Source organism: Acidovorax sp. LjRoot66 (genome assembly GCF_964253305.1).
In the GTDB taxonomy this organism is placed as follows: domain Bacteria; phylum Pseudomonadota; class Gammaproteobacteria; order Burkholderiales; family Burkholderiaceae_C; genus Acidovorax.
This window is the reverse complement of the sequence record NZ_CAXUQU020000001.1, coordinates 3,882,754-3,998,096: the sequence shown is the minus strand read 5'-3', so window position 1 is coordinate 3,998,096 and position 115,343 is coordinate 3,882,754. Positions and strand designations below refer to the sequence as shown.

90 protein-coding genes (2 of these 90 only partly in view) are annotated in these 115,343 nt (G+C 65.7%); 45 read left to right on the top strand and 45 right to left on the bottom strand.

What is annotated here, in order from left to right:
• From ACSQ3Y_RS18790 to ACSQ3Y_RS18775, 4 genes are all read right to left on the bottom strand, one after another.
• Nucleotides 1-4,480: the 5' portion of a hypothetical protein gene (locus tag ACSQ3Y_RS18790; protein WP_436178449.1), read on the bottom strand. It extends 8 nt beyond the left edge of the window; only the first 4,480 of its 4,488 coding nucleotides appear in the window; the start codon lies at nt 4,478-4,480; its stop codon lies beyond the left edge, outside the window.
• Nucleotides 4,481-5,281: 801 nt separating this feature from the next.
• Nucleotides 5,282-5,617: a hypothetical protein gene (locus ACSQ3Y_RS18785; protein ID WP_436178448.1), complete on the bottom strand. Its 336-nt coding sequence runs from the start codon at nt 5,615-5,617 to the stop codon at nt 5,282-5,284.
• 237 nt (nt 5,618-5,854) lie between these two features.
• Nucleotides 5,855-6,145, bottom strand: coding sequence for an H-NS histone family protein (locus ACSQ3Y_RS18780; RefSeq protein WP_436178447.1), 291 nt, complete (start codon nt 6,143-6,145; stop codon nt 5,855-5,857).
• Between the two features lie 984 nt (nt 6,146-7,129).
• On the bottom strand, nt 7,130-7,621 hold the full coding sequence (locus ACSQ3Y_RS18775) for a hypothetical protein (protein ID WP_436178446.1): 492 nt from the start codon (nt 7,619-7,621) through the stop codon (nt 7,130-7,132).
• Between the two features lie 189 nt (nt 7,622-7,810).
• Between ACSQ3Y_RS18775 and ACSQ3Y_RS18770 the strand changes: the two genes are divergently transcribed.
• Nucleotides 7,811-8,113, top strand: coding sequence for a helix-turn-helix domain-containing protein (locus ACSQ3Y_RS18770; RefSeq protein ID WP_436178445.1), 303 nt, complete (start codon nt 7,811-7,813; stop codon nt 8,111-8,113).
• Nucleotides 8,114-8,451: 338 nt separating this feature from the next.
• Here the strand turns inward: ACSQ3Y_RS18770 and ACSQ3Y_RS18765 are convergent, their stop codons facing one another.
• Entirely contained in the window at nt 8,452-9,003 is a 552-nt protein-coding gene (locus ACSQ3Y_RS18765; RefSeq protein WP_436178444.1) for a PaaI family thioesterase, read from the bottom strand.
• Between the two features lie 57 nt (nt 9,004-9,060).
• Between ACSQ3Y_RS18765 and ACSQ3Y_RS18760 the strand changes: the two genes are divergently transcribed.
• From ACSQ3Y_RS18760 to ACSQ3Y_RS18745, 4 genes are read left to right on the top strand one after another with little or no spacing between them, the layout of a single operon-like run.
• A complete protein-coding gene (locus tag ACSQ3Y_RS18760) occupies nt 9,061-9,540 on the top strand; it encodes a MarR family winged helix-turn-helix transcriptional regulator (RefSeq protein WP_057202993.1) in 480 nt (159 codons plus the stop codon).
• A complete protein-coding gene (locus tag ACSQ3Y_RS18755) occupies nt 9,530-10,798 on the top strand; it encodes an MFS transporter (protein ID WP_436178443.1) in 1,269 nt (422 codons plus the stop codon). Before ACSQ3Y_RS18760 ends, ACSQ3Y_RS18755 begins: the two co-directional genes overlap by 11 nt.
• Nucleotides 10,799-10,832: 34 nt before the next feature.
• Complete coding sequence (locus ACSQ3Y_RS18750) at nt 10,833-11,309, top strand: MaoC family dehydratase (RefSeq protein WP_436178442.1); 477 nt, start codon at nt 10,833-10,835, stop codon at nt 11,307-11,309.
• Complete coding sequence (locus tag ACSQ3Y_RS18745; protein ID WP_436178441.1) at nt 11,306-12,727, top strand: MATE family efflux transporter; 1,422 nt, start codon at nt 11,306-11,308, stop codon at nt 12,725-12,727. The genes ACSQ3Y_RS18750 and ACSQ3Y_RS18745 overlap by 4 nt, the downstream gene beginning before the upstream one ends.
• Before the next feature lie 3 nt (nt 12,728-12,730).
• Here ACSQ3Y_RS18745 and ACSQ3Y_RS18740 read toward each other — a convergent pair whose 3' ends face one another.
• Nucleotides 12,731-13,534, bottom strand: coding sequence for an SDR family NAD(P)-dependent oxidoreductase (locus ACSQ3Y_RS18740; RefSeq protein WP_436178440.1), 804 nt, complete (start codon nt 13,532-13,534; stop codon nt 12,731-12,733).
• Nucleotides 13,535-13,577: 43 nt separating this feature from the next.
• The gene (locus tag ACSQ3Y_RS18735) at nt 13,578-13,811 is read right to left on the bottom strand and encodes a hypothetical protein (RefSeq protein WP_436178439.1); all 234 of its coding nucleotides are present in this window, start codon (nt 13,809-13,811) and stop codon (nt 13,578-13,580) included.
• Between the two features lie 108 nt (nt 13,812-13,919).
• Here ACSQ3Y_RS18735 and ACSQ3Y_RS18730 point away from each other — a divergent pair, with 108 nt between their 5' ends.
• The 3 genes from ACSQ3Y_RS18730 to ACSQ3Y_RS18720 all read left to right on the top strand — a co-directional run bounded on the left by ACSQ3Y_RS18730 (nt 13,920) and on the right by ACSQ3Y_RS18720 (nt 19,862).
• Nucleotides 13,920-16,205, top strand: a complete 2,286-nt coding sequence (locus tag ACSQ3Y_RS18730; RefSeq protein ID WP_436178438.1) for an EAL domain-containing protein — start codon at nt 13,920-13,922, stop codon at nt 16,203-16,205.
• A 130-nt stretch (nt 16,206-16,335) separates the two neighbouring features.
• Entirely contained in the window at nt 16,336-18,846 is a 2,511-nt protein-coding gene (locus ACSQ3Y_RS18725) for a bifunctional diguanylate cyclase/phosphodiesterase (RefSeq protein ID WP_436178437.1), read from the top strand.
• A 224-nt stretch (nt 18,847-19,070) separates the two neighbouring features.
• On the top strand, nt 19,071-19,862 hold the full coding sequence (locus tag ACSQ3Y_RS18720) for an SHOCT domain-containing protein (protein WP_436178436.1): 792 nt from the start codon (nt 19,071-19,073) through the stop codon (nt 19,860-19,862).
• Between the two features lie 36 nt (nt 19,863-19,898).
• Here the strand turns inward: ACSQ3Y_RS18720 and ACSQ3Y_RS18715 are convergent, their stop codons facing one another.
• Nucleotides 19,899-20,861, bottom strand: coding sequence for a DNA-binding protein (locus ACSQ3Y_RS18715; RefSeq protein WP_436178435.1), 963 nt, complete (start codon nt 20,859-20,861; stop codon nt 19,899-19,901).
• 163 nt (nt 20,862-21,024) lie between these two features.
• Between ACSQ3Y_RS18715 and ACSQ3Y_RS18710 the strand changes: the two genes are divergently transcribed.
• The gene (locus tag ACSQ3Y_RS18710; RefSeq protein ID WP_436178434.1) at nt 21,025-22,101 is read left to right on the top strand and encodes a site-specific integrase; all 1,077 of its coding nucleotides are present in this window, start codon (nt 21,025-21,027) and stop codon (nt 22,099-22,101) included.
• 18 nt (nt 22,102-22,119) lie between these two features.
• Here ACSQ3Y_RS18710 and ACSQ3Y_RS18705 read toward each other — a convergent pair whose 3' ends face one another.
• From ACSQ3Y_RS18705 to ACSQ3Y_RS18695, 3 genes are all read right to left on the bottom strand, one after another.
• On the bottom strand, nt 22,120-22,800 hold the full coding sequence (locus ACSQ3Y_RS18705; RefSeq protein ID WP_436178433.1) for a hypothetical protein: 681 nt from the start codon (nt 22,798-22,800) through the stop codon (nt 22,120-22,122).
• Complete coding sequence (locus ACSQ3Y_RS18700) at nt 22,797-23,603, bottom strand: SMI1/KNR4 family protein (RefSeq protein ID WP_436180138.1); 807 nt, start codon at nt 23,601-23,603, stop codon at nt 22,797-22,799. The genes ACSQ3Y_RS18705 and ACSQ3Y_RS18700 overlap by 4 nt, the downstream gene beginning before the upstream one ends.
• A gap of 155 nt (nt 23,604-23,758) precedes the next feature.
• Nucleotides 23,759-26,674: a Tn3-like element IS1071 family transposase gene (locus tag ACSQ3Y_RS18695; protein WP_015061186.1), complete on the bottom strand. Its 2,916-nt coding sequence runs from the start codon at nt 26,672-26,674 to the stop codon at nt 23,759-23,761.
• A 156-nt stretch (nt 26,675-26,830) separates the two neighbouring features.
• On the opposite strand from ACSQ3Y_RS18695, the gene ACSQ3Y_RS18690 reads away from it, so the two are divergent.
• Nucleotides 26,831-27,481, top strand: coding sequence for a hypothetical protein (locus ACSQ3Y_RS18690; RefSeq protein WP_436178432.1), 651 nt, complete (start codon nt 26,831-26,833; stop codon nt 27,479-27,481).
• A 31-nt stretch (nt 27,482-27,512) separates the two neighbouring features.
• On the opposite strand, the gene ACSQ3Y_RS18685 is transcribed toward ACSQ3Y_RS18690, so the two are convergent.
• The 6 genes from ACSQ3Y_RS18685 to ACSQ3Y_RS18660 all read right to left on the bottom strand — a co-directional run bounded on the left by ACSQ3Y_RS18685 (nt 27,513) and on the right by ACSQ3Y_RS18660 (nt 36,252).
• Entirely contained in the window at nt 27,513-28,019 is a 507-nt protein-coding gene (locus ACSQ3Y_RS18685; protein ID WP_057267532.1) for a hypothetical protein, read from the bottom strand.
• A gap of 328 nt (nt 28,020-28,347) precedes the next feature.
• Nucleotides 28,348-29,133, bottom strand: a complete 786-nt coding sequence (locus ACSQ3Y_RS18680) for an alpha/beta hydrolase family protein (RefSeq protein WP_436178431.1) — start codon at nt 29,131-29,133, stop codon at nt 28,348-28,350.
• Nucleotides 29,117-30,301: a DUF3182 family protein gene (locus tag ACSQ3Y_RS18675; protein ID WP_436178430.1), complete on the bottom strand. Its 1,185-nt coding sequence runs from the start codon at nt 30,299-30,301 to the stop codon at nt 29,117-29,119. The genes ACSQ3Y_RS18680 and ACSQ3Y_RS18675 overlap by 17 nt, the downstream gene beginning before the upstream one ends.
• A gap of 186 nt (nt 30,302-30,487) precedes the next feature.
• On the bottom strand, nt 30,488-33,871 hold the full coding sequence (locus ACSQ3Y_RS18670) for an EAL domain-containing protein (RefSeq protein WP_436178429.1): 3,384 nt from the start codon (nt 33,869-33,871) through the stop codon (nt 30,488-30,490).
• A 135-nt stretch (nt 33,872-34,006) separates the two neighbouring features.
• Complete coding sequence (locus ACSQ3Y_RS18665; RefSeq protein WP_436178428.1) at nt 34,007-35,530, bottom strand: ATP-binding protein; 1,524 nt, start codon at nt 35,528-35,530, stop codon at nt 34,007-34,009.
• The gene (locus ACSQ3Y_RS18660) at nt 35,527-36,252 is read right to left on the bottom strand and encodes a response regulator transcription factor (protein WP_436178427.1); all 726 of its coding nucleotides are present in this window, start codon (nt 36,250-36,252) and stop codon (nt 35,527-35,529) included. The genes ACSQ3Y_RS18665 and ACSQ3Y_RS18660 overlap by 4 nt, the downstream gene beginning before the upstream one ends.
• A 140-nt stretch (nt 36,253-36,392) precedes the next feature.
• On the opposite strand from ACSQ3Y_RS18660, the gene msrB reads away from it, so the two are divergent.
• The 4 genes from msrB (at nt 36,393) to ACSQ3Y_RS18640 (ending at nt 40,646) form a co-directional block, all read left to right on the top strand.
• A complete protein-coding gene (msrB, locus tag ACSQ3Y_RS18655) occupies nt 36,393-36,896 on the top strand; it encodes a peptide-methionine (R)-S-oxide reductase MsrB (RefSeq protein WP_436178426.1) in 504 nt (167 codons plus the stop codon).
• Nucleotides 36,897-36,907: 11 nt separating this feature from the next.
• Nucleotides 36,908-38,737, top strand: a complete 1,830-nt coding sequence (locus tag ACSQ3Y_RS18650) for a cytochrome c biogenesis protein DipZ (protein ID WP_436178425.1) — start codon at nt 36,908-36,910, stop codon at nt 38,735-38,737.
• A 59-nt stretch (nt 38,738-38,796) separates the two neighbouring features.
• The gene (gene msrA / locus ACSQ3Y_RS18645; protein ID WP_057267525.1) at nt 38,797-39,534 is read left to right on the top strand and encodes a peptide-methionine (S)-S-oxide reductase MsrA; all 738 of its coding nucleotides are present in this window, start codon (nt 38,797-38,799) and stop codon (nt 39,532-39,534) included.
• Nucleotides 39,535-39,665: 131 nt separating this feature from the next.
• On the top strand, nt 39,666-40,646 hold the full coding sequence (locus tag ACSQ3Y_RS18640) for a Bug family tripartite tricarboxylate transporter substrate binding protein (protein ID WP_436178424.1): 981 nt from the start codon (nt 39,666-39,668) through the stop codon (nt 40,644-40,646).
• Between the two features lie 8 nt (nt 40,647-40,654).
• On the opposite strand, the gene ACSQ3Y_RS18635 is transcribed toward ACSQ3Y_RS18640, so the two are convergent.
• On the bottom strand, nt 40,655-41,686 hold the full coding sequence (locus tag ACSQ3Y_RS18635) for an SDR family oxidoreductase (RefSeq protein ID WP_436178423.1): 1,032 nt from the start codon (nt 41,684-41,686) through the stop codon (nt 40,655-40,657).
• Between the two features lie 12 nt (nt 41,687-41,698).
• A complete protein-coding gene (locus tag ACSQ3Y_RS18630) occupies nt 41,699-41,914 on the bottom strand; it encodes a hypothetical protein (protein WP_057204401.1) in 216 nt (71 codons plus the stop codon).
• A 311-nt stretch (nt 41,915-42,225) separates the two neighbouring features.
• Here ACSQ3Y_RS18630 and ACSQ3Y_RS18625 point away from each other — a divergent pair, with 311 nt between their 5' ends.
• On the top strand, nt 42,226-42,648 hold the full coding sequence (locus tag ACSQ3Y_RS18625) for a Fur family transcriptional regulator (RefSeq protein WP_436178422.1): 423 nt from the start codon (nt 42,226-42,228) through the stop codon (nt 42,646-42,648).
• A 6-nt stretch (nt 42,649-42,654) separates the two neighbouring features.
• Here ACSQ3Y_RS18625 and ACSQ3Y_RS18620 read toward each other — a convergent pair whose 3' ends face one another.
• Genes ACSQ3Y_RS18620 through ACSQ3Y_RS18605 form a run of 4 tightly spaced genes read right to left on the bottom strand, consistent with a single transcriptional unit; the run spans nt 42,655 to nt 47,374 of the window.
• Nucleotides 42,655-43,839, bottom strand: coding sequence for a lipid-transfer protein (locus tag ACSQ3Y_RS18620; RefSeq protein ID WP_436178421.1), 1,185 nt, complete (start codon nt 43,837-43,839; stop codon nt 42,655-42,657).
• Between the two features lie 11 nt (nt 43,840-43,850).
• The gene (locus ACSQ3Y_RS18615) at nt 43,851-45,395 is read right to left on the bottom strand and encodes an AMP-binding protein (RefSeq protein WP_436178420.1); all 1,545 of its coding nucleotides are present in this window, start codon (nt 45,393-45,395) and stop codon (nt 43,851-43,853) included.
• A 12-nt stretch (nt 45,396-45,407) separates the two neighbouring features.
• A complete protein-coding gene (locus ACSQ3Y_RS18610; RefSeq protein ID WP_436178419.1) occupies nt 45,408-46,544 on the bottom strand; it encodes a DUF5938 domain-containing protein in 1,137 nt (378 codons plus the stop codon).
• 23 nt (nt 46,545-46,567) lie between these two features.
• Complete coding sequence (locus ACSQ3Y_RS18605) at nt 46,568-47,374, bottom strand: SDR family NAD(P)-dependent oxidoreductase (protein ID WP_057204391.1); 807 nt, start codon at nt 47,372-47,374, stop codon at nt 46,568-46,570.
• Between the two features lie 195 nt (nt 47,375-47,569).
• On the opposite strand from ACSQ3Y_RS18605, the gene ACSQ3Y_RS18600 reads away from it, so the two are divergent.
• The 7 genes from ACSQ3Y_RS18600 (at nt 47,570) to ACSQ3Y_RS18570 (ending at nt 56,338) form a co-directional block, all read left to right on the top strand.
• Nucleotides 47,570-48,235: a TetR/AcrR family transcriptional regulator gene (locus tag ACSQ3Y_RS18600; protein ID WP_436178418.1), complete on the top strand. Its 666-nt coding sequence runs from the start codon at nt 47,570-47,572 to the stop codon at nt 48,233-48,235.
• A gap of 161 nt (nt 48,236-48,396) precedes the next feature.
• On the top strand, nt 48,397-49,335 hold the full coding sequence (locus tag ACSQ3Y_RS18595; protein ID WP_436178417.1) for a hydroxymethylglutaryl-CoA lyase: 939 nt from the start codon (nt 48,397-48,399) through the stop codon (nt 49,333-49,335).
• A complete protein-coding gene (locus tag ACSQ3Y_RS18590; RefSeq protein WP_436178416.1) occupies nt 49,328-50,530 on the top strand; it encodes a CaiB/BaiF CoA transferase family protein in 1,203 nt (400 codons plus the stop codon). Before ACSQ3Y_RS18595 ends, ACSQ3Y_RS18590 begins: the two co-directional genes overlap by 8 nt.
• Before the next feature lie 117 nt (nt 50,531-50,647).
• Entirely contained in the window at nt 50,648-51,178 is a 531-nt protein-coding gene (locus ACSQ3Y_RS18585) for a molybdopterin-dependent oxidoreductase (RefSeq protein WP_305745646.1), read from the top strand.
• A 13-nt stretch (nt 51,179-51,191) separates the two neighbouring features.
• Nucleotides 51,192-54,215: a response regulator gene (locus ACSQ3Y_RS18580; RefSeq protein ID WP_436178415.1), complete on the top strand. Its 3,024-nt coding sequence runs from the start codon at nt 51,192-51,194 to the stop codon at nt 54,213-54,215.
• Nucleotides 54,212-55,402, top strand: coding sequence for a response regulator (locus tag ACSQ3Y_RS18575; RefSeq protein ID WP_436178414.1), 1,191 nt, complete (start codon nt 54,212-54,214; stop codon nt 55,400-55,402). Before ACSQ3Y_RS18580 ends, ACSQ3Y_RS18575 begins: the two co-directional genes overlap by 4 nt.
• 3 nt (nt 55,403-55,405) lie before the next feature.
• Nucleotides 55,406-56,338, top strand: a complete 933-nt coding sequence (locus ACSQ3Y_RS18570; RefSeq protein ID WP_436178413.1) for a response regulator — start codon at nt 55,406-55,408, stop codon at nt 56,336-56,338.
• Between the two features lie 10 nt (nt 56,339-56,348).
• Here ACSQ3Y_RS18570 and bioB read toward each other — a convergent pair whose 3' ends face one another.
• The 10 genes from bioB to scpA all read right to left on the bottom strand — a co-directional run bounded on the left by bioB (nt 56,349) and on the right by scpA (nt 67,291).
• Nucleotides 56,349-57,374, bottom strand: coding sequence for a biotin synthase BioB (gene bioB / locus ACSQ3Y_RS18565; RefSeq protein ID WP_436178412.1), 1,026 nt, complete (start codon nt 57,372-57,374; stop codon nt 56,349-56,351).
• Nucleotides 57,375-57,705: 331 nt separating this feature from the next.
• Complete coding sequence (locus ACSQ3Y_RS18560) at nt 57,706-58,095, bottom strand: phosphopantetheine adenylyltransferase (protein ID WP_436178411.1); 390 nt, start codon at nt 58,093-58,095, stop codon at nt 57,706-57,708.
• A 94-nt stretch (nt 58,096-58,189) separates the two neighbouring features.
• On the bottom strand, nt 58,190-58,534 hold the full coding sequence (locus ACSQ3Y_RS18555) for a hypothetical protein (protein ID WP_436178410.1): 345 nt from the start codon (nt 58,532-58,534) through the stop codon (nt 58,190-58,192).
• 23 nt (nt 58,535-58,557) lie between these two features.
• Nucleotides 58,558-59,031 (bottom strand): VOC family protein, encoded by a 474-nt coding sequence (locus ACSQ3Y_RS18550; RefSeq protein WP_436178409.1) that lies wholly within the window; start codon nt 59,029-59,031, stop codon nt 58,558-58,560.
• Between the two features lie 30 nt (nt 59,032-59,061).
• Nucleotides 59,062-59,889: a YdcF family protein gene (locus ACSQ3Y_RS18545; RefSeq protein WP_436178408.1), complete on the bottom strand. Its 828-nt coding sequence runs from the start codon at nt 59,887-59,889 to the stop codon at nt 59,062-59,064.
• Between the two features lie 19 nt (nt 59,890-59,908).
• Nucleotides 59,909-61,957, bottom strand: a complete 2,049-nt coding sequence (locus ACSQ3Y_RS18540; protein WP_436178407.1) for an acetyl-CoA carboxylase biotin carboxylase subunit — start codon at nt 61,955-61,957, stop codon at nt 59,909-59,911.
• A gap of 53 nt (nt 61,958-62,010) precedes the next feature.
• Nucleotides 62,011-63,543, bottom strand: coding sequence for an acyl-CoA carboxylase subunit beta (locus tag ACSQ3Y_RS18535; protein ID WP_057204367.1), 1,533 nt, complete (start codon nt 63,541-63,543; stop codon nt 62,011-62,013).
• Nucleotides 63,544-63,574: 31 nt separating this feature from the next.
• A complete protein-coding gene (gene meaB / locus ACSQ3Y_RS18530; protein ID WP_436178406.1) occupies nt 63,575-64,621 on the bottom strand; it encodes a methylmalonyl Co-A mutase-associated GTPase MeaB in 1,047 nt (348 codons plus the stop codon).
• Nucleotides 64,618-65,082: a GNAT family N-acetyltransferase gene (locus ACSQ3Y_RS18525; RefSeq protein ID WP_436178405.1), complete on the bottom strand. Its 465-nt coding sequence runs from the start codon at nt 65,080-65,082 to the stop codon at nt 64,618-64,620. Before ACSQ3Y_RS18525 ends, meaB begins: the two co-directional genes overlap by 4 nt.
• Nucleotides 65,083-65,119: 37 nt before the next feature.
• A complete protein-coding gene (scpA, locus tag ACSQ3Y_RS18520; protein ID WP_436178404.1) occupies nt 65,120-67,291 on the bottom strand; it encodes a methylmalonyl-CoA mutase in 2,172 nt (723 codons plus the stop codon).
• 118 nt (nt 67,292-67,409) lie between these two features.
• Between scpA and ACSQ3Y_RS18515 the strand changes: the two genes are divergently transcribed.
• Nucleotides 67,410-68,045, top strand: a complete 636-nt coding sequence (locus tag ACSQ3Y_RS18515) for a GntR family transcriptional regulator (RefSeq protein WP_436178403.1) — start codon at nt 67,410-67,412, stop codon at nt 68,043-68,045.
• 131 nt (nt 68,046-68,176) lie between these two features.
• Here the strand turns inward: ACSQ3Y_RS18515 and ACSQ3Y_RS18510 are convergent, their stop codons facing one another.
• Nucleotides 68,177-69,340 carry a diguanylate cyclase gene (locus ACSQ3Y_RS18510; RefSeq protein ID WP_436178402.1) on the bottom strand — a complete coding sequence of 388 codons (1,164 nt, stop codon included), beginning with the start codon at nt 69,338-69,340 and terminating at the stop codon, nt 68,177-68,179.
• Between the two features lie 214 nt (nt 69,341-69,554).
• On the opposite strand from ACSQ3Y_RS18510, the gene ACSQ3Y_RS18505 reads away from it, so the two are divergent.
• Both ACSQ3Y_RS18505 and ACSQ3Y_RS18500 read left to right on the top strand, forming a co-directional pair.
• Nucleotides 69,555-71,408, top strand: coding sequence for an AMP-dependent synthetase/ligase (locus ACSQ3Y_RS18505; RefSeq protein WP_436178401.1), 1,854 nt, complete (start codon nt 69,555-69,557; stop codon nt 71,406-71,408).
• A 60-nt stretch (nt 71,409-71,468) separates the two neighbouring features.
• Nucleotides 71,469-72,131 carry a hypothetical protein gene (locus ACSQ3Y_RS18500; protein WP_436178400.1) on the top strand — a complete coding sequence of 221 codons (663 nt, stop codon included), beginning with the start codon at nt 71,469-71,471 and terminating at the stop codon, nt 72,129-72,131.
• Nucleotides 72,132-72,147: 16 nt separating this feature from the next.
• On the opposite strand, the gene ACSQ3Y_RS18495 is transcribed toward ACSQ3Y_RS18500, so the two are convergent.
• Nucleotides 72,148-73,416: an HD-GYP domain-containing protein gene (locus tag ACSQ3Y_RS18495; protein ID WP_436178399.1), complete on the bottom strand. Its 1,269-nt coding sequence runs from the start codon at nt 73,414-73,416 to the stop codon at nt 72,148-72,150.
• A gap of 242 nt (nt 73,417-73,658) precedes the next feature.
• Between ACSQ3Y_RS18495 and dusA the strand changes: the two genes are divergently transcribed.
• On the top strand, nt 73,659-74,684 hold the full coding sequence (dusA, locus tag ACSQ3Y_RS18490; protein WP_436178398.1) for a tRNA dihydrouridine(20/20a) synthase DusA: 1,026 nt from the start codon (nt 73,659-73,661) through the stop codon (nt 74,682-74,684).
• On the opposite strand, the gene ACSQ3Y_RS18485 is transcribed toward dusA, so the two are convergent.
• Complete coding sequence (locus ACSQ3Y_RS18485; RefSeq protein ID WP_436178397.1) at nt 74,681-77,542, bottom strand: bifunctional diguanylate cyclase/phosphodiesterase; 2,862 nt, start codon at nt 77,540-77,542, stop codon at nt 74,681-74,683. The two genes, dusA and ACSQ3Y_RS18485, sit on opposite strands and share 4 nt — an antisense overlap.
• A gap of 181 nt (nt 77,543-77,723) precedes the next feature.
• Between ACSQ3Y_RS18485 and ACSQ3Y_RS18480 the strand changes: the two genes are divergently transcribed.
• From ACSQ3Y_RS18480 to ACSQ3Y_RS18470, 3 genes are all read left to right on the top strand, one after another.
• Complete coding sequence (locus tag ACSQ3Y_RS18480; RefSeq protein ID WP_057204433.1) at nt 77,724-78,788, top strand: GTP pyrophosphokinase; 1,065 nt, start codon at nt 77,724-77,726, stop codon at nt 78,786-78,788.
• 221 nt (nt 78,789-79,009) lie between these two features.
• Nucleotides 79,010-80,614, top strand: a complete 1,605-nt coding sequence (locus ACSQ3Y_RS18475; protein ID WP_436178396.1) for a polyhydroxyalkanoate depolymerase — start codon at nt 79,010-79,012, stop codon at nt 80,612-80,614.
• Entirely contained in the window at nt 80,611-81,312 is a 702-nt protein-coding gene (locus tag ACSQ3Y_RS18470; RefSeq protein ID WP_082604335.1) for an RnfABCDGE type electron transport complex subunit B, read from the top strand. The genes ACSQ3Y_RS18475 and ACSQ3Y_RS18470 overlap by 4 nt, the downstream gene beginning before the upstream one ends.
• 21 nt (nt 81,313-81,333) lie before the next feature.
• Here the strand turns inward: ACSQ3Y_RS18470 and ACSQ3Y_RS18465 are convergent, their stop codons facing one another.
• Nucleotides 81,334-82,821 (bottom strand): methyl-accepting chemotaxis protein, encoded by a 1,488-nt coding sequence (locus ACSQ3Y_RS18465; RefSeq protein WP_436178395.1) that lies wholly within the window; start codon nt 82,819-82,821, stop codon nt 81,334-81,336.
• A 150-nt stretch (nt 82,822-82,971) separates the two neighbouring features.
• Here ACSQ3Y_RS18465 and dapC point away from each other — a divergent pair, with 150 nt between their 5' ends.
• From dapC to ACSQ3Y_RS18395, 14 genes are all read left to right on the top strand, one after another.
• Nucleotides 82,972-84,177 (top strand): succinyldiaminopimelate transaminase, encoded by a 1,206-nt coding sequence (dapC, locus tag ACSQ3Y_RS18460; protein WP_436178394.1) that lies wholly within the window; start codon nt 82,972-82,974, stop codon nt 84,175-84,177.
• Nucleotides 84,178-84,181: 4 nt separating this feature from the next.
• Entirely contained in the window at nt 84,182-85,015 is an 834-nt protein-coding gene (gene dapD, locus ACSQ3Y_RS18455) for a 2,3,4,5-tetrahydropyridine-2,6-dicarboxylate N-succinyltransferase (protein ID WP_436178393.1), read from the top strand.
• 74 nt (nt 85,016-85,089) lie between these two features.
• The gene (locus tag ACSQ3Y_RS18450; protein ID WP_057267381.1) at nt 85,090-86,253 is read left to right on the top strand and encodes a PilT/PilU family type 4a pilus ATPase; all 1,164 of its coding nucleotides are present in this window, start codon (nt 85,090-85,092) and stop codon (nt 86,251-86,253) included.
• Between the two features lie 57 nt (nt 86,254-86,310).
• Nucleotides 86,311-87,492, top strand: a complete 1,182-nt coding sequence (dapE, locus tag ACSQ3Y_RS18445; RefSeq protein WP_057204342.1) for a succinyl-diaminopimelate desuccinylase — start codon at nt 86,311-86,313, stop codon at nt 87,490-87,492.
• Nucleotides 87,489-88,391 carry a 50S ribosomal protein L3 N(5)-glutamine methyltransferase gene (prmB, locus tag ACSQ3Y_RS18440; protein ID WP_436178392.1) on the top strand — a complete coding sequence of 301 codons (903 nt, stop codon included), beginning with the start codon at nt 87,489-87,491 and terminating at the stop codon, nt 88,389-88,391. The genes dapE and prmB overlap by 4 nt, the downstream gene beginning before the upstream one ends.
• A complete protein-coding gene (locus tag ACSQ3Y_RS18435) occupies nt 88,388-89,431 on the top strand; it encodes a glycosyltransferase family 2 protein (RefSeq protein ID WP_436178391.1) in 1,044 nt (347 codons plus the stop codon). Before prmB ends, ACSQ3Y_RS18435 begins: the two co-directional genes overlap by 4 nt.
• A gap of 3 nt (nt 89,432-89,434) precedes the next feature.
• Nucleotides 89,435-90,889, top strand: coding sequence for a DUF2142 domain-containing protein (locus ACSQ3Y_RS18430; protein ID WP_436178390.1), 1,455 nt, complete (start codon nt 89,435-89,437; stop codon nt 90,887-90,889).
• Between the two features lie 46 nt (nt 90,890-90,935).
• Entirely contained in the window at nt 90,936-91,283 is a 348-nt protein-coding gene (locus tag ACSQ3Y_RS18425) for a hypothetical protein (protein ID WP_057204336.1), read from the top strand.
• Complete coding sequence (locus ACSQ3Y_RS18420) at nt 91,280-93,844, top strand: DUF7657 domain-containing protein (RefSeq protein ID WP_436178389.1); 2,565 nt, start codon at nt 91,280-91,282, stop codon at nt 93,842-93,844. The genes ACSQ3Y_RS18425 and ACSQ3Y_RS18420 overlap by 4 nt, the downstream gene beginning before the upstream one ends.
• A gap of 99 nt (nt 93,845-93,943) precedes the next feature.
• Nucleotides 93,944-94,432 carry a GNAT family N-acetyltransferase gene (locus ACSQ3Y_RS18415; RefSeq protein ID WP_057267384.1) on the top strand — a complete coding sequence of 163 codons (489 nt, stop codon included), beginning with the start codon at nt 93,944-93,946 and terminating at the stop codon, nt 94,430-94,432.
• Nucleotides 94,433-94,443: 11 nt separating this feature from the next.
• Complete coding sequence (locus ACSQ3Y_RS18410) at nt 94,444-96,510, top strand: ABC-F family ATP-binding cassette domain-containing protein (protein WP_436178388.1); 2,067 nt, start codon at nt 94,444-94,446, stop codon at nt 96,508-96,510.
• 751 nt (nt 96,511-97,261) lie between these two features.
• Nucleotides 97,262-97,927 carry a DUF4124 domain-containing protein gene (locus ACSQ3Y_RS18405; RefSeq protein ID WP_436178387.1) on the top strand — a complete coding sequence of 222 codons (666 nt, stop codon included), beginning with the start codon at nt 97,262-97,264 and terminating at the stop codon, nt 97,925-97,927.
• Nucleotides 97,928-98,013: 86 nt separating this feature from the next.
• Nucleotides 98,014-99,033, top strand: coding sequence for a hypothetical protein (locus ACSQ3Y_RS18400; protein ID WP_436178386.1), 1,020 nt, complete (start codon nt 98,014-98,016; stop codon nt 99,031-99,033).
• A gap of 199 nt (nt 99,034-99,232) precedes the next feature.
• Nucleotides 99,233-100,387: an ABC transporter substrate-binding protein gene (locus ACSQ3Y_RS18395; RefSeq protein WP_436178385.1), complete on the top strand. Its 1,155-nt coding sequence runs from the start codon at nt 99,233-99,235 to the stop codon at nt 100,385-100,387.
• Nucleotides 100,388-100,573: 186 nt separating this feature from the next.
• Here ACSQ3Y_RS18395 and phbB read toward each other — a convergent pair whose 3' ends face one another.
• From phbB to dnaE, 4 genes are all read right to left on the bottom strand, one after another.
• Nucleotides 100,574-101,311, bottom strand: coding sequence for an acetoacetyl-CoA reductase (gene phbB, locus ACSQ3Y_RS18390; protein WP_057204326.1), 738 nt, complete (start codon nt 101,309-101,311; stop codon nt 100,574-100,576).
• Nucleotides 101,312-101,658: 347 nt separating this feature from the next.
• Entirely contained in the window at nt 101,659-104,007 is a 2,349-nt protein-coding gene (gene clpA / locus ACSQ3Y_RS18385; protein WP_436178384.1) for an ATP-dependent Clp protease ATP-binding subunit ClpA, read from the bottom strand.
• A gap of 57 nt (nt 104,008-104,064) precedes the next feature.
• A complete protein-coding gene (gene clpS / locus ACSQ3Y_RS18380; protein WP_035203675.1) occupies nt 104,065-104,433 on the bottom strand; it encodes an ATP-dependent Clp protease adapter ClpS in 369 nt (122 codons plus the stop codon).
• Nucleotides 104,434-104,665: 232 nt separating this feature from the next.
• The gene (gene dnaE, locus ACSQ3Y_RS18375) at nt 104,666-108,217 is read right to left on the bottom strand and encodes a DNA polymerase III subunit alpha (RefSeq protein WP_436178383.1); all 3,552 of its coding nucleotides are present in this window, start codon (nt 108,215-108,217) and stop codon (nt 104,666-104,668) included.
• Nucleotides 108,218-108,405: 188 nt separating this feature from the next.
• On the opposite strand from dnaE, the gene ACSQ3Y_RS18370 reads away from it, so the two are divergent.
• Entirely contained in the window at nt 108,406-109,203 is a 798-nt protein-coding gene (locus tag ACSQ3Y_RS18370; RefSeq protein ID WP_057204321.1) for an outer membrane protein assembly factor BamD, read from the top strand.
• 14 nt (nt 109,204-109,217) lie between these two features.
• Here ACSQ3Y_RS18370 and ACSQ3Y_RS18365 read toward each other — a convergent pair whose 3' ends face one another.
• Nucleotides 109,218-111,257 carry an ATP-dependent DNA helicase gene (locus ACSQ3Y_RS18365; RefSeq protein WP_436178382.1) on the bottom strand — a complete coding sequence of 680 codons (2,040 nt, stop codon included), beginning with the start codon at nt 111,255-111,257 and terminating at the stop codon, nt 109,218-109,220.
• 190 nt (nt 111,258-111,447) lie between these two features.
• Here ACSQ3Y_RS18365 and ACSQ3Y_RS18360 point away from each other — a divergent pair, with 190 nt between their 5' ends.
• Nucleotides 111,448-112,281, top strand: coding sequence for a PP2C family protein-serine/threonine phosphatase (locus ACSQ3Y_RS18360; RefSeq protein WP_057267392.1), 834 nt, complete (start codon nt 111,448-111,450; stop codon nt 112,279-112,281).
• A 36-nt stretch (nt 112,282-112,317) separates the two neighbouring features.
• Here the strand turns inward: ACSQ3Y_RS18360 and ACSQ3Y_RS18355 are convergent, their stop codons facing one another.
• The 3 genes from ACSQ3Y_RS18355 to lpdA all read right to left on the bottom strand — a co-directional run.
• Nucleotides 112,318-113,010, bottom strand: coding sequence for a hypothetical protein (locus tag ACSQ3Y_RS18355; protein WP_436178381.1), 693 nt, complete (start codon nt 113,008-113,010; stop codon nt 112,318-112,320).
• On the bottom strand, nt 113,007-114,104 hold the full coding sequence (zapE, locus tag ACSQ3Y_RS18350) for a cell division protein ZapE (protein WP_436178380.1): 1,098 nt from the start codon (nt 114,102-114,104) through the stop codon (nt 113,007-113,009). Before zapE ends, ACSQ3Y_RS18355 begins: the two co-directional genes overlap by 4 nt.
• Nucleotides 114,105-114,197: 93 nt before the next feature.
• Nucleotides 114,198-115,343 carry the 3' portion of a dihydrolipoyl dehydrogenase gene (gene lpdA / locus ACSQ3Y_RS18345; RefSeq protein ID WP_436178379.1) on the bottom strand. 282 nt of this gene lie beyond the right edge of the window, so only the last 1,146 of its 1,428 coding nucleotides appear in the window; the start codon falls outside the window, past its right edge; its stop codon occupies nt 114,198-114,200.

The following is a 115,343-nucleotide window of genomic DNA, read 5'->3' as shown; positions in this document are numbered from 1 at the left end:
CTGGACGCTCAGCCGCGTGGAGCCACTCGCCGAGGCTGGACATAGGCAGAGATAAGAAAATGTCCTGGATCTTAACTACGCGGCGCAACATCGCTTGGCCATCATAGCTTTCTCGCTCTTCGGCCTCGCGAAATAGCGACGTAAGCAATGTTCCAAGATGAGAGACGTCATAGAACATAGAGCGGTCAATAGCCTTGCATAAATTTGCAGCGATTTCTGCAAAATCTAGGGCGCTGTCGGGGTCAATCTCTGCGAGCGAACACAGCCATTGATCAAGTTGGTGAGGCATATTAGCTTCCGCAGCTGAAATCTCGGACATTTCTCCGTAGGCCGCTCGGAAGAGGCTTAGCGGAACTTTGGCAATGGGTCGCGTTGGTTCGAACAGCCTGCCTAATCGCGATAGCAATGCCTGGCGCGCAGATGGTTGGGTAGCAGTAAACTCCAGTGCAGCAAAACACGTCGAGGCGTGTTGAGGATTTCGAGCATTAGCAATCCATACCGTCGTAGCCCCTTTCCAGGCTGGCTCACTTGCAAGCGATTTCAGTTTCTGCTCCAGCAGTTCGCGAGGCATTCTTTCTCCGAGTACGGACAAGGCTGACAAACGCCCCCAGGCCTTGAGTACTTCGGGTACAGTAGAGCCTTCCATTCGATCTAGGTATGGCTTCGAGCGAGCGAATTGGCTTACTGTGACATAGTAGAGAAAATCATTTGCGTGTGCCCAAACACGCTCGTCATCGTCCGAGAAGGCGGCATCAAACAATGGCCAGCCGAGTTCTGTTTTAGAATGGATGTAGGCAAGTCGGCGTATGACTACAGCGCGCACTGCAGGGTGGTCGTCACGCGCTAGCCGCATTAATATGGGTCCTATCAGGGCTGGGATTTCTAGGCCAGCCTCTGCAAGCCGCTCGGTCAGAGACATAAGTCCATCAGCCAGAATACCGCGATCGCTGTTGATAGCAGTGAAGACCAAATCGTCATCTTGACGCTCTCCAACTCGCGGATCTTCCACCTTAAGTTGCGCTATGGCGAGGAAAAGTAATCGCGATACATCAGCGTTTTCAGGTGAGACGCTTGCGCAGCTCCGAATCACAGCTGCTCCCTCACAGCTGTTCATCCAAAATGAGGGGTGTCGCTCAAGCTCATCCATCAGCAGTTCGGAAAGCTCATTCGCGCTAACCTCCTCTTTTGCTCGCCAACTGGCAGATTTCACGTCGCCATAGCGAAAGAGTAGATAGTCTGAGACACCGCCCAAAATTGCGCGTCGACATGAGTTAGGAAGATCAGTCCAGCTGTAAATGAGAATTTTTGTGTATCGCCGCGGCTCAGCGCTAGCAACGGCGCGCAACAAACGATCAACTGCAACGGCCCCCTCCAAAAACTGGAAGGTTCCGCGGAAGTCGCGCGTGAGAGATTGACTGCTGACTAACAGTCTTACAAGGGAAGCATCTTCCAACAACGCAAAATCTTCAGTTCGAAAAGGTTCGCCAACTCCGCCGCTCCAAGAATGTATCTGCGGTTGATGATCCGGTGGCGCCAATTCCATAGACATCCGATCTACAAGTTGCTGCACAGTCCTCGATCTCAGCATTGCTGGAATTTTGCACAGCAGCCCATATCTCACCACATCGACATATCGCTGGTCGATTGATGAGACAGATTCAAGACGTTTAAGTATTTGGTCTTCTACCAAATCTAGTGTTTCACCTATGTATGGAGCTGACGCTGAAATTAAATTCCCCAACTCGAAAGGATCCGCAATTTCGCTGCGACGATCGTCAGCGAAAAATTCCTTCGTCAGCTCTATGTTGGCTTCCGGATTTCTCGTCATCGCCAACATCCCGATATGCCGCAATCCACCACAGTTATTCAAGCAAATATTTAAGCCGTTGATCTTCCACCACTCATCGTTATCCTTGGCATGCCTTAATACCGCAAGCTCAACCGCTTCTAGCAAATTATTTAGCGCGGTGGGGTGATGATGCGCATGGCGGGAATGATTAACTCCAAACGATGTCTCTTCGAGGAATATTCTATTTGGCCCCGTAGTCCCCCTGCCTTCACGAAGATTTTCACTCCACTGCTCTAGCGACGCTATCGCAAGGTTAAGTAGTAGCTCAGAATCGGCGAAGCGGTTAGTAAAATCCTGCAGGTGATCAAAGCTCGAACCGTCGCACTGCAGTGCGCGGTCAATTTGGATGGTGTAATTCGGTGGGTTGGGGACATCCGCAATGACATATTGCCACAGAAGCTTATCGCCGCGTGAATCATGCCGAGCCCAGCTAAGCAACGAATTACCAAGTGCATAATGACTTTCAGACGGAGCATTCACAAGCGCCTGGAGCAATTTATACGCGTCGACCCGATTCAAATCTTTAAATCGCCGAAGCGAAAAAGAGAACAAGCGGCGTAAATTACCATTTATCGCATGGCCTGAGGTGGCAAACCTTGTCCAAAAACTGAAGACACCTACAGGGTCCTTGTCAGCCCACAAACTAATTTTGCCTACGTGAATTTCCAACCAATCGCTCCTCCTTTCACTTTCTAAAAATGGGATGAAATTGCATATCCAGAAATGGTGCCAAGAAATCTCCGTGGTTGCAAAATATAGAGTGCGGAAGTGTTCGTGGTCGTTTCGAAAAATATGGCGCAGGAGATTCCAATCGGCATCTTCTGGGTCGCATAACGCATAGGACTCAGCTATCAGCCTCTTAATATGGAATGCAACATCAGCTTCGAATACGGCACGCACCTGAATACGAAAAGATTGCGGATCACGGAGTCGTAAATGAGTAAAAAATGCTCGGATGGCTGGCCGAATAAATGGTACTGGCTGCAACGATTGAATAAGCTCTAATAAATCGACGCCTTGGCGTATCGCCTTTCGCACGGCCAGCGCATCGAGGAGCGTTTGGTGACCAAAACCAATTTCATTGCTCTCGCTCTTGAATAGCACATTCGCGCTAAGCAGGTGCCCGAGAATCACGTCGTCGACGGTGATGCGACTCCGCGGAAGCTGATGGCGGCGTTTTGAAAGCATTTCGCTAGCCATATTTTCAATTGCTACCATCGCTATGCTGCCCATTTCAGCGGCAGAAGCAACCACATCGTCGAGATACACCTCAGTGAGTTCCTGAGCACTTGCTGCATTCCTTCGCGATGTCTTCAGAGCGATATCTGCAAAAAGCGCCAAATTTCGAGGATTGCCAAGCAACTCGCGAGTTGTCTTGTCGATACTTTGCGTATCTATCCCAAGCTGGTCCAGTAGTGGGCTAGTTACAGTATCCCAGTCTAAAGATTCTGCCTCGATGGTCCTATCCCAAATCTGGCTCGCAAGCCGTTTGTTGAACCTCAGGTCAAAGCTACGACAAGCTGCAATGACGCAAACGTTGGGAATGGTAGCTACGCGGTCAATCAGGCTGAGAAAAAACGTGAGGCACTCGCTCTCGCGATTCAGCGATAGCACGTCGAGGGAGTCGATAACGACAATCACACGCTTCCACTGAGACATCGCAGAGACCAGCGCGGGAATATCTGCTTGTAATCCCAATGCTTCTCGGCCTTCTTGGCTTGAGACGTCTACGAACTCCCGCGCTTGAAGAAATAGCAATGAAAGGTCACTGCGCTTCTCCAACCTGTCCGACAACTCCAAGAGAACGCAAGTTTTTCCAGCACCCGGTCCATCCGTAAGCAATAGTTTTGTATTATTTTCCGCAAAGCCAAGTAGCGTGTCCACTACTGGGCGGGCAATTCGCTGCTGGCCAATATCCCGGCGCCATGCACGACCAATTCGTGACATACGAGCTAGCTTGGCTTCAATATCTGCCTGCGCACTTGGCGGGGCTATTGCGCAACCACTATTCTCTAGCAGGCTAAGAAGGTCACCACGTGTGATTCGATGAGGATTGGCAACGGCCGAGCTCGGTGCTGTGCGCGACCCAAGGATATCGAGAGTAGACCATAGGGCATTAAATGCATCGTCAACGCGGGTAACTACTAATCCGAGATCGACTTTGAGAATTTCTGGAAGATCATCAACACTAGGTGTTGGCTCAAAATCCAACCTACTAAGCAGGTCGTGAACGTTGTGTGTGCCGGCATTGAGAACGACACTCCAAACATTCTTCAACTTGTTCAGTTCTGCCGATAGATTTCTCGGAAATTGGTTATCAAAGGCGGCCAAATCCGGCATTTGTTTTGCTCGATCAACCAAGCGACCTAGATCTCCAAAATCTGCGCGCGAATAGAAGCGCACTTTGACATTTGGATCTGCCGCAAGGTGGTCTGCAGCTTTTGCAAGATCATCAACTAGATCGTCAACACTCCAGGCCGTAAAACTCCCTTGATTCTTCTTGCATTGGCAGCAAGTCTCACGACCATCGTACCAGCCTACAATTATGTCATCAACCGGCGCCGATTTACCATTTGTTATTATTCGCGTAGAGTCAAGTTCCATCCATAAGATGCTTGCGTCCTTGATCATCCGAATCGCCCACTTAACAGCGATACAGACTTGATAAGTGTCACCTCGGCTAGAACGCACACCAGCTAGACTCATAATTTCTCCATGATTCGTCTTTACATCTTTTATACCTAGTGATGATCTCACGGACACACCGCATCTGTTGTTCTATCGGTAAAAAATCCTATGAACGGGTGAAGGCAGATGTCCCTATGGAATCGAAGCTATACACTGAATGAGCAGGTGCTACGGGACGCCGAAACATCAGCCAACCAAGAAGTCGATCCCAGTCTGCTTCATCAACTTGCTGTAGCTGAATGCTGACCCAAGCGCTTATCCTTCGGTTGGGGTGTCAATGCGGCGAGATCAACTGATAGGTCGCGTCGCTCACCGACATAAGTAGGTGGTGGTGGTCCAGCACTCGGGCCGGCTCATCCTCTAGCTGGCGAGAATTCGCGCGCCTACGATACGCATTGACACTGCATGGGTAGCAGGGAACAGACGTCAGCTTCACCGAAGTTTTAACCCGGCGTGGTCAAACTAGCGTGAAGAAAGCATCAAGCCGAGCGCCTTTGCGTGCGCCCGAGCGTCTTGTTCGCTCGCACGGCAATTGATCCAAAAATTGGCGTCCGAGCAAACATAAATTGCCAATGAAGGCGCATCGCCAACCGCACGCTAAATTCAGATATTGACGACCGCACTTTCGGCGAGGTAGCGCTCCATGTCTGACCGACACTCACGGTACACCTTCGCAATGTGGGTTAGTTGCGCGGCAGACAGGTTGAGGCTCACATGGGTACACGCTTTGGAGGGGCGAGCATGTCATTCATCTGCATGCTCGCTGCAGCGAGTACGGAAAGCCGGCCCTTCCTGCAAACTGCCAGGATTGCCGCACAGTTCACAGACGTGGGCGGACATTGCTTCGGCCATGTTGATGAGACCATCCGCATGCGAATCTCCGCCCATGTAGTTCACTGACAGCTCACCCCATTTTTCCTTCGCCTGGGTAATCTGGACTGCCTGCCCGCCGTGGTCAGCGCGATGCTGTAGTCGTTCGCACAGGGACTCCAGCAATCCGGCCCATCCTGCGCCGTAGCTCAGAGATGCATGTTCGAGAATGGCTGGGTAACGGAGGCGCAGTTCGGAGCGATATCTCATAGCCCAGGGCCTTTCGGCAATCATCGTTGACGGATGTAAGTGCGATTTGGCGCAGGCTGGTACCGGCTATCTCGCTTGAGTTCGTCAAGCATCGCTTGAGCATGCTTCTGCGACTCTTCGATGGTGCTCGCAGCGCGATCAAACTGCTCACCGAGCCGTCGACGGCGGGCTTGAGCTTCTGGTGTCAGGTGCGGCTCAGCGGGCGTTTGACCTTGGTCAATGGAGTACGGGCGTTGCTTACTTGATCTCGAATTGAGCGCGATCTTGGTTTGCAATCCACAGGGGTGGCTTGCCGCGCCCGGTCCAGGTGGCGCCGGTTTGGGGATCACGGTATTTTGGTGCTACGGTGTTGCCTTTGAGAGGGCTTTTGGCGCGGCCGGCAGGGAAAATGTCAGCCTGAGTCAAGCCGAACTCGGATATCAGTTGGCGCACGGTGGCCAGAGCATCCTGCGATTCGCTCTTCCGAAGCGCCTCGATTTGTGCGTCGAGGTCTTGGCGTTTCGCAAGGAGTTCTTTATAGGTTGGCATACGTTTCTCGGTCAGTTAAACAAACAATACTCCCCCAAATACTACCTCAGTCTTCCGCCAAAATGGACCCAATCCAGCGTTCAAAGTCTTGAACGTATGCATACCTGTTCTTGCCGTCTGCGACGGGAGTCGCTGAGCCGCGCAGAAATGACCAAAAGCTGCTTTGGTAGGGCTCAGGGAGCGAGTCCACCACAACGTAGATCGCGTCGGCATACCTGTAAGTAGCGACTGAGTTCCATAGAGCTTCAGCTCCGGGTGGGCATGACATTTTCAGCGTGCAGAAGTTGGCCAGTTCGGTTGATAGTCTCTGTGAGCCTCACACCTCGTACGGTGCCATGCTTCCTGAATCAAGCTGCCGTGTGCACCGCAGACTTCGCAGGTGTGAAGGGAGAGGTTCTGAGTGTGCGCAACCAGTATCGGGTCGGCCGGGTCGAGCGGGCTAAAACGAAGAGTCAAGCAACCCCACTTTTCACGAGCTGTATGAGCGCGGGCTTGCACGCCCCCAGCGTCCGCGCGCGCTTGCAGTTGATTCAGAAGCGTTTCGAAAATTCCCACCCAGCCTGGACCCCCGGTAGGGTGGCACCTGCCGAAGATCAAAGGAAACTTGGGCTCCAAGTCAGAAATACTCACAGGGAGCTCCCGATTCTTTCGAAGAAAGTTTCAATTCGATGCCGCTCGACTGTTCTCTGGTCTAGGGTCCATTCTGTTTTGTAGCCCACTTTCAAAAGATGCCGATAGTGAAGGCGCAAATTGTCTAAGCCCTTCTGCTTTAAAGGATTGACACCGCTTCTGCACACAGGGCACTTTGCCGCTTCGCCAACATCACTATGAGTGCCAAACCAATGGCACCGAGGGCATCCCACCGGACTGTTGAAGAGCTGGACTTCGTAGGTCATTCAATGGTCTCGTTGCTGGACATTTCAGTGCGGAAATTGCAGAAATCCGATCTTGCTTGGACGCGGGAGGTCACCGCGAAGACTGCTCTCAGATTCCACGTTCGGAAAAAGCCACTTCTACCACGTGCGTGACATAGGTCCCCGTCTCGGGATCGTGGTACCCGACACCCGCATCTAGGCTGCTACCGCGGGTTGAAAGATAAGCCTTCGTCACCACCAATTCGCTGTAGTACAGGTGACTACTGAAGATCCGTATGACTGGGCCTAGTAGACGCTCAGTGCCCGCGTTCTCTTGTCGCAGAAAGGTGATGAACGATTGTTGCTCAAGGGCCAGGTCGGATGCCAGACCGTGGGGATGCCCGTCGGGAGAGGCGATGCCAAAGATGCTGACCAGACCGGCGCCCTCAACGAAAAAAATCGAATCAAAGCGCTGGATGACGGACTCGCTTCGACGCACCTCTACGTCGGCCACCCAAAGCTCTTCATCGCTCCTCGGAAACTTGGCTAAAAAGCGTGGGAGGGTCACTTTGGCGACCAGCGGGGCCGTATCGTCGGTCAAATCCAGACTGTCCAGGCGCATCGCGGTCTGACTCCATGGGTGGATGGCGCAGCGCCGTCGCACCACGCTTGCTCGTGAAAGACGGGCGAGAACCGAGCCAAAAGGATGTCTAGCGTCGCCCCGTGCCCATAGGCAGCCTTCAAAAAGCTGCTTTCAAATGAACACTATAGATTGTAGTCCTATAGTGTTCATTTAGCGGTAATCGGAGGAATGAGCTCCAAGCGCCGCGTCACCAACAACCTTCCTCGCGCGATGAAGGCGATTCGGGACGTGCGTGCGCTCAGCCAGGAAGATTTCAGCCTGGTTTCCAGCCGCACCTACATGAGCACCGTGGAGCGTGGCCTTAAAAGCCCGACTCTGGGCAAGCTTGAGCAGATCGCATCGGTGATGCAAATCCATCCGCTCACATTGCTCGCACTCACCTACGCAAGCTCAGCTTCGCCCAATGCAGCCGCTGAAATGTTCGACATAGTGCAGCGAGATGTCGAAAAGCTTTGGCCTGGTGCAGACTAGATGCAGATGCGACATACCTCGCGCTCATCCGATTGCTGCGCTAGCTGTTCGAGATACTTGGCCCCGTAGTGACGCATCCTTGATGCATGCGTAGAGACGCCGGCCGGCGCGCGGTTGCCGGGTTTTTCTACGAGGGATCCCGGGAAGAGTTAGGGGCAGAGCGCTTTGGAGCAGTTCGGCAGGATTTACGAGATCGAAGCTTGGTTCCAGCCTCCATGCAAAGAAGCGCGAAACGGCTGCTACTTTTGCATTGAATTTGTTAGTCGCAGAAACTTGAATCAAATCAATGACTTGCAATCTACTAACAGTTACTAGTATTCAGAAGGTGTGGAGGAATCTCATGCCCTCGATTGTGCCGGTAGATCGAAAACCAGGCAGGTGGTGGTGGCGTGGGCGTACAGGGTGCCGTCGGGGCCCACCAGGCGTGCCTCGGCCGTGGCCAGCTGGCGCCCGCAGTGGATCACGCGGCCTTCGGCGCGCACGCGCTGCACCTTGGGGGTGATGGCCTTGACCAGGTTCACGCCCAGCTCGGCCGTGGTGTAGCCGCGCCCGGGCAGCATGCGGGTGTGTACGGCGCAGCCCAGGGCCGAGTCGAGCAGGGTGGCGAACCAGCCGCCGTGCACGGTGCCCATGGGGTTCAGGTGCTCCACGCCGGGGGTGCCCTGGAAGATGGCCACGCCCTCGCTGACCTCCACCAGGCGAAAGTCCAGGGTGCGGGCGATGGGAGGGTAGGGCAGCTCGCCGCGCAGCATGGCCTGCATCATCTGCAGGCCGTCGAGGCCCGCCACCTGGTCGGGCCGGGATACGCCGGGGCCCACGCCGCCATCCATGCGGGCCATCACCTCTTGCTCCACGGCAAGCCATTGTTCGAGTTGGTTGTGTTGTGTCATGGGTCTTCGTTCAGTTGAAGTATTGCATATGCAATTATTGCAGATACAATCGAATCCATGCAAGCCGAAATCACCCTTCCTTCACCCGCTGCGGCGCGTCCGCAGGGCTGTACCAACTTCAAGCTGCGCCAGTTGCTGCGCCGGGTCGGGCAGCACTACGACGCCGAGATGGCCAAGTGCGGCCTCAAGACCACGCAGTATTCGCTGCTGTCGCATGTGCTCAAGCTTGGCCCCATCCGGCCGGGTGACTTGGCGGCGGAGATGAAGATGGACGCCTCCACGCTCACGCGCAACCTGCGCCCGCTGGTGGATGCCGGCTGGGTGACCCTGCAGGCCGGCGCCGATGGCCGCAGCCGCCTGGTGCACATCACCGACGCGGGCCGCGACAAGCGCGCAGAAGCCCAGCACTGCTGGAAGGTGGCGCAGTTGTCGCTCAACGACCTGTTGGGCGTGGAACGTGTGATGGCGCTGCACACCCTGGCCGATGAGTGCCTTGAACTGCTGTCCCCCATCTCGGAGCTCGACCATGGCGAATGAACAGACCTTTTCCGCGCCAGCTTCCCCAAAGCCTGCCGTCCCACCCATCGCCATCTGGCTGGTGCTGCTGGCCGCCGCAGGCGCCTTTGCACTCACCATGGGCACGCGCCAGACCATGGGTTTGTTCCTCTCTTCCCTGAACACGTCCACGGGCCTGGGCGTGGGCAGCATCAGCCTGGCGTTTGCCTTCGGCCAGCTGTGGTGGGGTCTGACGCAGCCGTTTGCGGGGGCGGTGGCTGACCGCATCGGCACCGGGCGCGTGATCTTTCTGGGGGTGGTGCTGGTGGCCCTGGGCACCTTCATCACTCCGCTGATGACGACGACGGCCGGGCTGATCTTTGCCATTGGCGTGCTGGCGGCGGGTGGTGCCGGCATGGCCGGCCCCTCGGTGCTGATGGCCGCCAGCACCCGGCTGGTGCCGCCGGCCAAACGCGGGCTGGCCACCGGCATCGTGAATGCGGGTGGCTCGTTCGGCCAGTTCGCCATGGCGCCGATTGCCATTGGCCTCACGGCTGCGGTGGGCTGGGCCAGTGCCATGCAGTGGCTGGGCGTGCTGGTGCTGCTGGCGCTGCCGGCGGTCTTCGTGCTCAAGGGCAACTCGAAGGCACTGGCGGCGCAGGCCGCAGCGGCATCGGGCGTGAAGGCGCTGACGGCGCGCGAAGCCATTGCCCAGGCGCTGGGCACGCGCAGCTACCTGTACCTGTCGGCGGGCTTCCTGGTGTGCGGGTTTCACGTGGCCTTTCTGGCAACGCACTTGCCCGGTGTGGTGGCCGCCTGCGGCCTGCCACCCGAGGTGGGCGGCTGGTCGCTGGCGATGATCGGCCTGTTCAACATCATCGGCAGCCTGGCCATGGGCTGGGCGGTGGGCCGCTGGCGCATGAAGTCGCTGTTGTCGCTGCTGTACGCCACGCGCGGCCTGGCGGTGCTGGTCTTTCTGTTCGCGCCCAAGACCACGGCCGTGATGCTGATCTTTGCCGCAGTGATGGGCGTGACCTTTTTGTCCACCGTGCCGCCCACGGCCGGGCTGGTGGCCAAGATGTTCGGCACGGCCAACATGGCCATGCTGTTCGGCGTGGTGATGCTGTCGCACCAGATTGGCGGCTTCTTCGGCGCCTACCTGGGCGGCAGCGTGTTCCAGGCCACAGGCAGCTACGACTGGGTCTGGTACATCGACATCGCGCTGGCCCTGGGTGCTGCGCTGGTGAACCTGCCGATCCGCGAGGCGCCGCTCAAGCGCCTGGTCCCCGCCGCCGCCTGATACCCCGATCCCGTTTGCAAAGAGCCTGTTGACCATGACCGATACCATTGCTGCAACGCAGCCCCTGTACCTCGAAGACATGACCGTGGGCCGGCGCTTCACCAGCGGCGAGCACGCGATGGACGCCGAGCAGATCGTCAGCTTTGCAAGGCAGTTCGACCCGCAGCCCTTCCATCTGGACGACGCCGCCGCAAAAGGCACGCTGTTCGGCGGCCTGGCCGCCAGCGGCTGGCACACCGCGGCCATCACCATGCGCCTGCAGGTGACCACGGGCCTGCCGGTGGCCGGCGGCATCATCGGCGCCAGCGGCGACGTGGCCTGGCCCCGGCCCACGCGCCCCACCGACGTACTGCATGTGGTGAGCGAGGTGATGGAGACCAACCCCTCCAGGTCCAAGCCCGACCGGGGCATGGTGACCGTGCGCAGTGAGACCCTGAACCAGCATGGTGACGTGCTGCAGGTCTCGACCGTGCGCATCGTCGTGCCGCGCAAGTCCGGGGCTGCGCCATGAGCGCCGCCGCCTCCGCAGACGCGATGAACCCGCGCACCCGCATGCTGCTGGAGGCGCCCATCGCCTCCACCTTGCTGCGCATGGCTGCCCCAAATGTGCTGGTGATGCTGGCCCAGGCCGGCGTGGGCCTGATCGAGACCTATTTCGTCGGCAAGCTCGGCACCGATGCGCTGGCTGGCATGGCGCTGGTGTTTCCGGTGGTGATGCTGATGCAGATGATGTCGGCCGGCGCCATTGGCGGCGGCGTGGCGGCGGCCATTGCGCGGGCGCTGGGTGCGCGCCGGCGCGAGGACGCGGACGCGCTGGTGCTGCATGCGCTGGTCATCGGGCTGGTGTTTTCGCTCGTGTTCACCCTGGCCGTGGTGGGGGGCGGGCGCTGGCTCTACGCCCGCATGGGCGGGGCAGGGGGCGCGCTGGAGGCGGCGCTCATCTATTCCAACTGGGTGTTTGCCGGTGCGGTCTGCGTCTGGGTGTTCAACACCCTGGCGGCCATCATCCGCGGCACGGGCAACATGGCCGTGCCGGCCTATGTCACGGTATGGGGCGCACTGGTGCTCATCCCCCTGTCGCCGCTGCTGATCTTTGGCTGGGGCCCGCTGCCGGGCCTGGGCATTGCGGGCGGTGCCATCGCGCTCATGGCCTACTACGTGCTGGGCAGCGCGGTGCTGGCCTGGTACCTGTGGTCGCCGCGCAGCCTGCTGCGGCCCGCGTTCAAGGGGCTGCAACTGCGCTGGGCGCTGTTCGCGGACATTCTGCGCGTGGGCCTGGTGGGGGCGGTCTCCACCGTGGCGACCAATGTGGCCATCGGCGTCACCACGGCGCTGGTGGGCGGTTTCGGCACGGCGGCCATTGCAGGCTACGGCACGGCATCGCGGCTCGAATACCTGATGGTGCCGCTGGTGTTCGGCTTTGGCGCGCCGCTGGTGGCCATGGTCGGCACCTGCATCGGCGCGGGCCAGCGCGAGCGCGCCTTGCGCGCCACCTGGATCGGCGCCGCCATGGCGTTCGGCATGACCGAGGCCATCGGCCTGTGGGCCGCGTTTTTTCCCGCCACCTGGCTGTCGCTGTTCGCCAGCGACCCGGCCATGATCGCCGCAGGCAGCCAGTACCTGCGCACGGTGGGCCCGGTGTATGGCTTCTTTGGCCTGGGGCTGGTGCTGTATTTCGCCTCGCAGGGGGCCGGGCGCCTGTTCTGGCCGGTGGCCGGCAACCTGGCCCGGCTGGTGATCGCCGTGGTGGGCGGCTGGCTGGCGCTGCGCTGGGACGGCGGCCTGGCCGGCGTGTTCGCCGCCCAGGGTGTGGCTCTGGTGGTCTATGGCATCGTGATCGGCTGGGCGATTGCCGGCGGTGCCTGGTTCGGCCGCGTGGGCTGGCCAAGCAGCCCGGCTGGGCTGCTCAGGCGGGTGCAGCAGGCCTGATGGTCAGACCGGGACGGTGTAGTTGAGGGTCATGCGGCCGCCGTCGACCGTGACGATTTCGCCCGTGACGTAGCTGGCTGCATCGCTGGCCAGCCAGGCCACCACGTCGGCGATTTCGGCCGGGTCGCCCAGGCGCTTCATCGGCGTGCGCGACATGATCTTGGCCTTGGCCTCGTCGCTGGTGAGCACGGCCTTGGCGGCCAGCTCGGTGGCGATGGTGCCGGGCGCCACGGCGTTCACGCGCACGTTCTTGTCGGCCAGGGCCAGCGCCATCACGCGCGTGAGCTGGTTGATGCCGCCCTTGCTCACGTTGTAGCTGGAGATACTGGGGATGGTGAGCACGCCATTGACCGAGCTCATGTTGACAATGGAGCCGCCGCCCGAGGCCACCATTGCCCGCGCCACGGCCTGGCCCACCAGGAACGAGCCCTTGAGGTTGACGCGCAGCACAGCATCGAAGTCTTCTTCGGTCACTTCGAGGAAATCCGCCGCGCGGAAGATGCCGGCGTTGTTGACCAGCACGTCCACCCTGCCATGCGCCTGCAGCGTGCGCGCCACGAGGGCGTCCACCTGGGCCTTGTCGCCCACGTCGCAGCGCACGTAGAGGGCTTCAAGCTCCTGGGCCAGGGCCGTGCCCCGGGCATCGTCGACGTCGGCGATCACCGTGTGTGCGCCCTCGCGGGCAAAGCGCCGCACGCAGGCCTCGCCAATGCCTTGCGCGCCCCCCGTGACGATGCAGACACGGCCCTGGTGGCCGAAGTGAACGATAGAGGAGGCGATGGGGGAGGGCGCAGTAGGCAATGTCATGCCCGAGATGGTAGCGGTTTGCCTGGCACGCGGCGGCACTGGCTTACCGGCGTGGTCGCACGCGCCGCTGGGCCTTGGGGGTGACGACTGCGCTGACCCCCTTGGTGGCGGCCTGTTTCGCGCGGCTGCGCGGCAGCGGCTTGAAGCGGGCGCGCTCCTTGTTGGCCCGGTGGCCGCGCCACAGCCAGGCAAGCGCCAGCATGAGCACCACGGCCCAGGCGGTCACCATCCTGGGGTTGCCGCCCAGCCAGGACACCACAAAATCGACATACTCCATGGGGCACAAGCTATCACAGCGCGAATTCCCGTCCCATGGGTGTAAACAATCATCAACAAACTGCCCGGCACGCGGGGTTTTATTGAAACCCTTGGATACACTGCGGTCATGAGCGACCTGACGGCCACCACGACCGAAGCGCCTTCGCACACCAAGGCCTTGCTGCAGCTGTGCAAGCGCCTGGAGCGGGCGTGGAGCCTGCCCGATATCCTGGATGCGGTGTATCCGGTGGCGGAGCAGGTGCTGGGCTACCCCCATTGCTGGCTGGGCGTGTACGGGCTGAAGCCGGGATTCGTATCGATCCTGCTGCATTCGAGCCAGATCAACGACCCGGCCCTCGCCCGGGCCATCGACACCACGGAAATCCCCATCGCAGGCGACAGCATGGTCCAGGAGATCATTGCTGCGGACCATGTGGTGGTGGTGGTCGACGCGCGCACCGACCCGCGCACCAACAAGGAGATCGTGGCGGCGCTGGACAATCGCACCATCATCAATGTGCCGCTGATCATGGCGGAGCAGCGGCTCGGTGCCGTGGGCATGGGCACCTATGGCGATGCGGAAGGCGTGCGCCCGCCCTTGCCCTGGCACATCGACTTCATGCAGGCCATGGCGGCCCATGTGGCGGTGGCCATGGACCGCGTGCGCTTCATGCAGGCCCGCAAGGAAGCCGAAGACGCGCTCTACCATGAGAAGGAGCGCCTGCAGGTCACGCTGCACTCGATTGGCGATGCGGTGATCTCGACCAATGCACAGGGGCACCTGCTCTATATCAACCCGGCGGCAGAGGCGCTGACGGGCTGGAGCCTGACCGCCGCCGTGGGCAAGCCCTACGGCGAGGTGTTCCGTCTGCTCGCTGCGGATGGATCGACGCAGCCGGCGCCCGACATGGTGGCCAGCACCATTGCGACAGCGCAGGCCCAGCGCCATCCGGAACTGCATTTGCAGACCCTGCATGGTGGCCGGGTGCTGGTGGAGGCGACGGTGTCGCCCATCAAGGACGCGGATGGCGAAGTGCAGGGCGCGGTGCTGGTGTTTCGCGATGTGACCGAGCAGCGCCGCCTGAGCCGCGAGATGGCCTACCAGGCGACCCACGACGAGCTCACGGGGCTGGGCAACCGGCGCGCGTTCGAGCAGGCCCTGGCCCTTGCCGTGGAGCGCACGCGCGGCCATGCGCTGCAGCATGTGGTGTGCTACCTGGATCTGGACGAGTTCAAGGTCGTGAACGACACCTGCGGCCACGCGGCAGGCGATGCCATGCTGCGCGAGATCGCCCAGCTGTTTGCCGGCCTGCTGGCCGAGGGCGATCTGCTGTGCCGCATCGGCGGGGATGAATTCGGCATCCTGCTGGCCGGGCACAGCGTGGCAGCCGCCCTGCAGGTGGCCGAGCGGCTGCAGCAGCGCCTGGCAGGCTACCATTTCGTGTGGCTGGAGCAGCGCTTTGGCGTCGGCGTCAGCATCGGCATGGTGGCGCTGGACGCGCAGACCGAAAGCGTGGGTGCCCTGCTGCAGGCCGCAGACAGCGCCTGCTACGTGGCCAAGGACGCAGGGCGCAGCCGCATCCACGTGTACGCCATCGATGACCCGGCGCTGGCACAGCGCTATGGCGTGATGGAGTGGGTGAGCCGCATCGAGCATGCCCTGGCGCACGACCATTTCGAGCTGTTCGCGCAGCCCATCGTGCCGCTGCAGGGCGGTGTTTCAGAGGGATTGCACTGCGAAATCCTGCTGCGCATCCGCACCGAACAGGGTGAGCTGGTGCTGCCAGGGCTGTTCATGCCGGCCGCCGAGCGCTACCACCTGGCCGCCCGGGTGGACCGCTGGGTCGTCACCCATGCGCTACGCTGGGTGGTCGCGCAGCAAAGCCGCATCGGGCAGTGCTCGATCAACCTGTCGGGCCAGTCGCTGGGGGATGCGGCCTTCACGGCCTTTGTGCTGCAGGCTCTGGAGAACCCCGAGGTGCCGTGCTCCAAGCTGTGCTTTGAGATCACCGAGACGGCGGCCATCAGCAATCTGCAGACGGCCAGCCACTTCATCGAGACCCTGCGCAGGCGCGGCTGCAAGATCTCGCTCGATGATTTTGGCAGCGGCCTGTCCTCGTTTGCCTACCTGCGCAACCTGCCGGTGGATGTGCTCAAGATCGACGGCCAGTTCGTCAGGGACATCGACCGCGACCCGGTGAGCCTGGCCATGGTCAAATCGATCCACGAGATCGGCTGCCTGATGGGCAAGCGCACCGTGGCCGAGTTTGTCGAGAGCCAAGCCCTGGTGGCCATACTGCAGGACATTGGCGTGCACTACGCCCAGGGCTACGCCGTCGGCTACCCCGTGCCGCTGGCGCAGGTGCTCGAAGGGCACCACGGCACAGCGTCTCACCCGCCCGTGCCGGGATGAAAAACCTCTTGTGAAAGGCCGCTACGCCATGGCATCACGATCGCAGGCACGCGTGTTGCATGCCGCTGCAACGTAACCGGAGCCATTGAGGATGCGTGCCTTCCAGTTGTCTCTGCGGACTGCCATTGCGGTGCCTTTTGCTGCACTGTTCGCGGCCACGGTCGTCCTGCAGGCGGTCACGCAGCACCGGCAGATCAGCCAGCTGATCGACCAGGAGAGTGTGCGCGTGCTGGAGGCCCTCACCAGCAACTCGCGTGCGCGCCTGGCGGAGTTTCTGGAAACCCCGTTCCTGATCCAGAGCACGGTGGCTGACGCGATAAGCCGCCATGGCCTGTACCAGGAGGGGAACCTGCGCCCCGTCTACACCCATCTGCGGGGCGTCTTCTCCGACCTCTATGCCGGGCAGCAGCAGATCAGCCTGCTGAGCTTCGGGAGCAGGGCGGGGGAGTACACCGGCATCCGCCGGGAGCCCGGTGAGGGGTTTCGCCTGATCCTCAAGGATGCCACGACGAACGGCATGATGAATGTGTACGAGGACGATACGCTGCGCAAGGTGGCGGCGGCCTTTCCCAACTATGACCCGCGTGTGCGGCCCTGGTATGCACCGGTGGCGGGGTCGGGCCAGTCGCGCTGGTCTCCGATCTACACCACGGCGGGCGAGCGGGGCGACATCACCATCTCGGCCGCGACGCCCGTGGTGGCCGATGGCAGCCTGCTGGGTGTGATGGAAGCCGACGTGCGGCTGGACAGCCTGAACCGCTTTCTGCGCGAGGAGCCGCTGCGCGGGCAGGGGCAGATCTTCATCGTCGATGCGCAGGGCCTGATCGTGGCCCATTCGGAACCGGGTTCCGTGCTCAGCGACCGCCGCAATGCCGCAGGCCAGCGCGAGCGCCTGCGCATCTCGGAAAGCACGAGTGCCCAGATCCGCACGGCCGAGGGCTATTTGCGCGATGTGCCCGCGGCGGCTGGCGGGAGCTTTCACTTCCAGCACCTGGACGCACGCTACTTCGGCCGCGTCACATCCTACGCAGACCCCCGTGGCATCGACTGGCGCATCGTGGTGCTGCTGCCCGAGTCCGAGCTGCTCGGAGATTCGCGCAGTGCAGGCCAGGGGGCGCTGCTGGCCGCCGGCGCCATCGCCATCATTGGCCTGCTGCTGGGCCTGTGGGTGATTCAGTGGGCGGCGCGGCCGATTCTCAGGACGGCAGAGGCCGCCAACCGGATCGCGCGTGGCGACTGGGACACGGACATCGCTGACAGCAGCCCCCTGCGGGAGACCACGGTCCTCGTGCTCGCCTTCAATGAGATGGCCCACCGGCTGCAGCGCTCGTTCCAGCAGATGCAGGAACTGCTCACCCACGACAGCCTCACGCTGTTGCTCACGCGCCGGGGCTTGCTGGAACAGGTCCAGTGGGCGGAACCCAAACGCGCCGTGCTCAGCCTCGTGGGGCTGAATGCCTTCCGCGCCATCAACGATAGCGTGGGCTACGGCACGGGTGACCGGCTGCTGCAGGCAGTCGCCAACCGGCTGCGGGGGCATTTTCCCGCGCCGGTGCTGCTGGCCCGCGTGGGCGGGGACGAGTTCGCCCTTCTGAGCCTGGTGGAGGAAGAGGGGGACCAGTCCGCAGAGCGCTTCGGCAAAGCCGTGCTGGGCCTGTTTGCCACACCGTTCTCGGCCGGGGCCGACGAGGTCATGGTGTACGCCTCGGTGGGGCTGGTGGCGGGGCACCTGCGTGGCGAAGGACTGTCGGAATGGCTGCGCAACGGCAGCATCGCCCTGGGTGAGGCCAAGCGCCATGGCCAGAGCCAGTGGATGGTGTTTGAACCCGGTATGGCAGACCAGGCGATGGAGCGCACCCGGCTGGCCTCCGAACTGCGGCAGGCGCTGGACAAGGACCAGTTCCTCGTGCACTACCAGCCGGTGATCGACCTTGCCACGGGCCGCGTCACCGGAGCCGAGGCCTTGCTGCGCTGGCGCAGCCCCACGCGCGGCATGGTGCCGCCCGGCGTGTTCATCGCCATGGCTGAGGAAAGCGATCTGATCCTGGCGCTGGGCGACTGGGTCATGCTGCGCGCCACCCGGGACATTGCGCAGCGGCTGCCATACCTGCCCGAAGACTTTGGCCTGCACGTCAACGTATCGGCCCGGCAGCTGATCCAGTCGGACTTCGTCGAACAGGTGCAGCGCACCCTGGAGGCCAGCGGCCTGCCTGCAAGGCACCTGACGCTGGAGCTCACCGAATCCGTGCTGATCGAAGGCGACGCCGTGACGCACCAGCAGCTCTCGCGCCTGCGCGCCCTGGGGCTGAAGATCGCCATCGACGACTTCGGCACCGGCTACTCATCGCTGGCGTACCTGAGCCGCTTGCCGTTCGATTGCCTGAAGATTGACCAGACCTTCGTGCGCGACCTGGTCGAGTCTTCGCAGAATGCCGCCATCGTCACGGCCGTGCTGCACATGGCCAAGGGCTTTGGCGTGACGGTCGTGGCCGAGGGCGTGGAGACCGAGGCCCAGGCCCGGCGCCTGCTGCAACTGGGCTGCGCCAGCGCCCAGGGCTACTGGTTTGGCCGCCCGGCGCCGCTGGAGCAGATGAACCTGGCCCAGCGAAGCCTGGACGGCCCGGGCCAGGGGCTGAAGTGAGCATTGTGAGGGCGAAGGAGCTCGCAGCAGACGCAGAACGTAGACAGAAATGGGCTGTGGAGAGCAAACATCTGTGACTAGATACGATGTATATTATGTTAAATAAAATACGGGCCAAACACGGTGGCTGCACCGGCACCTTGCCAAAGACGGGAAAACAACCTGCACCACTCGCCCCTTCTATACTGGCTGAGGTAGACAGTTGAATCCTCATCGAGAACCCTATGGCACCAGAACTCACCGAACAAGGTCAACAACTTGTCTCCAGGCTGGCTTCGCGCACGGGTTTCAGCCCCGAGGCAGTCACGCAGTTGCTGGTGGCCCTGCAGCGAGGCAATGGCGCCATGGCGCAGTTTTCGCATCCCGAGTTCGGCGGCAGCGGCCAGTGGGCGCGCGGCGGCATGGTCATGCTCGGCGACATGTTCAACAACGAACTGAAGGCGCGCGTGGATGGGTTGGCCAATGAATTGGCCAGTGCCATCGCCACGGCCGCTGGGCTCGTGCAAACGGGCAGTTTTCAGGCGCAATCCCAGGGTGACGGTGCGGCCGCGTTCGTCCATTCATCTGCGTTTTTCGTTTCCGATCCGCGGGCCCAGTGGTATCCGGCAGAATTGGGGACGCCGAGCAGCAGTGGCTCTCAGAACAGCACCCGCTACGCGTACTTCGCTGACCAACGCCGCCTTGCGGTGGATGCCGGTGGTGGCGTGTCGCTCTATGACACGCTGGACCATCGGATCAGCGGCTTCGGCCAGCAGCATGGTGGCAACTCTGCGCTGACCTTTACCAGCCAGCACGGAGCCGTGAACCTCTCGGCCCTGCCGTTGGCCCGCACGGGTGGTCTGGCGCAGGCCCCAATGGCTGCGGCCAGTGAGGCGCCCCGCGCAGGCGGCGCGTCCCATGGCGCGCAGGCTTCCATCTTCGAATCCATCGCGCAGCTGTCTGCGCTCAAGGACAAAGGCATCCTCACCGAGGCGGAATTCGCAGCGAAGAAGGCGGAGCTGCTCGCGCGAATTTGAGCAGCCGCCCAAGGGCTCCCTGGGTGTAGGGCCGTTCTAACTTCTCTTCCTTCTGACCCGAGTTTGTGGTGGTGGCGCCGCCCCCTCGGCGGCACCCGTCGGCAGCCGGTCCCGCAGTTCGTTGAGCAGTGCGAACATGTCATTGCTGCGTTCATCGAATTTCGCCTGCAAACCCTTCACCTCGTCGCGGGCGGATTGCAGTTCCTGGGACAGGCCCGCTTTGTCGATCTGCAGCGCGCCCACATGGGTGTCGAGCTCGCGGGTCCTGTCCATGGCATCGGCCAGGGCTTTGGCGGCCTTCTTGCCGTCGGCCTCCAGCTGCAGCGCCAGCCGCTTGGACTCCTGGCGGGCCCGGTCGACCTCGGCATTGAGCCTGCGCTCCTGGGCCTGGGCACGCTCTTCGAGCCGCGAGCGCTCGGCCTGGTGTTCTGCATCCTTGGCCTCGTGGCGCCGCCGCTGTGCATCCGCCTCCTGCCGCAGTTGCGCGCCCTCGGAACGCGTGGCTTCCAGCAGCTGTTGGCTGGCCTGCAGTTGCTGCTGCAGTTCCTGGGCCTGGCGCGCCAGTTCGGCGATCTGGGCATCCCGGGCCTGCATGGCCACCGCATAGGCCTCATTGCGGTCATCCAGGCGTTGCTGTTCCCGTGCCAACTCTTCCTGCGCATGGTGCAGTGATTCGGCTTGCGCCTCCAGTGCGGTGCGGGCTTGTGCAAATTGCTCGGCAGCCCTTTCGTCAGCCTGCTGCAGCGCCCTTCCCCACAGAGTCTTCGCCGCCCGGATGACGGGCCCCGGCAGCGGGGTCTCGGCATCTGCCGGCCCGTTGGCTGAGTCAGCGTGGTCTGCCGGCGCCTGCAGCCGTCCGGCCAGCGAGCCAAACCACCCATCTAGCATGGGCCCCACCGTATTCGGCGAGCCGCGGCCCAGTTGCTGGCGCACCCGCTCGATGGTCGGGCGCTCCCCCAGGGCGAGGACTGCGTCCGCAGCAGCCCACACATCTTCCATCTGAACGCCGCGAGGGCCTCTCGTACTTTTCGCTTGCATCGCCCGACTCCACTCCTGAAATTACCCACGATAATAGAAGCTTATCGTGGGTAAAAAGCTAAATTGATAGTAAACAATACATCATATGTACGATAAATGCAAAATTTGGTCTGAAAGATCGTGAATGCGCTTGCCAGCCCTCAAAACGCATGCCGCGCTCGAGCCCGGCGTGCTCTCGGATATGACCGCGCTTGCCGTCGATCAGCTGATGCGCGAGGGGGAGTCTGCGAACACCCTGGCCAGCTACCGATCTGCCCTGCGCTACTGGGCCGCCTGGTTCAACGTGCGCTATGGCCAGCCGATCACGCTTCCGCTGCCGCCGAGCGCCGTGCTTCAGTTCATCGTTGACCATGCCCAACGGACGACTGCCGAGGGGCTGGCCCACGAGCTGCCGAAGGCCATCGACGCGATGCTCGTCAAAGCAGGTTTCAAGGGCAAGCCGGGGCCCATGGCGCTCAGCACACTGGTGCACCGCGTGTCGGTGCTGTCCAAGGCCCACCAGGTGCGAGACGTGAAGAACCCCTGCCAGGATGCCCAGGTGCGTGAGCTGCTGTCGAAGACGCGCCGCGCCTACGCCAAGCGGGGAGCCTTGCCCCAGAAAAAGAATGCACTGACCAAGGACCCGCTGATGGCGATCCTGGCGACCTGCGATGCCACCACCCTCAAAGGGCTGCGCGATCGCGCCCTCCTCCTGTTTGCCTTCGCCAGCGGCGGTCGGCGGCGCTCGGAGGTCGCGTCGGCGCAAATCAGGCACCTGCGGCAAAGCGGTCCTGCCTCGTTCATCTACACCCTCGCCCACTCCAAGACCAACCAGACCGGTTCAGACCGGCCGGAGAACCACAAACCCATCCAGGGGATGGCGGGCGAGGCTTTGCAGGCATGGTTGGCAGCCACGGGCATCACCGAAGGGGCCATTTTCAGGCGCGTGCGAAAAGGCGGCAGGCTCGGTGAGGCGCTGTCGGCCGCCGCCGTGCGCGACATCGTTCAGGAGCGTGCCCGGGCGGCCGGGCTGCCCGATGTGTTTTCAGCGCATTCGCTTCGCTCCGGCTTCGTGACCGAGGCTGCCACCCAGAAAGTCCCCATGGCAGACACGATGGCCATGACGGGCCATCGGAGCGTGGCAAGCCTGCTGGGGTATTTCCGGGTTTCGGACGCCAGCCAGGGGGCGAGGCTGCTGGAAGAAGAAGACCCCCAGGCTTGATGCGGGCGACGACCAGCGCTACGGAAGATCCTGCGCACGAACGCCCAGGCGCAGGCTGGCGCAGAAGGCCGAGAACTCGCCCGTGTCGTCGATGGGCGGGTTTTGCAATTGCACGAAGAGATCGGGTGCGAGCGGCACCAGCGTGACATCGGCGCCCCCCGAGCCGGCATAGATTTCGGTGTAGTTCTTGGTGCGTGTTCGCCCCCAGAACACGCGCACGACAGTTTCGCCCTTCCATGCGGGCTTGCCGCAAAAGTCGGCGGCTGTCGCGGGCTGGTCGCCGGCCTGTGCGTTCGGCACCATCCAGCGGCCATCCTCTGCAAGCGTGAACGAATCCAGCAGCGCAGTGCCCCCAGGCCGTGTGCGCGCCACCTGCACGCTGGGCGGCACGGGTCCGGTATCGACCATCCAGTCGCACACCTTGTAGGGTGGCTGGCCGCCCTCCTCCTTGCCCTTGCACTCGCCGCGCGGCACAGGCTCGGGCCGGATCTTGGCGATGTAGAACGCACAGGCGCGGCCATCGCGCTCATCTGCGGAGCGCTTGGGCCGCGTGATCCTGTAGCCGGTCGGCAGGTCGAATTCAAGCCCGCAGGCCGCGACGTGGACGGTGGCCGCTGGCTCGGCCTGGGCGCAAGAATGGAAGGAGACGCAGGCCAGCATTGCGGCGAATGCCAGGGTGGTGCGCGTGGGGCCCATCATGCGGTCTCCTGGCGACCACCGACGAGTTGCCGCAGCAGCGCAGCCCGGAAATCCGCACTGAAGTGCCACTGCCCCTCGGTCTGCACCAGCTCGCCGGTGCCCACGCGCGCCTGGAACCAGTCCTCCACGAAGCCCGGTGCCCAGCCACCGGTACCAAAATGCGCGCTGCCCACCATCGCGATGACGCCGGGGTAGGACTGCAGGAACCCCTCCATCGACCGCACCGGCCGGCTGTGGCCCAGCAGCAGGAACTGCGCGGCATACAGCAGGTGCGAGTTCGCGTCTGCATGCAGCGCGAAATAGCCCTTGTCCTCCACGATGGCCTCGGCCAGGCGGCGGATGGCTGCGGGCATGCGCGGATCGGGCCACTGCTCGCACAGCCTGTGCAGCCGCGTGTTGAAAGGCGCGCTGCGCACATGGAGCAGCGCGTCATTCTTCACGTCCTCGGGGTCGTCCTCGTACTCGGATTCATGCACGAGGCCGCGCACGAAGGTTTCGAAATCCGGCGCGAGCGGGGTGATACTGTAGTCATCTTCCTGGTCGACGTGTACTACAGAGGGCTCGCCGGACGGCCCGCAGGCGCGGTAGTCGAGCGCGATCATGTCGTGGCCGGCCGAGGGGCAGTCGCCGAAGTAGACGCCGATGTCGGGGTAGTCCCACTCCTCGATCTTGAAACGGCTGCCCAGGCCGCCGCACAGACTCCACTGCTGTGCGAAGCCAATGCCCTTGAAGGCGCTGATCGCCACATGGTCCTCGGCCCAGGAGGTCGGCGTCGGGGTGGGAAAGCACCCATGGGCGGGAATGCCGCCGTTCTGGGGGTCTCCTCGTTTTCAGTGCAATAAGTGACGGTACGAAAAGCTAGCACTGGCGCGGAGGTGGTGTTGGTAGATCGTTGATTTCATTGACTTTCCTGTTCACTTTCAAATCTGCGATTCGTGGCGTCAAACCGTGGTCGGTTTCATCCATTGGTGCCAGTTATCGATGCATTTGGCCGCGAAGGCAGGATTTGGTCAGCATAGCGGTCAACCGGGAAGCGAAACACACCCCGCAAGTTGATGCTCTCCAGCCTGGTGGGCGCAATCTTCTCGATCAGTTCCGGTGGAATGACCTGGCGGCGGTTCGACCAGCGATCCAGGACCGCCTGCATCTGTGAGGTATTCCACGCCATCACGATGTTGGCCATCAGGCTCAACGCATCGGCCACAGCCTGCATTTCATCGACACGTTTGGCCTGCGCCGGGCTGATCCGGCCGGTATAAATGGCGCGCTTGAGGGCGTTAACAGCCTCGCCCCGATTGAGCACCCGGCGCAACTCGTTCCTGAAAGCGTCCTTGACAAAGTAGTCAGCCAAAAACGCCGTACGCAGCAACCGCCCCAATTGCACGCCAGCCTCATAGATTGGATCGCCCTGGGCGGCAGAACCGAACCGCGCAAGAGCTGCCACCGCACTGGCATGTCCGCTCATGACCGAGGCTGCCAGGTGCACCAGACTATCCCAATGCTTTTCGATCAAAGCGACGTCGACATTGGCTTCGCACACCGCAGCGATTTCTGCGGGCACTTTGGTGCCGCGTGGCACAAAGAGGTGGCGCTGTTTGAGTTCCTTCAACCGCGGGCAAAGATCAAAACCAAGCAAACGGGCATGTGACATGGCAAAGTCGGTGTAGCCATGGGTATCCACAGCAAGCTGGCTGGTCTCCAGCTTTTCTTGGCGGATGACACCTTCAATGGCCACGCCCGCCTGGCGCTCATTGAGCACAAAGGGCTGCGCATGGAAGATGCCCCACCGGTCTTTTACATGGGAGTAGATTCCAATGGAAGGTGTGTTGCGCCGAGGATCAAGCCGGGCTTGCCACACCCGTTTGGTGGTCTCCATGCTCATCATGTCAGAAGATGCCAAATCGGACCGCCCCCAGGTGGCGGCAATCGGGTGTCGCTGCATGAATTCCAGCACAGCCTGGCAGGCCTGGCTCAGACGCCGTTCGTCCCGCGCCCAGCGCATGGCCTGGCGAATGCTGGTGGCAGACAATTGCGGAATCATGCGCGCGCATTCGACCGCAGTCAGACTGGTGCCGTGGGCCATGATGCCGGCATAGACCATCAGCAGCTCGTCGGTAGAGCGCGGCTCACGTCCGAGCATGATCCAGCTAAAGCGCACCTGGGCGTCAACGGCCAGAATCACTTCCGGCAATTGAACCTCACCGATGCGGTGATCCAAAGCCGCGCGCAGCTTGGTCACTTCTGGGTCTTCGTCCTCTGCGGGCAATGGCGACAAATGGAGTTCATCATCCACGCGCAGTACGCCACTGCGGGCTGCAGCGGCCACCGCATCGACACCGGCAGTTACTCTGGCCAGCAAAGGCTTCAAGAAAGTGGCAGCCTTGCTGGGTAACGATAGACGGGCATAGTGTTTCTTGGACTCTGCCTGCCAACGCTCGTCCGTGAAGAACAAGCGCGCACGACCCCGAAAGCTCAGGCTGTGCTCAATCCAGACCGAGCCATTGCGCACCGCGCGGCGCAGGGCAAACAGGGTGGCCACCTCCAACGCCTGAAACGCCCGTTCCCGGTCTGGGCTGGAGATCGAAACCTGCCAGATCATTCCCAGACTTGGTGCCACCACTTCAACTGGCAGCTTTCTGGATCCTTTGAGATATAAAGCTTGCAGCTTGGCAAGGTACTCGATGGCAGGATGCTCGCCGGTGGCCTGCCAGGGCAGCTTTGCAATGGCGACGAGCAACGACCGCACGGGGCGAATTCCATCAATCAATCCCTCGCGGACCAGGGAGGCCCTGCTCGGTGGTTTGCGTTTCTGGGTTTCGGTGATCAAGGCTTCAAGACGGGCACGCAACTCAGCATCTGGCACCGCACCTTGCGCGCTCAAGGCAACAAGTTCGCCGAGCAGCGTTTTGTACATTGCGGCCCAATTGACGGTAGCGGGGACATCGGCGGCAGCCTGACGCCACAGATCGGCGATCCGGCGCTGCACCATAAGGATCAACTGGTCTGTGGTGGTGAACAGGCAATACCGAAGAAAGCATGCGACCTCCACGGTGCGCGCTGGCTCTTTGATCTTGGCTCCGGCTGAGGGCGGCCTGGAGACAAGTCGGCGCGCGTAGCGGCGCAAGATGAGATCGGGGATGTCTGCCAGGTGCTTATGAACGTCCAGCGTGTAAAGCAGGTCGATGCGCTCCAGTACCTCGCTGATTTGGCGGGTTGAGTGTTTCGCCGGTGCAGCCCATAGCCAACTCTGCTGGGTTTGTCCATCTGGGCGCAGCTCTGAAACTGAGGCTCGCCAGCGATCAAGTGTTGCTGGATCAACGCTGGCGGCGATGGCGGTGCCTGTTTCAACTTCAAGCTGGGCAAGTGCCGCCGCAATCAGTGTCCGAATTGCCCGCTCGTGCACGATCACCAGCTTGTTCTTGTACAGCCATTGACGCGCCCGCACGAGTAGCTGATCGCGGTCGGCGCAGCGCGCCACTTCGTCGCGCAGTTCACGTACCAGTGAGCGGCGCTGGTGCTCGCTCATCCACTGGAATCCAAGGACCGTGCAGGCTACTTGTTGGTGATCGAATAGCGTGCGCCCGCGTTCATACATGGCTCTCAGCGAGGCGACTTCTGGTGCTGCAATGCCAAGCTCGTTGCCAAGGTGGCGCCACAAGGCTACTGGAATTACCCGAAAGGCACCGAGCAAACGCCCACTCATGCGCAGGAAACCAATATGGAGCGCCAGACCAAGCTTGTGGGAATCACCTCGGCGTGCATTGATTGCGTCGCGCTCGGCACCATCGAAGGTGAAAAATGCCTTCATCTCGAAGTCGCTGATATCGCGGGGGAGCCCACGCATCCCCAAAAACGTTGTGTGCCAACCCTGCATCGTGAACCTCAAAAGTGGGAGGCCACCATACCCGTTTACAAAGCGAACAGGAAAGTCAATGAAATCAACGGTCTACCCAGACCACCCCCGCGCCAGTGCTAGCTTTGCGTACCGTCACTTATTGCACTGAAAACGAGGAGACCCCATGCTGCAAGCATGTTCCCATTCAAAACGGGTGCGCGCCCACCTTTTCCAGTAAATTGCCCCTGCGCAGCCTGGGCGCTTTCTTTTCAGGCGTGGAAAAAAGGACGCGCAATGCTGAAAGCTTTTTCGCTCAAACTACCCGGCCAGTGTCTTGTGGCCTTGTGCATTCTGGCGGGTACAGCCAACGCCAATGCCAAGGCAGTGTGCCCTCGTCCCGCCAAAGGGCCGCAGGCCACCCCAGGCATCATTCCGGCCAACACCAGGCTGATAGAAAACAAACGCTATTACTCGCCAGACAAGTCGGTGTATCTGGTTCACCAGAGCGACGGCAACCTGGTGCTGTACAAGCGGGTGAGAAGAGATGCGCAGGTAGCGCTCTGGAATGCGGGCACCTACCGCCAGGAGACCCGATGCGCGGTTTTCCAGGGCGATGGCAACCTCGTGGTTTACAACATGGTAGAAAATGCCCTGTGGAACTCGGCTGCTGACGCGAAGAAGCGCGACCGAACGTTCTGGGATTCCTTGCCTCCCTATGGAATCGACAGCAAAAGCTACCTGAGACAGTACGGCACGCCCCATCTGGCCGTACAAAATGACAACAACCTGGTTGTCTACGATGGAAGCGGAGTACCGCTGTGGGCGTCCGGAACCGCGGCGCGGTGAGGCCTGCCTTTGTCGTAACGAACCCCGACTATCAACGCCCCGCTTTGGAATGGCAGGCCATGGGCAGGTGATCGTTGGCGGCTACAAAGGGCTCGTGCAGCACCTTGCGTTTGGGTAGCGGCGCGCCTGGCAGACCAAGTGTCTTGACCTGCACGGCAGCCCTTCCATCGGCAGTGGCGCCCATTTCAAGCTGTACTGGGTCCTCTCCCGTCTGCATGTGGTGGGTCCAGGCCACGTCCGAGATCACTGCATGCTCGGCGATCACCAAACCCAGAAGATCGGTGAATTCACGTTGCTGCGATGGCTGCCATTGCACCTGGATCGTGAAACACCGGCCGTTGTTGGAGCAATTGATCGTCAGGTAGGGCTTGCCTTCCTGGCCCGTTTGCGCTTTCGCTTCGGGCTGGGCGGGCTGGTTCTTCCTGGCCCGGTTCTTGAGCGCTTCGTGGCGGAATATCTCCAGCGATGCGCCGGGGTCTTCTTCGCCGAGCACCGAGGTATCGATATGGGCGGGGACGATGGGGTTGGAACGGGACATAAAGGCACCTCACACCAGTGGGCTCCGGATATTCTGCGTACCAGAACATTCACCCTGGATCCTGTGGATCCATTGGTATTCGCAAGGTCCTGGAGCTTCGGGAAGATGCGATGGCCAAAGAGGCCATGTAGCGTACCGGCGGGTGATCGATGAATCCATGGTGGACCTGGCGTCCATTCATGGCTGTAGGACAACCACGGGGCGGCGGGCCATCCTCCCTCTGCAATGACCGTATTTCGCAAATACATTCGGCAGCGCGTTGCGAGAACATTCCAATAATCGGCAAACGCGGGAAGCTATTCACGTGCGGCCAGCGACAGGGAGCAGGTCATGGCGGCAAGTCTCCTTGGCGTGGCGAGGCGGTAACGGGCCTGGCCTTTTTACGGGCGCCGTTGAGCATTTCCTGCACCCAGTGCACCAGCATGCCGGTGTAGTCCTCTTTCCATTCGTGGCGGGTCAGCGCGTGGTCTGCACCACCGATCACCCGGTAGGTCATGGAGCGGGTCTGCAGGAAGGCCGCCCGGTAGTTCTCCAGCACCGGGTGGGGCACGACATCGTCGTTCTCGGATTCGACCAGCAACACATCCCCCTTGAACTGCGCGCTGGCTGCCAGGGCCCGGTTGCTCTGCGGTGCGATGGCACGGCTGCGGTAGGCGGCCACCTCCGCACGGTTGAGCTTGATCTTGGAGACCATCCAGTCCTCGTCCTTGTACAGCGCCGGCGCCCGAAGCGCCATCCAGCGCACCGGGCGCAGGGCGCTGAGCACGGCGGCCAGATAGGCGCCGTAGCTGGTGCCGACCACCAGCACCGAGGTCGGGTCCACCGCCGGATGCCCCACCAGCAGGTCGTAGGCCGCGAGCATGTCGTTCAGGCTGTCCTCGCGGGTCACGGTTTCGCGCTCGGCCCGGTCGTTGGCATGGCCGCGCAAATCGAAGGTCAGGCAGATGCAGCCCAGGGCTGCAATCTGGTGCGCCCGCTCGATGTACTGCGTCTGGCTGCCGTCCCAGCCGTGCACCAGCATCACGCCGGGCACCAGCACATCGGGCGCCACCAGGGTGCCCTCTATGCTGCGGCCGGCCACGGGGATGTGGATCGTCTTATGCCGTGTGGTCATGGATCTCCAGCGTGGTGTATTTGGTCAGGGGCCCGGCCTCGGGGTCGACCCCCTGGTAGTACAGCGTGGCCCCGACCGGAATGGGCTGGGGCGCACCGAACTTCTCGACACAACTGGCCCGCACCCTGCGCAGGCCCGGATCCTGGTGGAAAGCCTCCAGCGCCGCCACCTCGGCACCGCTGGCCCCGCCCACGCGCCAGGACTGCTCCAGCACCCCAGAGCACCATTGGCCCGCCGCATTCAGGCCCTGGGCTACGTCGTAGTTGATGCGCGATGCGAAAAATCCCGGGTAGCAGGTGCGCACCGCTTCGTCATAGGCCAGTGCCTGGGTCACCGCGTCGTGCAGCGGGCCCGAGGGTGTGCTGGCCAGCAGCGCATTGAAATCACCCCGCACCACCGTGAGGTCCGAGCCGCCATAGACCAGGGCCCCGCTGTTGTCAGGTGTGAGGCGTTGCGAGCCGTAGTACGAAGCCTGCAGCCCAGCCACGCGCACCTGACCGATGCTCAGCGTTTCCACCTCGGTCAGGTTGTGCTCCAGCACCACGCCGTCCCTCTCCAGCAGGCTGTCCCCCAAACTGTTCAGGCTGTTGGCCAAGGCCTCCATGGTGGTGACGACGGTCTGCCCCCGCCCACCCGTCTCACCCACCGGCTTGACGCGCAGCGGTCCAAGCGCGAACAGCGCCTCGCCAGCGCGCAGTGCATCCGCACGAGAGAACGCGGTGTAGCCGGGCAGCACCGAGCGCTTAACGAGCCGGGAGAACTCGGGGTTCCAGCCTTCCGGCGCGGCGGCCTCGAACGACACCAGGGGATGGGTGATGGCCTTGGTGGCAATGAAGGCCTGCGGCACGACACCGCCGAACAGGTCGTCCTGCCCATGCACGCCGAGTGCGTGTGCGGTGGCCATGCCCACCAGCGTGTCGCTGGGCACCAGGTAGGTGCGGCCCTGCCAGATGGGCTGTGGCAGCTCGTCGGTGCTGTAGGCACAGCCCTTGATTTCGGCCAGCCTGCGCACCAGTTCTTCGCGGGTGATCTGCTCATGGGTGCTGGCGTGCCCGCGCAGTCCCCGCGTGAATGGCATGACGGTTTCCTGGGCCTCGCGCCGCCGCATGGCCAGCGCGCTGTGGGCGGCTTCCAGACCGAGCGGAAACTCCGATGGGTGGGATGTCATGGCGGGGCCCTCCAGAATGGGTGGGCGCGCACTGCAAGAAGATTCGCAGACCCGCCATTGGCACATATTCGGTACACCAGGGCCCTGCCCTGCATGACCATGGCTACATGCTATTTTTGGAGGGGGCTACTGGCGCTTCTTGTGCGCCGCAACACGGTGTAGGACACGGGCTACAGCGCGCACGAATCAAATCACGAACATGGTCTCTGGCTGGGTACGGGCCACGGGCGCCACAAAGCCTGCAACCCAGCCCGGAAGGTCCTGCGCCGGCATGGGCCGTGCCAGAAAATAGCCCTGTCCGATGTCGCAGCCCAGGGCGGCCAGCTGATCCCAGTGCGCCTGGGTTTCGATGCCTTCGGCCACCACCTTGCGGCCCAGGTCGTGGGCCAAGTCAATGGTGGAACGCACGATCACGGCCGATGCCTTGCTCACCGACATGTTGTACACGAAGGACTGGTCGATCTTGATGAACTCCACGGGCAGCTGCTGCAGGTAGCTGAGCGACGAGTAGCCAGTACCGAAGTCGTCGATGTACAGCGCAATGCCCAGGTCGCGCAGGGCCTGCAGCACGCGCAGGGCACGCTCGGGGTCTTCCATGACGGTGGTTTCGGTGATCTCCAGCTCCAGCAGCCCCGGCGCCAGGGGCCAGGCGGTCTGCAGCTGGCGGATGGTCTGCAGCAGGGAGTCGTCACGCAGGTTGCGCGCGGACAGGTTCACGGCGATGGGCAGCACGGCCCCGCTGGCAGCCCAGCCGTGGTTGAGCCGCAAGGCGGCCTCGATCACCCACTCGGTCAGCGGTTTGATCAGCCCCGTGTGTTCGGCCAGGCCGATGAAGTCGCCCGGCATCAGCAGGCCGCGCTCTGCATGCCGCCAGCGCACCAAGCCCTCGGCCCCGCACACCCGGCCTGCGGCCATGTCGATCTTGGGCTGCAGGTACAGCGACAGGTCACCGTTCTCGATGGCGCGCCTGAGCTCACCGGCCATTTGCAGGTGGTGCGCCTGGTTGCGGTGGTGGCTCTGCGCCGGGTCAAACACCACATGCCCGAGCCCGGCCTTCTTGGCCTGGTGCACCGCCGTGTCCATGTGGCGGTACAGGTCGTGCGGGGTTTCTCCGTGCGCGGGGAACAGGGCCACCCCGGCCGTCACGGAGACTTCCATCGAGATGTCGGCAATCGGAAACGGCTGGGCCAGCACGCCGTCAACGGTGCGTACCATGGCCACCGCGGCCTGCGCATCGCACTGCGGCAGCAGGATGGCAAACTCGTCGCCGCGCAGCCGTCCCACCGTGGCAGAAGCGGGAACGGCCTGGACGAGGCGGGCCCCGACTTCCTTGAGGATCTGGTCTCCGTAGCAGAAACCCAGGGCATCGTTGATTTCGCTGAGCCGCTCCACATTGGCCTGCAGTACCGCAAACGGCTGGCCAGCGTCGATGGCGGACACCAGGGTTTCGGTGAACTGCGCCTCGTTGGGCAGGCCGGTGAGGGTGTCGTAGCGGCGCATCTGCTGCATGGCCTCCTGCACCCGGGCCTGCTCGCCGCGATGGCGCAGCGTTGCCACGCCAAAGGCCAGGTCATCGGCCGACTCGACGAGGAAGGTGATCTCGTCGGGCTCGAAGATCCTCGGGCGGCTGCTGTAGATCGCCAGGGCGCCGATCACCACGCCGTCCACCCGCAGCGGGCATGCCAGTACCGAGGCCGCCGCCGGCATGCCGGCCAGCCAGGCGGGGCCATCGGGGCCGGGCGGCTCCCCTCCCCGGCCCACGCTGGCCAGACCCGAACGCACGGCATCGCCCAGCACGCCCTGGCCGGTATCGCCCGCCTCCCAGCGGGTATTCAGGGCGCGCAGCCAGGGCTGCGCCAGGGGGGCAGTGCTTTCGGCCACGGGCGCCAGAAGGCCGCCGGTGCCATCGGCGGCGTGGCACCACACCATGGCCATGGCGTAACCGCCCGCCGTGACGATGGCCTCGCACATGCTGGAGAGCAGGCCCTGCTCGTCCACGGCGCGCAGCATGGTGCGGTTGCCGGCACTCAGGGTCTTCAGGGCCCGGGTGGTGTGCTCCAGCCGCAGCACATGGTCTTCGAGGGCGGTGTTGAGCGCCAGCACCTTCTCCTCGGAGTGCTTGCGCACCGTGATGTCGGAACCGAGCACGTAGTAGCCCAGCACCTGCCCGCTGTCATCGCACTTGGGTATGCAGTCGATGGATTGCCACATGCCGGGAAACGGCTGCCAGTCGTAGCTCTGGCGCTCTCCCTGCAGCACCCGCTCGATCATCGGGGCGGCCTGGGCATAGCGTTCCTCGCCGAGGATCTCGCGCACCGTGTGCCCTGGCACGTCCTCGCGACCCGGGGCATAGAGCGCCTTATGCTGCGCGTTGACATACACGTAGCGCTGCTCGGCATTGACGTAGGCCAGCACGGCCGGCACGCTGTTGATCACGCTGAACAGGTGGTCTTCGCTGGCGCGCAGCTGCGCGGTGCGCTCCTGTACCCGCTGCTCCAGCAGCGCGTTGTGCTGCACGATCGTGCGCTGCGCCTGGCGCGCCAGGGTCTCGTCGCGGAACACCAGGACGACGCCCACCACCTCTGCGTCGCTGGAGCGTATGGGGGCGGCGCTGTCCGCGATCGGGCACTCGCGCCCATCGCGCGCGATCAGCGTGGTGTGGTTGGCCAGCTCATGCACCACGCCGGTGGCCAGCACCTGGGCCACGGGCACCACCGCAGGCTCGCGGGTGATCTCGTTGATGATGCGGAACACCACGTCGATGGGCAGGCCGCGCGCCATCTCGAAAGTCCAGCCGGTCAACTGCTCGGCCACCGGGTTCATCCGGGTGATGCGGCCTTCGGTGTCGGTGGCCAGCACGGCATCGCCTATGGAGTGCATGGTGGTGGCCAGGCTTTCCTCGCTGTCTTCCAGGGCGCGCTGGGTCTGGCGGGTTTCGCCCAACTGGCGCCTGATCAGCGCATAGGCGCCCCCCAGCAGCCCCACCAGCAACAGCGCCACCACCCCGTTGGCCAGCAGCAGCAGGCGCCGGGTATGCAGCTGCGCTTCGGTGCGCTCACGCAGCAGCGCGGCCTCTTCGAACTCCAGGCCGCGCAGCAACTCGTGGATGCGGTCGCGCGTCTTCTGCAGGGGGGCCGTGGCCACATAGGCATTGGCGGCCTCAGGCCCCTGGGTCTTGCGCAGCATTTCCACCCGGCGGGAGATGGCCAGCCGCTCGTCCACCATCTGGCGCAAAAGGGTCCAGCGCTCCTGCTGCAGCGGGTTGTCTGCGGTGAGCTGGCGCAGTTGCGACAGCATGGCCTCGCGGGCCTCGGCCGTGGCATCGCGCTCGGCGATGTGCGCGGGGTCTCCGGTGATGCGAAAGCTCTGCGTGCTCAGCTCGATCTGCAGGGTGTTGGCGCGGATATGGGCCACGTTGCCCAGCACCTGGTGCGTGTGGGCCACCCAATGGGTCGCCTCTTCGGCGTCATCGGCCAGCTTCCAGCCCATCACCGTGACGCCGGCCACCACTACGGCGGCAGCGATGAACGCCGCCAGAACCTTCGATTCGAAGCTCGAGCGCAGCAGCAATGGGCCTCCCCCCAAACCCTGTTATGTCAGGATGACCCATTCTTACACCCGACAGGCGGTTGGCGGTAGCAAAAAATTACATTGCGCAGACCGCTAGCGGTGTTGTCCTACAGGGCCGGCCCTAGGTGAAAACGCTTAGCGCGGCAGCGCTGGAGGGGCCACATCTGTCTCTTCGATGTGCAGGGGCCTGCCGGTTGGCCCGGCGGCCCAGGGCAAGGTGAACCGGAATGCCGCCCCGGGCGTCTGCATTTCCACCAATGCGATCCGGCTGCCATGCAGCGCCAGGATGCGGTGCGCAATGCGCAGCCCCAGGCCTCCGCCGCGCCGCGATCCGCCGACGGCGAAAGGGCGCTCGAAGAGACCCTCGCGCAGCTCCGCAGCAATGCCCGGCCCGGTGTCCTGCACCTGCACGGCCAGGGCATCGCCCTCGCGCGCCAGCACCACCGTCACGGTACCGCCTGGCGGCGTATGGCGCAGGGCGTTGTCCAGCAGGTTCGTCAGCACCCGCTCGACCAGGCCCAGGTCGGCGTGCACCGGTGGCAGTTGCGGCGCGATGTCCGCCTGCAGGGCCACCTGGCGCTCCTGCGCTGCCAGCTCGAACTTCTGGAACACGTCCTGCACCAGGTCGGCCATGGCAAAGGGCTCCGCCTCTGGCTGGACAAAGCCGTATTCGAGCCGCGCCAGCTCGAACAGGCTTTGCGCCAGCGCGCCCACCTTGCGGCTCTGGTCCAGGGCGATGCCCAGGTAGCGCCGGCGCTCGGCCGGCTGCAGCGTGGCGTCCTTGAGCAACAGGGTCTCCAGGTAGCCGTGCAGCGAGGACAGCGGCGTGCGCAGGTCGTGCGAGACATTGGCGATGAGCTCACGGCGCTCCTGGTCCTGGCGGCTGAGCACCTGCCATTGCTCGCCGATGCGCGCCACCATCTGGCGGTAGGCGGCGCCGAGCACGGCGATCTCGTCGCGGCTGTCTGCAGGGGCCGGCGCCGGTGCCGGCATGGGCGGCGGCGCACCGGTCATGTCGAAATGGCGCACGGTGTCGGTCAGGCGGCGCAGCGGCCGCGTGATCAGGGTGAAGGCCACGAGGCCCGCCGCCAGGCACAGCAGCGCCACCATGGCGATGGACCACAGCGCCGTGGTCAGCACCGCGTTGGTGGAGCCCTGCGCCGCCACCAGGTCGTGCGCCTCACCGAGCAGCACCACGTAGATGAAGCCCACGTCGCGCCCATGCACGCGCAGCGGCGCGGCGCTGAACACCTTGCGCCCATCGGTGCTGCGCGGGTCGTCGGCCAGGATGGGCAGCGGCGCACCATCGATCATGCGGCGCACGGGCGCCAGATCGATGCGGTCGCGGCGCAGCCGGCCCTCGGGTGCGGCGTGGCCGGCAATGCGGCCATCGGGTTCGAGCAGGTACACCTCCACACTCGGGTTGACCACCATGAGCTGGCTGAACAGCTTGCGCACGGCGCCGGGCATCAGGCCATTCGCATCGGTGAGCTGGGCGTCGCGGGCAATGCTTTCGGCCAGGTCGCGCGAGAGGCCCTGCACCACCTCCAGCTCGTGCATGCGGTTGGAGCGCACCTGCATCCAGGCCGAGGTGCCGCTGCACACCAGCAGCAGCACGGCGAAAACCAGCGACAGCCGCTGCGTCAGGGTGAGTCTCATGGCGTGCCCTCAGGGCTGGCGAACTTGTAGCCGCGCCCCCATACGGTGAGGATGCGCGCCGGCTGGGCCGGGTCGGCCTCGATCTTGGCTCGCAGGCGGTTGATGTGGGTGTTGACCGTGTGCTCATAGCCCTCGTGCTGGTAGCCCCACACGGCATTGAGCAGGTCCATGCGCGAGAACACCTTGCCCGGCTGGCGGGCGAAGAAGTACAGCAGGTCGAACTCGCGCGGCGTCAGATCGAGCCGCTGGCCCGCGAGCCGCGCGTCGCGCGCTACCGGGTCCATGGCCAGGCCGGCCACCGACAGGCTGCCCGCCTGCTGGCGCGCGTTCTGGGCCATGGCCTCGGCCCGGCGCAGCAGGGCGCGCACGCGGGCCACGAGTTCGAGCACCGAGAACGGCTTGGGAAGGTAGTCGTCGGCACCGATCTCCAGGCCCAGGATGCGGTGCACCTCGCTGGCCCGCGCGCTGATGATGATGATGGGCACGTAGCGCGGCATGGCGCGGGCGCGCCGGCAGATTTCCAGGCCATCCACCCCGGGCAGCATCAGGTCCAGCACCAGCGCGTCCCAGTCGCCGCCGCGCGTGAGCTGCTCCAGGCCGTCGTCGCCCCGCGCGCAATGCACGACCTGCAGCCCTTCGTCGCGCAGGTGCATGGTCAGCAGGTCGGCGATATGGGCATCGTCTTCGACCAGCAGCACGCGTTTGGAGGGGGGTATGGACATGAAAAGGCAGGTAAGCGAGGGATGCCCAGCATTGTGCGCAATCGCAGCCTGCCGAGTTATCACGAATTATTGAAGTTTGCGTGAGGACTTCGCGATGGGGCCGAACCTAAGCTTCGTTCCATCTACCGACCGAGGACCCCATGACCACCACCCGCCGCCAACTCCTGTTCACCGGCACCGCCAGCGCACTGGCCCTGGCCGCCTGGTTCTCGCCGCGCCGCGCTCCGGCAGCAGCCGCCACCAGCGAAGTCTTCGAGGTGAGCTTCACCGACGCCCAGTGGCGCGCCAAGCTCACGCCTGCGCAGTACGCCGTGCTGCGCCACGAAAACACCGAGCGCCCTGGCAGCAGCCCGCTCAACAAGGAGCAGCGCGCCGGCACCTTCGCCTGCGCGGGCTGTGCCCTGCCACTGTTCTCGTCGAAGACCAAGTTCGACAGCGGCACCGGCTGGCCCAGCTTCTGGAAGCCGCTGGACAATGCCGTGGCCACGCGCACGGACCGCACCCTGGGCATGGCGCGCACCGAGGCGCACTGCCGCCGCTGCGGCGGCCACCTGGGCCATGTGTTCAACGATGGGCCCCAGCCCACCGGGCTGCGCTATTGCATGAATGGCCTGTCGCTCACGTTCGCGGCCGGCGCTGCCTGAGGACCTTCGCCATGCTGCTCATCCTTCTGGCCTACCTGGGCGGGGTGCTGACCATCGTCAGCCCCTGCATCCTGCCCGTGCTGCCGTTTGTCTTCTCGCGCGCCAGCCAGCCGTTCGTGCGCAGCGGCCTGCCTTTGCTGGCCGGCATGGCGCTGACCTTCGCGGTCGTGGCCACGCTGGCCGCCGTGGGCGGCGGCTGGGTGGTGGCCGCCAACCAGTATGGCCGCTGGGCAGCACTGGTGCTGGTGGCGGTGTTCGGCCTGGCCCTGGTGTGGCCGGGCCTCGCCGACCGCATGGCACGCCCCCTGGTCGCCGCCGGTGACCGCCTGTCTCAGTCAGCCCAGGGCGACGGCAAGCCACGCGTGGGCGCATCGCTGCTGCTGGGTGTCGCCACGGGCCTGCTGTGGGCCCCCTGCGCCGGGCCGGTGCTCGGCCTGATCCTGACCGGCGCGGCCCTGCAGGGCGCGAGCGTGGGCACCAGCCTGCTGCTGCTGGCCTATGCGGCCGGTGCGGCCACGTCGATGGCGGCGGCCTTGCTGCTCGGCGGCCGGGTGTTTGCCGCGCTCAAGCGCTCGCTGGGCGTGGGCGAATGGGTGCGACGCGGCCTGGGCGCCGCCATGCTGGCCGGCGTTGCGGCGATTGCGCTGGGGCTGGACACGGGCGTGCTGGCCCGGTTGTCCACCGCATCCACCGGCGGCATCGAGCAGGCCCTGGTGAACCGGCTGGGTGGTGAACCCCAGGGCGGCGCCATGGCCATGAGCGGCGGCCCATCGATGATGATGCAGGGCGGCGGTGCCATGATGGCAGCCGCTGGCGCCGAAGGGGCCGGCCCTTCCATGATGGCTGTCGGCAACGCTGCGGCCGGGCGCTTGCCGGACCAGGGCGAGGTGCCCTCGCTCGACGGTGCCGTGCAGTGGCTCAACTCGCCCGCGCTCACCACGGCCGGCCTGCGCGGCAAAGTGGTGTTGGTGGATTTCTGGACCTATTCGTGCATCAACTGCCTGCGCGCCATGCCTTATGTGAAGGCCTGGGCCGAGAAGTACAAGGACCAGGGCCTGGTGGTGGTGGGTGTGCATGCGCCCGAGTTCGCCTTCGAGCGCGACGCCGCCAACGTGGCCAAGGCCGTGCGCGACCTGGGCATCACCCACCCCGTGGCCATCGATAACAACTACGCCATTTGGCGCGCTTTCCAGAACCGCTACTGGCCCGCGCACTACCTGATCGACGCCCAGGGCCGCATGCGCTACCACCACTTCGGCGAGGGCAACTATGCCGAGTCGGAGCGCGCCATCCAGCAACTGCTGCGCGAGGCCGGCTCCACAGCACCGGCCCAGGACGGCCTGGCCCAGGTGGCTGCCCAGGGCGTGCACCAGCCAGCCGACCTGGGAACGGTGCGCTCGCACGAAACCTACCTGGGCTATGAGCGGGCCGAGCACTTCGCTTCGGCCGAGCCTGCGGTGCGCGAGCGAGCGGCCACCTATACCGCCCCCGCCCGCCCGGCGCTCAATGCCTGGGGCCTGGCCGGCCAGTGGACGGTGGGCGCCGAGCGTGCCACCCTGGCTGCCGGCAACGGCCGCATCGTCTACCGCTTCCAGGCGCGGGACCTGCACCTGGTGCTGGGGCCGGGCACCGGCGGCAAGCCCGTGCGCTTCAAGGTCACGGTCGATGGCCAGGCCCCTGGCGAAGCGCGTGGCATCGACGTGGCCGCCGACGGCACGGGCACGGTGACCGACCAGCGCCTGTACCAGCTGGTGCGCCAGGGCGGCGAGGTGCGCGAACGCACCTTCAGCATCGAATTCCTGGATGCCCCTGTCGACGCCTACGCCTTTACCTTCGGTTGAGCACATTTCCTGCGAACCCGCATCACACTCCCACCCCCTTCCATAAAGGCGCTCTCATCATGAAAACGACCCCTTCCACGGCATCCACTCCCAGCCGGCGCGGCCTGCTGCAGCTTCTGGCCGGTGGCGCCACGCTGGCCGGCGGCGCCCTGCTGTTCCAGAACCTGGCCCACTCCGCCGAAGAGGCCGTGGTGATCCCGCCTCCCGCGCAGGACCTGCCCGCCGGCAATGCCAAGGTGGAAAAGGCCATCTTCGCAGGCGGCTGCTTCTGGGGCGTGCAGGGCGTGTTCCAGCATGTCCAGGGGGTGCAGAAAGCCGTGTCGGGCTACAGCGGCGGCTCGGCCGCCACGGCCACCTACAGCCTGGTGAGCAGCGGGCGCACGGCGCACGCCGAATCGGTGGAGATCAGCTACGACCCCGCACAGGTGAGCTACGGCGCCCTGCTGCAGATCTTCTTTTCGGTGGTGCACGATCCGACCCAGCTCAACCGCCAGGGGCCGGATTCGGGCACGCAGTACCGCTCGGCCATCTTTGCCGCCAGCCCCGAGCAGGAAAAGGTGGCGCGCGCCTACATCGCCCAGCTCGATGCGCTCAAGGTGTTCAAGAAACCCATCGCCACGCGCATCGAAAGCGGCCCGAGCTTCTTCGCGGCCGAGGCCTACCACCAGGATTTTCTGACCGAGAACCCGCGCCACCCCTACATCGTGGTCAACGACCTGCCCAAGGTGGCGCACCTCAAGCGGCTGTTTGCCGCCCGCTACCGCGCTGAGCCCGCGCTGGTCAAGCGCGCGGCGTAGTCGCGCCGCATCGCCCCTTGCGGACAGCGGCTCCCAATGGAGCCATTCGGCACCAACCGGTGCCAAAGCGGCACCTCGCACCTTTGCATCGAATGTAACCATGGGTAACCCAATTCACCCACAGGGATACCATGGACACGATGATTTTGAAGAAGGTCCGGACCGTTGTTTCAGTGCATGTGCTGGCCCTGTCCAGCATGGCGGCCTGGGCGCAGGACTACCCGTGGAAGGCCATCACCCTGGTGGTGGGCTACCCGGCAGGCGGCAGCGTGGACCTGGTGGCACGGGCCATTGCGCCCGGCCTGTCGCGCCGGCTGGGCCAGCCGGTGAACGTGGAGAACATCCCTGGCACCAGCGGAGCGCTGGCCGCGGCCCGGGTGGCCCTGGCCGAGCCGGACGGGCACACACTGCTGCTGGGCTCGCCCGCCGAGGTGGGCATCAACCACCTGGTGAGCCGCCGGCGCGACGGCTACAACCCGCTCAAGGACTCCACGCCCATCGGCCTTATCGGCAGCCAGCCGCTGGTGCTGGTGGCCGGCAGGAAGACGCCGGTGGCCAGCATCGAGGAATTCCTGCGCGCCACGGCCGAGGCGCCCGCGCCCATGCGCTATGCCTCGTCGGGCATGGGTACACCGCTGCACCTGGCGGGCGAGACCATTCGCCAGCAATCAGGGGTGCGCATGGCGCATGTGCCTTCGCGCGGTGCCGGTGCCATGCTCGCGAATCTGGACAGCGGCGACGTGGACTTTGCGGTGATGGTGCTTTCCAGCGCCCTGCCCCATATCAAGGACGGCAAGGTCAAGGCCATTGGCGTGACAAAGCTGGAGCGCTCTGCGGCGGCGCCCCAGATCCCGGCCCTGGCAGAGAATGCGCGGTTCAAGGGGGTCGATGCAGGTGTCTGGTTCGGCCTGCTGGGCCCCGGCAAGCTGCCGCCGGCCACCACCACCCGGTTGCGCGAGGACTTGCAGCAGTTGCTCAAGGAGCCCGAACTGCGCAAGACGCTCGAAGCCGCGGGCTTGACCATGATGGAAGGCACGGATTTCGTGCCCTTCCTGCAGGCTGAGATCCAGAAGTTCAGGCGCGTGGTGGAGTTCGCGAACATCCGCAATTGAGCGGAGCCTTAGCCCCCGTCGCCTGCATTGCCGGTGATGGGCAAAACGATGCCGGTGATGTAACTCGAGCAGCACGGCGCGGCCAGGAACACATAGGCCGGCGAAATCTCCTCGGGCTGGGCGGGCCGCCCCATCTGCGTGCTGGCACCGAACTGGGCGATGTCCTCGGGCGTCTTGTCGGCCGGGTTCAGCGGTGTCCATACCGGCCCTGGGGCCACGGCGTTCACGCGGATGCCCTTGTCGGCCAGGTTGTGCGCCAGGGCTTTGGTGAAGGCGTGGATGGCGCCCTTGGTGGCCGAATAGTCGAGCAACTCCTTGCTGCCGCGCAGGCCTGTGACGGAACCGGTGTTGATGATGGCATCGCCCCGGTTGAGGTGCGGCAGCGCAGCCTTGGCCATGTGGAAGTAACCGTAGATGTTGGTCCTGAAGGTCTCGTCGAAACGCTCTTCGGTCAGGTCTTCGAGCGAGCTGGCATGCTCCTGGAAGGCCGCATTGTTCACCAGCAGGTTGAGCTTGCCAAAGGCCTTGACGGTCTTGGCAACGGCACCTTTGCAAAAGCGTGCGCTTTTCACGTCGCCGGAGATGGCGACGCAGCGCCGGCCTTCCGCCTTCACCAGTTCGATGGTGCGCTTCGCATCTTCGTGCTCGTTGAGGTAGACGATGGCCACGTCGGCGCCCTCGCGCGCGAACAGCACGGCCACGGCCCGACCGATGCCCGAGTCGCCGCCCGTGATGAGGGCCGACATGCCTTCGAGCTTGCCACTGCCCTTGTAGTGCGGGGCCTCGAAGCGCGGAGGCAGCGCCATGCGCGCCTCGATGCCGGGCTTGGCCAGCGGCTGGCTGGGCAACGGACTGCCTGGTTCAGTGCGACCAGGGCCCGGAGCCAGGGTTTTCTTCTTCGGTTGAGCCAGCTTCTTGCTTGTAGATGCCTTCGCTTTCGAAGCGTCCTTGGCGTCCTGCTCGGCCTGGATGCGCTTTTGCTTCTTGGCGGTCTGCTCTGTAGCGGCGCTATTGCGCGGGGATGCGGGGGCTTTTTTCATGGCACCGCCTGCCTACTTGAGCCACTTGCGCTGTGGCCGGGGCTGTACAGTCACCTCGACGGTCTTGTGCACGCCTGGTTGACCGGTGGCAGGGTCGGTTTCGACAACGTCTTCGAGATCGATGTCCTGCACTTCCGAGTGGGTCTCATCCTCCAGGTCTTCCAGGATGTTGTCGATCTTGCGTTCGGCCTTGTCGACTTCGGCTTTGGGGAGCGGTGTGGTGCGCATGGGCTACTCCTAAGGGGAATGCACCATTCTTGCCAGCCCACCGCCGCCCGCCTGTCATCCATTGCCGACGATGGGCCGCCTTTCTATGCCGACACCAGCGCTTCAGAAATCGATGAGCAGGCACTGGAAGACCCAGTCAAAATTCGACACTCACAAAAGATAATGAATTTTCTTCATTATTAATAGTGACCGAGTGGAAATATGCTGCTGCCTTGTATTCAGGGAGTTGCCGTGCGTGGCACAGGCGTGCACCTGAGGTTTCCCTGATAATTGGTTATCAACAACAAGCCCTGCAGCACCGACCCCACCCCATGGAACGATCCACCCGGCAACGCACCGCCATCCTGGCGGCCATTGCAGACGCCCAACGCCCCCTCACGCCCCAGGAGGTGCTGGAGAGCGCACGCGAAGCCGTGCAGGGGCTGGGCATGGCCACGGTCTACCGCAACATCAAGGCGCTGCTGGAGGATGGATCGCTGCAGGCCGTGCACCTGCCGGGCGAAAGCCCGAGGTACGAAGCCGCCGAGCACGACCATGGCCACCACCACCACTTTCAGTGCACGGCGTGCTCGCGCGTGTTCGACGTGCACAACTGCCCCGGCGACCTGCGTGACCTGGCGCCCAAGGGTTTCACGGTGGAGCGGCACGAACTGACCTTGTACGGCCGCTGCGCCGATTGCGCAAAGGCAGCAGCCGCCCCGAAGCCCCGGGGCAAGGCCGCCGCTACGGCCTGACCGGCTTCAGGCGGACTGGTAGAGCGTGACCACGCAGGCCCCGCCCAGGCCCAGGTTGTGCTGCAGCGCCGAGCGTGCGCCGGGCACCTGCCGTTCCTGCGCGCTGCCGCGCAACTGGTGCGTGAGCTCGTAGCACTGGGCCAGTCCCGTGGAACCGAGCGGATGGCCCTTGGATAGCAGCCCACCCGAAGGGTTGGTGACCACCCTGCCGCCATAGGTGTTGTCGCCCGCATCGATGAAGGCGGCTGCACCGCCCGGCGGGCACAGGCCCAGGGCCTCGTAGCTGATGAGCTCGTTCTGCGCAAAGCAGTCGTGCAGTTCCACCACGTCCAGGTCTTCGGGGCCGATGCCGGCCTGCTCATATACCTTGTGCGCTGCCGCTGCCGTCATGCCGTAGCCCACCAGGTTCATCATGTCGTGGCTGTCGAAGGCATCGGGCCGGTCGGTGGTCATGGCCTGGGCGGCAATGAACACGTCGGAGCGCAAGCCGTGGCGTCTGGCAAAGGCTTCGGAAACCAGCACCGTTGCCGCCGCGCCGCAGGTCGGCGGGCAGGCCATCAGCCGGGTGAGCACGCCGGGCCAGAGCATGGGCGCGCTCATCACGTCCTGCACCGACAGCTCCTTGCGCAGCAGAGCCAGCGGGTTGCGCGCGGCGTGGCGGCTGGCCTTGGCGCGCACCTTGGCAAAAGATTCGAGCGGCGTGCCGTACTTGTGCATATGGCTCTGCCCTGCCCCGCCAAAGTAGCGCAGCGCCAGGGGCAACTCGGGCATGCCGACCAGCTCGGCAGCCTCGCGGTCGAAGTCCTCGAAGGGGCTGGGCCGGTCATTGAACACGGTGCCGAGGGCGCCCGGGCTCATCTGTTCGAAGCCCAGGGCCAGCACGCATTCGGCCGCGCCGCTCGCTATGGCCTGGCGCGCGAGGAACAGTGCCGTGGAGCCGGTCGAGCAGTTGTTGTTGACGTTGAAGACCGGAATGCCGGTCATGCCCAGGCCATAGACGGCCTTCTGGCCGCTGGTGGAATCGCCGTAGACGTAGCCGACATAAGCCTGTTCGATGGCGCCGTAGGCGATGCCCGCGTCTTCCAGCGCGAGCCGGCCGGCCCGCCCCGCCATCACGGGATAGGGCTCGTTGGCGCCCGGTTTGACGAACGGGATCATGCCCACGCCCGCGATGAATGCCTTGTGTGACATGTTGGCGTTCCTCAGGTTAGCGCTGGCCGCGCCAGCATCGTGGCGCGGATGTCCTTCTTCATCACCTTGCCCACCTTGGAGCGCGGCAGGTCTGGCCAGATCTCCACCAGCTTGGGCGCCTTCACGCTGCCGATGCGCGCCTTGACGAAGGCCATGATGTCCTCGGGCTGCACCGCACGGCCGGCATGCAGCTGCAGCACGGCCACCACCTTCTCGCCCCACTTGTCGTCGGGCAGGCCGATGACGGCGCTGTCCTGCACGTCGGGGTGCTGCATCAGGGTCTGCTCTACCTCGACCGAGTAGACGTTGAAGCCGCCGGTGATGATCATGTCCTTGGCGCGGTCCACAATGAACAGGTAGCCGTCGGCATCCACCCGTCCGATGTCGCCCGTGTGGTGCCAGCCGCCCTGCCCTGCCTCGGCTGTGGCCTTGGTATCCTTGTAGTAGCCCATCATCACCAGCGAGCTGCGCACCACGATCTCGCCGGTCTCGCCTGCAACAAGCACCTTGCCGTCGGCATCCATGGTCGCCACCTGCACCAGCGGGCCGGGCCGGCCGGCGCTGGACAGGCGCTCACGCGCCACCGATCCGTCGGCGTGAAAGTGATCGCGCGGTGCCATCATGGAGATCATCATCGGCGCCTCGGTCTGCCCAAAGAGCTGGGCCATCACCGGGCCGATGGCCGTGAGCGCTTCTTCGAGCCGCGCCGCCGAGATCGGTGCCGCCCCGTACCAGAAGCACTGCAGCGAATCGAGCTTCGTGCTGGCCAGCTTCTCGTGCTGCAGCAGCATGTAGATCAGCGTGGGCGGCAGGAAGGTGTGCGTCACCCGATGCCGTTCGATCAATGCGAGGAAGTCGCCCAGGTCGGGCTTGGGCATGATGACCACACGCCCACCCAGAGCCATCACCGGCAGGCACAGCACCCCGGCCGCGTGGGTCAGCGGTGCCAGCGCCAGGTAGACCGGCCGGCCATCGAACGGGTAGCCCATCAGGGTCAGCGCAGACATGGTCTCCAGGTTGCGGCCCGAGAGCATGACGCCCTTGGGCTGGCCTGTGGTGCCGCCGGTGCCGGCGATCATCGCCAGGTCGTCCACGGGGGCGATGGCGATGGGCTCGTCGCCCACGCCCTCCACCCACTGCGCCCAGGAGGGTGCCCACCCGAATGTCGCATCCAGGCAGACGAACTGGCGCACCTTGGGCAGTTGCGCGCGCATCTGCTCCACCATCGGCGCATAGGCGCTGTGGAAGATGAGGCAGCTGCAGTCGAAGGCGTCAAGCACAAAGCGGTTTTCGGACGCCTCGTTGCGCGGGTTCACCGGGCACCACACGGCACCTGCGCGCGAGATGCCGAACACACAGGCAAAAGCCAGGGCGTCGTTGCTGGAGAGCACCGCCACCTTGTCGCCCGGCGCGATGCCCGAGCGCTGCAGCGCGCGCGCCACGCGGTGGCTGGTGCGCTGCACCTCGCCGTACGAGAGGTCGGCCGTGCCCATGGTCAGGCACGGCGACCCTTCGCCCAGCATGGCCCCCTTGTCGAGGTAGTCGATCAGGCGCATGGCGGGGCCCGCTCAGCGGTGCACCGTGAGCACCGGCGGCTGCACCAGGCCGAAGCTGCGCAGCGCGCCCAGCAGTTCGTGGTGGCCAAAGGCCTGGCAGCCCGAGGCAAAGCCTACGCGCCGGGGCGCCTGCTGCAGCAGCGAGGCGGCAGCAAAGGCCTGCATCAGCCCCGTCTGCTTGTAGTTGCAGTTGCCGAAAATCACGCAGTGCGCCCGCGCCAGCGGCCCCGAGGCATGCACCGAATCCACCGACTTGTTGATGCGCGGGTTCTCGCGCGGCGGCATGGAGCCCATGACGGCGGCGGCCGTCTGTGCCAGGGCGGCGTAGCGGTCCTCTTCGTTCATGCCCTCGGTGGCCTTGAGCGCGGCGGCCACGATCTGCGGCACGCCCAGCATCAGCGGCTTGTTGAACACCCCGCCCAGCACCTTGACGTTGGCCACGCGCGGGTCCTTCTTGAACCACACGGGGTGCGAGGTGCCGCCCCAGGGCAATGCCAGTGCCGCCTCGTGCTGGCCCGGAATGGCCAGGCTGTACAGGCCGGCGTCAGGCTGCCACTCCACGTACTGGTTCTGCTCCAGGTAGTAGGCCTTGGACGTGGCGGCGTTGACCAGGATGGTCTGGGTGGAGGCCACCGTGGGGCTGCCGCCCCAGAACACCGCGATGTCCAGGGTATCGAGCCCAGGGGTCTCCAGGCACAGCTGCGCAGCGATCTCGCCCGTGGTGTACATCTGCGCCAGGCCCGGGGACAGCAGCAGGCCGGCGGCGGCGAACTGTGCACCGTACTCGGCCTCCAGTGTGATCAGCCAGTCCTGCTCGCCCGTGGTGTCGGTGTAGTGGCATTTCGCGGCCAGGCAGGCCTGCACCACCTCGTGGCCGAACTTGGCGAACGGCCCCACGGTGTTGAGCACGACCGAGGCGCCCTCGAACAGCGCCGTGAGCGCCTCCCGCGTATGCGCCACCTCGACCACCTCGTAGCTGGCGGTTTCGATGCCGGGCACGTGCGATTGCATCGCCTCGTCGAGCTTGTCCTTGCTGCGGCCGGCCGCGATGAAGGGGATGTTGTACTCGCGCAGGTACTCGCAGACCAGCCGGCCGGTGTAGCCGGAGGCGCCGTAGACCACGACGGGTTTCTTGGTGTTGTTGGCCATGTTGTTGTCTCCTGGTGTGCTGCTCACATGCCCATGCCGCCGTCGACCGGCAAGCCGGCGCCGTTGATGAAGCGCGCAGCGTCGGAACACAGGAAGACCACGGCATCGGCCATGTCGGCCACCTCGCCCAGGCGGCCCGAGGGCGTCTGCTCGATGATGGCGCCCACGGCGGCCTCGGGCGACGCGAACAGGCCGGCGGCCACCACGTCGGCGGCCAGCTTCATGCCCATCTCGGTGGGCACCAGGCCGGGGTAGATGCAGTTCACACGCACGCCGTAGCCGAGCTTGCCCGACTCCATGGCGGCCACGCGGGTGAGCCGGTCCACGGCCGACTTGGTGGCCGAGTAGCCGGCGATCGCCGGGAAGGCAATGGTGGCGGCGACCGAAGAGATGTTGACCACCGCCCCGCCCTTGCCTGCAGCGCCGTCCGGGCGCATGGTCCGGAAGGCGTGCTTGAGGCCCAGTGCCGTGCCCACGATGTTCACGTCGAGCATGCGGCGCAACGCATCGGGCTCGATCTCGGTCACCAGGGCCGTGACCTCGATGCCGGCGTTGTTGATGAGGATGTCGAAGCCGCCCAATGTATCGACCGTGGCCTGCACGGCGGCGGCCCAGTCGGCCTCCTGCGTCACGTCGAGCTTCACGAAGCCGGCCTTGGCCCCGCCGGTCACCGGCAGCTTGCCTGCCGCCTCCTGGCCCAGCGACGTGAGCACGTCGCCAATCATCACCGAGGCCCCGGCGGCAGCGAGTGCCTGGGCCATGCCTTCACCGAGGCCGCGCGCGCCGCCGGTGACCAGGGCCTTGCGGCCGGTCAAATCGAACTTCGTCATTGTCTTGTCTCCTGATGGATAGGTAGAGATCGCTGATTCGCAGATCGTGTTCTTCGAGGAACGGGATTGATTCTGGGAATCGACTTGACAACTGTCAAGACATTTTCTTGACAGTTGTCATAAATTCAATCGACCTGCCGCAGCCCATGCATGAAAAGATATGGCGGAGTGCCCGGCGCTGCCTACAATGGCGCGATGGAAAGAGCACCCCGCCGTGACAAATACGCCGAACGCCGCGCCGAACTGGGCGAAGCCGCGCTGCAGACGCTGGCCGAACTGGGCTATGCCCGCACCAGCCTGCGCGAGATCGCACAGAACTCCGCCTTCTCGCACGGCGTGCTGCACTACTACTTCACCGACAAGCTCGACCTCATCCTGTGCAGCGTGCGCCAGTACAAGGCGCGCTGCGTGACGCGCTATGACGAGGTGACGAACAACTCCACGACCTTCGGTGAGCTGGTCGATGGCTTCGTGGCGGTGCTGGGCGAGACGGTGCGCAGCGAAGCCCCCATGCACCGGCTCTGGTACGACATCCGTTCGCAGTCGCTGTTCGAGGACGCGCTGCGCGCCGATGTGGAAGCCATCGACAAGAGCCTGGCGAACATGGTCTGGCGCGTGCTCACGCGCATGTCCGAACTGGCCGGCCTGCCGGTGCGCGCGCCCATCGACCTCACCTACGCCATGTTCGACGGCGTCTTCCAGCAGTGCCTGCTGCGGCACATGGCTGGCGATGCCAAGGCCATACCGGTCATGCAGGGCCATGTGCGCCTGCTGGTGGAGCAACTGATCGGTGTGCCTGCCGCTGCGGCAGCACCTGCCAAGGCCATTCGCAAGCGCAAGCCGGCCGCAATCGCCGCGTAGCGCCTCCATCCGACCCCGGGGGGCATCCATGGAAAGCCGTTCTGTTCTGCAGAACGGCTTTTTTGTTTGCGGGCGAATGCTTGACCCTGCTGCTGATGGTCCTCATAATTTCATAAGACAGATTAAAGTTCTTTCTTATAGAACAACACAGGAGACCCTCAGTGCCCCATGCTTTCGATGTTCTGATCAGCGAGGTCGGCCCGCGCGACGGCCTGCAGTCCGTGAAGGCGACCATGCCCACGGCCGACAAGCTGCGCTGGATCGATGCGCTCTACGCCGCAGGCGTGCGCGAGATAGAGGTCGCCTCCTTCGTGCCCGCCCGGCTGCTGCCGCAGATGGCCGATGCGGCCGAGGTGGTGCGCCACGCCATCACCCTGCCCGGCCTCACGGTGATGGCCTTGGTGCCCAACCGCAAGGGCGCGCAGGCGGCGCTGGATGCGGGGGTGCACAAGCTCACCATGCCCGTATCCGCCAGCGCCGCCCATTCGCTGGCCAATGTGCGCAAGACGCGCGAGGAGATGGTCGAGGAGGTGCGCGCCATATCGGACCTGCGCCGCGACCTGGCGCCCCACGTGAAGCTGGAGGCCGGTATCTCCACCGCCTTCGGCTGCACCCTGCAGGGCCTGGTGCCCGAGGACGAGGTGATCTGGCTTGCGGCCCAGTGCGTGCAGGCCGGTGCCGACGAATCGGGCCTGTCCGACACCGTGGGCTATGCCAACCCGGCGCAGGTGCGCCGGCTGTTCAAGCGCCTGCGTGCCGAACTGGGTGACAAGGCCGGCGCCGCGCACATGCACAACACCCGCGGCCTGGGCCTGGCGAACTGCCTGGCGGCCTACGAGGAAGGGGTGCGCACCTTCGATGCCTCGCTGGGTGGGCTGGGCGGCTGCCCCTATGCGCCCGGTGCCTCGGGCAACGTGGTCACGGAGGACCTGGTGTTCATGTTCGAGGCCAGCGGCATCACCACCGGCATCGACCTGCAGCGGCTGATGCAGGCGCGCGCCCCGCTGCTGGCCGGCCTGCCCGGCGAGCCCGTGTACGGCATGACCCCCGAGGCCGGCCTGCCCAAGGGCTTCGTGCAGCAGGGAGCCCGCCATGTCTGAGGCCCTGCAGAACGACAAGCCCCTGCCCTACGCCGGCATGCGCGTGGTGGAGTTCACCCACATGGTCATGGGCCCCACCTGCGGCATGGTGCTGGCCGACCTGGGCGCCGAGGTGATCAAGGTCGAGCCCATCGAGGGCGACAGCACGCGCCACCTGCTGGGCTCGGGCGCGGGGTTCTTCCCGACCTTCAACCGCAACAAGAAGAGCATTGCGCTCGACCTCAAGAAACCCGAGGGCATCGAGGCCGCGCTGCGCCTGATCGCCACGGCCGACATCGTGAGCGAGAACTTCAAGCCCGGCACCATGGCCAAGCTGGGGCTGGACTACGCCTCGCTGCGCAAGCTCAACCCGCGCCTGATCTACGTGAGCCACAAGGGCTTTCTGCCCGGCCCCTACGAGCAGCGCACCGCCCTGGACGAGGTGGTGCAGATGATGGGCGGCCTGGCCTACATGACCGGACGCCCGGGCGACCCGCTGCGCGCGGGCACCAGCGTCAACGACATCATGGGTGGCATGTTCGGTGCCATCGGTGCCATGGCCGCACTGCGCCAGCGCGAGCTGACCGGCGAGGGCTCGGAGGTGCAGTCGGCGCTGTTCGAGAACAACGTCTTCCTGGTGGCGCAGCACATGATGCAGTTCGCCAGCACCGGCAAGGCGGCCAACCCCATGCCCAGCCGCATCTCGGCCTGGGCCATCTACGACGTGTTCACGGTGAAGGACGGCGCGCAGATCTTCCTGGCCGCCGTGAGCGACAAGCAGTGGGCCATCTTCTGCGAGGCCCTGGGCCTCGCCGACCTGCTGACCGACCCGCGCCTGAAAACCAACAACGACCGCGTGCAGGCGCGCGATTGGCTGATGCCCCAGCTGCGCTCGCACCTGTCAGGGCGCAGCGCAGAGGAGCTGGCGGCCATCTTCGAGGCGAACGAACTGCCATTCGCCCCGATCACCAAGCCCGAGGAACTGTTCGACGACCCGCACCTCAACCAAAGCGGGGGCCTGGCACCCATCCGCCTGAACAACGGCACCGAATCCAAGGTGCCGCTGCTGCCCCTCACCCTGGGCGGCATGCGCCCCGGCGTGCGTTTGCAGCCGCCGCGCGCGGGCGAGCACACGGCTGCGCTGCTGCAGGAGGTGGGCTACTCGGACGCCGAAGTGGCCGCCCTGCGGGCGCAGGGTGCCGTGGCCGGCGACTGACAGACAAGGCCACGGCACGCGTGCGCTGCCGGCGGTCATTTTGGGAGTGCATGAATGCGCGCCGGCTGTTATAACTCCACCTAGAAACGGCCGCAAAGGCTGGCGAGGGGGAACACCATGACCGATGCGAAGGGGGCCACTGGCCCATTGTCACGCTTGGCAGCAGGCGTTCTGGTGGCGGCGTGCACGCTTTTCCATGCCCAGGCGCAGACGCTGGAGAAGCCCGCAGGGCCTGTGGTGCTGACCATCCAGGGCAGCGTCAGCAAAGCCAACCATGGTGAGAAGGCGCAGTTCGACATGAAGATGCTCGAAAAGCTGCCCCAGAAGAGCTTTACCACCCAGACCCCCTGGTACCCCAAACCCGTCACCTTCACCGGGCCGCTGCTGCGCGATGTGCTCGCGGCTGCGGGCGCCAAGGGCAGCAAGATCACGGCGGTGGCGCTCAACGACTACAAGACCGAGATCCCGTTCGACGATGCCACGCGCCACGATGTGATCGTGGCCCGGCTCATGAACGACCGCGCCATGCCGATCCGGGAGAAGGGCCCGCTCTTCATTGTCTTCCCCTTCGATACCAAGGCCGAATTGCGTACCGAGCTGTACTACAACCGTTCTGCCTGGCAGCTCAGCACCCTGCAGATCAAGTAGCAGTCTGCTGCCCATGCTGCGCAGCAAGCACCTCCTGCCCCTGATCATCGCCAGCCTGGTGGTGGTCTACGTGTCCATTGCGGCCGTCCAGTACCACCAGTACCGCAGCGTCGAAGCCGTGATGCGCCGGGGCGACGTGAACGCCCTGTGGTCCTTCCTCCAGCTCAATGTGGAGCATGAACGGCTGGACCACGCGCTGCACCAGTACGAATTCGACCCCGAAAGCACCTCGATGGATGCGCTGCAGCTGCGCTACGACCTGTTCCTGAGCCGCTTCAGTGCGCTGGAAAGCGGCACCGCGCGCACCCTCATGCAGAGCGAACCGATCTATGCCAAGGCCCTGGCAGAGCTGCAAGAATTCGTCGAGGCCGGCGACAGCTATTTTGGCCTGGCCGCCGACGTACGTACCAGTCAGGCCAACATGCGGCTGCTGCGCGAGCGCCTGGTCGATCTGCGCGCAACGGTGCAGGAGCTGTCGCTCAACGCCTCGCGCATTTCCGCGCTGCTGGGCGACCAGCGCAACGCCGAGGTTCAGCACCAGACCCTCTTGACCACGGGCCTCACGGCCTTCCAGGCGGTGCTGACCTTTCTGCTGGCCGTGGCCATGGGCCGGCAGTTCCTCAAGCGCGAAAAAGCCAAGACGCTGGCCCTGGCCGCCCAGGCCGAGCTGGTGGAGGCCTTGAAGCGCAGCGAAGAGGTGCTCGAAGCCCGGGTGGTCCAGCGCACCGAGGAGCTGGAGCAGGCCAATGCCACCCTGCGCGAGCACGAGGACGAGCTGGAGGTGGCCCGCGCCCGTGCCGAAGACGCATCTCAGATGAAGTCGGACTTTCTGGCCAACATGAGCCACGAGATCCGCACCCCCATGAACGCCGTGATCGGCATGAGCCACCTGGCCCTTACCACCGACCTGTCGCCGCGCCAGCGCGACTATGTCGAGAAGATCCAGCGCTCGGGCCAACACCTGTTGGGGCTGATCAACGACATCCTCGACTTCAGCAAGATCGAGGCCGGCAAGCTGGAGGTGGAAACCGTCGATTTCGGGCTGCGCGGGGTGCTGGACAACGTGGCCAACCTGATCGGCGACAAGTGCTCCGCCAAGGGCCTGGAGCTGATGTTCGACGTGGACCCAGCCCTGCCGGATGACCTGCTGGGCGACCCGCTGCGCCTGGGCCAGATCCTCGTGAACTATGGCAACAATGCCGTGAAGTTCACCGACACCGGCGAGATCGTGGTGCGCGTGCTCGAAGTGGCGCGCGATGCCGATGGCCTGCTGCTGCGCTTTGAGGTGCAGGACACGGGCATCGGCCTCACGCCCGAGCAGCAGTCGCGGTTGTTCCGCTCGTTCGAGCAGGCCGACACCTCCACCACCCGCAAGTACGGCGGCACCGGGCTGGGGCTGGCCATTTCCAAGAAGCTGGCGGGCCTGATGGGCGGCGAGGTGGGCGTGGACAGCACGCCCGGCCAGGGCAGCAGCTTCTGGTTCACCGCCCGGGTGGGCCTGGGCACGCCCTCGGGGCGCCCGCTCATGCCCGAGCCCGACCTGCGCGGGCGCCGCGTGCTGGTGGTGGACGACAGCGAACAGGCACGCCAGATCCTCTCGGGCCTGCTGGCCAGCATGAGCTTTGCCGTGACCACGGCCGCCTCGGGCGAAGAAGCCATTGCCGCGGCACGCGATGCAGACGCGGCCGGCCTGCCCTGCGAGATCGCGTTTCTCGACTGGAGAATGCCGGGCCTGGATGGCTTTCAGACCGCCGCCCAGTTGGCCCTGCTGCCCCACCCGCCGGTACCGGTGATCGTCACCGCGCATGGCCGCGAAGAAGTGTTCCGCGAGCTGGAGAAGGCCGGCATTGCCCTGATGCTGACCAAGCCGGTCAGCCCGTCCCAGCTGTTCGACACCGCCATCCGCGCGCTGGGAGGGGTGCAGGATGCCGGCCCGACCGACCGCGCAGCGTTGCACCGGACCCGTGCGACCGACCTCGGCCCCATCCGTGGCGCCCGGGTGCTGCTGGTGGACGACAACGACCTGAACCAGCAGGTGGGCGCCGACCTGCTGGGCGACGCCGGGCTGGTGGTGGAGGTGGCCGAGAACGGCCAGGTGGCGCTGGACATGCTGCAGCAGCGCGCCGCCTACGACATCGTGCTCATGGACATGCAGATGCCGGTGATGGATGGCCTGACTGCCACGCGCCACATCCGCGAGAACCCCGACTGGCACAAGCTGCCCGTGCTGGCCATGACGGCCAATGCCATGAGCGGCGACCGCGACAGCTGCCTGGCCGCCGGCATGAACGGCCATGTGGCCAAGCCCATCGACCCCGATGAGCTGTTTTCGCAGCTCCTGCAGTGGGTGCCTGCGCGGGCCGGGGCCCCGGCCCTGGCTCCCGCTGTGTCCGTATCGGCGGAGCCTGCCCTCGCCCTCGAAGCCCTGACGCGCATCGAGGGGCTGGACGCAGCCGCCGGCTTGCGCCGGGTGCTGGGCAAGCCCGCTGCCTACGAAAGCCTGCTGCGCAAGTTCGTGGCTGGCCAGGCGGCCGCAGCGCAGAACACCAGCGCCCTCCTTGCTGCCGGCCAGCGTCAGGATGCCTTGCGCGCCATGCACACCCTCAAGGGGACTGCGGGCACCATCGGCGCCGCGCCCCTGGCCCAATTGGCCGAGGTGGTGGAGCACGCGATTGCGGCCGATGCCGATGTCCAGGTGGTGAGCACGCTGCTGGAGCCGGTGGACACGGCCTGTCAGGCCCTGGTGGCAGCGTTGCGCAGCGCACTGCCCACGGAGGAGGCCGCGGCCCAGCAGGCACCGGTGGACGCCGCAGAGGCGCAGCAATTGCTCGCGCGCCTGGAGGCACTGCTGGCGGACGACGATTCGGACGCCGTGGAACTGTTCAAGGACTCGGCCCCCGCCCTCAAGGCCTTGCTTGGCCCCGTCTACGGCGAGATGAAGCGCGCGCTGGACAGCTACATCTTCACCGACGCACTGGCGCTGCTGCGTGCAGCCCCCCTGCCCGGCCCCGCGATACAAGGAGGACCCACGTCATGAGCAATCCCATGGAAACGAGCGGCAAATGCACCGTGCTGGTGGTGGACGACATGCCCGACAACCTGTCGGTGATGAGCGGCCTGCTGCGCCCGGACTACAAGGTCAAGCTGGCCAACAGCGGCGAGCGGGCCCTGCAGATCGTTGCGGGCGATGGCAAGCCCGACCTGATCCTGCTGGACATCATGATGCCCGAGATGGACGGCTACGAGGTGCTGCGCCGCCTGCAGTTCAACCCCGAGACCGAGGACATCCCGGTCATCTTCCTCACGGCTATGAGCGCATCGGACGACGAGACGGTGGGCCTGGAGCTCGGTGCGGTGGACTACATCACCAAGCCCATCAACCCGGCCATCACCCTGGCGCGGGTGCGCAACCACCTGCTGCTCAAGCGCGCGCGCGACCTGCTGGCCCGCCAGAACCAGTACCTGGAGGAAGAAGTGGCCCGGCGCACGCGCGAGGTGGTGGAGCTGCAGGACGGCACCATCCGCGCCATGGCCTCGCTGGCGGAAACGCGCGACAACGAGACCGGCAACCACATCCGCCGCACCCAGCACTACGTGGAAGTGCTGGCGCGCAAGCTGCAGCACCATCCGCGCTTCAGCGAGGAGCTCACCGAGGCGGCGATCGAGATGATCTTCAAGTCGGCGCCCCTGCACGACATCGGCAAGGTGGGCATCCCGGACCGCATTCTGCTCAAGCCGGGCAAGCTCACGCCCGAAGAGTTCGAGATCATGAAGACCCACACCACACTGGGGCGCGATGCCATCGTGGCCGCGGAGCGCGAGGCCTCGCAGACCAACCCTTTCTTCCGCTACGCCAAGGAGATCGCCTACAGCCACCAGGAAAAGTGGGATGGTTCGGGCTACCCCGAGGGGCTGGTGGGCAACACCATTCCCCTGTCCGCACGCTTGATGGCCGTGGCCGATGTGTACGACGCGCTGATCTCCGTGCGCGTCTACAAGGAGGCGTTTCCCCACGATGTGGCCGTGGAAATCATCCGCGATGGCCGGGGCAGCCATTTCGATCCCGACATGGTGGATGCCTTCCTGGCGCTGTCCGAGGAATTTCGCGACATCGCCCAGCGCTTTGCCGATGGCGAGCAGGCGCTGCACGCCCGAGTGGACCGCATGGCCACGGACCTGCCCGCCGAGCACATCGAACTGACCGCACAAGACACCCCATCCTGAGGCATGCATCCTTCCAAGACCACCGTGCTGCTGGCCGAAGGCGCCAGCGCCATGCGCCAGGCCCTGGCCAGCCAGCTGCAGACCTTCGGCTTCGGCCAGGTGCTGCAAGCCCGTGACGGCACACGCGCCCTGCAGATGCTGCGCGCCGAACCCGTGCACGTGGTGATCTGCGACCTGGACATGCAGGGCATGGACGGCCTCACCATGCTCGAAGCCATGCGCGCCGACCCCAAGCTGGCCGGCCTGCCCTTCATCCTGATGTCGGGCGGGCTGGACCGCGACTCGGCCGCCCGGGCGATCCGGCTGGGCATCGGCGACCTGCTGGTCAAGCCCTTCACCGTGCGGCGGCTCATCGAGCGCATGCAGCGCGTGCTGCAGCGCGACGCGCAGGCACTGGTCTCCGCGCTGGCCCCACCGCCGCTGGAGCCCGTGCCCGAGCCCTCGGCCAGCGAACCCGAACGCGCCACCATCCTGGTGGTGGACGACACGCCCGACAACCTGCAACTGGTGGCCGGCCTGTTCCGCGACCGCTTCAAGGTCAAGATCGCGCACAACGGCGAGAAGGCCCTGTCCATCTGCCAGTCCGACGCGCCGCCGGACCTGATATTGCTCGACGTGATGATGCCCGGCATGGACGGCTTCGAGGTGGCGCGCCGCCTGCGCGAGCACCATGCCTCGGAATGCACCCCCATCATCTTCGTCACCGCGATGACAGACGAAGCCTCACGCCACCAGGGCCTGAGCCTGGGCGCCATCGACTACGTCTTCAAGCCCATCGAACCCGAGTTGCTGCGCCTGCGGGTCAGCAACCTCATGTACTACGTGGAGCACCGCAAGCAGCTGCAGAAGGATTTTGACCAGATGCACGAGAACAGCCGGCTGCAGGCGGAGGTGGAGCGGTTGCGGGCGGAGGTGAAAGGCCTGCGCGGCGGTTGAATGGGTGAGGTCAGGAAGGCGTGCGGCACGCCTGGCCGGTAGCGTTGAGCCCCAGCTTGCCCAGCAGCTGCACATCAGCCTCCACATCCGGGTTCCCCGTCACCAGCAGCTTGTCGCCATAGAAGATCGAATTGGCCCCGGCCATAAAGCACAGGGCCTGCACGGCCTCTCCCATCTGCTGGCGCCCGGCCGACAGGCGCACGCGGGCGCGCGGCATGGTGATGCGGGCCACGGCGATCATGCGCACGAAGTCCAATGGGTCGATGGGCTCGCTGTCGGCCAGCGGCGTGCCGGGCACGCGCACCAGGCTGTTGATGGGCACGGACTCGGGGTAGGGGTTGAGGTTGGCCAACTGGGCAATGAGCCCGGCGCGGTGAACGGGCGCCTCGCCCATGCCCACGATGCCGCCGCAGCACACGCTGATGCCGGCGCTGCGCACGTGCTGCAGGGTGTCGAGCCGGTCCTGGTAGGCGCGGGTGCTCACCACGTCGGTGTAGTACTCGGGGGCGGTATCGAGGTTGTGGTTGTAGTAGTCCAGCCCCGCGTCCTTGAGTGCCAGGGCCTGGTGCGATTCGAGCATGCCCAGGGTGGCGCAGGTCTGCAGGCCCAGGCCCTTGACGGCACCGATCAGCTCGCTCACCTTTTCGATGTCGCGGTCCTTGGGGGCGCGCCAGGCGGCCCCCATGCAAAAGCGCGTGGCGCCCGCGTCCTTGGCGGCCTGGGCGGCGCGCAGCACTTCGTCAACCGCCATCAGCTTCTCGGCCTTCACGCCGGTGTCGAACTCGGCCGCCTGCGGGCAGTAGCCGCAGTTTTCGGGGCAGCCACCGGTCTTCACCGAGAGCAGCGTGGCCAGCTCGATGTCGCCCTGGGGCCAGTGCTGGCGGTGCACGGTCTGGGCCTCGAACAGCAGGTCCATCAAGGGCTTGTCGAGCAGCGCCTGGATGGCCGCGACTGTCCATTCGCCACGCACCACCGGTGCGGAGACGGGGCGGTGCAGCTGGATCGGCTGGGGGGCGGAAAGTGCGGTGTTCACCATGGGTTCGGTCCTTTCATCAAGCGGATCAGGTGCCACACAAGGCGCCACCCCTGTACCTGTGGGAGCGAAGCCTCATGTTGCTATCACCATGATTTTGAATGAGGTTTTGGTTCAAATGCACCCTCATGGGTCACAAAAAGTGCCACTAAATTCTCGCGAACAACGTCGCTCATTTGCCCATGCATGAAGAGCGGCGAAGCCAGCAATTGGCAGATGTAGGTTGCATATTGAAGGCACTCGGAAATTCGTTGTCAGAACATGCCGCCTATGTTCAGCTTCGGCATCCAACACCCATGGCAGGGCATGCCGCATGCCTAGACGTTAGTGCAAGTTAGCGCGTTCCTGGCGCACGTTCGGCCAGCGCCAGAGCGCCCGCACCGGCCGCCAGGCACAGCAAGGCCAGCACATCTGCCACGACCACGCGCTGCAGGTGGGCGTTGAACCCGCCGGTGGACCAGGCCAGCCAGAGAAAGGAAACGACGCTGAAGCCCCCGAGGACCAGCGCCAGCCACTGCAAAGCGGGCTTGAACGCGGCCAGCACGCACACGCCACCCACGATGCCGAACAGCACGGCGCGGTGGCGCATCAGGATCAGAGCGCTTGGGTCGGAAGGCGCAGCCCCGTACAGGCGGGCCAGGTGCTCCGGCCCGAGCACGCCCGACAAGGGGATCAGATGGATGACGCCCACGACCAGCAAGGCCAAGGTGGTGAGGATACGCATGGGGCACAACTCCAGAAAGGGACGGAATGTCCCCGTTGTATCCCCCATCGGCATGTGGATCCATGACCCGCCAGGTCATGGGCGCACTGCTGGGTCAGCGCTTGAGCAGTTTCTCCAGCGCCTGGCGGATGGCGCCCGGCTTGTCCGCCGTGACCTCGAAGGCCGCGCAACTCGGGGCGCGCTCCACCTCGGGGCCCCGTGCGCCCGTCTGCGAGAACAGGCGTTCGCAGTCGCAGCGCAGCCGGGCCAGGGTCTGCCGGGTGCGGCGGTTCTTCACCTCGGCCACCCAGCAGCTGTCGGCGCAGCCGCAGGAGCGGTATTCCAGCGTTTCGCCAGGGTGCCCCCAGTCGAGTGGGTAGGTGCCTGTGCCACCCGCAGCCCAGAGAGTGGGACTTACCAGCGCAAACAGCAGCGCTGCTGCACTCCGGGCTCGCCCCATGAAGGCCATCGTCTACGGCAGGATCAGCCCAGTGCGGCGATCACTTCGGCCGGCGCCTGAACCAGCTCGATCAGCACGCCCTCGCCCGCAATCGGGAATTCGTCGTTGCTCTTGGGGTGCAAAAAGGTGATGTCATAGCCCGCAGCCCCCTTGCGGATGCCGCCCGGCGCAAAGCGCACGCCCTTGGCGGTGAGCCATTCCACCGCTTTTGGCAGGTCGTCGATCCACAGGCCGATGTGGTTGAGCGGCGTGGTGTGCACGGCGGGCTTCTTGTCGATGTCGAGCGGTTGCATGAGGTCCACCTCGACCTTCCAGGCGCCCTGCCCCATGGCCAGAATGTCCTCGTCCACGTTCTCGCGCTCGCTCTGGAAGGTGCCCGTCTGCGTGAGGCCCAGCATGTCCACCCACAGGGTCTTCATGCGCGCCTTGTCGGTGCCGCCGATGGCGACCTGCTGGATGCCCAGGACTTTGAAGGGGCGGGAGACGGCGGTATTCATGGCAGATCTTTCAAGAACAAGGGAATGGTTTCAGACTTCACCGAGGATCCAGCTGCTGGCCGTGGCAAAGTATTCGCGCAGCCAGGCGTTGTAGCGCAGGTAGAGCGGCGTGGGGGCCCCCGCCACCACGGATTGCGTGTAACCGATCTTGCGGGCGATGCGCTGGGCACGCACGGTGTGGAAGTCGCTGGTGACCACGGCCATGGGGCTGGTGAGTCCCAGGCCCTTGGCCTGCAGCAGCGGCAGGCTGTAGCGCAGGTTCAGCTCGGTGCTGGTACTGCGCTCTTCCTGCAGGATGCGCTCGGCGGCCATGCCCTGGGCGCGCAGGTAGTCGCCCATGATGCGGCCTTCGCTCGCGGTTTCGCCGAAATCCACCCCGCCCGAAACCACGACCCAGGCGGCGGGATGGGCGGCGGCCAGCTCGCGCGCCTTGTCCAGCCGCGCCCGCAAGGCCGGCGAGGGCTGGCCGTTGGGCGTGCCGCTGCCCAGCACGATGATGGCCTTCAGGGGCACATCGCCCGCCGCAGCGTTGAAAGCCTGCACTTGGCCGGCCAGCGCATTCCAGAACAGGGCGACGCTGGCAACCCAGGCCAGAAACAGCAGCCAGCCCGCGCGCCACGCGCGCCGCGTCCACCCTGCCCGGCCCAACCGGGCCTGCAGCGGGTGCCAGCCCCAGGTGAGCATGCACAGGGCCAGCCCCAATGCGCCGGGCACGGTGACGCCCATCGAGAACAAGCCCATGGACATCAGCACCAGGCCATCGGCCAGCAGCACGGCGCCCGCCAGCAGGCAGGCCAGGCGCAGCAGCGGCCAGCGCTCGCGTGGTCTGCTCGACCACTCATCCACCGTCACGAACACGGTTATGCGCGCCCTGGGTTCACACGAATTCCAGGATGACCTGGTCCACGGCCAGCGATTCGCCCTTGCCGGCGACGATCTTGCCCACCACGCCATCCTGCGCGGCAAAGAGGATGTTCTCCATCTTCATGGCCTCAATCACGGCCAGCTTCTCGCCAGCCTGCACCTTCTGGCCGGGCTGCACGGCCACGTCCACCAGCAAGCCGGGCATGGGCGAAAGCAAAAAGCGGCTCAGGTCCGGCGGCGCCTTGAAGGGCATGAGCTGGTGCAGGCGCGCACCCAGCGGCGAAAGCACCAGTGCATCGATCTGCGTGCCGTTGTGCGCGATGCGCAGCGCCAGCGGGTTCTTGCCCGGGCCGCGCTCGACCTGGGCGGTGAAGCCCAGGCCATTGCACTGCCCCTGCACGCGCACCTGGCCCAGCGTGGCCGAGCTGCTGATCTTGTAGCTCTTGTCTTCCACCATCACCGCGCTGGAGCCGGACTTGTCCTCGAAGTCCGTGACGGACACGGCGTGGTGCACGTTCTGGCCTTCGGCGCCCAGCGTGACCACGACGAACTGCTCTCCCACCTTGACCTCGTGGCCCGCCAACTGACCGCTGATGCCCGAGGCGCGCGCGCGGTAGCGCCGGTTCATGTAGGCGGCCAGCGCCATCAGGAACAGCGGGTCTTCGTGCGGCACGTCCTCGGCGGCAAAACCCTGGCTGTAGTTCTCGGCAATGAAACCGGTGTTGAAGTCGCCCGAGACGAACTTCGGGTGCGCCAGCAGCGCCGCCTGGAAAGGGATATTGCTGCTGATGCCGCGGATCACGAAGCCGTTGAGCGCCGCGCGCATCTTGTGGATGGCGTCGTCGCGGTCGGTGCCGTGCACGATGAGCTTGGCGATCATCGAGTCGTAGAACATGGGGATCTCGCCGCCCTCGTACACGCCGGTGTCCACGCGCACGCCCAGCTTCTTGCTGGTGTCGGACTGGAACATGGTTTCCTCCGGCGGCTGAAAGCGCACCAGGCGCCCCGTGCTCGGCAGGAAGTTGCGGAACGGGTCTTCGGCGTTGATGCGGCACTCGATGGCCCAGCCGTCGCGCTTCACGTCGGCCTGGGTCAGCGGCAGCGGCTCGCCGGCGGCCACGCGGATCATCAGCTCCACCAGGTCCAGGCCGGTGATGCACTCCGTCACCGGGTGCTCCACCTGCAGGCGGGTGTTCATCTCCAGGAAGTAGAAGTCCTGGTCCTTGCCGACCACGAACTCCACCGTGCCGGCGCTCTGGTACTTCACGGCCTTGGCCAGTTGCACCGCCTGCTCGCCCATGGCCTTGCGCGTGGCATCGGTGATGAAGGGCGAAGGCGCCTCTTCGATCACCTTCTGGTGGCGGCGCTGGATGGAGCACTCGCGCTCGTTCAGGTAGATCACGTTGCCCTGGCTGTCGCCCAGCACCTGGATCTCGATGTGGCGCGGCTGCTGCACGAACTTCTCGATGAAGATGCGGTCGTCGCCAAAGCTGTTGCGTGCCTCGTTCTGGCAACTGGTGAAGCCCTCGAAGGCCTCCTTGTCGTTGAACGCCACGCGCAAGCCCTTGCCGCCGCCGCCGGCCGAGGCCTTGATCATGACGGGGTAGCCGATGCCCTTGGCGATCTCCACCGCCTGCTCGGGGCCGCTGATGGCGTCGTTGTAGCCCGGGATGGTGTTGACCTTGGCCTCGTTGGCCAACTTCTTGGAGGCAATCTTGTCGCCCATGGCGGCAATCGAATGCGCCTTGGGGCCGATGAAGGCGATGCCCTCGTCCTCGCAACGCTTGGCAAAAGCCTCGTTCTCCGACAGGAAGCCGTAGCCCGGGTGGATGGCCTGCGCGCCGGTCTGTTTGGCCGCCGCAATGATCCTGTCGGCCAGCAGGTAGCTTTCGCGGCTCGGCGCCGCGCCGATGCGCACGGCCTCGTCGGCCAGCTTCACGTGGCGCGCCTCCCTGTCGGCGTCGGAGTACACAGCCACGGTGGCAATGCCCATTTTCTTCGCCGTAGCGATGACCCGGCACGCGATTTCGCCGCGGTTGGCGATCAGTATTTTGGTGAACATGGTGAGTTTTCTTTTCTAGGACGACGACCTGGAACTGTTGGTGGCAGTACCGCTCACAGAGGGATGTTGCCGTGCTTGCGCCAGGGGTTCTCGAGCTTCTTGTCGCGCAGCATGACCAGGCTGCGGCAGATGCGCTTGCGCGTTTCGTGCGGCAGGATCACGTCGTCGATGAAGCCGCGCGCGCTGGCCACGAAGGGGTTGGCAAAGCGCTCCTTGTACTCGGCCTCGCGGGCTGCCAGCTTCACCGGGTCGTTCTTGTCCTCGCGGAAGATGATCTCCACCGCGCCCTTGGCGCCCATCACGGCGATCTCGGCGTTGGGCCAGGCCAGGTTCACGTCGCCGCGCAGGTGCTTTGAGCTCATCACGTCGTAGGCGCCGCCATAGGCCTTGCGCGTGATGACGGTGATCTTGGGCACCGTGCATTCGGCGTACGCATACAGCAGCTTGGCGCCGTGCTTGATGATGCCGCCGTACTCCTGGCTGGTGCCGGGCATGAAGCCGGGCACGTCCACGAAGGTGACCACGGGGATGTTGAAGGCATCGCAAAAGCGCACGAAGCGCGCGGCCTTGATGGAGCTCTTGATATCGAGGCACCCTGCCAGCACCAGCGGCTGGTTGGCGACGATGCCCACGGTCTGGCCTTCCATGCGCGCCAGGCCGATCACGATGTTCTTGGCGTAGTCGGGCTGCAGCTCGAAGAAGTCGCCGTCGTCCACCACCTTGGCGATCAGCTCCTTCATGTCGTAGGGTTTGTTGGCGTTCTCGGGCACAAGGGTGTCGAGGCTGCGGTCCATGCGGTCGGCCGGGTCGTTGCTGGGGCGCACGGGCGCCTTCTCGCGGTTGTTCAGCGGCAGGTAGTTGTACAGGCGGCGCAGCATCATCAGCGCCTCCACGTCGTTCTCGAAGGCCATGTCGGCCACGCCGCTGCGCGTGGTGTGGGTGCCGGCGCCGCCCAGCTCCTCGGCCGTGACTTCCTCGTGCGTCACGGTCTTGACCACCTCGGGGCCGGTCACGAACATGTAGCTCGAATCCTTGACCATGAAGATGAAGTCCGTCATGGCCGGCGAGTACACGGCGCCGCCGGCGCAGGGGCCCATGATCATGCTGATCTGCGGGATCACGCCGCTGGCCAGCACGTTCTTCTGGAACACGTCGGCATAGCCGCCCAGCGAGGCCACGCCCTCCTGGATGCGCGCGCCGCCCGAGTCGTTGATGCCGATGACCGGGGCGCCGACCTTCATGGCCTGGTCCATCACCTTGCAGATCTTCTCGGCATGCGTCTCGCTCAGGGCACCGCCGAAGACGGTGAAGTCCTGGCTGAAGACGAACACCAGGCGGCCATTGATCATGCCGTAGCCGGTGACCACGCCATCGCCGGGGATCTTGTTGTCCTCCATGCCGAAGTCGGTGCAGCGGTGCTCGACGAACATGTCCCACTCTTCGAAGGTGTTGTCGTCCAGCAGCAGCTCGATGCGCTCGCGCGCCGTGAGCTTGCCCTTGGCGTGCTGCGCATCGATGCGCTTTTGCCCGCCGCCCAGGCGCGCCAGGGCGCGCTTCTTCTCCAGTTGCTCCAGGATGTCTTGCATGGTCGCTCTTTCGGTGAAATGGCTGTGGTGATTACGGTGTATCGGTATGGGACGCTGCCAGCAGGGTGCGCGCAGCAGTGGATGCCGCGATGCGCCCCGCGGCCACGTCGGCCTGCAGCGCGGGCAGCAGGCCGCGCACCTGTGGATGCTGGCGAAACGCCTGCTTGAGCCCGGCGTCGATGCGCTCCCACATCCAGGCCAGCGACTGCTTTTCGCGGCGCAGGGCCAGGCGGCCGTTGTCCGTCTGCTGGGTGCGGAACTGGGTGACGGCATCCCAGAAGCCGTCCACGCCCTGCCCCAGCAGCGCGCTGATCTGCACCACGCGCGGCTGCCACAGGGCGCCGTGCGTGGCATGGTCGGGGTTGCCGTGCATGCCCAGCAGGCGCAGGCTCGAGGTGATCTGCGCCTGGGCCCGCGTGGCAGCGTTCTTGTCGATGTCGGCCTTGTTGATGGCCACCAGGTCGGCGATCTCCATCACGCCCTTCTTGATGGCCTGCAGGTCGTCGCCCGCATTGGGCAGCTGCAGCAGCACGAACATGTCGGTCATGCCGGCCACGGCGATCTCGCTCTGGCCCACGCCCACGGTCTCGACCATGACCACGTCGTAGCCTGCGGCCTCGCAGACCAGCATGGCCTCGCGCGTCTTTTCGGCCACGCCGCCCAGGGTGCCGCTCGACGGGCTGGGGCGGATGTAGGCCTCCTCGCGCATCGACAACTGCTCCATGCGCGTCTTGTCGCCCAGGATGGAGCCGCCCGACACCGTGCTCGACGGATCGATGGTGAGCACCGCCACGCGGTGCCCGCGGTTGATGAGGAACAGGCCCAGCGCCTCGATGAAGGTGGACTTGCCCACGCCCGGCACGCCGCTGATGCCCAGGCGGAAGGCCTTGCCCGTGTACGGCAGCAGCGCGGTAAGCAGTTCGTCCCCTTGCGCTCGGTGGTCAGTGCGGGTGGATTCGAGCAGGGTGATGGCCTTGGCCATGGCGCGGCGCTGCACGGGCTGGGTGCCGTGCAGAATGCCATCGAACCATGTGCTGGAAGGAGGCTTCAGGTCGGCCAAAGGCAGGGGCGCGTTCATTCCACAGCCTCCCCGGCCCGCCACTCGTAGTGCACGTCCACATCCTCCTGGCCGGTCTGCACGAAGCCGTGGCGCAGGTAGAAGCGGTTGGCATTGCTGTGCTTGAGCGCCGTCACGTGCAGCACGGCGCCTTCGCGGCGCGCACGGTTTTGCACGCTGGCCAGCACGGCGGCGCCGATGCCGCTGCCCTGCCAGTCGGGGTGCAGGTACAGATGCTGCAGCCGCAGGGTTCCCGCCCCTTCGGGCAGCACCGTGACGAAGCCCATGCGCTGGCCACCGGGCGAGGCCAGGTGCTGCATGTGCTCCGGGGTGAAGGCGGCGCGCAGGCGCTCCCGCGAGCGCTCGGGCGTGTAGCGGCCCACGCGCTCCAGGCTCTCGCGCATGGCGGCGGTGCGCAGCGCCAGCATGGGCTCGAAGTCGTCTTCGGCAACGGGGTGCAGCACGAACACGGGCGCGCTCATCGGTCGATCTCCGTACGGCCCCTGGTCTGGCGCACGCTCATGCGGCAATGGCCTTGCGGATCTGTTCGAGCACGTCCTTGGCGCTGGCCGGGATGGGCGTGCCCGGTCCGTAGACGCCCTTGACGCCGGCCTCGTACAGAAAATCGTAGTCCTGCGCCGGGATCACGCCGCCGACAAAGACGATGATGTCGTCCGCCCCCTGGTCCTTGAGCGACTGGATGATGGCCGGCACCAGGGTCTTGTGGCCGGCGGCCAGCGTGCTCACGCCCACGGCGTGCACGTCGTTCTCGATGGCCTGGCGCGCGCATTCCTCGGGGGTCTGGAACAGCGGGCCCATGTCCACGTCGAAGCCCAGGTCTGCAAAGGCCGTGGCCACCACCTTGGCGCCGCGGTCGTGGCCGTCCTGGCCGAGCTTGGCGATCATCACGCGCGGGCGGCGGCCTTCGGCCTCGGCAAAATCGCTGATCTCGCTCTTGAGTTTGTCCCAGCCCTCGGCCGAGTCATAGGCAGCAGCGTACACACCGGTCACCTTTTGCGTATCGGCGCGGTGGCGCCCGTAGATCTTTTCGAGCGCGTCCGACACCTCCCCCACCGTGGCGCGCAGGCGCACGGCCTTGATGGCCAGGTCCAGCAGGTTGCCCTCGCCGGTTTCGGCGGCCGAGGTGAGCACGTCGAGCGCTTCCTGCACCTTGGCCGTGTCGCGCTTGGCGCGGATGTCCTTGAGGCGCGCGATCTGGCCGTCGCGCACCATCACGTTGTCGATCTGCAGGATGTCGACCGGGTCTTCCTTTTGGAGCTTGTACTTGTTGACGCCGACGATCACGTCCTTGCCGCTGTCGATGCGCGCCTGCTTCTCGGCGGCGGCGGCCTCGATCTTGAGCTTGGCCCAGCCGCTGTCCACGGCCTGCGTCATGCCGCCCATGGCCTCGACTTCTTCGATGATCTTCCAGGCGGCATCCATCATGTCCTGCGTGAGCTTTTCCATCATGTAGCTGCCGGCCCAGGGGTCGACCACGTTGGTGATGTGCGTCTCTTCCTGGATGATGAGCTGCGTGTTGCGCGCGATGCGCGAGGAGAACTCGGTGGGCAGGGCAATGGCTTCGTCCAGCGCATTGGTGTGCAGGCTCTGCGTGCCGCCGAACACCGCCGCCATGGCCTCGATGGTGGTGCGCACGATGTTGTTGTAGGGGTCCTGCTCGGTCAGGCTCCAGCCGCTGGTCTGGCAGTGGGTGCGCAGCATCAGGCTCTTGGGGTTCTTGGCGCCGGTCTCCTTCATGATGCGGCACCACAGCAGGCGCGCCGCGCGCATCTTGGCCACTTCGAGGTAGAAGTTCATGCCGATGGCCCAGAAGAACGACAGCCGGCCGGCGAACTCGTCCACGTCCAGGCCCGAAGCGATGGCGGTCTTCACGTACTCCTTGCCGTCGGCCAGCGTGAAGGCCAGTTCCAGCGCCTGGTTGGCGCCTGCCTCCTGCATGTGGTAGCCGGAGATCGAGATGGAGTTGAACTTCGGCATGTTGCGTGCCGTGTAGCCGATGATGTCGCCGATGATGCGCATGCTCGGCTTGGGCGGGTAGATGTAGGTGTTGCGCACCATGAACTCTTTCAGAATGTCGTTCTGAATGGTTCCGCTCAACTGGTCCTGGCTCACGCCCTGCTCTTCCGCCGCCACCACGTAGCCCGCCAGCACGGGCAGTACGGCACCGTTCATGGTCATCGAGACGGACACCTTGTCCAGCGGAATCTGGTCGAACAGGATCTTCATGTCCTCCACCGAATCGATGGCCACGCCGGCCTTGCCCACGTCGCCGGTCACGCGCGGGTGGTCGCTGTCGTAGCCACGGTGGGTGGCCAGGTCGAACGCCACGCTCACACCCTGCCCGCCGGCGGCCAGCGCCTTGCGGTAGAAGGCGTTGGATTCCTCGGCCGTGGAAAAGCCCGCGTACTGGCGGATGGTCCAGGGCCGCACCGCGTACATGGTGGCCTGGGGGCCGCGCAGGTAGGGCTCGAAGCCCGGCAAGGTGTTGGCGTATGGCAGGTCGGCCGTGTCCGCCGCGGTGTACAGCGGCTTGACGGTGATGCCGTCGGGCGTGACCCAGTTCAGCGCATTGACATCGCCACCCGGCGCCGACTTGGCAGCGGCTTTCGCCCAGGCCTCGAGCGAGGCGGCAGCGAATTCAGGGGGGCTGTGGGGGGGCGTGGCACTCATGGCGAAGCGGTCTCCGAGGAAGCGTTGGACGTTGTCAGGGCTGTTCCCGATGTGGCGGCAAGTTTACATCATTCATAATTATTGATTCAAAATATTCTTCGCAGCTTACAATCCACCCATGTCTGCACTGACCCTCACGCCCCGCGCCCTGTACGAAGAAGTGGCTGAGCAACTGCGCCAGCGCATCTTCCGCCGCGAGCTGGAGCCCGGCAGCTGGATCGACGAGCTCAAGATCGCCGAGGAGTTCGGCATCAGCCGCACGCCCCTGCGCGAGGCGCTCAAGGTGCTGGCGGCCGAAGGCCTGGTCACGATGAAGGTGCGCCGTGGCGCCTATGTGACGGAGATGTCGGACAAGGACCTGCGCGACGTCTACCACCTGCTCAGCCTGCTGGAGAGCGACGCCGCCGCCGTGGTGGCCACCAGCGCCACCCCGGCGCAGCTGCAGGAGCTGCAGGCCCTGCATGCCGAGCTGGAGGCCGCAGCCGGCGAGCGCGAGCGCTTCTTTGCCGTGAACGAGCGCTTTCACATGCGGGTGCTGGAGCTGGCCGACAACCGCTGGCGCAGCCAGATGGTGGCCGACCTGCGCAAGGTGATGAAGCTCAACCGCCACAACTCGCTGCTCAAGCAGGGCCGCATCGAGGATTCGCTGAACGAACACCGCGCGGTGATGGCCGCCCTGGCCCGGCGCGATGGCGCCGCCACGGCCCAGGCCATGCAGGCCCACTTCGCCCAGGGGCTGGAAGCAGCGGCCTGATACGGATTTGCCTTCAACCGTCTAACTTCGTTGGTCCGCCTTGCCGTGCTACAGCACTGTCTGCGGCTTCCCGCCTAGTTATACGGTTGAATGCAAATCCGTATGACGCCCTCCCGGCACCTGCTGCTCGGTCAACCTTCTGCCATTTCCACCCGGTTGCGCCCCCTGCGCTTGGCGGCGTACAGCGCATCGTCGGCGCGGCGCAGCATCTGGTCCAGGCTGGCATCGCCATCTGCCTGCGCCGCGATACCCGCAGAAATGGTGATCGGCAACGATGTCCCACCCGTGGTGAACGGCGTGCCCGCCACGGCCAGGCGCAGCCGCTCTCCGGCCGCATGGGCGTCGCCATGCTGGGCCACGTCCAGCAGCACCACGAACTCTTCTCCCCCGTGGCGGGCCACGAAGTCCAGCCCGCGCGCCGAGGCCTGCAGTTGCCCGGCCACATGCTGCAGGGCCCTATCGCCCACCTCGTGCCCGTGGCCATCGTTGATGGCCTTGAAGTGGTCCACGTCGATCAGTGCCAGGGCCAGGCGGCTGCCGCCCTGGCGTGCCGTGGCAAAGCGCTTCGCGCCTTCGGCGAGCAAGGTGCGGCGGTTGGCCAGGCCCGTCAGGTAGTCGGTGGCAGCGGCCAGCTCCCACTGGCGGCCGATGCGCTGCGAGCACATGAACAAGAAGGCCGTGGTGCCCACCACGGGCAACAGGGCCGTGACCAGCGGGCTGGCCGCGTTGATCCAGGCGCCCTCGCCGGTGATGTCGAACGACGGCCCCACGCGCCGCACCAGGAAGTACGCGGCGCGAAAGGCCACGAACAGGCCGACCAGAAAAAACAGGCCCGCCAGCGCCCTGCGGCTGCGCGCCCGCTCCCCGGTGCCACCCCGCACCAGCTGCAGGGTGCCAGCCATCAGCACGAAAGCCACCACGCCTGACAGCAGTAGGATGCGGCTGGGCGTATCGGGCCGCACCCCCGCGAACCACACCACGCCGCCAATGCCCGCCACGGCCGGCAGCAGCATCCACCAGCGGTCCGGCACGCCATCGAACTGGCGCAGCGCACGCCAGTAGCCCGTGCAGCCGAGCATCACCATGCCATTGGCCATGGGCGAGACCAGGCCCAGGGGCAATTCGTACTGCACGGCATACAGCACGGCGCTGCCTGCCAGCAGCAAGGTGGCGATGCGCCAGGTTTCGGCACAGGGCTGCAGCGACACCGGCAAGTCCTTGTGCATGAAACCCAGCACCGCACCATTGGCCAGCATCATCAGCGTCGCGACGATAAAGATGGTGATGGGATCCATGGACCGAAGGGGGCGCGGGCAGGCAGGACGCAGCTGTGGCAGTGGAGGGATTGTGGCCGACCGGGGCCCGCCCCCGGAGGACTCTTTGGCGCGCGAAACAAAGAAGCACAGCTTGTGCCGCCCGGATGGGTATGATTCCGCGGGTTTTCCCCAGGGTGGTGCAGCATGGCACCACCTTGGCACGGCGCACGCCGCCCCGGCACCCAACCATCCGATGACCTCTTCCCTTCCCGACATCGGCAGCGTCCAGACGCTGCCCCAGCTTCTCTCGTGGCGCGCCAGCCTGACGCCCGACGCCCCTGCCTTTCGCGCCTTCGATGCCGCCAGCCAGGCCTGGCTGACCTGGACCTGGGCCGAGACCGCCGCCCATGTGGCCCGCTGGTCGCGGGCCCTGGTGGCCCTGCAATTGCCGGCCGGTGCCCGCGTGGCCATCCTGCTGCCCAATGGCCTGGACGCCATGTGCGCCGACCAGTCCACCCTGGCCAGCAGTTGCGTACCCGTGCCGCTGCACGCCATCGACAACCCCGGCAGCATCGCCTACATCCTGGCCGACTGCGAGGCGTCGATGCTCATCGTGGGCAGTGCCCAGCAGTGGGAGAAGATCCGCGCCGCGGGCACCGACTTCCCCGCACTGCGGGCGGTGATCGTGACCGACACGGACGCCTCGTTCAAGGCCAGCGCTCCCAGCGCGCACAGCCCCGCCGTGGGCTCGCTTGCGCAATGGCTTGAAGGCGCAGCCCAGGCGGTGGAACAGGCCCCGCCGCAGGCCCCCGGCCCCGAAGACCTGGCCGCCATCGTCTACACCTCGGGCACCACCGGCAAGCCCAAGGGCGTGATGCTCACGCACCGCAACGTGGTGAGCGACGTGAAGGCCGTGCTCGAGCGCATCGCCCCCACGGTGGACGACGTGTTCCTGTCCTTTTTGCCGCTGTCGCACACCTTCGAGCGCACTGGCGGCTACTACCTGCCGATTGCGGCCGGCAGTTGCGTGGCCTATGCCCGCTCGGTGCAGCAATTGGCCGAGGACCTGCAGACTATTCGCCCCACGGTGCTGGTCTCGGTGCCACGCATCTACGAGCGCATCCACGCCAAGCTGCTCGAAAAGCTCTCGCCATCGCCCTGGAAGATGCAGCTCTACGAGGCCGCCCAGGCCCGCGGCTGGCAGCAGTTCTGCGCCGCGCAGGGGCTGGCCCGGCCCGAAGACGACCAAGCCGGCGGCTGGATGGCCGTCCTGCCCTGGGGCCTGCTCCAGGCCCTGGTGGCCAAGCCCCTGCTGGCCCAGTTCGGCGGCCGCGTGCGCGTGGCCGTGAGCGGCGGCGCGCCGCTGTCGCCCACCATCGCCAAGTGCTTTCTGGGCCTGGGCCTGCCGCTGGTGCAGGGCTACGGCATGACCGAGACGGCGCCGGTGGTGTCGGTGAACTCGCTCCAGGACAACGACCCGGCCTGCGTGGGGCGCGCCCTGCCCGGCGTGGAGGTGCGGATCGGCGAGAACCGCGAGCTGCAGGTGCGCGGCCCCATCGTGATGCAGGGCTACTGGAAGCGCCCCGAGGACACGGCACGCATTCTGTCGGCCGATGGCTGGTTGGGCACGGGCGATCAGGCCGACATCGTGGACGGGCGCATCTTCATCCGCGGCCGCATCAAGGAGATCATCGTCACCTCCACCGGTGAGAAGGTGCCCCCGGGCGACCTGGAACTGGCCCTGCTGGCCGACCCGCTGCTGGAGCAGGCCTTCGTGGTGGGCGAGAACCGCCCCTTCATCGCCTGCGTGGCCGTGCTCAAGCGCGACGAGTGGCAGCGCCTGGCCGGCGACCTGGGCCTGGCCGCAGCCGACCCCGAGAGCCTGAACCACCCTGCCGTGCACCGCGCCGTGCTGGCGCGCATCGAAAAGAGCACGGCCAGCTTCGCGCGCTATGCCGTGCCGCGCGCCGTGCACCTGACGCTGGCGCCCTGGAGCATCGAGAACGGCTTCATGACGCCCACGCTCAAGCTCAAGCGCGCCCCGCTCATGGTGCACTTCGGGCAGGCCATTGAGGGCATGTACCAGCAAAAACCAGGGGCGCGCTGAACCGGGACCGTGCGGACCTGGCCCCTGGGGTTGTAGACTTGCGCCATGATTTCTCGGCGCTTGCCATGCACCGTTGCCGCCCTGGTTTGTGCTGCGGGTGCCTCCCTGGCGCAGGACACCGCCGCACAGCGCGCTGCCCAGCTGCAGGCCGCCGTTGATACGGCCCTGCCCACCAAGGGATTCAGCATCTGGACCAGCGCCAAAGGTGACCTCGACGGTGATGGGATCGCGGACCTGGCGGCGGTGGTGGTCAACCTCTCCGGGGAAGGCCCGCGCGAGGAACGGCTTCTGGTGCTGGCCGGCACGCCGGGCGGCGGCTACACCCCGCTTTCCGTCTCTGGACAGTTCTGCGAGGCAAACAAGGGCTACAACCTTGAGATCACCGCGACCTCCCTCTTGGTCCAGGGGGTCTGGCGCGCTGAATCTTCGGGCATGGACAGCTTCACGATGCAGTTCCGCTACAACCCCAAGCTCCGGGATTTCGAGCTCATCGGCAGGGAAGACCTGGCGGAGAACTACGACGCCCGATCGTCCTACCGGGCCAGCGTCAACTACCTGGCCAAGGTCGCCATTTACACCCGCATTGCCGGCAAGAAGCGCAAGGACCTGAAGGCGCCGCTCAAGCAGCCTGCCGTCCTGCGCCTGCGCGGATTCAATTGTGGGGATGAGAGCCCCATGGACCCGTTGGTCTACATCAACGAGGACTTCACCGTCCGCAGGTAGTGCACGGGGGAAGAACTCAGTCCTCGACCGAGTAGAAGTACGACAGCCGCTGCTGCGGATTGAGCCAGTCGAGCACCTCGGCAGGCAACGTGGACGGCCGGATCGCTTCGGCCACGCGGATGTCGGGCTCGGTGTGCAGCTCCACCAGCGGCGCCTCGTCCTTGGAGATTTCGGGGGTGTAGACCAGCACCTGGGGGCGCAGGGCCTCGGGCCCCGGGGCCACCACCAGCGCCAGCGCGCCATCGGTGAGCTGGACCACCGTGCCCGGCGGGTACACGCCCAGCAGCTTGATGAGCGAACTGAGCAGTGCCGGGTCGTGCTGGCCCGATTCGTTCTTGAACATGTGCGCCAGCGCCTCGGCCGGCATCAGCGGCTCGACGTCGCGGGCCTCGGGCGAGCACAAGTTGTCATACCGGTTGACCAGCGCCAGGATCAGCGCCAGGCGCTGGGTTTCGCGCTGGCCGCGCGGCCAGCCCGAACCATCGGCCGCCTCGTGGTGGCTGGCGATGCAGGCCAGCGCCTCCTTGCTGAAGGCGCCCGAGTCTGACGCCAGCTGGGTGCTGTACATCACATGCTGGCGCACGAACTCCTCCTCGTGGCGCTTGCGCCGGGAGGTCTTGAACAGCTGCGGCGGCACCTTGGACTTGCCCACGTCGTGCGCCAGCGCCGCCATGGCCAGGTCGGCCAGTTCGCGCTCGGCAAGGCCGGCCTTCTTGCCCACCAGCATGCACAGGGTGAGCACGTTCAGCGCGTGGAACTGCGGCCCCTGGTCCTTCTTGTCGCCCAGCAGGTGCAGCAGCACCTCCTTGCTCTGGGCAATGCGGGCCGCCGTCTCGCCCGACAGGTCGGCCAGGATCCGGCCCGCCGCCTTGGGCGAGCGCGTGAGCGTGAGCAGCGCCTCCCGGGTCTGTCGCGCGGCGTCCTCCCAGGCCCGGTCGGCGCGCGCCGCGGCGTCTCGCTGGCGCTGGCGCTTTTCCTTTTTGGCCTGGTCACGCTGGCGCACCTCGGCGGCCAGGGCGGCCTGCCCGTCGGCGTGCTCCGGCTCCGGTGGGTGCGCGGCCACGGGCACCAGGGGCAGCGGCTGCGCCGTGCTCCGGTCCGGGTGGTGGTACAGCTGGCCCTCGATGCCCAGGGACTGGATCACCGCCACATCCTTCGCCGTGCGGACCATGAAGCGGTTGGCGATGAAGGGGTGCTCGTCCCAGCGCATGTCGAGCCAGACGTACAGGCCGGCGGTGAGTTGGGACGGGGCGATCGCTACGGCGATACCGGGGTTCTTCCACATGCAGGCGATTCAAAGAAAGAAATGGCTGATTCGGCCCCGGCGGCGTTCGCAGCACCGGATGCGGCTCCCCCATACTAAAGACAATGCGCGGCCATGTGCGTCAACAGAGTGCAAATTCGCGCAGAGGAACGCCTGTCTCGGGCCTCGGAAGCCCCTGAACCAATATATTGACCCAAGACCTGAGAAAATGCAGGCCGGCACCTCTTTGGAGCCCCTCGCCCTTGCAACACCGGTTTCTCGCCTTGGAAAACAGCCCCACCTCCCCTGCCGCCGCTCCTCCAGCCATCTTCAGCCCCTGGCGCATGTCCGTGGCCCCGATGATGGACTGGACGGACCGCCATTGCCGCTATTTCCACCGGCTGCTGACGCGCCAGACCCTGCTCTACACCGAGATGGTGAACGCGGGCGCCATCATCCATGGCGGTACGGAGCGGCACCTGCGCTTCAATGCCGAGGAGCACCCTGTGGCACTGCAGCTGGGCGGCAACGAGCCCGACCGGCTGGCAGAGGCTGCGCGGCTCGGTGCGCAATGGGGCTATGGCGAGATCAACCTGAACTGCGGCTGCCCGAGCGACCGGGTGCAGCGCGGTGCCTTCGGTGCCAGCCTGATGAAGGCGCCCCAGCTGGTGGCCGATGGCGTGAAGGCCATGAAGGATGTGGTGGACGTGCCCGTGACGGTCAAGCACCGCATCGGCATCGACAAGGGCGAAGACTACGGCTTCGTGCGCGATTTCGTGGGCACGGTGGCCGATGCGGGCTGCTCGGTGTTCATCGTGCATGCGCGCAATGCCTGGCTGCAGGGCCTGTCGCCCAAGGAGAACCGCGACATCCCGCCGCTGCGCTACGAGGTGGTGCACCAGCTCAAGGCCGATTTCCCGCACCTGACGATTGCCATCAACGGCGGCATCCAGGCCGACGAGGTGGTGCACGGGCAACTGGCACGCCTGGACGGCGTGATGATCGGCCGCGAGGCCTACCACAACCCCTGGTGGCTGGCCCGCTGGGACCAGCTCTACTACGGCGGCGAGCCCTGCACCCTGACGCGCGAGGAGGTCGAGCTGGCCATGGTGGACTACATGGAGCGTGAGGCCGCGCTGCACGGCACGCCCTGGCCGCACATCGCCCGCCACATGCTGGGTCTGCGCCATGGCCTGCGCGGGGCACGTCTGTGGCGCCAGGTCTGGAGCAACCACCTGCTCAAGGACCGGCCCGCACGCGAGGTGCATGCCCTGGCACTGGCCACCACCCTGATCCCGGAACCCGTCTAAGACCGTAAATAGGTTTTCAGCCAGCCATCCAGCGGCTCCGGCCGGTAGAACAGGTAGCCCTGCAGGCATTCGCAGTGGCTGGCCACGAGGAAGTCGGCCTGGGCACGGGTTTCCACCCCTTCGGCCACCACGCGCAGGCCCAGGTGGCGCGCCACCGAGATGATGGACTGCACGATGGCCGTGTCGCTCGGGTCGCCGGGCGTGTCCTGCACGAAGCTCTTGTCGATCTTGAGCTCGTACAGCGGCAGCCGCTTGAGGTAGGCCAGGCTCGAATAGCCCGTGCCGAAGTCGTCGATGGAAAAGCGCACCCCGAGCTGCACCAGCTCCGTCATGCGGGCGATGGTGTCGTCCAGGTTCTCGATGAGCAGGCTTTCGGTGACCTCCAGGATCAGGCATGACGGCGTGGCCCCGGTCTGGGCCAGCACGTTGCGCACGCGCTCGACGAAGTCGTCCTGCCGGAACTGGCGCTGGCTGACGTTGACCGAGATCGACAGCGGCTCCCCCACGCCGCCCCGGGCCAACCGGGCGGCCTGCAGCTGTGCAATCGCATCGCAGGCTTTCTCGATCATCCACGCGCCCATGGGCAGTATCAGCGCCGAGGACTCGGCGATGGGGATGAAGCGCGCCGGCGGCACGCTGCCGCGCACCGGGTGGCTCCAGCGCATGAGCAGCTCGCCGCCCACCACCACGCCCTGCGCATCCACCTGCGGCTGCACGAATGCGGCCAGTTGCCCTTCGGCCATGGCCTTCTTGAGGTCCTGCTCCATCGCCAGGCGCTCCTGCACGTCGGCCTGCATGGCGGCCTCGTAGAAGCGGATGCGGTTGCGGCCCAGGTCCTTGGCACGGTACATGGCCGTGTCCGCCTCGCGCAGCAGGTCTTCAACGCCCTCCTCCCGCTTGGGAAACAGCGTGATCCCCAGGCTGCCCGTGCTGCTGTAGAGGTGGGTGTCGATGGCGTAGGGCTGCTCCAGCGCCTCGCGCACGCGCTCGGCCACCTGCAGGGCCTGCCGCCCTGCGGTGGACATGTCGGTTGCGATGCCCTGCAGCAGCAGCACGAACTCATCGCCCCCCAGGCGCGCCACGGTGTCGCCGGGGCGCAGCAGGTGCGTCAGGCGCTGGGTGACCTCCACCAGCAAGCGGTCGCCCAGGGAGTGGCCGCGCGCGTCGTTGATCTGCTTGAAATTGTCCAGGTCCACATACAGCAGCGCCCCGACCTGGCCACTGCGGCGTGCGGCGGCCAGGGCCAGCCCCAGGCGGTCGAGCAGCATGCGGCGGTTGGGCAGGCCCGTGAGGGCATCGAAGTAGGCCAACTGGTGCGTGCGCTCCTGCGCCACCCTGCGCTCGGTGACGTCGCGGGCCAGCGCCACGAAGCGCGGGCCGGCGCCCGGGTTGGCGCTGTCCTTGCGGGCCACGGACAGCTCGAACCAGTGGGTGCGCCCCTCCAGCTCCAGGTGGAACTGGTGGCCCGCCGAGTAGCCATTCTGAAGCGCGGCCTGCACGGCAGCCAGGCTGCCGGCCGCCTCGCCGGGCGGCACGATGTCCTGCAGCCGGTGGCCCACAAAGCGCTCGGGCGCCAGCACCGGCAGCTGCAGGCGCGCCGAGCGGCAATGGTGGATGCGGCCCTGCGCGTCCAGCTCGAACAGCAGGTCGGGTATGGCGTTGAGCGTGCTTTCCAGGTCATCGCGCGTGCCGCGCAGCTCGGCCGTCATGCGGCGTGCCAGTGCCATGGCGCGCTCCCGCCCGGTGGCCAGGACCCAGGCGAACCAGCCCAGCAGCAGGCTCACGAATACCCCCATCACCGCCACCAGGTAGTAGCCGTCGTCGTCATGGCGCAGATCGAATGCGGGCAAGGGCGCCATCACCAGAGTCCAGCTGCGTCCGCCGACCTCCAGGCGCCGCTGGATCGGTAGCGCGCCGCGCGCCAGGGCTTGCGACTGCAGCCCTGCGTCGCCGTACAGCCGGGCTTCGGGCGTGGGATCTACGCCATCGTAGATGGCCAGGGCAATGTCGGGGTCGAACTCACGCGCCAGCCCCTGGACCACGTCACCCACCCGGAATGGGGCGGCCACCCACCCCCGGATCGCGTGGCGGCGGGTGGGCAGGGACTCGGCCTCCAGGCCCGGGGCGTACACCGGCAGGAACATGCCCAGCTCGCCCTGCAGAGTACTGCCCGGCGCGAAGGCCCCGAGCAGCCCCGACAGGGCCAGCCGGCCGGTGTCGCGCGCGCGCCCGAGCGCCTCGCGCGCTGCAGGCAGGGTCAGGACGTCCAGGCCCAGGGCCTCCAGGTTGCGCCCCTGCAGGGGTTCGATGTGGGTGATGGGCGCGTACTGGGCGCGCTCGCCGGGCGGATGCACGGTGTAGCCGGAAAAGCCCCGGCCCCGCACGTCCGCCAGATGGGCCTCCAGGGGACTGCCCTGCACGTACATGATCAGCGACACCCCTTGCAGGCCGGGCCGCGTCTGCTGCAGCTGCAGGGCATCGACATAGTTGTGGAATTCGGCCCGGTCGATGCGCTCGGACCCGTCCATGTAGCCCTGCACGCCCCGGAGCACCACCTCGTAGGTGGCCATGCGGTCGCGCAGGTTGTAGGCGATCTGCTCGGTTGCCGCATGCAGATTGCGCAGCCGCTTGTCCGCCGACTCGCTGTGCGCCCGGTACCAGTACAGGCCGGTGGCCCCGAGCATCATGCAGGCCATCAGCGGCGGCAACACCAGCACCAGCCAGCGCGGGCTGGTGGGGGCGTCCTGGAGCGTCTCGGACTCCGTGAACGCGGGGGGCTGGTGTTGTTCTGGTGTCATCGCATGGGGCAGGCGGCTGCTGCAGCGCCCCACCGGGGCGCTGGTAACGTGCGTTCTCATTATCAGGTTTCGCGCGGCCCTGCCAAGCGAGGTCACCCGATGCGCGGCGCAGACGGCATGCGTGTGAACTTGTACCGGGAGCGCGGCATCGGCTGACATCCCGGCTGCCAGAATGCAGGTATCGTTCGCGTGGCATTTCTTTCGCATTCCCGGCACCACCCGCCTCTTTGCAGACCCCACCATGGCATCGCTTGATTTTGAACGGGAAGAGTCCCGATTCCGTGCGTTCTACGCAGCCCAGAAACCCGTGCTGGAGGAGGCGTGCGCGGCCTTCACCGCCGCCATCGCCGGGGTGGTGGGCGATGCCCGCAGCGTGGATGTGTCCAAGGTAGAGGGGCGCGTGAAGGACGTGGACGAATGCATCCGCAAGTTTGCGCGCAAGTACCGGCCCGGCCTGGAAGAGAGCAACACCCCCTACGAGATCCAGCACTGGATCACCGATCTGGTCGGCGTACGCGTGGTCTGCCTGTACGAGGACGAGTTGGAAAAGGTGGCGCAGATCGTGCGCAGCCACTTTGCGGTGATCGACGTGACCGACAAGGCCTCGGCCGTGGAAAGCACCGAGGCCTCGTTTGGCTACAAGGGCCTGCACCTGGACCTGCGCCCCGGCCAGCGCGATCTGCCGGCGCTGGCGGTGCATGCCGACCAGCCTTTCGAGCTGCAGGTACGCACCATCATCCAAGACTCCTGGAGCGTGCTGGACCACAAGATCAAGTACAAGAAGTCCATCCCCGGGCAGCTCAAGCGGCGCATCAACGTGCTGTCGGCCCTGTTCGAACTGGCCGACCGCGAGTTCCGCCAGATCCGCGACGAGACGGCCGCCGAACTGCTGCAGGCCCCCGATGAGACGGAGGAAGTGGGCGCGGAGATGGACGGCGATGCCGCCACGGCACCCAAGTACTCCTCCTTGGGCAGCGAGCTCAATGCCTTCACCTTCCTCAAGATCGCCACGCATTTCTTCAAGGACTTCGAGTTCGACCCCTCCAAGGTGGACAGCTTCGTGGACGATATCCAGGCCTGGTCACCCGGCATCACCCGCGCACGCTTCAACACCCTGATGCGGGAGACGGTGGGCACGGTCAAGCGCTACAAGCAGCACTTCGAGGAGCAGAACCCCCAGGGCAGCTTCAACCCCTACACGGTGATACGGCACTGCCTGTACCTGGCCAACCGCACGCAGTTCCGCCCCGCGCTGCGCAACGTGGCGCGCGAGGCCTTCGAATCCTGGCTGGCGGACAACGGTTGAGCAGGCACCACGCGTGGCGCGGACAGGGGGGCCTGGTTGCGGGCAGGGTTTTTCTGAACAAAATCATAGCAGCGAAGCTTTTCACAGCTGCACCGCCACGGCCCTTGTCCGGTGGTTGGACAGCGCTGTCACCAACGCGACTGGGCCTAGGTGGTTATCCCGCATGCAGAGGTAACCAAGTGCTGCTATATTGCACTGCAACATAACGGAGTTTCGACCCCATGCTCTACCAGATCTACGAAACCCAGCGCTCCCTGATGGAGCCGCTCACCGACTTTGCGCAAGCGGCGTCCAAGCTCTTCAGCAACTCCATGTCGCCCCTGAGCCAGACGACGTTCGCGCAGCGCATGTCTGCGGGCTACGATCTGCTGTACCGCCTGGGCAAGGACTACGAAAAGCCGGTCTTCGGCATCCATACGGTGGACGTGGACGGCGTGGGCGTGGCCGTGCATGAAAACATCGAGCTGGACAAGCCGTTCTGCGAACTGCGCCGTTTCAAGCGCTTTTCGGACGACACCGATACCCTGGTCAAGATCAAGGCACAGCCCGTGGTGCTGATCGTGGCGCCGCTGTCGGGCCACTATGCCACGCTGCTGCGCGACACCGTGCGCACCATGCTCAAGGACCACAAGGTCTACATCACCGACTGGAAGAACGCCCGCCTGGTGCCGCTGTCCGAAGGCGAGTTCCACCTGGACGACTACGTGAACTACGTGCAGGAGTTCATCCGCCACCTGCAGGGCACCTATGGCAACTGCCACGTCATCAGTGTCTGCCAGCCCACGGTGCCGGTGCTTGCGGCCGTGTCGCTGATGGCCAGCCGCGGCGAGAAGACCCCGCTGACCATGACCATGATGGGTGGCCCCATCGATGCGCGCAAGTCGCCCACGGCGGTGAACAACCTGGCCATGAACCGCAGCTACGAGTGGTTCGAGAACAACGTGATCTACCGCGTGCCCGACAACTTCCCCGGTGCCGGGCGCCGCGTGTACCCAGGCTTCCTGCAGTACACGGGTTTCGTGGCCATGAACCCGGACCGCCACGCCACGAGCCACTACGACTACTTCAAGGACCTGATCAAGGGCGACGACGCCAGCGTCGAGGCCCACCGCAAGTTCTACGACGAGTACAACGCCGTGCTGGACATGGACGCGGACTACTACCTGGAAACCATCAAGACCGTGTTCCAGGACTACAACCTGGTGCACGGCACCTGGGACGTGCGCTCGCCTGAAGGCAAGGTCGAGCGCGTGCGCCCGCAGGACATCACCACCACCGCCCTGTTCACGGTGGAAGGCGAGCTGGACGACATCTCCGGCTCGGGCCAGACCGAAGCCGCGCACGACCTGTGCACCGGCATCGTGCGCAAGGAGCAGCGCCACCTAGAAGCCAAGGGCGCCGGACACTACGGCATCTTCAGCGGCCGGCGCTGGCGCGACATCGTGTACCCCGAGGTGCGCAAATTCATCCTCGCGCACGAGGTGCCCCAGAAAAAGGCGCCCCGCCCTGTCGCCGTGACCGAACTGCCGGACGACAGCCCGCCCGTGCCTCCCCGCAAGGCGGTAGTCGCCAGCAAACCGGCAGTGAAGAAGGCGGCGCCCGCCAAAGCGGCCGTGAAGCCGGCGGCCAAGGCCGCTGCCCCCAAGAAACCGGCGGTGGTGGCCGTGAAGGCCGTGCCTGCGCCGGCCAAGGCAGCAGTGCAAGCCGCACCCGCCACCGGGGCCGCCGCCGCGCCCGAGCCGGACGCCGTGCCCACCGCCAAGGCCGCCGTCACCGCAGCGCCGGCACCACGCACCCGCCGCACCACGGCGGCCCGCAAGGCTTGAATCCGCAGCCGGACGCTCGCACACCCCTCCCTTCACCGCCTGCAGGGCCGGCTGCGCATGCGCTGGCGTCGCGCATCGACGCCGCTCTGCCGCAGACGCAGTGCACCCGCTGCGGCTACCCGGATTGCGCGGCCTATGCGCAGGCCATCGCCTTCGAGGCGGTGCCCATCAACCAGTGCCCCCCCGGCGGGGCCGAAGGGGTCGCCCGGCTGGCGGCCCTCACCGGCCAGCCGGTGCTGCCGCTGAGTGCCGACCATGGCCTGGAGGCGCCGCGCACCCTGGCCGTGATCGACGAGAACTGGTGCATCGGCTGCACGCTGTGCATCAAGGCCTGCCCGACGGATGCCATCGTCGGCGCCAACAAGCGCATGCATACCGTGATCGAGCCGCATTGCACCGGGTGCGAGCTGTGCCTCCCCGTGTGCCCGGTGGACTGCATCAGCCTGGAAACCGTGACCGGCCGGGCCACGGGTTGGGCCGCGTGGAGCCCGCAGCTGGCGGACCAGGCGCGCGGGCGCTATGCGGTGCACAAGGCACGGGTGGCCGCAGGCACGCCTGAGCTGGACGACGAAGAGGCAGCCGCGCCAGCCGATGCTGCAGCCATTACGGCCAGCGCGGCGGATGCCGCAGCCCAGGCGCGCAAGGCGGCCATTGCCGCCGCCATGGCCCGCGCCCGGGAGCAACGCGCACAGCGCTAGGCGGTTCGGGCCCGGAAGGCGTCAGCGTGCGGCCAGTGCCTTGTACACGCCGCAGCCCAGGTACAGGTCTCCCACACGTTCCACGAACGACATCTTGGTCTGCACCGCGCCGCTGGCCGGGTTGGTGATGTCGTACTCCACCCAGCCTGGTCCGATGTCTGCCTGGGCCGCAATTTCTGCCATCAACCGGTCACCGTCAATACCGGGAATGTCCTGCACCCGGGTGCCCACCTTGGCCGGGTTGCCGCCAAAGGCGCGGTAGGTGCCGCCGGCATCGAGCACGAAGACATACATGTCCCGGTCGTTGAAGGGCTGGCTCTTGTCGGTGATGCGCGCCAGGAACTGGTCCCGCGAGCTGCCCTTGTGCAGGGCTGCGGCGCGCTTGACCAGGGCCACCGCCTCTTCGGCCGTGCCCTGCTGCAGGCGAAACGCCGACACCGCGCGCGACAGCGTGGAGGCGCGGCTTTCCAGCGCCTCGGCCTGCCCCACCGCCTGGCTCACCATCTGCGCATTGCGCTGGGTGATCTGGTCGAGTTGCTGCACGGCGCTGCTGATCTCGCGCAGGCCCGTGCTCTGCTCGGCACTGGAGCTGGATATCTCGGACATGCTGGCCGCCACGCTGCGCATGCCGCCGGCCATGTCGGTGATGCCCTCGCCTGCGGTGCGGATCAGGCCTGCACTGGCCTCCACCTGCGTGACCGAGGCATTGATCAGGTCGCGGATCTCGCGCGCGGCATCGGCCGAGCGCTTGGCCAGCATGCGCACTTCGGAGGCCACTACGGCAAAACCGCGGCCCTGCTCCCCCGCCCGGGCTGCCTCCACCGCCGCGTTGAGCGCCAGGATGTTGGTCTGGAAGGCGATCGCGTCGATGGTGCCGATGATTTCCGTCATGCGGCGCGCGCCCTGCTGAATGGCCTGCACCGACTGCACGGCGCGGCCCATGGCCTCGGCGCCGGTGTCGGCTGCCTGGCGCATCTGGCCGGCGCGCTGGTCGGCGCCCTGGGCCGTCTGGGCGTTGTTCTGCACGGTGGACGACAGCTGCTCCACGCTGGCGGCGGTTTCTTCGAGGTTGGCGGCCTGCTGCTCGGTGCGGTCGGCCAGCTCGCGGTTGCCATGCGCCAGGCTCTGGCCGGCATGGGCCACCAGCGCGGCGTTGCTGCGGATGTCGGCCACCATGGACGAGAGCCGCAGCACCATGGCATCGAGCGCCTGGGCCATCTGCGCCATCTCGTCGGTACCGCCCGTGCCGGCGTGCACGCACAGGTCGCCATCGGTGATGCGCGCCATGGCGCCGGAGAGGGCCGCCATGTCATCCACCAGGCTCAGGTACAGCGCCAGCAGCGCATACAGCACCACCCCGGCGCCCGCCAGGTCCACCCACGTGGGGGCCCCCAGCAACGCTGCCGCCAGCGTGCAGGCGATGAGCACGGCCAGCGTGCCGAGCTTGCCGGGAAGGCGCAGTCGGCGCATCCACCACAGCCCAGGCCGCAAGGGAAGGAATCCTGCCATGTTGTCTCCAATATCGTTATAGGCCGCAGCGGGCTTTGCCGCGATACTAGATACGCGCTCTTACGCCGGATTGACAAGGTGGCCCGACAAGGCGGCCTTGTGACGGCGCGCACCGGCTTGCGTGCACGGCATCACCCATAATGGCGCCCCATGAACCCCCTGCTTTCCCACCTGCAGCCCTACCCGTTCGAGAGGCTGCGCAAGCTTTTTGCCGGAGTGACGCCACCGGCCCAGTATTCCCCCATCAGCCTGGGCATGGGGGAGCCGCGCCATCCTACACCGCAGTTCATCAAGGACGCACTCAGTAACAACCTCAATGGCCTGGCGAGCTACCCGGCAACGGCCGGCGAGCCGCGCCTGCGCGAGGCCTTCACCGCCTGGCTGCACAAGCGCTATGCCCTGAAGCTCGATGCGGCCAGCCAGGTGCTGCCCATCAACGGCTCGCGCGAGGGGCTGTTCGCCTTTGCCCAGACCATCGTCGACCCGACCAAGCCCGACCCGGTCGTGGTCTGCCCCAATCCGTTCTACCAGATCTACGAGGGTGCAGCCCTGCTCTCGGGTGCCACGCCCTACTACGCCCCGAGCGATCCCGCGCGCAACTTCGCGGTGGACTGGGACAGCGTGCCTGCCGAGGTCTGGAAGCGCACGCAACTGCTCTTCGTGTGCTCGCCCGGCAACCCCACGGGCGCCGTGATGCCGCTCAACGAGTGGCAGAAGCTCTTTGCGCTGAGCGACCGGCATGGCTTCGTCATTGCCTCGGACGAGTGCTACAGCGAGATCTACTTCCGTGACGAGCCGCCGCTCAGCGGCCTGCAGGCCGCCATCCAGGCGGGCCGCAAGGACTTCGAGAACCTGATTTCCTTCACCAGCCTGTCCAAGCGCAGCAACGTGCCCGGGCTGCGCAGCGGCTTCGTGGCCGGCAACGCCGAGCTGATCAAGGCCTTTCTGCTGTACCGCACCTACCACGGCAGCGCCATGAGTCCCATCGTGCAGGCCGCCAGCATTGCCGCCTGGGGCGATGAGCAGCATGTGACCGAGAACCGCGCGCTGTACCGCAAGAAGTTTGCCCAGGTCACGCCGCTGCTGGCCGGCGTGATGGACGTGGCCCTGCCCGACGCGGGCTTTTACCTGTGGGCCAAGGTGCCCGACGCCCTGCAAATGACCGACGCCGAGTTCGCCCGCGAGCTTCTGGCTCAATACAATGTCACCGTGCTGCCGGGCAGCTACCTGGCCCGCGAGTCCGGTGGTGCCAACCCCGGCGCCCAGCGCGTGCGCATGGCCTTGGTGGCCGAGGCCGAAGAATGCGCGGAGGCCGCAATGCGCATCGTCCAATTCATCCAATCCCGTACTGTCTGACACCATGACCCAACAACTCCAGAACATCATCGACGCCGCGTGGGAGAACCGCGCCACCATCTCGCCTGCCGCAGCCCCCAAGGAAGTCGCGGACGCCGTCGAGCACGTGATTGCCGAACTCAACAACGGCACCCTGCGTGTGGCCACCCGCGAGGCCATGGGGCAGTGGACAGTGCACCAGTGGATCAAGAAGGCCGTGCTGCTGTCCTTCCGCCTCAAGGACAACGAAGTCGTCAAGGCCGGCGACCTGGGTTTCTATGACAAGGTGCAGACCAAGTTCGCCCACCTGAACGAAGCAGAGATGAAGGCCACCGGCGTGCGCGTGGTGCCGCCAGCCGTGGCCCGCCGCGGCAGCTTCATCGCCAAGGGCGCGATCCTGATGCCCTCGTACGTGAACATCGGCGCCTACGTGGGCGAAGGCACCATGGTCGACACCTGGGCCACCGTGGGTTCGTGCGCGCAGATCGGCGCCAACGTGCACCTCTCGGGTGGCGTGGGCATCGGCGGCGTGCTGGAACCCCTGCAGGCCGGCCCGACCATCATCGAGGACAACTGCTTCATCGGCGCGCGCTCCGAAGTGGTCGAAGGCGTGGTCGTCGAAGAGCACTCGGTGCTGGGCATGGGTGTGTACCTGGGCCAGAGCACCCCGATCTTCAACCGTGCCACCGGCGAGATCAGCTATGGCCGCGTGCCCACGGGCTCGGTGGTGGTCAGCGGCAACCTGCCCAAAACGGCGGCCAATGGCGCGCCCTACAGCATGTATGCTGCCATCATCGTCAAGCAGGTGGACGCGCAGACCCGCTCCAAGACCAGCATCAACGACCTGCTGCGCGACTGATTCCAGTCCCGCAGCGCCTACCAGCACGCACGGCCAGCGCCGGCAGACAGACCGACAATGAGAGGGGAAACACCATGAGTACGATGGAGCGGATTCTTCGCCTGATGAGCGAAAAGAAGGCGTCGGACGTCTACCTGTCGGCCAATGCTCCGGCGCTGATCAAGATCAATGGCGAGTGCGTGCCGATCAACAACCAGATCCTGCCGCCGGATGCGCCGCGCAACCTGCTGTCCGAGATCATCACGCCCGACCGCATCGAAGAGCTCGAAGAGACCGGCGAGCTCAACATGGGCGTGCCGCTCTCGGGCGTGGGGCGTTTTCGTATCAGCGCCATGCGCCAGCGCGGCAGCTATGCGGTGGTGATCCGCTTCATCTCGCAGCAGATTCCCGAAATCAGCACACTGGGACTGCCCCCGGTGCTGACCGAGCTGATCATGGAAAAGCGCGGCCTGATCCTCATGGTAGGCGCCACGGGCTCGGGCAAGAGCACCTCGCTCGCCTCCATGATCGACAGCCGCAACGAGGTGCTCACCGGCCACATCCTCACCATCGAGGACCCGGTGGAGTACCAGTTTCGCAACAAGAAATCCATCGTCAACCAGCGCGAGATCGGCAGCGACACCCAGTCGCTGCAGACTGCCCTGAAGAACGCGCTGCGCCAGGCACCCGACGTGATCCTGATCGGCGAAATCCGCGACCGCGAAACCATGTCTGCAGCCATCGCCTACGCCCAGTCGGGCCATTTGTGCCTGGCCACGCTGCACGGCAACAACAGCTACCACGCGCTCAACCGTATCCTGTCCTTCTACCCCGTGGAAGTGCGCCCGACCATGCTCGGCGACCTCGCCTCGGCCCTCAAGGCCGTGATTTCGCAGCGCCTGGTGCGCACCCTGGATGGGGGCCGCCTGCCGGCCGTGGAGGTCATGCTCAACACCAAGCTGGTGTCCGACCTGATCGAAAAGGGCGATTTCGGCGGCGTCAAGGAAGCCATGGAAAAGTCCATGGCCGAAGGCTCGCAGACCTTCGAGGAAGACCTGGCGCGCATGATCATGGACAAGCGCATCGACAAGAAGGAAGGCATGGCCTTCGCCGATTCGCCCACCAACCTGATGTGGCGACTGCAGAACGACTTCTCGCTGGCGGCCAATGCCGCCAAGGCGCAAAAGGAGTCGCGCGACACGCCCGATGACATGCCCTCGTTCACCGAGATCGTGCTGGACGTGAAGCCAGCCGCCTGAGGCGGGGGCGCGCAGCGCCCCCATGTTCTTTTTGTCTTTGTCCTTTATTTGCCTGCAATGTCCCGTACCCTGCACCTGGCCGAACAGCTGATCTCCCTGCCCTCCATCACCCCCGACGACGCGGGTTGCCTGGAGGTGCTGGCAGCACGGCTCGCCCCCCTGGGCTTCGTGTGCGAGCGCATCGACAGCGGCCCTGACAACTTTCGCGTAAGCAACCTCTGGGCCCGCCGGGCGGGTGCCAATGGTGCTGCCGCCAAGACCCTGGTGTTTGCCGGCCACACCGACGTGGTGCCCACCGGCCCGCTCAGCCAATGGACCAGCGACCCTTTCGTGCCCACGCACCGTGACGGCAAGCTGTTTGGCCGCGGTGCGAGCGACATGAAGACCTCCATCGCCGCCTTCGTGGTGGCCGTGGAAGACTTCCTGGCCGCAACACCCGAACCGCATGTCACCCTGGCCCTGCTGCTCACCAGCGATGAGGAAGGCCCTTCGGTGGATGGCACCAAGGTCGTAGTCGAGCAGCTCAGCGCACGCGGCGAGCGCCTGGACTACTGCATCGTGGGCGAGCCGACCTCGGTGGAGCGCACCGGCGACATGATCAAGAACGGCCGGCGCGGCACGCTGTCGGGCAAGCTCGCTGTGCGCGGCATCCAGGGCCACATTGCCTACCCGCAACTGGCACGCAACCCGATCCACCAGGCCCTGCCGGCGCTGGCTGAACTGGCCGCGACCGAATGGGACCAGGGCAACGCCTTCTTCCCGCCCACCAGCTGGCAGGTCAGCAACGTGCATGGCGGCACCGGTGCCACCAACATCATCCCGGGCGAGGTGGTGTGGGATTTCAACTTCCGCTTCTCGACCGAGTCCACGGCCGAGGGCCTGAAGCAGCGCGTGCACGCCGTGCTCGACGCGCACGGCCTCGACTACGAGCTGCGCTGGACCCTGGGCGGCCAGCCGTTCCTGACGACACCGGGCGAACTGGTCACGGCGGTGCAGCAGGCCATCCTGGCCGAGACGGGCATCACCACCGAACTGTCCACCACGGGCGGCACCAGCGACGGGCGCTTTATCGCCCAGGTCTGCCCCCAGGTGATCGAGATGGGCCCGCCCAACGCCACCATCCACAAGATCGACGAGCACATCGTGGTGGCCGACATCGAGCCGCTCACCAACATCTACCGCCGCACCCTGGACAACCTGCATGCCCAGGCCCTCGCGGCTGCGGCGGTGCCGGCATGAGCGCGGTGCTGAACGGGGGCACCGTGGGTGCCGTGGTGCAGTCCGCAGCCGCCCTGCTGGCATCGGCCGGCCTCGCGTTCGGCCATGGCACCGCCAACGCACACGACGAGGCCGCCTGGCTGGTGCTGTGGCGCCTGGGCCTGCCCCTGGACAGCGATCTGTCGGACGAGCCCGGCTCCATCAGCAGCCAAGATGTCTCGCCGGACCAACTGCGCGAGGTGCAGGCCTTGCTGGACGAGCGCATCAGCACCCGCAAGCCCGCCGCCTACCTCACGCGCGAAGCCTGGCTGCAAGGCGTGTCCTTCTACGTGGACGAGCGTGCCATCGTGCCGCGCAGCTTCATTGCCGAGCTGCTGGCCGACGGCAGCGTGGACGAATTCCTGGGCGAGCACACGCACCGGGTGCTGGACCTGTGCACCGGCAACGGCAGCCTGGCGGTACTGGCCGCCATGGCCTGGCCCGAGATTGCCGTGACGGGCGCCGACATTTCGCCAGATGCCCTGGACGTGGCCCGCATCAACGTGGAACGCCACGGCTTGCAGGATCGCATCACGCTGCAGCTTTCGGACGGTCTCGCCACCCTGCCCGGCCCCTGGGACCTGATCCTGTGCAACCCGCCGTACGTCAACACCACCAGCATGGCCCAGTTGCCGGCCGAGTACCGCGCCGAGCCCGAGCTGGCCCTGGCCGGGGGCGCGGACGGCATGGATTTCATCCGCCAGTTGCTCAAGGATGCGCCTTCGCGCATGGCCGAAAACGCCGTGCTGCTGCTGGAGATCGGCAACGAGCGCGAGCATTTCGAAGCTGCCTTCCCACGCCTGCCGGTCTACTGGATCGACACCAGCGCCGGCGAAGACCAGGTGCTGCTGATCACCCGGGAGGCGCTGGTCCAGGCATGAACGGCATTTCCACCCCTCTGACCATCACTGCCCCCCTTTCCCTCTCGGTTTCCCCGGCGCCCGTGCGTGTCGCGGTGGTCATTCCCTGCTACAAGGTCACGGCCCACGTGCTGGGCGTCATCGAGCGCATCGGCCCCGAGGTGCAGGGCATCTTCGCCGTGGACGACAAATGCCCGGTCAATTCCGGCGCCTTTATCCAGCAGCACTGCACCGATCCGCGCGTGCAGGTGGTCTTCAACCCCGAGAACCTGGGTGTGGGCGGCGCCGTGATGCATGGCTACCGCTGCGCCATCGAGGCGGGGTACGACATCATCGTCAAGGTCGATGGCGACGGCCAGATGGACCCGCGCCTGTTGCCCGGCTTCATCGCCCCCATCTTGAACGGCGAGGCCGATTACACCAAGGGCAACCGCTTCTTCGACCTCGAAGAAATCCACCAGATGCCGCGCATGCGCATCTTCGGCAATGCGGCCTTGTCGTTTTTGACCAAGATCTCGTCGGGCTACTGGCAGGTGTTCGACCCCACCAACGGCTACACGGCCATCCACGCGCGCGTGGCCAGCCACCTGCCGTTCGACAAGATCAGCCGCAGGTACTTCTTCGAGACGGACATGCTGTTCAGGTTGAACACCCTGCGCGCCGTGGTGGTGGATGTGCCCATGAACGCGCACTACGCCGACGAGGAAAGCAACCTCAAGATCAGCAAGATCCTGCCCGAGTTCACAGTCAAGCACCTGCGCAACTTCAGCAAGCGGATCTTCTACAACTACTACCTGCGCGACATGTCGCTGGCCTCCATCGAGCTGCCGCTGGGCCTGCTGCTGCTGGGCTTTGGCACCTGTTTCGGCCTGCTGCACTGGATCAGCTCCAGCGCCCACCAGTCCTACTCGTCGGCCGGCACCGTGATGCTGGCGGCCCTGCCCGTCATTGCCGGCCTGCAGTTGCTGCTGGCCTTCATCGGGCACGACATCGCCTCGGTGCCCCAGAAGCCGCTGCACAAGGTGCTGCACAGGAAGATCGATCTCGCCAAGAATGGCTGAAGGATGGGTGTTTCCGTCCAGGCCACCGCCACGCGCACCGGGACGCGCCACCTGAAATCCCGCATCGACCTGCGCACGGCAGGCCTGCCTGCGCTGGTGGGCGGCTTGCTGCTGGCGCTCGTGGTGGCATGGGGCCTGATGCGGCTGGTACCGGCCTTCCAGTCGCCTGACGAGAATGTGCACCTGCTGCGCGCCGACATGATCGCCCACGGCCAGTGGACCCTGCGCAAGGATGAGCCGGACGAGTTCGGCAACCAGGGCGGCTATGTGGACCGGAACTTCGTGGCGTTCACGTCGCGCATGCGGGCGATCTCCGGCACCGAGCGCGACTACACGGCTTCGGCCAGCGCACTCATGGCCCAGGCCGCAGGGGAGCGTTGGGCGCACAAGGACCTGTTCGTCAATGCGGTAGGCACGGGCTACTACGCGCCCTTCATCTACCTGCCCCACGCGCTGGGCCTGCGCACCGCGCGCGCGCTCGACCTATCGATGCGCGCAAGCTACGAGCTGACGCGCCTGCTGGTGGCGGCCACAGCCCTGGGCCTGATCGCATGGGCGTGGCGGCTGTTCACGCCCAATCTGCTGGTGCGCGCGCTGGTGCTGATGCCCATGGCCATGTTCCAGATCATCTCGCCCACCATCGACGGGCTGAGCATCGCCTCAGCGCTGCTGCTGGCCGCACTGTTCTCGGTGCGCTGCATGGCCCCCCGCAGCGACGCGAACCCGCTGCAGGAATACGCGCTCTATGCCTGCATCTTCCTGCTCGTGACGTCCCGCGTCAATCTGGCCCCCCTGCTGCTGCTGCCCCTGTGGCTGCTTGTGCGCAGGTTTTCGGCCGCGCACCTGCTGGCCTGGATCGCGCTCTGCGCGGCCTGCGCCGGCTGGACGCTCTACGGCATCGCCACTACTGCGGACGCGCGCCTGGTGCGCAACCACGCGACCATCGAGATACTGGCGATCTATTTGCAGCACCCACTCGCGTTCATGCGCCTCGTCCTCGATACGCTGCTGGACGGCAAGACCGGGTACTTCTACGCCTATTCCTTCGTCGGCATGATGGGCTGGCTCGATGCGTCCATCACCAAGGATGCGATGAAGGCCGTCTGGTATGGCCTGGCGGTTGCGCTGGCCGCGACCCTCGGGTCGGCGCGCTGGCTGCGGCGCGATGCGGCTGCCCGTGCGCTGCTCTTGCTCGTGGCGCTGGCCAGTTGCGTCCTGGTCTTCCTGGCCCTGGCCATCAGCTGGAACGACTACCCGGTGGCCATCATCAGCGGCGTTCAGGGCCGCTACTTCATCGTGCCCGCCCTGCTGGGCGCCACGGCGCTGGGGCCCATGGGCCAGGCGGCCTCGCCCACCCACCGGACCGTGGCCAACGTGCTCACGGCCACCTTCGCCCTGGCTTCGCTCTACATCATGGCCACGACCCTGTCCGAGCGTTACGCCCTGCGGCTCCTTTAACATCGCCGGGCCCCTGCCCGATCACTCCCACCCGAGATCCCGATCCATGTACGTCTATCTTCTGACCATCCTTTGTGTGGTGGGCATCGCCATCGGCCAGATCCTGTTCAAGGTCAGCGCCAATTCCATGAACAAGACCGGCAGCTTCTTCGCCATCGAAACCCTGGCCGTGTTCTTTGCCACCATGGTGCTGTACGGCATCACCTCCATTGGCTGGGTGCTGATATTGCGCAAGGCCGAGTTGGGCAAGGTCTACCCCTTCATGGCCCTGGCCTTCGTCATCGTGCCGCTGGCCAGCCGCTTCTTCTTCGGTGAGCGCTTTGCCCCCAGCTACTTCATCGGCACGGCGCTCATCATGTCGGGCATCGCGGTCACGGTGGCCGCATCCCGATGAGCAGCACCATGCCGAGGCGCGGGTACCACCTGCATCCGCTGGGCGCCGCCTGGCTTGCCGCTGTGTTCGCGGCGCTGCTGCTCGCCCTGCTGTGGCTGCCGCAGGCCGCCCGCGCCCAGCAGCCCCTGGCCCCCGGCACCTACGGCTTCGTCGACACGGTGGAGTACGACCAGGCCAAAGGCGTCGTGCGCATCACCGGCTGGTGCTATGACTCGCAGAACCAGCGCCTGCCCAAGGACTTCACCGTGCGCATCGGGGACACCGAGAAGCGCATCGCCATTCCCACGCGCAAGACCCGTCCCTCCGTCGCGGTCTACTTCAAGGATGGGGAGAGCATTCCGCTGGAGTTCTCGCTCGAAGTGCGCTACCCGCGCTACCTGGGGGGGGGCGAGCAGCCCGTGGGCGTGATCGCCCGCTTCGACGATACCGCGCGCTTCAACGTCGAGCCATCCTCCCCCGCCGCCGGCAAGGTGCTCGGCCCCGACATTGCCCCGCGGCACTGGCTCATCGCTGCTGCGGTGGCGGCCACCATCGTGCTGCTGCTGCTTGGCGCCACGGGCCGGGTGCTCGGCCGCTGCGGCCAGTGGGTCGGTGGCCATCGGCGCATGGTGGCCGGCGGCATTGCCGGCGTCTTCCTGGTGCTCGTGGGCATCGGCGCCACCGGCTCTTCGCTGGAACTGCTGCTGGGCCGCACCGACCAGAGCGAGCACCCTGTGGTATCGGCCGACAGCGCCGTCACCCCCCTGGCGGGCCAGCCACGCGGGGTGCGCTCCGACGAGTGGATGGTGATCACCGCCAGCGCGCTGGCCCAGGCCAGCCACGAACCCCGCTTTCCGGTGATCAACCGCAACCTGGGCCTGGACGGGCAGAACATGCTGGTCATCGGCATGACTGGTGTGCCCGTGCTGCACGTGTCAGCCCTGGCACGCCCGGCCACCTGGGGGTTCTTCGCGCTGCCGCTGGACATGGCGCTGGGCTGGTACTGGTACTTCCCGTTCTTCGCCTGCCTGCTGGCGCTGTGGTGGCTGCTGGACGTGCTGGCCCCCGGCCGCTCTGGGCGCAACCTGGCGCTGTCCTTCGTGTTCTGCCTGGCGCCCTATGCGGCGGGCTGGTCGCAGTGGCCACTGTATGTGGTGTTCTTCCCGTCCGGGGCCCTGGCCGCCGCGCTGCTGATGCTGCGCCAAAAGCCCGGTGCCCACCTGTGGTGGCTGGCCCTGGCACTGGCCTGGTTCCTGGCCGGGTTTGCGCTGGTGCTTTACCCGCCCTGGCAGATCACCGTGGCCACGCTCTACGCCCTGGTGCTGGCCGCCTGGCTGGCCGACCACCGCCGGCAGGTGGCCTGGAGCTGGCAGACCCCACTGGCCTTCGGGGTGGCCGCAGTGCTCATGGGAGCCCTGCTCTATTTCTGGTGGCACGACGCGCGCGAGGCGATTGCCACCATGCGCAGCACCGTCTACCCCGGCCAGCGCGCGGCGCTGCAGGGGGGCGACCTGTCCCCCCTGGTGCTGCTGCGCGGGTTCAGCAATGCCGATACGCTGTCCAACCTGCACGGCAGCGTGTTCAACGAGAGCGAGTTCGGTTCGTACTTCCTGCTGCTGCTGGCCACCTGGTTCCTGTGCCTGCGGCAGATCCGGGACAGGAAGCCCTACCCCTGGCTGCTGGCGGCGTGCGCAGCGTTCTCGGCGTTCAGCGTGGTGTTCGGGGTCTGGGGCGTGCCCTTGGCACTGTCCAAGGCCATGTTCTGGCACTACGTGTCTTCGTCGCGCATCGATCTGGCGCTGGCGCTGTCCTGTCTGCTGGTCATGGCGCTGGCGGGTGGCCGCGAGGGGGCGGTGGCTTCACCACGCCCGGCGCGCAGGGCGGCCGTGGTGCTGGGCCTGCTGACGGCGGCCCTGGCGGCGCTGGTGGTGGCCGGCATTCCCGAAGACTTCTATCCGGGCCTGAGCGTGGCCATGGTGGCCAGCATGGCCGTGGCCGGTGGCTTCATGGCGTACTGGCTGGTGCACGGGAAGGTGGCGCAGTCGATTGCGCTCACCGTGGTGGTGTACGCCATCGCCGTGGCCGACTTCAATCCACTGGGGCTGGCCCCCGCCAAGGTGGCCCTGAACGACACCGTGCAGGGCTATGTGGCAGGCCCGGCATCTGCAGACGGCACCGCGAAGCCCCGGCGGGTGCTGGCCTTGCTGCCCAGCACCTCGCTCGCCATGACGCTCGCCGCGGCGGGTGTTCCCGTGGTGGATGGCGTTTTCTACTACCCCCAGCCCAGCGTGTGGCGCGGCATGCAGTTGCCGGCTGCGGACCAGGACACGGTGAACCGCTACCAGCACCTGACCTTCGTGCAGGAAACCATGCAGGCCCCGGCCGCCTACCGGGTGATCAACCCCACGCCCGACACCGTGCGCGTGATGGTGGACCCGCGGCGCTTCGACTTCGCGCAGACGGGTGCACAGGTGGTGGTGGGCGGTGACCGCATCTTCGAGCTGGGCGAAAACCCCCGCCTGCGCCTGCTGGGCAGGTACGAGGGCTGGGCCTGGTACGAGGTGGCTGGCGCGGCGCCGTAGGGCCGTCCTACAGGGTTTGCCCGGTATCGGCGACAATACGGGGTTGCCTGGGGTGTCGCCGCTCCAGAAAAGCACCCACGCGGACACTGGAACCCGAGCATGCTGCAGATCATCGCAGTCGACACCGAAGACGGCTGGCGGCATTTCAGGGAACTGCTGCTCGAGTACGCACAGCGCGACCATGCCAACGCCGGCCAGAGCAGCATCTGGGCGGACATGGCCGGTCTGCCGGGCCGGTATGCGCATCCTGCCGGTGGTGCGGTTCTTGCCTATCGGCAGGGTGAACTCGCCGCCTGCGGCGCGTTTGCCCCGACAGAGATGGCTGGCCTGGCCGAGATCAAGCGGCTGTACGTGCGCGAAAGCGCACGCGGCCAGGGCATCGCCCGTGAATTGACGCGGGCCCTGGTGCGGCAGTGTGCGGGCGCGGGTTACGACCGTGCCGGCATCAGCACCTGGGACCACAACGAACGCGCGCAGGCGCTGTACCGGCAGATGGGCTTCGGGCCCATCACCCCTTTCAAGGATCATCCGATCCCCAACCTGGTTTACCTGGGCCTTGCGCTGCACGATGCAGCCGAGGCGCCGTGATTGAGTACTGAATGATCAACCTGAAGAACATCGTCCTGCGGCGCGGCGCCAAGGTGCTGCTGGACAACGTCTCCGTGACCCTGAACCCCGGCGAAAAGGTCGGCCTGGTGGGCCGCAACGGCGCCGGCAAGTCCACACTGTTCGCGCTGCTCAACGGCAGCCTGCACGAGGATGGAGGCGACTTTTCCATCCCCCGCCAGTGGCGCATGGCGCAGGTCGCGCAGAACATGCCCGAGACCGATGAAAGCGCCACCGCCTTCGTGCTGGCAGGCGACACGCGCCTGGCCGAGCTGCACACCCAGTTGGCGCAGCTCGACCAGAGCGATGCCGCGCACGACGACGCCGACCACGGCATGGCCATTGCCCAGGTCTACACCGACCTGGCCGACGCGGGCGACCACGACGCCGTGCCGCGCGCGCAGGCGCTGATCCTGGGCCTGGGGTTCCAGTCGCACGAACTTGAGCGCCCGGTGAACAGCTTCTCGGGCGGCTGGCGCATGCGCCTGCAACTGGCGCGCGCGCTGATGTGCCCGTCCGACCTGCTGCTGCTGGACGAACCCACCAACCACTTGGATCTGGACGCCCTGGTCTGGCTCGAAGCCTGGCTCAAGAAGTACGCCGGCACCATGATCGTGATCAGCCATGACCGCGAATTCCTGGACGCCGTCACCAACGTCACCTTGCAGATCGACAGCGCCAAGCTCAACCGCTTCGGCGGCAACTACAGCAAGTTCGAAGAACTGCGGTCCCAGCAGATGGAACTGCAACAGGCTGCCTTCTCCAAGCAGCAGGACAAGATCGCCCACCTGCAGAAGTTCATCGACCGCTTCAAGGCCAAGGCCAGCAAGGCCAAGCAGGCGCAAAGCCGGGTCAAGGCCCTGGAGCGCATGGAGAAGGTGGCCCCGCTGCTGGCCGAGGCCGATTTCACCTTCGAGTTCAAGGAGCCCGTGAACCTGCCCAACCCCATGCTGTCCATCAGCGATGCGGCGTTCGGCTACACCACGGACGACGAGATCAAGACCATCCTCACCGGCGTGAGCAAGTCGGTGCTGGCCGGCCAGCGCATCGGCATCCTGGGCGCTAACGGCCAGGGCAAGTCGACCCTGGTCAAGACCATTGCCCGCGAGATGGCGCCCATTGCGGGCACCGTGACCGAGGGCAAGGGCCTGTCCATCGGCTACTTCGCCCAGCAGGAACTGGACGTGCTGCGCCCCGCCGAGAACCCGCTGGAGCACATGATCCGCCTGGCGCGCGACATGGGCGCTGCGGCCCGCGAACCTTCGCGCGAGCAGGACCTGCGCAGCTACCTGGGCAGCTTCAACTTCAGCGGCGACATGGTCAAGCAGGCCGTGGGCACCATGAGCGGCGGTGAAAAAGCCCGCCTGGTGCTGGCCATGATGGTCTGGCAGCGCCCCAACCTGCTGCTGCTGGACGAGCCCACCAACCACCTGGACCTGGCCACGCGCGAGGCGCTGTCCATGGCGCTCAATGAGTTCGAAGGCACCGTCATGCTGGTCAGCCACGACCGGGCGCTGCTGCGCGCCGTGTGCGACGAGTTCTGGCTGGTGGGCCGCGGCGTGGTGGGCCCGTTCGACGGCGACCTGGACGATTACCAGCGCTACCTGCTCGAGGAGGCCAAGCGCCTGCGCGAATACTCGCGCCAGGCCGAAGCGGCTGCCGTGAAGGCGGCGGCCGCCGCCGCAAGCGCTCCTGCGCCCGCCCCCGCACCGGTAGCCGCCCCACCTGCGGTGGTCGCCAAGGCCCCCACACCGGCCCCGGCCGCCACGCCTGCGGCAGGGCGCGACCAGCGCAAGCTCGATGCCCAAAGCCGCCAGCAACTGGCTGAGAAGACGCGCCCCCTGAAAAAGGAGCTGGAACAGATCGACCAGCGCCTGGCGACTCTGTCGACCGAGCGCAGCGCACTTGAGCAGACCCTCACTCAGGCCCTGCCGCCAGCCGAGATCGCCGAGTGCGGGCGCCGCCTGAAGGCGGGCCATGACGAGACCGCGCAACTGGAAGAACGCTGGCTGGAAGTTTCATCAGCGCTTGAAGAAATTTCGGCAGCTGCCGGCGCGTGAAGTGTAAAACCCTGTAAACGATTACCTATGTTTCCAGCTATTGCAACTCGGCAGGCTTGAAATTGTTGCTATGAATTTTGCAGTGCTTGGCGGCGAAAAAACGTTTCCATTTAGGTTGCATTTTTTTGCGAAACGCTGTCAACCAAGCCGGGAGTGAACGCGTTGTTGGTACATCACAGGAGTTTTCCAGTATGAATACCACCGCAATCATGTCCGCCTGGCCCGAAGACGAACGCGACCGCAAGCGCGCCCCGGCCCGCTTCTGAGGGTGTGGCAGCCCCGGCTCCCAAACCGGGCCGCCCCTTCTTTTTGACGGTTCCAACCCACTCCACCAGGAAAGCCCCGCCACTGCGGGGTTTTTTTGCGTCCCTTCCAGGCGGCAGCCGCCGCATGACCGCAACGCGCTCTTCGCGGGCGCGGCTGCATAGCCCGCGTTCATAGCCCTTTGCGGTACCCTGGAGCGCTCACCGCCCCCTCCCGGTCGCGCCACCTTCGTCTCAGCCCTCTGAGGCCCTGCGCATGCCGTAGCCGGTGGCCTGCCCACGCCTGCGCGGCCGCCCCACGCCCGCCGGTGGACACATTGTCAAGCGCTGGCACAGGGCCGGTGGACAAGGCGGTGAACGCCCGCCAGGCCTTGCCGCAGAACAATCCATGCATTGCCCCACCCCACGGTCTCGACACCGGGTCGGGAGGCGGCCCGGCGAACCCTTTGCCGGCGCCCGAGATTTAATCCATGGAAAGGAAGACCCCGATGCAGATGCAGATGCAGAACCACTTTTTGGGCCGCACGGCGCGTATCCGGCATGGTCTGCGCTTTGCTGGCGCCGGCCTGTTGCTGGCAGCGCTGCACTGCCTGGCACCGTCCGAAGCCAGCGCACAGACGCGCTACACCTGCCGGGACGACAACGGCAACAACTACACCTCCTCGCGTGCCTGCCCCCAGGGCATGAAGACCACGTCGGTATCGGCTGGGCCCACGGCCAGCGAGTACCGCTCCGAACGCTCGCCCAGCCGGTCGGTGTACTCCTCGCCCGCACCGGACCACCAGCAGTACATGAGCGAGCGCTGCCGCACGCTGAACGACACCATGCGATCGGCCTACTCCCGGGGCATCAAGGCCGACGTGCAGGAGGGCATGCGCCGCGAATACGACCGCGACTGCCGCGAGGAAGAGAGCGAAGCCTCCTCCCGCTACGACAGGGAGCGGCGCGAAGCACGCCTGCAGCAGCGCGACGAGGACCGCCAGGCGCAGCAGGCACAGCAGGCGTCGCAGGCCAACGAAGCCCGCCGGGGACAGCAGTGCGCCGAATCGCGCCGCATTCTGAACATCAAGAAGGCGCGCACCGACCTGACGGAAGGCGAGCGCAATGACCTCAAGCGCTTCGAGGACGCCTACCTGGCGCGGTGCGCACGCTGACCGCGAACACTGTCCAGACCATCGGCTATAAACAGCATGGCGCCGGCATCCGCGCGCACCACAACCAGCCGCAAGGAATACAAGGCATGAGCAGTTTCATCGAGATCGGAGGGCGGCGCATTGCAGCCATCGAATCGTCCGAGGGAATCACACTCACCACGGACACCCTCATTTCGCTCAGTGAGGTCAGCGAATTTCCGCAAAACGTGCGGGTGGTGGAAGGCTCCATTCACCTTCACAACGGCAGCCTTCGCAACTTGCCCTCCCCCCTCACCGTCCGCGGCACCCTGCAGATCTGGGCATGCCCCGACCTGGTGCTGCCCGACAACCTCGAAGTGACGGAAGACCTGGTACTACACGGCAGCGACATGGTGAGCGAGAGCCTGCCCTCGGGCTTGGTGGTAGGCGGCGCACTGCATATCGGCAACTGCAAGTTCCGCCAGCTGCCCGTCGACCTGTGCGTGGGCCGCAGCATCCTGGCAAGTGAAAGCGCGCTCGAGGCACTGCCGGATGCACTTTCACTGCCCGGCACACTGGACATCGCCTACACCACCATCTCCAGGCTGCCCGACCGGCTGGAAATCGGCAGCGCCCTGATCCTCACGGACTGCCCGATTTCCGCACTGCCGGAGCATTTCACCGTAGGGGACAGCCTGGACGTCCGGGGCACCAACATCACCCAGTTGCCGACGCAGCTGACGCTGGGGACTGACCTTTTCGTCGCCGATACCGCCATTGACACGCTTCCAGAGAACCTGGAGCTGTGCACCCTGGACATCAGCGACACGCCGATCACCGAGATCCCGGAGTCGACCACCCTGCACGTCAGCCTGTGGGCGGAAAACGCCAAGATCCGCCGTCTCCCAAAGACCTTCGTCGAACTGGACGAGTTGGACCTCAGGGGCAGTGCCATTGAAGCGTTGCCCGAAGGCCTGTTCGTGCGCTTTGACCTGAACCTGGCCGACAGCGCCATCCGGTCGCTGCCCGCGAAGATATCCGTGAACGAGACTCTCTACTTGGGCGGAACCGCCGTTCCAAGAGAGGGGCTGCCCAGAAACGACAAGACGGGGGAGGCGTTGCGCGTCGATTGGGACTGGCGTCCCTGACGCGCCTGGCCTGCAGCACCCTCCCCCCGGTGGCGATCCAGGGTATCACTTGTCCTGCAACGCTCTTTTGACGGTAAGCAGCGCTGAATGCTAGAATAAGGGTTTTCCCTAAGGTTGCGCTATCCGTGCGACCAGGGCCAAGGCAACCACGGCAACCCGTGGCAGCGCCCCCTTCTTCGATCCATCGTCGTCTCCTTCCATGCACCGTCGCCAGTTCACCCAGTCCCTTCTTGCCACCGCCACCGGTCTCTCGCTCGCCTCCTCGGCATGGGCCGGCCCCCAGGACGCCATCGACGCCAAGATGGTCACCATTGGCTGCTCGCTGGGCCTGTCGGGCCCCCTGGCCAGCCTGGGCAAGGAACTCAAGCAGGGCCTGGACGCCGGCATTGCACAGGCCAACGCGCGCAGCGGCGGCACGGGCGGGCGTGAGCTGCGCCTGTTGGCGCTGGACGACGGTTACGATCCAGCACGCTCCGAAGAGAACGTGCGCAAGCTGATTGCCGACGGCAACGTGGCGGCCCTGCTGTCGTGCATGGGCACCAGCAACAACCAGCGCATCATGCCCCTGGTGGACGAGGCGCAGATCCCCTACGTGGCCCCGCAGAGCGGCGCATCGTCGCTGCGCAAGCCCGAGTACCGCTCGGTCTTCCACGTGCGTGCCAGCTACTCCGACGAAGCCCAGCGCCTGGCCAAGAAGCTGGTGGCCATGGGCATCACCGACCTGGCCGTGGTCTACCAGGACACCGCGTTCGGCAAGGAATTCCTGGCCGATGTGAACAATGCACTCAAGGCCGTCAACCAGCCCGCGCCCAAGGCCTTCAAGCTCGACGCCAAGGGGGAGCAAGTGGCCACCGTGGTCCAGCAGACCCTGGCATCCAAGCCCATGACGGTGCTGCTCGGCACGGCAGGCGACGTGAGTGCCGCACTGATCAGCGAATTCCGCAAGGTATCGGCCAGCACGCCCCTGGCTGCCACCAGCGTGGCATTGAGCGGCGAGAACATCCGCCAGCTGGGCACCAAGGCCGGCGGTCTGGCCCTGTCGATGGTGATGCCCGATGCGTCGCGCACCAGCGTCGCCCTGGTGCGTGACTACCAGCGCGCCATGCGTGCCGTGAACCAGCAGGAATTCTCGTCGCGCAGCTTCGAGGGCTACGTGAACGCCCGCGTGCTGATCGACGGCCTGGACCGCGCCGGCCGCGACCTGAGCCGTGCCAAGCTGCGCTCGGCACTGGCCGGTTTGCGCAGCAACGACCTGGGTGGTTTCACGGTCGACTATGCAGGTGGCGCACCGTATGTGGGTTCCAAGTTCATCGACCTGGGCATCATGGGCTCCAACGGCCGCTTTGTGGGCTAAGGCCTGAACAAAGCTCTTCTGGCGTCGTTGCTGCGCCTTGCCGTACTAGCGTACTGTCTGCGGCGCAGCGCCTAGCCAGAACCGCTGCGCTGAGCTTTCTTCAAGCCTCGATCCGCTGGGCTGCAGGCAAAGAACAAAAAACCCGCCGAGGCGGGTTTTGTTGTGGATGGCTCCAAGCTCTGGGCATCAGCCCATGTGCAGGCCGCCGTTGACCGAGAAATCGGCACCGGTGGCGTAGCCGCCCTCTTCCGAGGCCAGCCAGGCGATGATCGAGGCGATCTCGCTGGGCTCGCCCAGTCGCTTGACAGGCACGGTGGCGACGATCTTTTCCAGCACGTCGGGGCGGATGGCCTTGACCATGTCGGTGCCGATGTAGCCCGGGCTCACGGTGTTCACCGTCACGCCCTTGGTGGCCAGCTCCTGCGCCAGGGCCATCGAGAAGCCGTGCATGCCGGCCTTGGCGGCCGAGTAGTTGGTCTGGCCGGCCTGGCCCTTTTCGCCGTTCACGCTGCTGATGTTGACGATGCGGCCCCAGCCCTTTTCCACCATGTCGGCCACCACCTGCTTGGTGACGTTGAACATGCTGTTGAGGTTGGTTTCGATGACGGCATCCCAGTCCTCGCGGGACATCTTGAGGAACATGCGGTCGCGCGTGATGCCGGCGTTGTTCACCAGCACGTCGATGCTGCCGTGTTCGGTCTTGGTCTTGGTGAAGGCTTCCACCGTGGAATCCCAGTCGCCCACATTGCCCACCGATGCGTAGAACGTATAGCCCAGCGCCTTCTGTTCCGCCAGCCACTTGGCATGGTCACGGGTCGGGCCGCAGCCCGCAATGACCTTGAAGTTTTCCTTGTGCAGGCGCTGGCAGATAGCCGTTCCGATGCCCCCCATGCCGCCGGTGACGTACGCGACTTTCTGGCTCATGTAATTACTCCTTGTTTAGTGATGCGCTCCACGCCACTCTACCCAAGAAATACAACCCTCCCCTGAAGGAAAACACTGAGCGGCCTTTCTTTTTCATGCAACAAAGCGTGTGATAGCCTGCAGGGTTGCGGGCCCGCCGATGCCCCGCAAGCCAGGCGGGGCCTTGCTGTGCGCGGTATTGCACTGCAATGGGGCAGGCCAGCGCCATGCGCATGCCGCACACAGGGCATGCAGTCATTGCATGCGCAGGAGCGCGCCGCTGCCAAGGCCAGGCGATCACGCCAACGCACCATGAAAAAAGCCCGCAGCAGGTGCTGCGGGCTTTGTCGATGCACGGGCGGCAAGACTCAATCGGCCGTGGCTTCTTCCGGCTCTGCAGGCTCCGACTTGGCCGAGCGCTCCTTCTTGGGAAGGGGCTGGATGTCGAGCAGCACTTCGGGTGTTTCCACGCCCTTGTCGTCGGTCTTCACCTCGATGTCCACCGTCAGGCGGCCACCCTCGGTCAGGCGTCCGAACAGCAGTTCGTCGGCCAGCGCACGGCGGATGGTGTCCTGGATCAGGCGCTGCATCGGACGGGCGCCCATCAGCGGATCGAAGCCCTTCTTGGCCAGGTGCTTGCGCAGCGTGTCGGTGAAGGTGACTTCCACCTTCTTCTCGGCCAGCTGGGTTTCGAGCTGCAGCAGGAACTTGTCCACCACGCGCAGGATGATCTGCTCGTCCAGCGCCTTGAAGTTGACGATGGCATCCAGCCGGTTGCGGAACTCGGGCGTGAACAGGCGCTTGATGTCGCCCATCTCGTCGCCCGCCTGGCGCGGGTTGGTGAAGCCGATGGTCGCCTTGTTCATGGTCTCGGCGCCAGCGTTCGTCGTCATGATGATCAGGACGTTGCGGAAGTCGGCCTTGCGGCCGTTATTGTCCGTCAGCGTGCCATGGTCCATCACCTGCAGCAGCACGTTGAAGATGTCCGGATGCGCCTTCTCGATTTCATCGAGCAGCAGCACCGAATGCGGCTTCTTGGTGATGGCTTCGGTCAAGAGGCCACCTTGGTCGAACCCGACATAGCCCGGAGGCGCACCGATCAGGCGGCTCACGGCATGGCGTTCCATGTACTCCGACATGTCGAAGCGCAAGAGCTCGATGCCCATGATGTAGGCCAGCTGTTTGGCGGCCTCGGTCTTGCCCACGCCCGTCGGGCCGCTGAACAGGAACGAGCCGATCGGCTTGTCGCCCTTGCCCAGGCCCGAGCGCGCCATCTTCACTGCGCTGGCGAGCACTTCCAGGGCCTTGTCCTGGCCGAAGACCACGCTCTTGAGGTCGCGTTCCAGGGTCTGCAGCTTGCCGCGGTCGTCGTTGGAGACATTGGCCGGCGGAATGCGGGCGATCTTGGCCACGATCTCTTCGATCTCGGCCTTGCCGATGGTCTTCTTGCGCTTGCTCGGCACCATGATGCGCTGGGCAGCACCGGCTTCGTCGATGACGTCGATCGCCTTGTCGGGCAGATGGCGGTCGTTGATGTACTTGGCGCTGAGCTCGGCCGCAGCCTGCAGGGCGGCCGCAGCGTACTTCACGCTGTGGTGCTCCTCGAAGCGCGACTTCAGGCCCTTGAGGATGTCGATGGTTTCCTGCACGGTCGGCTCGACCACGTCCACCTTCTGGAAGCGGCGCGACAGCGCAGCGTCCTTTTCGAAGATGCCGCGGTATTCCGTGAAGGTGGTCGCTCCGATGCACTTGAGCTGGCCGCTGGACAGTGCCGGCTTGAGCAGGTTGGATGCATCGAGCGTGCCACCCGAGGCCGCGCCCGCACCGATCAGGGTGTGGATCTCGTCGATGAACAAGATGGCGTTGGGCTTGTCCTTGAGCGACTTGAGCACGCCCTTCAGGCGCTGCTCGAAGTCACCGCGGTACTTGGTGCCCGCCAGCAGCGCGCCCATGTCCAGCGAATACACCACGGCCTCGGCCAGGATCTCGGGCACGTCGTTCTGCGTGATGCGCCAGGCCAGGCCCTCGGCGATCGCGGTCTTGCCCACGCCGGCTTCACCCACCAGCAGCGGGTTGTTCTTGCGGCGGCGGCACAGGATCTGGATGGTGCGTTCCACCTCGTAGTGGCGCCCGATCAGCGGATCGATCTTGCCTTCCTTGGCGGCCTGGTTCAGGTTCTGGGTGAACTGCTCCAGCGGCGAGGCCTTCTCGTTGCGCTCGGCGGCAGCGCCCTCTTCGCCCTCGGCCTGGTTCTCGGCCTTGGCGGGTTCCGGCGGCTCGCCCTTCTTGATGCCGTGGGCAATGAAGTTGACCACGTCCAGGCGCGTCACGCCCTGCTGGTGCAGGTAGTACACGGCGTGCGAGTCCTTCTCGCCAAAGATGGCCACGAGCACGTTGGCGCCCGTGACTTCCTTCTTGCCGTTGCCGGTGGACTGCACGTGCATGATGGCGCGCTGGATCACCCGCTGGAAACCCAGCGTGGGCTGCGTGTCCACCTCGTCGGTGCCTGCCACCTGCGGCGTGTTGTCCTTGATGAAGTTCGACAGCGACGACCGCAGGTCATCGATGTTGGCCGAACAGGCGCGCAGCACTTCCGCTGCGCTGGGGTTATCGAGCAGTGCCAGCAGCAGATGCTCCACGGTGATGAACTCGTGGCGCTGCTGGCGGGCCTCAACAAAGGCCATGTGCAAGCTGACTTCCAGTTCTTGGGCAATCATGTGAACTCCTTTGTGCTTGCGTGGAATGGATAACTGTAGATCGGGATGAAAAACCTGTTATTCAACAGGTTCACTGACACATTGCAGCGGGTGCCCCGCCTTGAGGGCGGCATCCAGCACCTGCTCGACCTTGGTGGCGGCCACGTCGCGTGAATACACGCCGCACACGCCTTTGCCGTCGAGGTGGATCTTGAGCATGATCTGGGTTGCCTGCTCCCGGTCCTTGCTGAAAAACTCCTGCAGCACCACGATGACGAACTCCATGGGCGTGTAGTCGTCATTGAGCATGACCACCTGGTACATCTGGGGGGGCTGGGTCTTTTGCGTGCGTCTTTCCAGCACGACCGAACCGCCGTCATCCCGCGCAGGCCTGGTGACAGGCGGCGCGGCTTTGGGAGAAGGTGGTTTTGTTGCCATGAATTTCATTCTAGCGACCCGCGCGTACCGCTGCCGCAAGAGAAATCTGATGTTCATCCGTTTTTTTTCAAGGCTGGCCCCAGCAATATTCTTGCCAGGCCCTGTCCACCCGTGCCTTGGCCCCTGCCAAATGCCCTGCGGGGGCACAGGGGGTGGCGTGAAAAAGGCAGCGGTGCCTGCCCTGCCAGGCACCGGTCGGATGTTGTTTCCTCGCGCATTCCTTTGCCCCGTTGCTGCACGATCACTCGTAGACCACCGTGGCGGACCCGGCGCCCACCTGGGCGCTCCAGGCGGCCAGGGCGGCATCGCTGGGGTAAAAGCGGCTGCTTTCGGAGAGCTGGACCTCGGCGACCGCCGAGGTACTGGCGGCCCCACCCACGCTGCCCGTGCAGCGCAGCCCCATGCGCACGCGCAGGCCGTGCAGCAGGTCGCCCTCGGGCGCTTCCTCCCGCCGGGGCGGAAACTCGCGCAGCAGTTTCTGCACCTCGGGCGCCTTGTCGCTCACCACCACGTGCAGGTATTTGCCAAAGCGCGCGCGCGCACCTGCCAGGTCCCACACCTGCTGCACCTTCACGCGCAGGCCGCCGCTGAAGCGGTCTAGCTGCAGGCGGCCCATCATCACCACGAACTCGTCCTCCTTGAGCTGGTTCTTGTAGGTGTTGATCAGCGCCTCGTCGGCCGAGGCCTCGATCACGGCCGACTTGTCGTCGAGCTTGAACAGCGCGAGCTTGCCGCGCTGGCCGTTGATAACGCGCAAATCGCTGATGATGCCGGCCAGAATCTGCGGCTCGCGGCTGTCCAGCAGCTCGTCGATCTGCGTGCGCACGAAGCGGCGCACCTCCGTGGCCACTTCGTCGAACAGGTGGCCCGAGAGGTAGAAGCCCACCGCCGTCTTCTCCAGCGTCAGGCGCTCCTTGATGCCCCAGGGCGTCACGTCCACCAGCTCGGGCTCCTGCGTGCTCGATCCGTGGGAGTCGTCGCCCATCATGTCGAACAGGCCGCCCTGGTTCACGTTGGCCAGCGAGGCGGCGGCGAAGTCGAACGCACGGTCGATCGACGCCACCAGCGAGGCCCGGTTGAGGTTGAGCGAGTCGAAGGCGCCGGCCTTGATCAGCGCCTCCACCGTGCGCTTGTTCATGCGCGCGCGGTCCACGCGCAGGCAGAAGTCGAACAGGCTCTTGAAGGGGCCCTTGGTGGAGCCGTTGGGGCCGTCGCCGCGCCCTTCGCGTGCCGCCACGATGGCCTCGATGGCCGCCTGCCCGCCGCCCTTGACGGCGCCCAGGCCGTAGCGGATGACCTTGTCCGTCACCGGCTCGAAGCGGTACATGCCGCGGTTCACGTCAGGCAGCTCGAAGGTGATGCCGAAGTTCTTGCGTGCGTCCTCGAACAGCACCTTGAGCTTGTCGGTGTCGTCCATTTCCACCGTCATGTTGGCGCAGAAGAACTCGGCCGTGTAGTGCACCTTGAGCCAGCCGGTGTGGTAGGCCAGCAGCGAGTAGGCGGCGGCGTGCGACTTGTTGAAGCCGTAGCCCGCGAACTTCTCCATCAGGTCGAACACCTCATCGGCCTTGGCCTCGCTGATGTCCTGCTTGGCCGCGCCGGCGCGGAAGATCAGGCGGTGTTCGGCCATCTCCTCGGCCTTCTTCTTGCCCATGGCCCGGCGCAGCATGTCGGCACCACCCAGGCTGTAGCCGCCCAGCACCTGGGCGGTCTGCATCACCTGCTCCTGGTAGACCATGATGCCGTAGGTCTCGGCCAGCACTTTTTCGACCAGCGGGTGCGGGTACTCCACCACTTCCTTGCCGTGCTTGCGGTTCACGAAGCTGGGGATGAGGTCCATGGGGCCCGGGCGGTACAGGGCGTTCAGCGCGATCAGGTCTTCCAGCCGGCTCGGGCGAGCCTCGCGCAGCATGCCCTGCATGCCGCGGCTTTCAAACTGGAACACGGCTTCGGTCTTGCCGTCGGAGAACAGGGTGTAGGTGGGCCCGTCGTCGAGCGGGATGGCTTCGAAGGTGAAGTTCTCCTGGCCCTTGTGGCGCTTCATGATGAACTCGCGCGCGATCTCCAGAATGGTCAGCGTGGCCAGGCCCAAGAAGTCGAACTTCACCAGGCCGATGGCCTCCACGTCGTCCTTGTCGTACTGGCTCACGGCCGATTCGCTGCCGGGCTGCTGGTACAGCGGGCAGAAGTCGGTGAGCTTGCCCGGGGCGATCAGCACGCCGCCGGCGTGCATGCCGATGTTGCGCGTCATGCCTTCGAGCTTTTGCGCCATCTCGATGACGGTGCGCACGTCCTCTTCCTTGGCCACGCGCTCGGCCAGCAGGGGTTCGAGCTCCAGCGCGTAGTTGTTCTTGTCGCCCTCCTTCTTGACGGCGGGCGGGTACTGCAGCGTATAGGACATGCCGGGCTTGCCCGGCACGAGCTTGGAGATGCCGTCGCAGAACATGTAGCTCATGTCCATCACGCGGCCCACGTCGCGGATGGCGGCCTTGGCCGCCAGCGTGCCGAAGGTGGCGATCTGGCTCACGGCGTTCTTGCCGTACTTGTCCTTCACGTAGTCGATCACCCGGTCGCGGTTGGACTGGCAAAAATCGATGTCGAAGTCGGGCATGGACACCCGCTCGGGGTTCAAAAAGCGCTCGAACAGCAGGTTGTATTCGAGCGGATCGAGGTCGGTGATCTTGAGCGCATAGGCCACCAGGGAGCCCGCACCCGACCCCCGGCCCGGCCCCACCGGGCAGCCGTTCTCCTTGGCCCATTTGATGAAGTCGCCCACGATCAGGAAGTAGCCTGGAAAGCCCATCTTGAGGATGGTGCCGATCTCGAATTCGAGCCGCTCCACGTAGCGCGGGCGCTGCGCATCGCGGTCGGCCTCCTTCTTGAAGAGCATCTTCAGCCGCTCCTCCAGCCCCTCAAACGAGGCAAAGCGGAAGAACTCGTCGATCGGCATGCCGTTGGGCGTGGGAAAGTCCGGCAGCTGCGGCTTGCCCAGCACCAGCGTCAGGTTGCAGCGCTGGGCGATCTCCACGGTGTTGGCGATGGCCGAGGGGATGTCGGCGAAGAGTTCCTCCATCTGGGCCGAGGATTTGAAATACTGCTCGCGCGTGAAGCGGCGCACCCGGCGCGGGTTGGCCAGGATTTCGCCCTCGGCGATGCACACGCGCGCCTCGTGGGCCTCGTAGCCTTCGGCATCGGCGAACTGCACTGGGTGGGTAGCCACCACCGGCAGGTGCAGGCGCGCAGCCAACTGGGCTGCTGCGACTACGTGGGCCTCGTCGTCGGGGCGGCCGGCGCGCTGCAGCTCCATGTAGAAGCGGTGCGGAAAAAGGCCCGCCAGGCGCAGCGCCAGGTCGGCGGCGCCCGCGTCATCGCCCTTGAGCAGGGCCTGCCCTACCGGGCCGGCCTGGGCGCCCGAGAGCACGATCAGCCCCTCGGACAGCTCCTGCAGCCACTCCCAGGTGCAGACGGCCAAGTTCTTGACGATGTTGCGCGTCCAGGCTCGGGCCAGCAGTTCCGACAGGCTCAGGTAGCCCTGGCGGTTCTGCACCAGCACGATCATGCGCGACGGCGGGGCCGTGCCCTCCCCCTCCAGGAAGATCTCGGCGCCCAGCAGGGGCTTGACGCCCTTGCCCCGTGCTTCCTTGTAGAACTTGATGGCGCCGAAAAGGTTGTTGAGATCGGTGATGGCCAGGGCGGGCTGGCCATCGACGGCGGCGGCCTTGGCCACCTCGTCGATGCGGTTGGTGCCGTCGACGACGGAATATTCGGTGTGCAGGCGCAAGTGGACAAACATGGGCTCCATTGTAGAAAGCCCACTGCATCCCGTAACCGAAACGTTTGCGACAGGGGGATTCAGGAGCCGGATGCCGCCGGTACAATGCGCCGTCAGGTGTCCGCTTGGGTGCACGCCTGCGGGGACCCGTCCCTGCCGCCAGCCCCCGGAACATCCCGTTTCCTCTTTTTGCCTGAAAGCTGCTTGCGATGCTTCGTGCCCCACTGCCGTTTATCTCCGCCCTGCTGGCTGCAGGTGTCCTCGCCGGGTGCTCGACCACCACCGAAGACAAGACCGCCAACTGGAGCCCGAACCGCATCTACTCCGAAGCCAAGGATGAAATGAACTCCGGCGGCTACGACAAGGCCGTGCCCCTGTTCGAAAAGCTCGAAGGCCGTGCCGCCGGCACGCCGCTGGCCCAGCAGGCCCAGCTGGACAAGGCCTATGCCCACTTCAAGGCGGGCGAAAAAGCCCAGGCCGTGGCCACGCTCGACCGCTTCATGAAGCTGCACCCCGCCAGCCCAGCTCTCGATTACGCCCTGTACCTGAAGGGCCTGGTCAACTTCAACGACAACCTGGGCCTGTTCTCGTGGCTGTCGCGCCAGGACCTGTCCGAGCGTGACCAGAAGGCGGCCAAGGATTCGTTCGAGTCCTTCAGCGAGCTGACCACTCGCTTCCCCGATTCGCGCTACGCCCAGGACGCGCGCCAGCGCATGACCTACATCGTCAATTCGCTGGCCCAGTACGAAGTGCACGTGGCACGTTACTACTACCAGCGCGGCGCCTACGTGGCCGCCATCAGCCGCGCCCAGGTGGCCGTGGCCGACTACCAGGGCGTGCCCGCCGTGGAAGAAGCGCTGTACATCCTGATGCAGTCCTACGATGCCCTGGGCATGGACCAGCTGCGCGACGACACCCGCCGCGTGATGGATGCCTCTTACCCGAAAAGCGAGTACGTGCGCGCCGGGCTCAAGGGCAAGACGGATCCGTGGTGGAAGTTCTGGTAAGCGCCTGAACCTGTTCAGAACGGGTCTGAACTGGCCGCCAGCAGATCATCCAGCGCGGCGTCGAAATCCTCGGGGGTTTCCAGGCGCCGCATGGGCGGCAGGGCACGCAGCAGCCGCTTGCCATAGCCCATGGTGGCCAGGCGCGTATCGCCGACCACCAGCACCCCCCGGTCCGATTCGCGCCGTATCAGCCGCCCGGCCCCCTGCTTGAGCGCCACCGCCGCCTCGGGCACCGAAACCTGCTGGAACGAGCTGCCCCCGGCCTCTTCGATGCGCTGGCTACGCGCCTCGACCAGCGGATCGCCAGGCGGCGGAAACGGCAGCTTGTCGATGATGACCAGCTGCAGCGCATCGCCGGGCACGTCGAAGCCCTCCCAGAACGTGGCCGAGGCCACGAGGATGCAGCCAGGCGCGCCGTGCCCGCTGCCTTCGCGAAAGCGCTCCATCAGGCGGCGCTTGGGCCATTCACCCTGCACCAGCACCGACAGCGACTGGCCATCGCCAAACCGGCGGTGCAAGGCATCACCAATGGTGGCCAGGGCCTTGAGCGTGGTGGTCAGCACCAGGGTGCGCCCGCCAATGCGCGCGGCAGCATCGCCGGCCAGGCGCGCAATGGCGGCACTGTGGGCCGGGTCGGCCGGCTTGGGCAGGTGGCGCGGCACGTACAGCGCGGCCTGCGTGGCGTAGTCGAACGGGCTGTCCACGCGCAGAATTTCGGCGCCTTTCAGGCCGCAGCGCTCGACAAACCAGGTCAGCCCCTCATCCGTCCCCAGTGTGGCCGAGGTGAAGATCCAGGCGCGCGGGCGCTCGCCTTCGGGGTCGGGCCACTCATCGTCGCGTGCGCTGTGCGTGGGCTGCGTGAGCAGCCGGGTGCGCATGGCGTGAGATATGTCCAGCGGCGATTCGACCAGGCGCACCTGGGTGCTCCCGAGGTCGATCCAGCGCACCGCGTCCTGGCCGCAGGGCCCGCCGAACCGGGCCAGGCGGGCCAGCAGTTCGGTGCTGCGTTCGTACAGGCGATCCAGGTCCGGGGCGGTCTCGCTCAGTTGATCGAGCGCCTCCTGGGCCTGGGCGCAGGCCGTGGACAGCCGGCGCAGTGCGGCGTCCCAGGCCTGTACTTCAGCGCCCTCGGGTGCCGCCTCTGTCCAGCCGCGCTTGCCCTGGGCGCCGGCACTGCCGCCGGCCAGCCTCAGCTCGCCCACCGCCTGCTCCACCCGGCCGGCCAGGGCCAGCCAGTCGGCCAGGCCCCGCGCGTGGTGAAGGCCCGCGGCCAGGAGGTCGCGCGCAAAGTCGAGCAATTGGCCCGAGGACAGCTGCAGGCCCAGAAACTGCACGCCGGTCTCGCTGATCTGGTGGGCTTCATCGAACACCACCACGCGCACGCTGGGCAGCAGCTCGGCCACGCCCGATTCGCGCACGGCCATGTCGGCAAAGAACAGGTGGTGGTTGATGACCACGATGTCGGCCGCCAGGGCCTCGCGCCGGGCGATGTTCACATGACATTCGCGCGCGCGCGGGCAACTCGCACCCAGGCAGTTCTCGCGCGTGGAAGTCACCAGCGGGATGACGGGGGAGCGCTCGTCCAGGCCCGTCAGTTCGGCCAGGTCGCCACTGCGCGTGCTGCGCGACCAGTCTTCGACCTTGGCCAACACGCGCGCCACATTACGATCTGTTACTGCGCTGTCCTGGCGTGCCTGCACCATGCGGTGCAGGCACAGGTAGCTGGCCCGGCCCTTGAGCAGAGCGGCGCGCACCGGCACGCCCAGCACCTCGGCCAGGAGCGGCAGGTCGCGCGCGAACAGCTGGTCCTGCAGCGCCTTGGTGGCCGTGGAGAGCAGCACGCGCTCGCCACTGAGCAGGGCGGGAACCAGGTAGGAAAAGGTCTTGCCCACGCCGGTGCCGGCCTCCACCACCAGCATGCCGCCCTCTTCCATGGTGCGGGCCACGGCGGCGGCCATGCGGGTCTGGCCTTCGCGCGGGCGAAACTGCGCATCGGCCCGTGCCAGCAGGCCACCGGGCGCAAACACCTCATGCACCACCTCGGCCAACGGCATCAGGTGGGCTCCCGGGTTTGTAGCAAGCGCTCCATGCGCAGCGCGATCGGTGGCCGCAGGGGCGAGGGGTGGGTGGATTTCAAAGGGGGCGCATGGCAGTCATGGCAAAAATGCCACAGGCGGGCGGATAATACGCGCTCCGGAGCACCCAAACGACAGCCAGGCCCGTCGGCACACCACAATCAACAGCATGACCAAAGCGTTTCGCCTCATCGCCTCCACCGGCATCCACAAGGGTGACCGCGAGTACCAGCAAGACCAGGTGGCCCTGATCTCGCATGAACGGCACAACGGCTGTGTCCTGGGTGTCGTGGCCGACGGCATGGGGGGGCGCAGCGGCGGCCGCAAGGCCTCCGACCAGGTCATGATGACGGCCCGCCAACTGTTCGAGCGCTATTCGCCCGAGACCGACGACCCGGCCGCCATGCTCAAGAGCATGGTGGAAGAGGCGCACATCGTCATTCGCCTCACGGCCATCTCGGCCGAACAGGAGCCGCACAGCACCATCGCCGCCTTCCTGATCAACCCGCGCGGCGACTGCCACTGGGTGCATGCCGGCGACTCGCGCATCTACCACTTCCAGGGCGGGCGCCTGACGCACCGCACCAGCGACCACTCCTACGTGCAGGCTCTGGTGGATCGGGGCGAGCTGACCGAGGCCGAGGCCAACAACCACCCGCACTCCAACATCCTGGTGGGCTGCCTGGGCACCGAGAGCGACCCGCCCATCACCACGCACATGATTTCCCAGCTGCACCCGGGCGACACGCTCATGGCCTGCAGCGACGGCGTGTGGCACTACTTCTCACCCACCGAGCTGGCCTCGGTGGTCGAATCGCTCTCGCCGCGCGAAGCCACGGAGTTCCTGATCGAAAAGGCCCGCACGCGGGCCCGTGGGGGCGGTGACAACCTGTCGCTGGTCATCGTGAAGATCGAGGCACTGGTCGAAGAGAAGAAGACCGTGCAGGGCATGGGCATGGGCACCCATCCCTCCGTTCCAGCAGGCGCGACCAGCAAGGTCTGAGGGGCTGAGAGGCCGCCCCCTACCCGACCCTGCGCTTCAGGGCGCAGGCACGGGCAGTGGCGCGGCCGGCTTGCGGCCAGAGGCTGCGGCAGTGGCTTGATCGCGGGCCACGCGGGCGCGGCGTGTTTCGGCCGCCTTCAATTCCTCGGCATGGCGCTCGCGGGCACGGCCCGCGCGCTGGGCGGCTTCGGCGGCGCGCTGGGTCTGCTCGGCCTCGCGCTGCTCGATGTTCTGCGCGCGCGGGGTGGGTACCACGGGGGTCTTGGGTGTGCGCGGGGTGCGCGGGGCCTGCACGTGCGGCTGGCCACGCACGCCGATCCCCACTTCAGGGGCTTCACCCGGCGGGCCGGGCTGGGTAGCCTGCTTTTCCGCGATGCTGCGCCGCCGCTCGGCGGCTTTCTCCTTGCGCTCGGCATCGTTGATCTGCATCTCGCGCGAGCGCAGGCCGGCTTCCGCCTCGCGGGCCCGGTTGCGTTCCACGCGCAGGCAGTCTTCCACCGCAAACAGCTTGTAGCACTCGGTCTCGGCCGCCAGGCGTCGGGCGGCCACGGCCTTGCGCTCGTCCGCGATGTGCGCTCGTTCGGCGGCCCGGTGGGCATGGGCTGCCTTGCGCTCTGCCGATTCGGGCTCGGCTGCGGCCTGGGCCAGGGCATGCGAGGCCATGCCCATCTGCGCCAGCAGGCACAGCACAGGGATGATGATGAACTGCCGCATTGTCCTGGTCTTCATGTCAAGCCTGTATCCACCATGCGGCGCTCGAGCGCCAGAAATTCCTTGGACTGCATCTCGTTCAGGCGCGATACGGTGCGCGGAAACTCGTGTGCCAGGGGGCCTTCCGTGTACAACGCCTCGGGCGGCACGGCGGCCGACATGATGAGTTTCACGCGCCGGTCGTACAGCACGTCCACCAGCCAGGTGAAGCGCCGCGCGGGCGACGCCATGGCCACCGGCAGGTAGGGCACATCGGACAGCAGCACGGTGTGGAACTGCGTGGCGATCTCCAGGTAGTCGTTCTGCGAACGCGGCCCGCCGCACAGTTCACGGAAGTCGAACCATACCACCCCGCCGGCCTTGCGCTTGGAGCGGATCTCGCGCGCCTCGATGTGCAGCACCGGGTCTTCGTCGTGCACCTCGGCCAGCTGGTTGAAGGCCTCGTTCATCTGCGCATCGGCGTCCGGCCCCAGGGGCATGTGGTAGAGCTTGACCTGCTCCATGGTGCGGCGGCGGTAGTCGGTGCCGTTGTCCACGTTGACCACCTCCAGGCGCTCGTTGAGCAGCGCGATGGCGGGCAGGATGCGGTCGCGGTGCAGGCCGCCAGGGTACAGGTCGTCGGGCTTGAAGTTGGAGGTGGTGACAAAGCCCACGCCGTTCTCGAACAGCGAGGCCAGCAGGCGGTGCAGGATCATGGCGTCGGTGATGTCGGCCACGTGGAATTCGTCGAAGCAGATGAGCTTGTAGCGCTTGGAGATGCGCTCGCCCAGCACATCGAGCGGGTTCTGCGTGCCCTGCAGGGCTGCCAGCTCGCGGTGCACTTCGCGCATGAACTCGTGGAAATGCAGGCGCACCTTGCGCTTCAAGGGCACGGCGTCGAAGAAGCATTCCATCAGAAAGCTCTTGCCGCGCCCCACCCCGCCGTACATGTAGACGCCGCGCGGGATGTCCGGGCGGTTGATGAGCTTCTTGAAGGCGTTGGAGCGGCGCTCTTTATAGGTGGCCCACTCGTCGGCGCAGCGCTGCAGCGCGTCCACGGCGCGCAGCTGTGCAGGGTCGCTCTGGAAGCCCTTGGCCTCAAGTTCGGCCAGGTAGGTCTGTTTGACAGTCACGGTGCGCTCGCCCTGGTGCTAGGAATGAATAAGGCATAAAGCGCCGCCGCCCTTCACAGGGCGACGGCGCCATCTATCTCCCGCGGGAGGAGATCAGAAGTTCAGAGTGCGCTTGTCCACGGCCAGGGCTGCTTCCTTGGTGGCTTCGCTCAGGCTGGGGTGGGCGTGGCAGATGCGCGCGATATCTTCGCTGCTGGCCTTGAACTCCATGGCGACGACGGCCTCGGAGATCAGCTCGCTGGCCTGCGGGCCCACGATGTGCACGCCCAGGATTTCATCGGTGTCGGCATCGGCCAGCATCTTCACCATGCCGGTCGTGTCGCCCAGAGCACGTGCGCGGCCGTTGGCCAGGAACGGGAAGGTACCGGCCTTGTACTTGACGCCATCGGCCTTGAGCTGCTGCTCGGTGCGGCCCACCCATGCGATCTCGGGGCTGGTGTAGATGACCCAGGGCACGGTGTTGAAGTTGACGTGGCCATGCTGGCCGGCGATGCGCTCGGCCACGGCAACGCCTTCTTCCTCGGCCTTGTGCGCCAGCATCGGGCCGCGCACCACGTCGCCCACCGCCCACACGCCGGGCAGGTTGGTCTTGCAGTCGGCATCGACCACGATGGCGCCACGCTCGTCCAGGGCCAGGCCCACGGCTTCGGTGTTCAGGCCGATGGTGTTGGGCACGCGGCCGATGGAGACGATGAGCCTGTCCACTTCCAGCGCCTGGGCTTCGCCCTTGGCGTTGGTGTAGGCGATGCTCACGCCCTTCTTGCCGGTCTTGATCTCGCCGACCTTCACGCCCAGCTCGATCTTCAGGCCCTGCTTGTCGAAGGCCTTCTTGGCTTCCTTGGCGATCTGCTCGTCCACCGCGCCCAGGAAGGTGGGCAGGCCTTCGAGGATGGTGACTTCGGCACCCAGGCGGCGCCACACCGAGCCCATTTCCAGGCCGATCACGCCCGAGCCGATGAGGCCCAGCTTCTTGGGCACGGCGCCCACGCGCAGCGCGCCGTCGTTGGACAGCACGAATTCTTCGTCGAACGGCGTGCCGGGCAGCGCACGGGCGTTGGAGCCCGTGGCGATGATGATCTGCTTGCCCGTGATCGACTCTTCGGCGGCGCCCGCCACCTTCAGCTCGTAGCCACCTTCAGTGGCCTTCACGAACGAGCCGCGGCCGTGGAAGAAGCTGACCTTGTTCTTCTTGAACAGGTACAGGATGCCGTCGTTGTTCTGCTTCACGACGGTGTCCTT

What these genes read in the sequence shown, in the direction of transcription:
- ACSQ3Y_RS18485 (WP_436178397.1), bottom strand. Translation starts at nt 77,542, where the DNA reads ATGAGAACGCACGTTACCAGCGCCCCGGTGGGGCGCTGCAGCAGCCGC.
- ACSQ3Y_RS18730 (WP_436178438.1), top strand. Translation starts at nt 13,920, where the DNA reads ATGAGCGACCTGACGGCCACCACGACCGAAGCGCCTTCGCACACCAAG.
- ACSQ3Y_RS18435 (WP_436178391.1), top strand. Translation starts at nt 88,388, where the DNA reads ATGAACGGCATTTCCACCCCTCTGACCATCACTGCCCCCCTTTCCCTC.
- ACSQ3Y_RS18425 (WP_057204336.1), top strand. Translation starts at nt 90,936, where the DNA reads ATGTACGTCTATCTTCTGACCATCCTTTGTGTGGTGGGCATCGCCATC.
- dapD (WP_436178393.1), top strand. Translation starts at nt 84,182, where the DNA reads ATGACCCAACAACTCCAGAACATCATCGACGCCGCGTGGGAGAACCGC.
- ACSQ3Y_RS18515 (WP_436178403.1), top strand. Translation starts at nt 67,410, where the DNA reads ATGTCTGCACTGACCCTCACGCCCCGCGCCCTGTACGAAGAAGTGGCT.
- ACSQ3Y_RS18710 (WP_436178434.1), top strand. Translation starts at nt 21,025, where the DNA reads ATGCGCTTGCCAGCCCTCAAAACGCATGCCGCGCTCGAGCCCGGCGTG.
- ACSQ3Y_RS18680 (WP_436178431.1), bottom strand. Translation starts at nt 29,133, where the DNA reads ATGACCACACGGCATAAGACGATCCACATCCCCGTGGCCGGCCGCAGC.
- ACSQ3Y_RS18510 (WP_436178402.1), bottom strand. Translation starts at nt 69,340, where the DNA reads ATGGATCCCATCACCATCTTTATCGTCGCGACGCTGATGATGCTGGCC.
- ACSQ3Y_RS18600 (WP_436178418.1), top strand. Translation starts at nt 47,570, where the DNA reads ATGGAAAGAGCACCCCGCCGTGACAAATACGCCGAACGCCGCGCCGAA.
- ACSQ3Y_RS18430 (WP_436178390.1), top strand. Translation starts at nt 89,435, where the DNA reads ATGGGTGTTTCCGTCCAGGCCACCGCCACGCGCACCGGGACGCGCCAC.
- ACSQ3Y_RS18475 (WP_436178396.1), top strand. Translation starts at nt 79,010, where the DNA reads ATGCTCTACCAGATCTACGAAACCCAGCGCTCCCTGATGGAGCCGCTC.
- phbB (WP_057204326.1), bottom strand. Translation starts at nt 101,311, where the DNA reads ATGAGCCAGAAAGTCGCGTACGTCACCGGCGGCATGGGGGGCATCGGA.
- ACSQ3Y_RS18660 (WP_436178427.1), bottom strand. Translation starts at nt 36,252, where the DNA reads ATGTCCATACCCCCCTCCAAACGCGTGCTGCTGGTCGAAGACGATGCC.
- ACSQ3Y_RS18630 (WP_057204401.1), bottom strand. Translation starts at nt 41,914, where the DNA reads ATGCGCACCACACCGCTCCCCAAAGCCGAAGTCGACAAGGCCGAACGC.
- ACSQ3Y_RS18675 (WP_436178430.1), bottom strand. Translation starts at nt 30,301, where the DNA reads ATGACATCCCACCCATCGGAGTTTCCGCTCGGTCTGGAAGCCGCCCAC.
- ACSQ3Y_RS18450 (WP_057267381.1), top strand. Translation starts at nt 85,090, where the DNA reads ATGAGTACGATGGAGCGGATTCTTCGCCTGATGAGCGAAAAGAAGGCG.
- msrA (WP_057267525.1), top strand. Translation starts at nt 38,797, where the DNA reads ATGAAAACGACCCCTTCCACGGCATCCACTCCCAGCCGGCGCGGCCTG.
- ACSQ3Y_RS18525 (WP_436178405.1), bottom strand. Translation starts at nt 65,082, where the DNA reads ATGAGCGCGCCCGTGTTCGTGCTGCACCCCGTTGCCGAAGACGACTTC.
- ACSQ3Y_RS18740 (WP_436178440.1), bottom strand. Translation starts at nt 13,534, where the DNA reads ATGACATTGCCTACTGCGCCCTCCCCCATCGCCTCCTCTATCGTTCAC.
- ACSQ3Y_RS18540 (WP_436178407.1), bottom strand. Translation starts at nt 61,957, where the DNA reads ATGTTCACCAAAATACTGATCGCCAACCGCGGCGAAATCGCGTGCCGG.
- clpS (WP_035203675.1), bottom strand. Translation starts at nt 104,433, where the DNA reads ATGAAATTCATGGCAACAAAACCACCTTCTCCCAAAGCCGCGCCGCCT.
- ACSQ3Y_RS18555 (WP_436178410.1), bottom strand. Translation starts at nt 58,534, where the DNA reads ATGGGGCGAGCCCGGAGTGCAGCAGCGCTGCTGTTTGCGCTGGTAAGT.
- ACSQ3Y_RS18695 (WP_015061186.1), bottom strand. Translation starts at nt 26,674, where the DNA reads ATGCAGGGTTGGCACACAACGTTTTTGGGGATGCGTGGGCTCCCCCGC.
- ACSQ3Y_RS18400 (WP_436178386.1), top strand. Translation starts at nt 98,014, where the DNA reads ATGAGCAGTTTCATCGAGATCGGAGGGCGGCGCATTGCAGCCATCGAA.
- ACSQ3Y_RS18395 (WP_436178385.1), top strand. Translation starts at nt 99,233, where the DNA reads ATGCACCGTCGCCAGTTCACCCAGTCCCTTCTTGCCACCGCCACCGGT.
- dnaE (WP_436178383.1), bottom strand. Translation starts at nt 108,217, where the DNA reads ATGTTTGTCCACTTGCGCCTGCACACCGAATATTCCGTCGTCGACGGC.
- ACSQ3Y_RS18760 (WP_057202993.1), top strand. Translation starts at nt 9,061, where the DNA reads ATGCAAGCCGAAATCACCCTTCCTTCACCCGCTGCGGCGCGTCCGCAG.
- ACSQ3Y_RS18750 (WP_436178442.1), top strand. Translation starts at nt 10,833, where the DNA reads ATGACCGATACCATTGCTGCAACGCAGCCCCTGTACCTCGAAGACATG.
- ACSQ3Y_RS18665 (WP_436178428.1), bottom strand. Translation starts at nt 35,530, where the DNA reads ATGAGACTCACCCTGACGCAGCGGCTGTCGCTGGTTTTCGCCGTGCTG.
- ACSQ3Y_RS18625 (WP_436178422.1), top strand. Translation starts at nt 42,226, where the DNA reads ATGGAACGATCCACCCGGCAACGCACCGCCATCCTGGCGGCCATTGCA.
- ACSQ3Y_RS18640 (WP_436178424.1), top strand. Translation starts at nt 39,666, where the DNA reads ATGGACACGATGATTTTGAAGAAGGTCCGGACCGTTGTTTCAGTGCAT.
- ACSQ3Y_RS18560 (WP_436178411.1), bottom strand. Translation starts at nt 58,095, where the DNA reads ATGCGTATCCTCACCACCTTGGCCTTGCTGGTCGTGGGCGTCATCCAT.
- ACSQ3Y_RS18535 (WP_057204367.1), bottom strand. Translation starts at nt 63,543, where the DNA reads ATGCAAGACATCCTGGAGCAACTGGAGAAGAAGCGCGCCCTGGCGCGC.
- ACSQ3Y_RS18415 (WP_057267384.1), top strand. Translation starts at nt 93,944, where the DNA reads ATGCTGCAGATCATCGCAGTCGACACCGAAGACGGCTGGCGGCATTTC.
- ACSQ3Y_RS18570 (WP_436178413.1), top strand. Translation starts at nt 55,406, where the DNA reads ATGCATCCTTCCAAGACCACCGTGCTGCTGGCCGAAGGCGCCAGCGCC.
- ACSQ3Y_RS18405 (WP_436178387.1), top strand. Translation starts at nt 97,262, where the DNA reads ATGCAGATGCAGATGCAGAACCACTTTTTGGGCCGCACGGCGCGTATC.
- dapE (WP_057204342.1), top strand. Translation starts at nt 86,311, where the DNA reads ATGTCCCGTACCCTGCACCTGGCCGAACAGCTGATCTCCCTGCCCTCC.
- ACSQ3Y_RS18365 (WP_436178382.1), bottom strand. Translation starts at nt 111,257, where the DNA reads ATGCCGTTGGCCGAGGTGGTGCATGAGGTGTTTGCGCCCGGTGGCCTG.
- bioB (WP_436178412.1), bottom strand. Translation starts at nt 57,374, where the DNA reads ATGGTGAACACCGCACTTTCCGCCCCCCAGCCGATCCAGCTGCACCGC.
- ACSQ3Y_RS18690 (WP_436178432.1), top strand. Translation starts at nt 26,831, where the DNA reads ATGTTCCCATTCAAAACGGGTGCGCGCCCACCTTTTCCAGTAAATTGC.
- meaB (WP_436178406.1), bottom strand. Translation starts at nt 64,621, where the DNA reads ATGAACGCGCCCCTGCCTTTGGCCGACCTGAAGCCTCCTTCCAGCACA.
- ACSQ3Y_RS18755 (WP_436178443.1), top strand. Translation starts at nt 9,530, where the DNA reads ATGGCGAATGAACAGACCTTTTCCGCGCCAGCTTCCCCAAAGCCTGCC.
- msrB (WP_436178426.1), top strand. Translation starts at nt 36,393, where the DNA reads ATGACCACCACCCGCCGCCAACTCCTGTTCACCGGCACCGCCAGCGCA.
- ACSQ3Y_RS18550 (WP_436178409.1), bottom strand. Translation starts at nt 59,031, where the DNA reads ATGAATACCGCCGTCTCCCGCCCCTTCAAAGTCCTGGGCATCCAGCAG.
- ACSQ3Y_RS18480 (WP_057204433.1), top strand. Translation starts at nt 77,724, where the DNA reads ATGGCATCGCTTGATTTTGAACGGGAAGAGTCCCGATTCCGTGCGTTC.
- scpA (WP_436178404.1), bottom strand. Translation starts at nt 67,291, where the DNA reads ATGAGTGCCACGCCCCCCCACAGCCCCCCTGAATTCGCTGCCGCCTCG.
- ACSQ3Y_RS18585 (WP_305745646.1), top strand. Translation starts at nt 50,648, where the DNA reads ATGACCGATGCGAAGGGGGCCACTGGCCCATTGTCACGCTTGGCAGCA.
- ACSQ3Y_RS18705 (WP_436178433.1), bottom strand. Translation starts at nt 22,800, where the DNA reads ATGATGGGCCCCACGCGCACCACCCTGGCATTCGCCGCAATGCTGGCC.
- ACSQ3Y_RS18605 (WP_057204391.1), bottom strand. Translation starts at nt 47,374, where the DNA reads ATGACGAAGTTCGATTTGACCGGCCGCAAGGCCCTGGTCACCGGCGGC.
- ACSQ3Y_RS18720 (WP_436178436.1), top strand. Translation starts at nt 19,071, where the DNA reads ATGGCACCAGAACTCACCGAACAAGGTCAACAACTTGTCTCCAGGCTG.
- ACSQ3Y_RS18745 (WP_436178441.1), top strand. Translation starts at nt 11,306, where the DNA reads ATGAGCGCCGCCGCCTCCGCAGACGCGATGAACCCGCGCACCCGCATG.
- dapC (WP_436178394.1), top strand. Translation starts at nt 82,972, where the DNA reads ATGAACCCCCTGCTTTCCCACCTGCAGCCCTACCCGTTCGAGAGGCTG.
- clpA (WP_436178384.1), bottom strand. Translation starts at nt 104,007, where the DNA reads ATGATTGCCCAAGAACTGGAAGTCAGCTTGCACATGGCCTTTGTTGAG.
- ACSQ3Y_RS18610 (WP_436178419.1), bottom strand. Translation starts at nt 46,544, where the DNA reads ATGGCCAACAACACCAAGAAACCCGTCGTGGTCTACGGCGCCTCCGGC.
- ACSQ3Y_RS18650 (WP_436178425.1), top strand. Translation starts at nt 36,908, where the DNA reads ATGCTGCTCATCCTTCTGGCCTACCTGGGCGGGGTGCTGACCATCGTC.
- ACSQ3Y_RS18420 (WP_436178389.1), top strand. Translation starts at nt 91,280, where the DNA reads ATGAGCAGCACCATGCCGAGGCGCGGGTACCACCTGCATCCGCTGGGC.
- prmB (WP_436178392.1), top strand. Translation starts at nt 87,489, where the DNA reads ATGAGCGCGGTGCTGAACGGGGGCACCGTGGGTGCCGTGGTGCAGTCC.
- ACSQ3Y_RS18715 (WP_436178435.1), bottom strand. Translation starts at nt 20,861, where the DNA reads ATGGAAGATGTGTGGGCTGCTGCGGACGCAGTCCTCGCCCTGGGGGAG.
- ACSQ3Y_RS18620 (WP_436178421.1), bottom strand. Translation starts at nt 43,839, where the DNA reads ATGTCACACAAGGCATTCATCGCGGGCGTGGGCATGATCCCGTTCGTC.
- ACSQ3Y_RS18685 (WP_057267532.1), bottom strand. Translation starts at nt 28,019, where the DNA reads ATGTCCCGTTCCAACCCCATCGTCCCCGCCCATATCGATACCTCGGTG.
- ACSQ3Y_RS18770 (WP_436178445.1), top strand. Translation starts at nt 7,811, where the DNA reads ATGAGCTCCAAGCGCCGCGTCACCAACAACCTTCCTCGCGCGATGAAG.
- ACSQ3Y_RS18785 (WP_436178448.1), bottom strand. Translation starts at nt 5,617, where the DNA reads ATGAGATATCGCTCCGAACTGCGCCTCCGTTACCCAGCCATTCTCGAA.
- ACSQ3Y_RS18780 (WP_436178447.1), bottom strand. Translation starts at nt 6,145, where the DNA reads ATGCCAACCTATAAAGAACTCCTTGCGAAACGCCAAGACCTCGACGCA.
- ACSQ3Y_RS18580 (WP_436178415.1), top strand. Translation starts at nt 51,192, where the DNA reads ATGCTGCGCAGCAAGCACCTCCTGCCCCTGATCATCGCCAGCCTGGTG.
- ACSQ3Y_RS18495 (WP_436178399.1), bottom strand. Translation starts at nt 73,416, where the DNA reads ATGTGGAAGAACCCCGGTATCGCCGTAGCGATCGCCCCGTCCCAACTC.
- ACSQ3Y_RS18765 (WP_436178444.1), bottom strand. Translation starts at nt 9,003, where the DNA reads ATGACACAACACAACCAACTCGAACAATGGCTTGCCGTGGAGCAAGAG.
- ACSQ3Y_RS18505 (WP_436178401.1), top strand. Translation starts at nt 69,555, where the DNA reads ATGACCTCTTCCCTTCCCGACATCGGCAGCGTCCAGACGCTGCCCCAG.
- ACSQ3Y_RS18635 (WP_436178423.1), bottom strand. Translation starts at nt 41,686, where the DNA reads ATGAAAAAAGCCCCCGCATCCCCGCGCAATAGCGCCGCTACAGAGCAG.
- ACSQ3Y_RS18370 (WP_057204321.1), top strand. Translation starts at nt 108,406, where the DNA reads ATGCTTCGTGCCCCACTGCCGTTTATCTCCGCCCTGCTGGCTGCAGGT.
- ACSQ3Y_RS18410 (WP_436178388.1), top strand. Translation starts at nt 94,444, where the DNA reads ATGATCAACCTGAAGAACATCGTCCTGCGGCGCGGCGCCAAGGTGCTG.
- ACSQ3Y_RS18615 (WP_436178420.1), bottom strand. Translation starts at nt 45,395, where the DNA reads ATGCGCCTGATCGACTACCTCGACAAGGGGGCCATGCTGGGCGAAGGG.
- ACSQ3Y_RS18775 (WP_436178446.1), bottom strand. Translation starts at nt 7,621, where the DNA reads ATGCGCCTGGACAGTCTGGATTTGACCGACGATACGGCCCCGCTGGTC.
- ACSQ3Y_RS18735 (WP_436178439.1), bottom strand. Translation starts at nt 13,811, where the DNA reads ATGGAGTATGTCGATTTTGTGGTGTCCTGGCTGGGCGGCAACCCCAGG.
- ACSQ3Y_RS18360 (WP_057267392.1), top strand. Translation starts at nt 111,448, where the DNA reads ATGACCAAAGCGTTTCGCCTCATCGCCTCCACCGGCATCCACAAGGGT.
- ACSQ3Y_RS18575 (WP_436178414.1), top strand. Translation starts at nt 54,212, where the DNA reads ATGAGCAATCCCATGGAAACGAGCGGCAAATGCACCGTGCTGGTGGTG.
- ACSQ3Y_RS18465 (WP_436178395.1), bottom strand. Translation starts at nt 82,821, where the DNA reads ATGGCAGGATTCCTTCCCTTGCGGCCTGGGCTGTGGTGGATGCGCCGA.
- ACSQ3Y_RS18590 (WP_436178416.1), top strand. Translation starts at nt 49,328, where the DNA reads ATGTCTGAGGCCCTGCAGAACGACAAGCCCCTGCCCTACGCCGGCATG.
- ACSQ3Y_RS18355 (WP_436178381.1), bottom strand. Translation starts at nt 113,010, where the DNA reads ATGAAGACCAGGACAATGCGGCAGTTCATCATCATCCCTGTGCTGTGC.